This is a genomic window from Cupriavidus sp. 21MJTG02-4, assembly GCF_057798975.1.
In genome coordinates, this window is record NZ_JBYOJP010000009.1 from 180,189 (window position 1) to 263,677 (window position 83,489).

General features: G+C 65.9%; 78 protein-coding genes, 3 tRNA genes and 3 pseudogenes (1 of these 84 only partly in view). 32 read left to right on the forward strand and 52 right to left on the reverse strand.

Features of this window, described 5'->3' with window-relative positions:
* The 7 genes from AC3FKH_RS19390 to AC3FKH_RS19420 form a co-directional block, all read right to left on the reverse strand.
* Positions 1–1,063, reverse strand: the 5' portion of a protein-coding gene (locus AC3FKH_RS19390) for a YeaH/YhbH family protein (RefSeq protein ID WP_483712211.1). The gene continues 200 nt to the left of window position 1, outside the view; 1,063 of the gene's 1,263 nt are visible here — the first part of the coding sequence; the start codon lies at positions 1,061–1,063; the stop codon falls past the left edge of the window.
* A gap of 37 nt (positions 1,064–1,100) precedes the next feature.
* The gene (locus AC3FKH_RS19395) at positions 1,101–3,023 is read right to left on the reverse strand and encodes a PrkA family serine protein kinase (protein WP_483732868.1); all 1,923 of its coding nucleotides are present in this window, start codon (positions 3,021–3,023) and stop codon (positions 1,101–1,103) included.
* 401 nt (positions 3,024–3,424) lie between these two features.
* Positions 3,425–4,609 (reverse strand): acyl-CoA dehydrogenase family protein, encoded by a 1,185-nt coding sequence (locus AC3FKH_RS19400; protein ID WP_488677449.1) that lies wholly within the window; start codon positions 4,607–4,609, stop codon positions 3,425–3,427.
* Between the two features lie 139 nt (positions 4,610–4,748).
* The gene (locus AC3FKH_RS19405; protein WP_488677450.1) at positions 4,749–5,528 is read right to left on the reverse strand and encodes an enoyl-CoA hydratase/isomerase family protein; all 780 of its coding nucleotides are present in this window, start codon (positions 5,526–5,528) and stop codon (positions 4,749–4,751) included.
* A gap of 45 nt (positions 5,529–5,573) precedes the next feature.
* Entirely contained in the window at positions 5,574–6,557 is a 984-nt protein-coding gene (locus AC3FKH_RS19410) for a Bug family tripartite tricarboxylate transporter substrate binding protein (protein WP_488677451.1), read from the reverse strand.
* A 39-nt stretch (positions 6,558–6,596) separates the two neighbouring features.
* A complete protein-coding gene (locus tag AC3FKH_RS19415; RefSeq protein WP_488677452.1) occupies positions 6,597–8,324 on the reverse strand; it encodes a long-chain fatty acid--CoA ligase in 1,728 nt (575 codons plus the stop codon).
* Between the two features lie 12 nt (positions 8,325–8,336).
* Positions 8,337–9,341, reverse strand: coding sequence for a Bug family tripartite tricarboxylate transporter substrate binding protein (locus tag AC3FKH_RS19420; RefSeq protein WP_488677453.1), 1,005 nt, complete (start codon positions 9,339–9,341; stop codon positions 8,337–8,339).
* Positions 9,342–9,679: 338 nt separating this feature from the next.
* Here AC3FKH_RS19420 and AC3FKH_RS19425 point away from each other — a divergent pair, with 338 nt between their 5' ends.
* On the forward strand, positions 9,680–10,840 hold the full coding sequence (locus AC3FKH_RS19425; RefSeq protein ID WP_488677454.1) for an AraC family transcriptional regulator: 1,161 nt from the start codon (positions 9,680–9,682) through the stop codon (positions 10,838–10,840).
* 74 nt (positions 10,841–10,914) lie between these two features.
* On the opposite strand, the gene AC3FKH_RS19430 is transcribed toward AC3FKH_RS19425, so the two are convergent.
* Together AC3FKH_RS19430 and AC3FKH_RS19435 are read right to left on the reverse strand one after the other, a co-directional pair.
* Positions 10,915–12,150, reverse strand: coding sequence for a CaiB/BaiF CoA transferase family protein (locus AC3FKH_RS19430; RefSeq protein WP_488677455.1), 1,236 nt, complete (start codon positions 12,148–12,150; stop codon positions 10,915–10,917).
* Position 12,151: 1 nt separating this feature from the next.
* Positions 12,152–13,066 carry an SDR family NAD(P)-dependent oxidoreductase gene (locus AC3FKH_RS19435; protein ID WP_483712225.1) on the reverse strand — a complete coding sequence of 305 codons (915 nt, stop codon included), beginning with the start codon at positions 13,064–13,066 and terminating at the stop codon, positions 12,152–12,154.
* Between the two features lie 193 nt (positions 13,067–13,259).
* Here AC3FKH_RS19435 and AC3FKH_RS19440 point away from each other — a divergent pair, with 193 nt between their 5' ends.
* Entirely contained in the window at positions 13,260–14,162 is a 903-nt protein-coding gene (locus tag AC3FKH_RS19440; protein ID WP_483712226.1) for a LysR family transcriptional regulator, read from the forward strand.
* 31 nt (positions 14,163–14,193) lie between these two features.
* Here AC3FKH_RS19440 and AC3FKH_RS19445 read toward each other — a convergent pair whose 3' ends face one another.
* A complete protein-coding gene (locus AC3FKH_RS19445) occupies positions 14,194–14,679 on the reverse strand; it encodes a DUF2628 domain-containing protein (RefSeq protein ID WP_488677456.1) in 486 nt (161 codons plus the stop codon).
* A 775-nt stretch (positions 14,680–15,454) separates the two neighbouring features.
* On the opposite strand from AC3FKH_RS19445, the gene AC3FKH_RS19450 reads away from it, so the two are divergent.
* The 5 genes from AC3FKH_RS19450 to AC3FKH_RS19470 all read left to right on the forward strand — a co-directional run bounded on the left by AC3FKH_RS19450 (position 15,455) and on the right by AC3FKH_RS19470 (position 21,053).
* Positions 15,455–16,624 carry an acyl-CoA dehydrogenase family protein gene (locus tag AC3FKH_RS19450; protein WP_483732880.1) on the forward strand — a complete coding sequence of 390 codons (1,170 nt, stop codon included), beginning with the start codon at positions 15,455–15,457 and terminating at the stop codon, positions 16,622–16,624.
* An 8-nt stretch (positions 16,625–16,632) separates the two neighbouring features.
* Positions 16,633–17,832, forward strand: coding sequence for a CaiB/BaiF CoA transferase family protein (locus tag AC3FKH_RS19455; RefSeq protein ID WP_488677457.1), 1,200 nt, complete (start codon positions 16,633–16,635; stop codon positions 17,830–17,832).
* A gap of 110 nt (positions 17,833–17,942) precedes the next feature.
* Complete coding sequence (locus AC3FKH_RS19460; RefSeq protein ID WP_488677458.1) at positions 17,943–19,325, forward strand: MmgE/PrpD family protein; 1,383 nt, start codon at positions 17,943–17,945, stop codon at positions 19,323–19,325.
* Positions 19,326–19,336: 11 nt separating this feature from the next.
* Positions 19,337–20,173, forward strand: coding sequence for an HpcH/HpaI aldolase/citrate lyase family protein (locus tag AC3FKH_RS19465; protein WP_488677459.1), 837 nt, complete (start codon positions 19,337–19,339; stop codon positions 20,171–20,173).
* 16 nt (positions 20,174–20,189) lie between these two features.
* Positions 20,190–21,053 (forward strand): HTD2 family dehydratase, encoded by an 864-nt coding sequence (locus AC3FKH_RS19470; protein WP_488677460.1) that lies wholly within the window; start codon positions 20,190–20,192, stop codon positions 21,051–21,053.
* A gap of 598 nt (positions 21,054–21,651) precedes the next feature.
* Here AC3FKH_RS19470 and AC3FKH_RS19475 read toward each other — a convergent pair.
* Together AC3FKH_RS19475 and AC3FKH_RS19480 are read right to left on the reverse strand one after the other, a co-directional pair.
* Positions 21,652–22,620 carry a Bug family tripartite tricarboxylate transporter substrate binding protein gene (locus AC3FKH_RS19475; protein WP_488677461.1) on the reverse strand — a complete coding sequence of 323 codons (969 nt, stop codon included), beginning with the start codon at positions 22,618–22,620 and terminating at the stop codon, positions 21,652–21,654.
* Positions 22,621–22,697: 77 nt separating this feature from the next.
* Complete coding sequence (locus tag AC3FKH_RS19480) at positions 22,698–24,212, reverse strand: class I adenylate-forming enzyme family protein (RefSeq protein ID WP_488677462.1); 1,515 nt, start codon at positions 24,210–24,212, stop codon at positions 22,698–22,700.
* Between AC3FKH_RS19480 and AC3FKH_RS19485 the strand changes: the two genes are divergently transcribed.
* The 3 genes from AC3FKH_RS19485 (at position 24,121) to AC3FKH_RS19495 (ending at position 26,854) form a co-directional block, all read left to right on the forward strand.
* A complete protein-coding gene (locus AC3FKH_RS19485; protein ID WP_488677463.1) occupies positions 24,121–24,345 on the forward strand; it encodes a hypothetical protein in 225 nt (74 codons plus the stop codon). The genes AC3FKH_RS19480 and AC3FKH_RS19485 overlap by 92 nt on opposite strands.
* Positions 24,346–24,513: 168 nt before the next feature.
* Entirely contained in the window at positions 24,514–25,707 is a 1,194-nt protein-coding gene (locus tag AC3FKH_RS19490) for an acyl-CoA dehydrogenase family protein (RefSeq protein WP_488677464.1), read from the forward strand.
* Positions 25,708–25,720: 13 nt separating this feature from the next.
* Positions 25,721–26,854, forward strand: a complete 1,134-nt coding sequence (locus tag AC3FKH_RS19495) for an acyl-CoA dehydrogenase family protein (protein ID WP_488677465.1) — start codon at positions 25,721–25,723, stop codon at positions 26,852–26,854.
* A 108-nt stretch (positions 26,855–26,962) separates the two neighbouring features.
* On the opposite strand, the pseudogene AC3FKH_RS19500 reads toward AC3FKH_RS19495, so the two are convergent.
* The 6 genes and pseudogenes from AC3FKH_RS19500 to AC3FKH_RS19525 all read right to left on the reverse strand — a co-directional run.
* Positions 26,963–27,700: pseudogene (locus AC3FKH_RS19500) on the reverse strand (GntR family transcriptional regulator); the annotation flags it as partial.
* Between the two features lie 116 nt (positions 27,701–27,816).
* Entirely contained in the window at positions 27,817–28,842 is a 1,026-nt protein-coding gene (locus tag AC3FKH_RS19505; RefSeq protein WP_488677466.1) for a Bug family tripartite tricarboxylate transporter substrate binding protein, read from the reverse strand.
* 64 nt (positions 28,843–28,906) lie between these two features.
* Positions 28,907–29,923, reverse strand: a complete 1,017-nt coding sequence (locus AC3FKH_RS19510; RefSeq protein ID WP_488677467.1) for an Ldh family oxidoreductase — start codon at positions 29,921–29,923, stop codon at positions 28,907–28,909.
* Complete coding sequence (locus tag AC3FKH_RS19515; protein ID WP_488677519.1) at positions 29,920–30,855, reverse strand: hydroxyacid dehydrogenase; 936 nt, start codon at positions 30,853–30,855, stop codon at positions 29,920–29,922. The genes AC3FKH_RS19510 and AC3FKH_RS19515 overlap by 4 nt, the downstream gene beginning before the upstream one ends.
* On the reverse strand, positions 30,855–32,030 hold the full coding sequence (locus AC3FKH_RS19520; protein ID WP_488677468.1) for a UxaA family hydrolase: 1,176 nt from the start codon (positions 32,028–32,030) through the stop codon (positions 30,855–30,857). Before AC3FKH_RS19520 ends, AC3FKH_RS19515 begins: the two co-directional genes overlap by 1 nt.
* Positions 32,031–32,088: 58 nt before the next feature.
* Positions 32,089–32,370, reverse strand: coding sequence for a UxaA family hydrolase (locus tag AC3FKH_RS19525; RefSeq protein WP_483712250.1), 282 nt, complete (start codon positions 32,368–32,370; stop codon positions 32,089–32,091).
* A gap of 400 nt (positions 32,371–32,770) precedes the next feature.
* Here AC3FKH_RS19525 and AC3FKH_RS19530 point away from each other — a divergent pair, with 400 nt between their 5' ends.
* Positions 32,771–33,229 (forward strand): universal stress protein, encoded by a 459-nt coding sequence (locus tag AC3FKH_RS19530; RefSeq protein WP_488677469.1) that lies wholly within the window; start codon positions 32,771–32,773, stop codon positions 33,227–33,229.
* 134 nt (positions 33,230–33,363) lie between these two features.
* Entirely contained in the window at positions 33,364–33,681 is a 318-nt protein-coding gene (locus AC3FKH_RS19535) for a DUF1840 domain-containing protein (RefSeq protein ID WP_488677470.1), read from the forward strand.
* Positions 33,682–33,705: 24 nt separating this feature from the next.
* Here AC3FKH_RS19535 and AC3FKH_RS19540 read toward each other — a convergent pair whose 3' ends face one another.
* Both AC3FKH_RS19540 and AC3FKH_RS19545 read right to left on the reverse strand, forming a co-directional pair.
* Positions 33,706–34,665: a pirin family protein gene (locus AC3FKH_RS19540; protein ID WP_488677471.1), complete on the reverse strand. Its 960-nt coding sequence runs from the start codon at positions 34,663–34,665 to the stop codon at positions 33,706–33,708.
* Positions 34,666–34,699: 34 nt separating this feature from the next.
* Positions 34,700–35,347 carry a TetR/AcrR family transcriptional regulator gene (locus AC3FKH_RS19545; RefSeq protein ID WP_488677472.1) on the reverse strand — a complete coding sequence of 216 codons (648 nt, stop codon included), beginning with the start codon at positions 35,345–35,347 and terminating at the stop codon, positions 34,700–34,702.
* A 144-nt stretch (positions 35,348–35,491) separates the two neighbouring features.
* Between AC3FKH_RS19545 and AC3FKH_RS19550 the strand changes: the two genes are divergently transcribed.
* From AC3FKH_RS19550 to AC3FKH_RS19560, 3 genes are read left to right on the forward strand one after another with little or no spacing between them, the layout of a single operon-like run.
* Positions 35,492–36,526 (forward strand): phosphotransferase family protein, encoded by a 1,035-nt coding sequence (locus AC3FKH_RS19550; protein WP_488677473.1) that lies wholly within the window; start codon positions 35,492–35,494, stop codon positions 36,524–36,526.
* The gene (locus AC3FKH_RS19555) at positions 36,526–36,906 is read left to right on the forward strand and encodes a DUF6285 domain-containing protein (protein ID WP_488677474.1); all 381 of its coding nucleotides are present in this window, start codon (positions 36,526–36,528) and stop codon (positions 36,904–36,906) included. The genes AC3FKH_RS19550 and AC3FKH_RS19555 overlap by 1 nt, the downstream gene beginning before the upstream one ends.
* Positions 36,907–38,187 (forward strand): acyl-CoA dehydrogenase family protein, encoded by a 1,281-nt coding sequence (locus AC3FKH_RS19560; RefSeq protein ID WP_488677475.1) that lies wholly within the window; start codon positions 36,907–36,909, stop codon positions 38,185–38,187.
* Between the two features lie 476 nt (positions 38,188–38,663).
* Here the strand turns inward: AC3FKH_RS19560 and AC3FKH_RS19565 are convergent, their stop codons facing one another.
* The 4 genes from AC3FKH_RS19565 to AC3FKH_RS19580 all read right to left on the reverse strand — a co-directional run bounded on the left by AC3FKH_RS19565 (position 38,664) and on the right by AC3FKH_RS19580 (position 42,740).
* The gene (locus AC3FKH_RS19565) at positions 38,664–39,836 is read right to left on the reverse strand and encodes a thiolase (RefSeq protein WP_488677476.1); all 1,173 of its coding nucleotides are present in this window, start codon (positions 39,834–39,836) and stop codon (positions 38,664–38,666) included.
* Positions 39,833–40,237, reverse strand: a complete 405-nt coding sequence (locus tag AC3FKH_RS19570) for a Zn-ribbon domain-containing OB-fold protein (RefSeq protein ID WP_488677477.1) — start codon at positions 40,235–40,237, stop codon at positions 39,833–39,835. Before AC3FKH_RS19570 ends, AC3FKH_RS19565 begins: the two co-directional genes overlap by 4 nt.
* A 143-nt stretch (positions 40,238–40,380) precedes the next feature.
* Complete coding sequence (locus tag AC3FKH_RS19575; protein ID WP_488677520.1) at positions 40,381–41,925, reverse strand: acetolactate synthase large subunit; 1,545 nt, start codon at positions 41,923–41,925, stop codon at positions 40,381–40,383.
* Positions 41,926–41,960: 35 nt separating this feature from the next.
* Entirely contained in the window at positions 41,961–42,740 is a 780-nt protein-coding gene (locus tag AC3FKH_RS19580; RefSeq protein WP_488677521.1) for a GntR family transcriptional regulator, read from the reverse strand.
* A gap of 544 nt (positions 42,741–43,284) precedes the next feature.
* Between AC3FKH_RS19580 and AC3FKH_RS19585 the strand changes: the two genes are divergently transcribed.
* Positions 43,285–44,688, forward strand: a complete 1,404-nt coding sequence (locus AC3FKH_RS19585; protein ID WP_488677478.1) for a glycosyltransferase family 39 protein — start codon at positions 43,285–43,287, stop codon at positions 44,686–44,688.
* Between the two features lie 290 nt (positions 44,689–44,978).
* On the forward strand, positions 44,979–45,476 hold the full coding sequence (locus AC3FKH_RS19590; protein ID WP_211947521.1) for an acyl-CoA thioesterase: 498 nt from the start codon (positions 44,979–44,981) through the stop codon (positions 45,474–45,476).
* 73 nt (positions 45,477–45,549) lie between these two features.
* Here AC3FKH_RS19590 and AC3FKH_RS19595 read toward each other — a convergent pair whose 3' ends face one another.
* The 9 genes from AC3FKH_RS19595 to AC3FKH_RS19635 all read right to left on the reverse strand — a co-directional run bounded on the left by AC3FKH_RS19595 (position 45,550) and on the right by AC3FKH_RS19635 (position 56,244).
* Entirely contained in the window at positions 45,550–46,968 is a 1,419-nt protein-coding gene (locus tag AC3FKH_RS19595) for a sensor histidine kinase (protein WP_488677479.1), read from the reverse strand.
* A 196-nt stretch (positions 46,969–47,164) separates the two neighbouring features.
* Positions 47,165–47,368 carry a CsbD family protein gene (locus AC3FKH_RS19600; RefSeq protein WP_488677480.1) on the reverse strand — a complete coding sequence of 68 codons (204 nt, stop codon included), beginning with the start codon at positions 47,366–47,368 and terminating at the stop codon, positions 47,165–47,167.
* Positions 47,369–47,437: 69 nt separating this feature from the next.
* Complete coding sequence (locus tag AC3FKH_RS19605) at positions 47,438–48,019, reverse strand: hypothetical protein (protein WP_488677481.1); 582 nt, start codon at positions 48,017–48,019, stop codon at positions 47,438–47,440.
* Between the two features lie 283 nt (positions 48,020–48,302).
* Positions 48,303–51,422, reverse strand: coding sequence for an efflux RND transporter permease subunit (locus AC3FKH_RS19610; protein ID WP_488677482.1), 3,120 nt, complete (start codon positions 51,420–51,422; stop codon positions 48,303–48,305).
* A 13-nt stretch (positions 51,423–51,435) separates the two neighbouring features.
* A complete protein-coding gene (locus AC3FKH_RS19615; protein ID WP_488677483.1) occupies positions 51,436–52,644 on the reverse strand; it encodes an efflux RND transporter periplasmic adaptor subunit in 1,209 nt (402 codons plus the stop codon).
* Positions 52,628–53,896: a TolC family protein gene (locus AC3FKH_RS19620; protein ID WP_488677522.1), complete on the reverse strand. Its 1,269-nt coding sequence runs from the start codon at positions 53,894–53,896 to the stop codon at positions 52,628–52,630. The genes AC3FKH_RS19615 and AC3FKH_RS19620 overlap by 17 nt, the downstream gene beginning before the upstream one ends.
* Positions 53,897–54,301: 405 nt before the next feature.
* Complete coding sequence (locus AC3FKH_RS19625; protein ID WP_488677484.1) at positions 54,302–55,459, reverse strand: acyl-CoA dehydrogenase family protein; 1,158 nt, start codon at positions 55,457–55,459, stop codon at positions 54,302–54,304.
* Between the two features lie 130 nt (positions 55,460–55,589).
* The gene (locus tag AC3FKH_RS19630; protein WP_488677485.1) at positions 55,590–56,009 is read right to left on the reverse strand and encodes a DUF2442 domain-containing protein; all 420 of its coding nucleotides are present in this window, start codon (positions 56,007–56,009) and stop codon (positions 55,590–55,592) included.
* Positions 55,996–56,244, reverse strand: coding sequence for a DUF4160 domain-containing protein (locus tag AC3FKH_RS19635; protein WP_488677486.1), 249 nt, complete (start codon positions 56,242–56,244; stop codon positions 55,996–55,998). The genes AC3FKH_RS19630 and AC3FKH_RS19635 overlap by 14 nt, the downstream gene beginning before the upstream one ends.
* Positions 56,245–56,439: 195 nt before the next feature.
* On the opposite strand from AC3FKH_RS19635, the gene AC3FKH_RS19640 reads away from it, so the two are divergent.
* Positions 56,440–56,688 (forward strand): hypothetical protein, encoded by a 249-nt coding sequence (locus AC3FKH_RS19640; protein ID WP_488677487.1) that lies wholly within the window; start codon positions 56,440–56,442, stop codon positions 56,686–56,688.
* Between the two features lie 14 nt (positions 56,689–56,702).
* On the opposite strand, the gene AC3FKH_RS19645 is transcribed toward AC3FKH_RS19640, so the two are convergent.
* The 8 genes from AC3FKH_RS19645 to AC3FKH_RS19680 form a co-directional block, all read right to left on the reverse strand.
* A complete protein-coding gene (locus AC3FKH_RS19645; RefSeq protein WP_488677488.1) occupies positions 56,703–57,569 on the reverse strand; it encodes a LysR family transcriptional regulator in 867 nt (288 codons plus the stop codon).
* Positions 57,570–57,661: 92 nt separating this feature from the next.
* Positions 57,662–58,036, reverse strand: a complete 375-nt coding sequence (locus AC3FKH_RS19650) for a hypothetical protein (RefSeq protein ID WP_488677489.1) — start codon at positions 58,034–58,036, stop codon at positions 57,662–57,664.
* Between the two features lie 225 nt (positions 58,037–58,261).
* Positions 58,262–59,089 carry a class I SAM-dependent methyltransferase gene (locus AC3FKH_RS19655; protein ID WP_488677490.1) on the reverse strand — a complete coding sequence of 276 codons (828 nt, stop codon included), beginning with the start codon at positions 59,087–59,089 and terminating at the stop codon, positions 58,262–58,264.
* Between the two features lie 191 nt (positions 59,090–59,280).
* Positions 59,281–60,621: a PQQ-dependent sugar dehydrogenase gene (locus AC3FKH_RS19660; protein WP_488677491.1), complete on the reverse strand. Its 1,341-nt coding sequence runs from the start codon at positions 60,619–60,621 to the stop codon at positions 59,281–59,283.
* Between the two features lie 137 nt (positions 60,622–60,758).
* Positions 60,759–61,463, reverse strand: a complete 705-nt coding sequence (locus AC3FKH_RS19665; RefSeq protein ID WP_488677492.1) for a glutathione S-transferase N-terminal domain-containing protein — start codon at positions 61,461–61,463, stop codon at positions 60,759–60,761.
* Between the two features lie 341 nt (positions 61,464–61,804).
* Positions 61,805–61,879 (reverse strand) — tRNA-Thr (locus AC3FKH_RS19670).
* Positions 61,880–61,898: 19 nt separating this feature from the next.
* Positions 61,899–61,974: transfer RNA gene (locus tag AC3FKH_RS19675), tRNA-Gly, on the reverse strand.
* A gap of 6 nt (positions 61,975–61,980) precedes the next feature.
* Positions 61,981–62,056, reverse strand: a tRNA-Asn gene (locus AC3FKH_RS19680).
* A gap of 232 nt (positions 62,057–62,288) precedes the next feature.
* On the opposite strand from AC3FKH_RS19680, the gene pip reads away from it, so the two are divergent.
* The gene (gene pip / locus AC3FKH_RS19685; RefSeq protein ID WP_488677493.1) at positions 62,289–63,242 is read left to right on the forward strand and encodes a prolyl aminopeptidase; all 954 of its coding nucleotides are present in this window, start codon (positions 62,289–62,291) and stop codon (positions 63,240–63,242) included.
* A gap of 48 nt (positions 63,243–63,290) precedes the next feature.
* Here pip and AC3FKH_RS19690 read toward each other — a convergent pair whose 3' ends face one another.
* From AC3FKH_RS19690 to AC3FKH_RS19700, 3 genes are all read right to left on the reverse strand, one after another.
* Entirely contained in the window at positions 63,291–63,944 is a 654-nt protein-coding gene (locus AC3FKH_RS19690; protein ID WP_488677494.1) for a glutathione S-transferase family protein, read from the reverse strand.
* A 71-nt stretch (positions 63,945–64,015) separates the two neighbouring features.
* Positions 64,016–64,507, reverse strand: coding sequence for a flavodoxin family protein (locus AC3FKH_RS19695; protein WP_488677495.1), 492 nt, complete (start codon positions 64,505–64,507; stop codon positions 64,016–64,018).
* Positions 64,508–64,566: 59 nt separating this feature from the next.
* Positions 64,567–65,298, reverse strand: a complete 732-nt coding sequence (locus AC3FKH_RS19700) for an oxygen-binding di-iron domain-containing protein (protein WP_488677496.1) — start codon at positions 65,296–65,298, stop codon at positions 64,567–64,569.
* A 215-nt stretch (positions 65,299–65,513) separates the two neighbouring features.
* Between AC3FKH_RS19700 and AC3FKH_RS19705 the strand changes: the two genes are divergently transcribed.
* Positions 65,514–66,491: an ABC transporter substrate-binding protein gene (locus tag AC3FKH_RS19705; RefSeq protein WP_488677497.1), complete on the forward strand. Its 978-nt coding sequence runs from the start codon at positions 65,514–65,516 to the stop codon at positions 66,489–66,491.
* Positions 66,492–66,493: 2 nt separating this feature from the next.
* Here the strand turns inward: AC3FKH_RS19705 and AC3FKH_RS19710 are convergent, their stop codons facing one another.
* Positions 66,494–66,868 carry a mechanosensitive ion channel protein MscS gene (locus AC3FKH_RS19710; protein ID WP_488677498.1) on the reverse strand — a complete coding sequence of 125 codons (375 nt, stop codon included), beginning with the start codon at positions 66,866–66,868 and terminating at the stop codon, positions 66,494–66,496.
* 526 nt (positions 66,869–67,394) lie between these two features.
* Between AC3FKH_RS19710 and AC3FKH_RS19715 the strand changes: the two genes are divergently transcribed.
* Positions 67,395–69,833, forward strand: a complete 2,439-nt coding sequence (locus tag AC3FKH_RS19715; RefSeq protein ID WP_488677499.1) for a DUF3772 domain-containing protein — start codon at positions 67,395–67,397, stop codon at positions 69,831–69,833.
* Positions 69,834–69,847: 14 nt separating this feature from the next.
* Here AC3FKH_RS19715 and AC3FKH_RS19720 read toward each other — a convergent pair whose 3' ends face one another.
* Positions 69,848–70,225 carry a c-type cytochrome gene (locus tag AC3FKH_RS19720; protein WP_488677500.1) on the reverse strand — a complete coding sequence of 126 codons (378 nt, stop codon included), beginning with the start codon at positions 70,223–70,225 and terminating at the stop codon, positions 69,848–69,850.
* Between the two features lie 220 nt (positions 70,226–70,445).
* Between AC3FKH_RS19720 and AC3FKH_RS19725 the strand changes: the two genes are divergently transcribed.
* On the forward strand, positions 70,446–70,637 hold the full coding sequence (locus AC3FKH_RS19725; RefSeq protein ID WP_483732927.1) for a YjfB family protein: 192 nt from the start codon (positions 70,446–70,448) through the stop codon (positions 70,635–70,637).
* A 220-nt stretch (positions 70,638–70,857) separates the two neighbouring features.
* On the opposite strand, the gene acnB is transcribed toward AC3FKH_RS19725, so the two are convergent.
* Positions 70,858–73,449, reverse strand: a complete 2,592-nt coding sequence (gene acnB, locus AC3FKH_RS19730) for a bifunctional aconitate hydratase 2/2-methylisocitrate dehydratase (protein WP_488677501.1) — start codon at positions 73,447–73,449, stop codon at positions 70,858–70,860.
* 450 nt (positions 73,450–73,899) lie between these two features.
* Between acnB and fliL the strand changes: the two genes are divergently transcribed.
* From fliL to fliR, 7 genes are all read left to right on the forward strand, one after another.
* Complete coding sequence (gene fliL / locus AC3FKH_RS19735) at positions 73,900–74,394, forward strand: flagellar basal body-associated protein FliL (RefSeq protein WP_483732930.1); 495 nt, start codon at positions 73,900–73,902, stop codon at positions 74,392–74,394.
* A 155-nt stretch (positions 74,395–74,549) separates the two neighbouring features.
* Positions 74,550–75,563: a flagellar motor switch protein FliM gene (gene fliM, locus AC3FKH_RS19740; RefSeq protein WP_483712312.1), complete on the forward strand. Its 1,014-nt coding sequence runs from the start codon at positions 74,550–74,552 to the stop codon at positions 75,561–75,563.
* The gene (gene fliN, locus AC3FKH_RS19745) at positions 75,556–75,984 is read left to right on the forward strand and encodes a flagellar motor switch protein FliN (RefSeq protein ID WP_488677502.1); all 429 of its coding nucleotides are present in this window, start codon (positions 75,556–75,558) and stop codon (positions 75,982–75,984) included. The genes fliM and fliN overlap by 8 nt, the downstream gene beginning before the upstream one ends.
* Entirely contained in the window at positions 75,981–76,430 is a 450-nt protein-coding gene (fliO, locus tag AC3FKH_RS19750; protein WP_488677503.1) for a flagellar biosynthetic protein FliO, read from the forward strand. The genes fliN and fliO overlap by 4 nt, the downstream gene beginning before the upstream one ends.
* Positions 76,427–77,233 (forward strand): flagellar type III secretion system pore protein FliP, encoded by an 807-nt coding sequence (fliP, locus tag AC3FKH_RS19755; protein ID WP_488677504.1) that lies wholly within the window; start codon positions 76,427–76,429, stop codon positions 77,231–77,233. Before fliO ends, fliP begins: the two co-directional genes overlap by 4 nt.
* Before the next feature lie 24 nt (positions 77,234–77,257).
* Entirely contained in the window at positions 77,258–77,527 is a 270-nt protein-coding gene (fliQ, locus tag AC3FKH_RS19760) for a flagellar biosynthesis protein FliQ (protein ID WP_211947569.1), read from the forward strand.
* Positions 77,528–77,580: 53 nt separating this feature from the next.
* On the forward strand, positions 77,581–78,366 hold the full coding sequence (fliR, locus tag AC3FKH_RS19765) for a flagellar biosynthetic protein FliR (protein ID WP_488677505.1): 786 nt from the start codon (positions 77,581–77,583) through the stop codon (positions 78,364–78,366).
* 245 nt (positions 78,367–78,611) lie between these two features.
* On the opposite strand, the gene AC3FKH_RS19770 is transcribed toward fliR, so the two are convergent.
* Positions 78,612–78,965 carry a phospholipase domain-containing protein gene (locus tag AC3FKH_RS19770; protein WP_488677506.1) on the reverse strand — a complete coding sequence of 118 codons (354 nt, stop codon included), beginning with the start codon at positions 78,963–78,965 and terminating at the stop codon, positions 78,612–78,614.
* Positions 78,966–78,996: 31 nt separating this feature from the next.
* Between AC3FKH_RS19770 and AC3FKH_RS19775 the strand changes: the two genes are divergently transcribed.
* Positions 78,997–79,458, forward strand: a complete 462-nt coding sequence (locus AC3FKH_RS19775) for a phospholipase domain-containing protein (RefSeq protein WP_488677523.1) — start codon at positions 78,997–78,999, stop codon at positions 79,456–79,458.
* Here AC3FKH_RS19775 and AC3FKH_RS19780 read toward each other — a convergent pair.
* Positions 79,392–80,942: pseudogene (locus tag AC3FKH_RS19780) on the reverse strand (phosphocholine-specific phospholipase C); the annotation flags it as partial. The gene AC3FKH_RS19775 and the pseudogene AC3FKH_RS19780 overlap by 67 nt on opposite strands.
* A 92-nt stretch (positions 80,943–81,034) precedes the next feature.
* Entirely contained in the window at positions 81,035–81,247 is a 213-nt protein-coding gene (locus AC3FKH_RS19785) for a hypothetical protein (protein WP_488677507.1), read from the reverse strand.
* Between the two features lie 19 nt (positions 81,248–81,266).
* Here AC3FKH_RS19785 and AC3FKH_RS19790 point away from each other — a divergent pair.
* Positions 81,267–81,702 (forward strand): annotated as a pseudogene (locus tag AC3FKH_RS19790) (alkaline phosphatase family protein); the annotation flags it as partial.
* Positions 81,703–81,849: 147 nt separating this feature from the next.
* Here AC3FKH_RS19790 and AC3FKH_RS19795 read toward each other — a convergent pair.
* On the reverse strand, positions 81,850–82,482 hold the full coding sequence (locus tag AC3FKH_RS19795) for a LysE family translocator (protein ID WP_488677508.1): 633 nt from the start codon (positions 82,480–82,482) through the stop codon (positions 81,850–81,852).
* A gap of 111 nt (positions 82,483–82,593) precedes the next feature.
* Between AC3FKH_RS19795 and AC3FKH_RS19800 the strand changes: the two genes are divergently transcribed.
* Positions 82,594–83,046 (forward strand): Lrp/AsnC family transcriptional regulator, encoded by a 453-nt coding sequence (locus AC3FKH_RS19800; protein WP_488677524.1) that lies wholly within the window; start codon positions 82,594–82,596, stop codon positions 83,044–83,046.
* Between the two features lie 259 nt (positions 83,047–83,305).
* Here the strand turns inward: AC3FKH_RS19800 and AC3FKH_RS19805 are convergent.
* On the reverse strand, positions 83,306–83,489 hold a 184-nt coding region (locus AC3FKH_RS19805), incomplete at its 5' end, for a hypothetical protein (protein WP_488677509.1).

Sequence of the window (83,489 nt, forward strand, 5' to 3'; positions counted from 1 at the left end):
CGCACAGTTCGGAGTCTCCGGCCCAGTTGTCGCCGTCGGACGCCTGCGCGCAGTAGATATTCCACTGGCTCGGCGGGTAACGGTCGTGGATGACCTCGACCATCAGCTTCAGCGCGCTGGACACCACCGTACCACCGGACTCGCGCGAATGGAAGAAATCCTCCTCTTCCACTTCCTTGGCCACGGTGTGATGGCGGATGAACACGACATCGATACGCTCGTAATTGCGCTTCAGGAACAGGTACAGCAGCATGAAGAAGCGCTTGGCGAGATCCTTCCTGCTCTCGTCCATCGACCCCGACACGTCCATCAGGCAGAACATTACCGCCTGCGCCTGGGGCCGCTTCTTGAGCACGCGGTTGTTGTAGCGCAGGTCGAGCTTCTCGATGAACGGCACGCGGTCGATGCAGGCGCGCAGATGCCGCATTTCCTTCATCATTTCGAGCGCGGCTTCGCTGTAGGGCCCTTCCTTCTCCAGCGCCTCGCTGTATTCCTTCTCCAGTTCGCGCAGGCGCTTCTGGTACGGGCTGGACAGCGCAATGCGCCGGCCGAGCGAGCTGCGCATGGTGCGCAGGATGGACAGGTTGGAAGGCGTGCCGTCGATGGAGAACCCGGCCCGCACCTTGCGGACCTCGGCGATCTTGGCGAGGTGGCGCTTGGCCAGGTCCGGTAGCGCCATGTCCTCGAAGAAGAAATTCAGGAAATCCTCGCGCGACAGCGTGAAGACGAAATCATCCTCGCCCTCGCCGCTGTCGCTGGCACGCGAGCCGGTCCCGCCGCCGCCCTGCTGCTGGCGGTCGAATGAATCGCCCCGGACGAATTTCTTGTTGCCGGGATGAATCCATTCGCGCCGCCCGCCCGGGCCGTGGTGAAAGATCGGCTCGGAGATGTCCTTGACCGGAATGGACACCTGCCCGCTCTGCTCGATGTCCATGATCTTCCGGCCGGACACCGCCTTTGCAACCGCCTGGCGTATCTGCTCGCGGTAGCGCTTGATAAAGCGCTGCTTGTTGACGGCACTTTTGTTGCCGCCGTTCTCACGCCTGTCGATGACCGTGGCCATGTATTTGCCCTCGATGAGAGGCCTGGTTCAGGCGCCGTTAGGATGATTTTCTTACGCGCAGATACCACTCCACCAAAAGTCGGACTTGCTTCGGCGTATACCCCTTCTCCGTCATGCGGTTGACGAAATTCTCGTGCTTGTCCTGGTCTTCGCGCGAAGACTTGGCATTGAACGAGATGACCGGCAGGAGATCCTCGGTGGTCGAGAACATGCGCTTCTCGATCACCATCCTGAGTTTCTCGTAGCTGGTCCAGACCGGATTCTTGCCACCGTTGTTGGCCCGGGCGCGCAGCACGAAATTGACGATCTCGTTGCGGAAGTCCTTCGGGTTCGAGATGCCCGCGGGCTTCTCGACCTTCTCGAGCTCGTCGTTCAGCGCATTGCGGTCAAGGATTTCACCGGTATTCGGATCGCGGTACTCCTGGTCCTGGATCCACAGGTCGGCGAACACCACGTAGCGGTCGAAGATGTTCTGACCATACTCGGAATACGATTCCAGGTATGCCGTCTGGATCTCCTTGCCGATGAACTCCACATACGGCGTGGTCAGGTACTCCTTGATATAGGAGAGCAGCTTCGCTTCCTGTTCCGGCGGGAACTGTTCGCGCTCGATCTGCTGTTCGAGCACGTACAGCAAGTGGACCGGGTTGGCCGCGACCTCGGTGTTGTCGAAGTTGAAGACCTTGGACAGGACCTTGAACGCGAAGCGCGTCGACAGGCCGTTCATGCCCTCATCCACGCCGGCGTAGTCGCGATATTCCTGGTACGACTTCGCCTTCGGATCGACGTCCTTCAGGCTCTCGCCGTCATAGACGCGCATCTTGGAGAAGATGTTGGAGTTCTCGGGCTCCTTGATGCGCGTGAGCACCGCGAACTGCGCCATCATCTTCAGCGTGCTGGGCGCATTCGGCGCCGCCGACAGCGAACTGCTGCGCAGCAGCTTGTCGTAGATCTTCACCTCTTCGGACACGCGCAGGCAGTACGGCACCTTGACGATATAGATCCGGTCAAGGAAGGCCTCGTTGTTCTTGTCCTGCTTGAAGGTCTGCCATTCGGCCTCGTTCGAGTGCGCGAGGATCACGCCATCGAACGGAATCGCGCCAAAGCCTTCGGTGCCCTTGTAGTTGCCTTCCTGCGTGGCGGTCAGCATCGGGTGCAGGACCTTGATCGGCGCCTTGAACATCTCGACGAACTCGAGCAGGCCGCGGTTGGCCAGGCACAGGCCGCCGGAATACGAATAGGCGTCCGGGTCGTCCTGCGGGAAATCCTCGAGCTTGCGGATATCCACCTTGCCGACCAGCGAGGAGATGTCCTGGTTGTTTTCGTCGCCAGGCTCCGTCTTGGAGATCGCGATCTGCGACAGTACCGACGGGCGCAGCTTGACCACGCGGAACTGCGTGATGTCGCCATTGAACTCGTGCAGGCGCTTCACCGCCCACGGCGATGGAATGGTGTTCAGGTACCGGATCGGGATGCCATAGTCCTCTTCCAGAATCTTGCCGTCTTCCTCCGGCGAGAACAGGCCGAGCGGAGATTCATGGATGGGCGAACCCTTCAGCGCATAGATGGGCACCTCCTCCATCAACGCCTTCAGCTTCTCTGCCAGCGAGGACTTGCCGCCACCGGGAGGCCCGAGCAGATACAGGATCTGCTTGCGCTCCTCCAGCCCTTGCGCGGCATGCTTGAAGAAGGCAACGATCTGCTCGATCGTGTCCTCCATGCCGTAGAAGTCGCGGAAAGCCGGATAGATCCGGATCACCTTGTTGAAGAACAGCCGTGACAGGCGCGGATCGTGGTGGGTATCCACCAGCTCCGGCTGACCGATCGCGGCGAGCATGCGCTCAGCCGCAGTCGCATAGGCGGTCGGATCCTTCTTGCAGATATCCAGGTACTCCTGGATGCTGTATTCCTCTTCCTTGCGAGCTTCGAAACGCGTGGCGTAATGGCCGAAAATGTCCATACCTCACTCCCGTCAGAGTCCCCGTCCGAGGCGAAAGCACTGCTACTCCCCTGAGGCTTCGCGCCAGCTTTCGCGCTACACCACCCCGGCTTGGCGACGTGGTCATGTTGCGAAGTCTTTACTTCATCATAGTCAAATAACGGCGATGGTGGAGCTTGAGTTGACGATTCGCTTGCCTGTGCGCAACGGCGTTTCCGCCCTGCAAACACCACATTTGAACCACTGCCCCGCCCCGCGCGCGACGGGCCATTGACTATGCTGTGACAAACCTTACACCTTTCCGCCCCAATCTGCACAGCAGGTTTTGTAACGATAAAACAGAAAGGCCGGCGCTTTCGCCGGCCTTTCTGTTGCGGTTTCCGCGACGTGCATCAGCACTCGCGGACTGCTGATGACAACGCTCAGAGCGTGCGGGCCACCAGTTCTTTCATGATCTCGTTCGAGCCGCCATAGATCTTGCCGACACGCGCATTGGCATACATACGCGCGATCGGGTACTCGAGCATGTAGCCGTAGCCACCGTGCAACTGCAGGCACTCGTCGATGATCTCGCAGTTGCGCTGCGTGCACCACCACTTGGCCATGGCCGCGGTCGCGGCGTCGAGCTTGCCCGCCATCAGCTTTGCCATGCAGTCGTTGACGAAGGTCGCGGCAATGGTCGCGTTGGTCTTGCACTCGGCCAGCTTGAAGCGCGTGTTCTGCAGGTCCAGCAGCGGCTGCCCGAACACCTTGCGCTCGCGCACGTAATCGGTGGTCAGCTCGATCGCGCGCTGCATGCTCGCCACCGAGCCCAGGGCGATGATCATCCGTTCCTGCGGCAACTGCTGCATGAGCTGGTAGAAGCCCTGACCTTCCTGAACGCCCAGCAGGTTGTCGCACGGCACCAGCACGTCGTCGAAGAACAGCTCGGCCGTGTCCTGGCCCTTCTGTCCGATCTTCTCCAGGATCCGGCCGCGGCGGAAGCCGGGCAGGTCCCGGGTCTCCACCATGATCAGCGATACCCCGCGCGAACCGGCTTCCGGATCGGTCTTGGCCACCAGGCACACCAGGTCGGCGTGATACCCGTTGGTAATGAAGGTCTTGGCGCCGCTGATGCGATAGCAGTCGCCGCTGGACGTCTTCTCGCGCACCGCGCGGGTGCGGATCGATTTCAGGTCGGAGCCGGCGCCCGGTTCCGACATGGCGATGGCCGCCACCATTTCGCCGCTGGCCATCTGCGGCAGCCATTTCTCCTTCTGCGCCTGGGTGCCGTAGTTCAGGATGTAGTGCGCCACGATGCCGCTGTGCACGTTGTTGCCCAGGCTGGCGCAGATGCCCCGCGCCATTTCCTGCGTAATGACGGCCTCGTGGGCGAAGTTGCCGCCACCGCCGCCGAATTCCTCGGGAATGCTCGCGCAGAGCAGGCCGATCTGGCCGGCGCGGCGCCAGACGTCGCGATCGATGTAGCCCTGTTCAGCCCAGCGCGCCTCGTTCGGCGCCAGCTCGCGCTCGACAAAGCGCCGCACCGTGTCACGGAACAGGACCAGGTCTTCGGTCATCCAGGGTGCCTCGGTCGAGGCGGCGGCGTTCAGTTCGGGAGATCCCATGATGTGTATCGACTTCGAAATGCCAGAGGAGGAAGAAAGGCAGCCGGCCATGCCCGCTGCCATGCCTATATAGATAGAGATAGGCGCGTGTTGAAGGCGGCCGGGCATGCGGCAATGCAGCATGCCGGACCGCCCGATATCAGTCAGGCCAGCGATAACGCGGCGCCTGCTTGGACAGGAACCGGCTGGCGGCTTCCTGGCGGTATTCCGTCGCGAAGGCAATGCCCTGTCCGTCCGCTTCCATGGCCAGCATGCTGTGCAGGTCCTGGTTCAGCGAGGCATTGAGCGCCTTCTTGGTCAGCGCCACGGCCACCGGCGATGCCTCGGTGAATGCGCGAGCCATCGCGCGCGCGCGCTCCTGCAGGCTGTCGGCCGGCACGATCTCCATGACGATGCCTTGCTCCTGCGCGGCCTCGGCATCGAGTTCGCGCATCGAGAACATCAGCGCCTTGGCGCGCTGGAGTCCGATCATGCGCGGCAATGTGTAGAACACACCACAGTCGGGAATCAGGCCCAGGCGCAGGAACGGCAGCGCGAAGCGCGCGCGCGGCGTGGCCAGGATGATGTCGGCGGTCAGCGCCAGGCTGAAGCCGGCGCCGAAGGCGGCCCCGTCCACCGCGGCGATCACCGGGATCTCGAGCTGGATCAGCGCCTCCAGCCACGGGTGGATGTTGTTCAGCCGCTGGCGGCCCTGCGCGGCCGTGAACTCGCCCTGCATGGAGCTGATATCGCCGCCCGAGCAGAAGTCGGTGCCGGCACCGGTCAGGATCAGCGCGCGCACGCTGGCGTCCTGGCGCAACTGGTGGATCACATCCCCGATTTCCCGGCGCATGACGCCGTTAAGCGCGTTCTTGCGCGCCGGGTAGTCCAGCGTGAGGGTGGCAACGCCGTCTTCCACGGCATAGCGAATCGTTTCCATCGATGACTCCTGGGAAGGCTTGCGGTTCGGCGCCCTGCGCGGCGATCAGTCCAGCTGGATATGCGCGTCGCGCACGATCCTGGCCCACTTCGGCATGTCGCCCGAGACCACGCTGGCCAGTTCCTGCGGCGCGGAACCCACCGGCTGCAGCCCCATGCCGGCCAGCTTCTGGCTGATTTCCGGCAGCTTGACGATGCGCGCGACTTCGGTCGCCAGGCGCGTGGTCACTTCCTTCGGCGTGTTGGCCGGCAGGAAGATCGCGAACCAGCCGCTCGGCTCGAAGCCATGCAAGCCCTGTTCGGCAAACGTCGGCACGTTGGGGATCGCCTTGAAGCGCTGGGTGCCAGTGATGCCCAGGATCTTGAACTTGCCGCTGGTGAGGTACGGATACGCCGAAGTCACATCGACGAAGGCCGAATCCACCTGGCCGCCGAGCAGGTCGTTGACCAGCGGCGCCGCGCCCTTGTACGGGATGTGCGTCAGGTCGATGCCGGCCTGCTGGCTGAACAGTTCCCCGTGCAGGTGCGACGAGGTGCCGTTGCCGTACGAGCCATAGCTGAGCTTGCCGGCCTTGGCCAGCGCGATGAATTCACGCAGCGTGCTGGCGGGCACGCGGTTGGGCACCACGAACAGGTCGGACGACTTGGCGATCAGCGAGACCGGCGTGAAGTCCTTGCTCACGTCGTAAGGCGTGCGCTTGTAGAGGCTCGGCGACTGGATCAGCGCGGTGATGGCCAGCAGCACCGTGTAGCCATCGGGCGAGGCCTTGGCCACGATATCGTTGCCGAGCATGCCGCTGGCGCCCGGCTTGTTGTCGACCACGACTGCCTGGCCCCAGGCCTCGGCCAGCCGCTGGCCGATCATGCGGCCCACGGTGTCGGTGCCGCCCCCGGCCGGATACGGCACGACCAGGCGGATCGGCTTGCTCGGGTAGTTGGGCTGGGCCACTGCCTGGCCCACGCTGCCCAGCACGGCGGCGCCCGCCAGGGTGCCGGCTTGCGCCAGCCAGGTTCGTCTGCTGTTGTGCATGATGCTGTCTCTCTCTGAAACTCTGTCTGTCGGCCGGCCTTACCGGCTTTGCGCGTTGGCTTGCGCCGGGTCCGCCGGCCGCATGGCGTCTTCCTGCAAGGCGCGCCACTGGATCTTGCCGGTGGCCGACTTGGGCAGCGCGTCAACGAACTCGACGATGCGCGGCACCTTGTAGGCCGCCAGGCGTTCGCGGCACCAGGCCATGATGCGTTCCGGCTCGGCGTCGGGCGTGCCGAGCGAGCCGGGGCGCAGCGCCACCACGGCCTTGACCGTCTCGCCGCGATGGTCGTCGCGCGCCGCGATCACGCAGGCCTCGTGGATGGCGGGGTGGCCGTAGAGCAGGTTCTCAACCTCGGCCGGCCAGACCTTGAAGCCGGACGCGTTGATCATGCGCTTGAGGCGGTCGCGCATGAAGAAGTAGCCCTCTTCATCCATGAAGCCGAGGTCGCCCGTGCGCAGGAAACGCTTGCCGTCGATCTCGATGAACGACTCTTCGTTGGCCTGCGGGTTGTTCCAGTAGCCCTGCATCACCTGGGCGCCGTGGGCGACGATCTCGCCGATTTCGCCCTGGGGCAGCTCGGCCAGCGTGTCGGGGTCCACCACGCGGGCATCCACGCCGAAGGTGGCAATGCCCAGGCATTCGCGCTTGGGCTTCTGGCGCGGGTTGGACAGCAGGAACGACGCGGTCTCGGTCATGCCGTAGGCTTCCACGTACGGCAGGCCAAAGCGCTCCTGCAGCATGTTGGCCACCGCATCGGGCATGGCGGCCCCGCCGCCGCCCAGGAACGCCAGGCTGGACAGGTCGCGCTGCTCCACGCCCGGCTGCGCGAAGAAGTCCACCAGCATGGCCGGCGGCGCGCCCCATACCGAGGCGCGATAGCGCTCGATCAGGTCGACGGCCAGGGCGCGGTCCCAGCGCGGCATCAGCACCACGGTCGCGCCCAGGTAGATCGGCGAATGCATGCAATTCTGCATGCCGAGCAGGTGGAACATCGGCGCCACGGCCAGCACCACGGCTTCCGGCGAACTGCTGCGCCACACCTGGGACCCCACCGCGGAAGTCATCATGGTGCCGTGGGTATGCATGCAGCCCTTGGGATTGCCGGTCGTGCCCGAGGTGTAGGCCAGCATGCAAAGCGTGTCGTAGCCGGCCTCGTGCGGGCGCGGACGCTGGCCGGCATTGCGCGCGGCATCCCATTCCACCGGCATCGCGCCGCTCGGTGCCGCTTGCAGCGCGGGCGCCGGCTCGCGCAGCCAGGCCGGCACCTGCAGGCCACCGTCGTCGCGCAGCATGCCTGCGTAGTGATGGACGATCACGTTGCGCAGCGCCTTGCCGTGCAGCGGCGCGACGCGGTCGTACAGCTCGCTGCCACAGAAGGCGGCCACGGCGCCGCTGTCGCTGACCACGTGTTCGAGCTCGGCTTCCAGCCACATCGGGTTGGCCGGCACCACCACGGCCTCGGCGCGCAGGATGGCGTAGTAGGCCGCGATGTACTGCGGGCAGTTCTGGCTGAACAGCACCACCCGGTCCCCGGGCGCGATGCCGCAGGTGTGCTGCAGGTAGCCGGCCATGCGCTCGACCTCGTCCAGCAGCGCCGGGTAGGAAATCGCGGTGCCGAAATACTGGATCGCGGTCTTGTCGGGATAGCGCCGCGCGGCCACTTCCAGGTTGTAGAACAGGCTGGTGCGCGGCACGTGCAGCGAGCCCGGCAAGCCGGCGGGCCAGGCGGGGGAACGGTAAGGCTGGGTGGTACTGGCGGACTTCATGTCAGGCAATGCTCAGTCAAGACGAATGTTGTGGGTACGGATCACCTTGCCCCAGCGCGCATAGTCGGTCTGCACGGTCTGGGCAAAGGCATCGGGGGTGCTGCCGGTCAGGATCACCCCCATGTCGTTCATGCGGGTACGCACGGCGGGATCGGCCAGCACCTTGTTGACGTCGGCGGAGAACTTCTCGACGATCGCGCGCGGCGTGGCGGCCGGCAGCAGCAGGCCAAACCAGCCCATCGAATCCATGCCGGCGATGCCGGCTTCCTTGAACGTGGGCACGTCAGGCAACTGCGGCGCGCGCGACGGCCCGGTCACGGCCAGCGCGCGCAGGCGCCCCGAAGCCGAGTGCGGCTTGGCCCCCATCACGGAGATCACCGCGGAAGGCACCTGGCCGCCGAGCAGGTCGTTCAGTTCCGGCGCCTCGCCCTTGTAGGAGACGTGGATCATGTCGAGCCTGGCGCTCTCGTTGAAGATCTCGCCGTAAAGGTGGCCGCTCGAGCCGGTGCCGTACGAGCCGTAGGAGTACTGCTTCGGCTTGGCGCGCACCAGCGCGACAAACTCCTTCAGGCTCGTGGCCGGCACGGCGCTGTTGATGGCGAACACCAGGTTCGTGGTGCCCAGCTCGGACACCGCGACAAAATCCTTGATGGGATCGAACGGCGCCTTCGCATAGAGGCTCGGCGCCTGCACGAGCGTCGTAATGGTCAGCAGCGCGGTGTAGCCGTCCGGTTCGGCGCGGGCCACCACTTCGGAGCCGATCATGCTGCTGGCGCCCGGGCGGTTCTCGACGACCACCGGGCGCTTCCAGGTCTTGCCCAGGCCATCTGCAATCGCGCGCGCCAGCACGTCGGTCGCGCCGCCGGCCGGATACGGCACGACCAGGCGCACGGTTTTCGACGGAAACGCCCCTTGCGCCATCGCGTCGCCGGCGCCGAGCAGGCCGGTGACGATCCCGCCCACGGCCAGCGCTCCGGCGCCCAGACGCTGCAATGCACTACGACGATCTGCCTGCATGTGGTTGTCTCCTCTGTATTTTTTGTTGGCAGGGCCTGGGGGCCTGGCCCCGTTTTTTGTCGCCGGCCTTGCATCCGACGATCCGGCCCTGTCCGCGTGCCGGTGGCGGTCCGTTCGGCGCGGACTTTTCCACAGCGAAAGAGTGCGCGATCGGGGGCGGTCCGGACAATGACCAGACGACCCAAAATGATTGGCCGAACTGCTCAGATGGAAGGCAGGCTTTGGCAAATCCCGATTGTGCGGCGCCACCGGGCCGCGATAAGGTCTGACCCAGGCCGACATGCCGCCATACGAAGGGGGGCAAAGTCGGGCACCGCCCCAGAACGACGAGGAGACTCATGCACATCGTTGCCACGCCCGCTCACCGGCATTCCGTGCCGGGCATGCCGCGCAGCATCGCCGCGCCGGGTCCGGTGCTGGCCGGCGTCACCGGCGCCGTCATGGCGGCACCGGCCGCGGCGCCCGCGCCGGCCCGCCATACCATCGCCATCCACCACGTCCAGCAGATCCTGCTCGGCGCACACCGGCTCGGTTGCGACATCGAAGCCCTGCTGCGCCGTTCGGCCATCTCGCCCGCACTGCTGGCGTCGCCCGCCGCGCGCGTCACCCAGGACCAGTACGCCGCGCTGATCCGCTCGCTGCGCCGCATCACGCGCGACGAGCTGTGGGGCCTGCTGAGCCGCCCCGTGCCACCCGGCGTCTTCGCCCAGGCCGCCAGGGCGATGATCCATTGCACGACGCTGGAAGAGGCCATCCAGGCCGGCTTGCGCCAGTACCGGCTGCATATCGGCGACTTCACGCCCAGATTGCACCGCTCCGACGATGGCAAGACGGTTTCCGTGCGCCTGCACGCGCATGCGCCGGCATCGCCGTGCCAGGTCTTTGCCGAGTCGACGTTCGTGTTCCACGCGTATGGCCTGATCAACTGGCTGGTGGCGCGGCGCGTGCCACTGTCGCGCGTCGACCTGAGCGCGCGGCCCCCCACCGGGCAGACCGACACCGAGCGCGTCTTCAATACATCGGTCCAATACAGCCAGCCCTGCACGGCGCTGCACTTCGATGCCGCGTGGCTGCGGCTGCCGGTGATGCAGGACACCACCGGCCTGGACGAGTTCCTGAGCGAAGCCCCGCACAACCTGCTGGTGCGCTACCGCGACAACAGTTGCCTGGCAGAGCGCATCCGCCTTCACCTGCGCTCGCACCTGGACGACGAACTGCCTTCGCTGGAGCAGATGGCGCAGATGCTGCGCCTGACGCCGCAAACCTTGCGCCGCCGCCTGCGCGACGAAGGGCGCGGCTACCAGAACATCAAGGACAGCCTGCGGCGCGATGTGGCAATCGGCATGCTCGAGCGTTCCGGCCTGACGCTGCAGCAAGTTGCGCTGCGGCTGGGCTTTTCGGAGCCGAGCACCTTCCATCGCGCCTTCAAGAAATGGACCGGCGTGGCACCGGGCGAATACCGCCAGCGCGGCATGCAACTGGCAAGCGCCGAAGCCTGACAACGGGGAAGAAAAAAGGCCGGCGATGACAAGGTCATCGCCGGCCTTTTGCTGTGGGACGCTTGCGCGCGTGCTCAGACCACGCCCTGCTCCCGCAGCGCAGCAATCCGCTGCGCCGACAAGCCCAGCACCTCGCCCAGGATCCGCTCGGTATGTTCGCCGAGGCGCGGCGGCGGCGCGTCGTACTGCACCGGCGTCGCCGAAAGCCGCAGCGGGCTCTTGACGGTCGGGCAGATGGCGCCATCCTTGCGCACCAGGTCGACCTGCAGTTCGCGATGGCGGACCTGCGGGTCTTCCAGCACCTGCGCATAGTCGTTGATCGGCCCGCACGGAATGCCCTGCGCTTCCAGTGCCTCCACCCAGTGCGCGGTGGCGCGGGTGCGCATATGGTCTTCCAGCATCGGCACCAGCACCTCGCGGTGGATGATGCGCCCCGGGCCGGTGGCAAAGCGCTCGTCTGCGGCAAGGTCCGGACGTTCGATGCCGCGGCAATACGCCTGCCACTGGCCGTCATTGCCGGCCGCGACGATCATGTAGCCGTCCGCCGTGGCGAACACGTGGTACGGCACCATGTTGGCGTGGGCATTGCCGTAGCGCGGCATGGCCTGGCCGGTGATGCGCTGGGCGATGATCGGCGTCGCGCCCACCGCCACCACGGCGTCGAGCAGCGCCATGTCGATATGCTGGCCCTCGCCGGTGCGCTCGGCATGCCGCAGCGCCGCCAGCACGGCCACGGTCGCGTACATGCCGGTCAGCATGTCCACCACCGCCACACCGACCTTCTGCGGTCCGCCGCCGGGCAGGTCGTCGCGCTCGCCGGTCACGCTCATCAATCCGCCGATGCCCTGGAAGATGAAGTCGTAGCCTGGCTTGTGCGCGCTCGGTCCGGTCTGGCCATAGCCCGTGATCGAGCAATAGACCAGCGCCGGGTTGATCGCCTTCAGGCTCTCGTAGTCGAGCCCATAGCGCTTCAGGTCGCCGACCTTGTAGTTCTCCAGGACGATATGCGACTTGGCCGCCAGGTCGCGCACGACCGCCTGCCCTTCCGGACTGGCGATATCCAGCGTCAGCGACTGCTTGCCGCGATTGGCGCCGGCAAAGTAGGTGGCATCGCGCGACGGCTGTCCGTCAGCGTCCGGCAGCCACGGCGGGCCCCACGAGCGCGTGTCGTCGCCGACCCGTGGACGTTCCACCTTGATGACTTCGGCACCAAGGTCCGCCAGGTTCTGCGCGCACCAGGGCCCGGCCAGGATGCGCGACAGGTCGAGCACCCGGACGCCGGCCAGCGCGCCCTGCATGGCGGCCGCCATCTCAGATCGGGTCCCAGCTGATCACGTCGGGCGAGCGCTCGAGCTTGAAGAAGCTGTTGCGCATGGCCGGCATGGCGATCTCGCCGATCGATTCCGGCGTCCAGCCTTCGCTCATGTGCACCGAGCGCACCGGGCGCGGCTGGCTCATCAGGATGATTTCGTTGGCGCGCACCGCGAAGATCTGCCCGTTGACCTCGGCCGCCGACGGGCTGGCCAGGTAGACCGCGACGGGGCCGATCTTGCCGGCTTCCATCTTCTGCAGCTTGGCCACGCGGGCCTTTTCTTCCGGCGTTTCGGCCGGGATCGAACTGGTCATGCGGCTCCATGCGAACGGCGCAATGCAGTTCGAGCGCACGTTGAAACGCTGCATGTCGAGCGCGATCGACTTCGACAGCGCGGCGATGCCCAGCTTGGCCGCCGAGTAGTTGGCCTGGCCCAGGTTGCCGATCAGGCCCGAGGTCGAGGTCATGTGCACGAAGGCGCCGCCTTCCTGGTCCTTGAAGTAGTTGGCCGCGGCACGGCTCACGAAGAAGGTGCCGTGCAGGTGCACATCGATCACCGAACGCCATTCCTCTTCGTTCATCTTGAAGAACATGCGGTCGCGCAGGTTGCCGGCGTTGTTGACCACGGCGTCGATGCGGCCGAAGTTGTCGAGCGCGCACTGCACGATGGCATTGGCGCCGTTCCAGGTCGATACGCTGTCGGTATTGGCCACGGCTTCGCCGCCGGCCGCACGGATTTCATCCACCACGCGCTGTGCGGGGCCGGCATCGCCACCTTCGCCGGACATCGAGACCCCAAGGTCGTTGACCACGACCTTGGCGCCGGCGGCTGCCATCGCCAGCGCGATACCGCGCCCGATACCACCACCTGCGCCCGTTACCAGCGCTACCTTGCCTGCCATCAAACCGCTCATTGCGTTGCTCCTCTGAATACTTTCCCGGTCACCGGACCGCGTTTCTGGCGACAATAACGGCTTGTCCGCGACGGCCATGCCAGGCGCGGACAATCATGTCCAGATGTTATTGCCACGCCAGATACGATAAATTGTCGGCTGAGACATTGGAATTCACGATTCGCAAAAGTGGCCTTTGGCCTGACGGAACCCCATGCATTACGACCTGACCGACCTGCGCCTTTTCCTCAACGTCGGTGAAACGGAGAACCTGACTCGCGCGGCGGAGCGCAGTTTCCTGTCCCTGCCGGCGGCCAGCACGCGCATCAAGCAACTGGAAGAGGCGTTCCAGACTCAGTTGCTGATCCGCCAGGTCAAGGGCGTCAGGCTGACCCCCGCTGGGGATGCCCTGCTGCGCCATGCGCGCGAGGTGTTTCGCGAGCTGGAGTGCCTGCACTCCGACCTGCGCCCCTATGCCAAGGGCGTCAAGGGCAAGGTTCGCCTGCTCGCCAATACGACCGCTACCAACTCCTTCCTGGCGACCGGGTTGTCGCGCTTTCTAAGCGAAAACCCTGACGTAGACGTGGAACTGGAAGAGCACTTGTCGCAGGAAATCGTCTCCGCGGTCAGTGCCGGCGCGGCGGACCTGGGCATCGTGGCGGGCGAAGTCGCCACCGAGGACCTCGATGTGATGCACCTGTGCAGCGATGAGCTGATCGTGATCGCGCCGGTCAACCACCCGCTGCCGCAGTTCAAGCGGCTGCACTTCGCCGACCTGCTCGACACCTGCCGCTTTGTCGGCCTGAACCAGTTCAGCGCGATCCAGTCGTTCCTGGACCGCATCGCCAGAGGCATGGGCAAGCGCATCAGCCTGCGCATCCAGGTCGGCAGCTTCGACGCCGTCTGCCGCATGGTCGAGGCCGGCGCCGGCATCGCCATCGTGCCCAACAGCTGCGCGCGCCGCTACGCCAGCCGCAAGGTGCTGCGCTTCATTTCGCTGGAAGACGAATGGGCGCGCCGCGAATTGCGCCTGTGCCGCCGCCCGGGACGCGAACTGCCGCAATTCGCCGAAACCCTGATCCAGTACCTGGTCGACGCCGCCCGCGAGCCCGTATAGGGTTGGCAATGCATGGCCGTTGCCCGGGGGGTCAGGCCGCCAGCCCGGCGAGCGGCCGCAGCGAGATGACCATGACCGCGATCAGCACAGCCATGATCGCCACGCCGGACCAGCTGGTGCGGCCACAACGCGCCAGCGAGTCGTTGACCAGTTCCGGCGACCAGTGGTATTCGCGCAGCCGTTGAACCGTCGATTCCGCATGCCAGCGGTAAAGCTGGTTGCCATAGAAACCGAGCAGCAGCGCCATGGCATACAGCAGCGGCCGCGACAGCACGACCGGCATGCGGATCTGGAACAGCGCATGCAGCACCGGTTCGGCGCAGAGGATGATGGCGTAAACGCCGACCTGCCAGTACATGCGGCGGTAGGCCATCCAGAACGGTCCGAAGAGGAACGCCGCCCAGTTCCACGACATGCCGTTGCGCGACCCGGCGAGCTGCCACTTGTTGCGGTAGTACGCGAACCGCGGTCCCACGAACACGGCCAGCGCCGCTTCGTCGCTGATGATTGCTTTCATGCCTTGCCCCCTGACTGCAGTGGGTCCCGACGACGGACCTCTGCCAGAGCATAGGCTTGAGCTGGCGCGCCAATCGTGCGCTGGCGCGCAGATGGAGCGATCTGGGTGGCAGTCACGGGCGCACATCCGCGCGGCCTTGCCCGGCGGCACGTCGAGTGCCGCCGGGCGCGCCGTCTACGCCCCTCACGGACATCGTTCCGTCTCACCGACATCGGTCGGCCCCTTGCGCCGGGCGAGGACGTGGTCCGTTTTCGCTTCCCCTGCTTTTTCGCGGGTCGCATGTGACGCCCTATCGTCGCCAATGTGCCCGCTCGTGCATTGTGGCCGATCATCGGCGCCGGATCATCATCAATATTGGTGAGGCGTGGCGAACGCGCCTGTCGCGTGCGCGATGCGGTGCCGTCCTACAGTGCAAACGGATTGGTCCGGACACGGCGCAGCCGCCGCTCCTTCTATCGTGGAAGCGTGGAGAAAAGGAAGGAGAACCAACATGCCCTATATCATTGCCTGGCTTCTCGGCGTACCGGCTCTCGTGCTGATCCTGATCTGGCTGTTCATGCACTGATGTGCTGCCCGCCGTTACTTGTTACTCGCTTGAAAGGACGCCCGGTTCGCCGGGCGTCTTGCTTCCCGTGCGAGTCGCCGATGCGCCGCACCTAAGCCGCACCTAAGCCGCACCTAAGCCGCACCTAAGCCGCTCTTTCGCAAATCCGAATTTCGGGCCCATGGGCCCTCGGGAATAATGGCCCCATTCAAATCGACCGGGCCTACCCCCATGTTTGCAGATCAGGATCAAGACCAGCTTTTCCCGGAAATCCGCGAAGCCGTGCGCAGCCTTTGCGCGGGTTTCGATTCGGCCTACTGGCAGCGCGTTGAAGAACAGAACGGCTTTCCCGAGGAATTCGTCCAGGCGCTAACCCAGGCGGGCTGGCTGTCCGCCCTGATTCCCGAGGCCTACGGCGGTTCCGGCCTGTCGCTGACGGCGGCCTCGGTCATCATGGAAGAAATCAACCGCAACGGCGGCAATTCCGGCGCCTGCCACGGCCAGATGTATGTGATGGGCTGCCTGCTGCGCCATGGTTCCGACGAGCAGAAGAAGCGCTGGCTGCCGGGCATCGCCTCCGGCGAGCTGCGTATGCAGTCGATGGCCGTGACCGAGCCGACCACCGGCACCGACACCACCAAGCTCAAGACCACGGCCGTGCGCAAGGGCGACAAGTACGTCGTCAACGGTTCCAAGGTGTGGATTTCGCGCGTGCAGCACTCGGACCTGATGCTGCTGCTGGCACGCACCACGCCGCTGGACCAGGTCAAGCGCAAGTCGGAAGGCCTGTCCGTGTTCGTCGTGGACCTGCGCGAAGCCATCGGCAAGGGCCTGACGGTCCGCCCGATCCGCAACATGGTCAACCACGAGACCAACGAGCTGTTCTTCGACAATCTCGAAGTGCCGGCCGAGAACCTGATCGGCGAGGAAGGCAAGGGCCTGAAGTACATCCTCGACGGCATGAACGCCGAGCGTATCCTGATTGCGGCCGAGTGCATCGGCGACGGCTACTGGTTCGTCGAGCGCGCCAGCAACTATGCGCGCGAGCGCGTCGTGTTCGACCGTCCGATCGGCCAGAACCAGGGCATCCAGTTCCCGATCGCGCGCTCCTACGTCAATGTGGAAGCCGCCAGCCTGATGCGCTACAAGGCCGCCGCGCTGTTCGACGCCGGCAAGCCGTGCGGCAAGGAAGCCAATATGTCCAAGCTGCTCGCGGCCGATGCGTCGTGGGAAGCAGCCAACGTCTGCCTGCAGACGCACGGCGGCTTCGGCTTCGCGGCGGAATACGACATCGAGCGCAAGTTCCGCGAGACGCGCCTGTACCAGGTCGCGCCGATCTCCACCAACCTGATCCTGTCCTACGTGGCCGAGCACGTGCTCGAACTGCCGCGTTCGTTCTGAGGCCGCGCATGACTGCATCTACGCCCAACGGCATTCGCCCGCTCGACGGCATCCGCGTGGTGTCGCTGGAACACGCGGTGGCCGCGCCGTTCGCCACGCGCCAGCTCGCGGACCTCGGGGCCCGCGTCATCAAGATCGAACGCCCCGGCGTGGGCGACTTCGCGCGCGGGTACGACAAGTCCGTGCACGGACAGGCTTCGTACTTCGTCTGGCTCAACCGCGGCAAGGAAAGCCTGACCCTGGACCTGAAGGATGAAGAGGCGCAGTCCATCCTGCACCGCCTGCTGGCCGATGCCGACGTGCTGGTGCAGAACCTCGCGCCGGGCGCCGCCGCGCGCATGGGGCTGGATTTCGACACGCTGCACGGCAAGTACGAGAAGCTGATCGTCTGCGACATCTCCGGTTATGGCGACTCCGGCCCCTATCGCGACAAGAAGGCCTATGACCTGCTGATCCAGGCCGCCGCCGGCCTCGTGGGCCTGACCGGCGGCCCGGACGAGCCGTCGCGCGCCGGTGTTTCGATCGCCGATATTTCGGCCGGCATGTACGCGTACAGCGGCATCCTGTCGGCACTGCTGCAACGGGGGCGCACCGGCAAGGGATTGCGCGTGCAAGTGACCATGCTCGAGGCGATGGCCGAGTGGATGAACCAGGTTCTCTATTTCGGTCACTACGGCGGCAAGGCGCCGGCGCGCGTTGGCGCGTCGCACCCGACCATCGCGCCGTATGGGATTCATCGCACCGCCAATGGCAGCGTGATCTTCAGCGTGCAGAACGAGCGCGAATTCGCTAATTTCTGCGAGATCGTGCTCGGCAACCGCGAACTCGCGCAGGACGCACGCTTTTCCAGCAATACCGCCCGCGTCAGCAACCGCCCCGAACTCACCGCGCTCATCGAAGCACGCTTTGCGTCGCTGACGGTGGCGCAGGCGGAGGCGCTGCTGGACCAGGCGCAGATCGCCAATGCCCCGATGAACGACATCGAAGGCGTGTGGAACCATCCGCAGTTTCAGGCGCGCCAGCGCTGGCGCGAAGTCGCCACGCCGGCGGGCCCGATCGACGCGCTGCTGCCGCCGGCCAACCTGTCGGGCGTGGAGCCCGTCATGGGCGATGTGCCGGCACTGGGCGCGCACAGCCGCAGCATCCTGGCTGAACTGGGCTATGGCGATGGCGACATCGACGCACTGGTGAACAAGAAGACTGTCTGAGGACGTTCGAGCAACGTCCGTTCCCGCCGTCCTCTCCCGCATCGGGAGAGGATCCTGATCCCCGCAAGGCCGCAAGCGGCCGAGCCCAGCCAACTATCTCCGGAGACGGCATGAGCCAACCCGCAGACCACTCCTATCCGACCCGCCAGCTTTGCGAATTCCTGGCCCGTTTCACGCTGGCCGACGTGCCCGCACCTGTGATCGAGCGCACCAAGGACCTGTTCCTGGACTGGATCGCCTCGGCCATTGCTGGCAAGGACGCCCCCGCCGTGCGCAAGATCCAGGAATTCGCGGCGGCCATGGGCCCGTCTACGGGCGACGCCGAAGTCTTCGTCGACCGCCGCCGCACCTCGCCGTACTTTGCCGCGCTGATCAACGGCGCTTCGTCGCACGTGGTCGAGCAGGATGACGTGCACAACGGCTCGGTGCTGCACCCGGCAGCCGTGGTGTTCCCGGCCGTGGTCGCTGCCGCGCAAGCCGAAGGCAAGACCGGCGCCGAAGTACTGCTGGCCTCCATCGCCGGTTATGAGGCCGGCATCCGTATCGGCGAATTCATGGGCCGGTCGCACTACCGGATCTTCCACACCACCGGCACGGTCGGCACGCTGGCTGCCGCCGCGGCAGTCGCCAAGCTGTACAACCTTGACGCCGAAGGCATCAACCAGGCGCTGGGTTCGGCCGGCACGCAAGCTGCCGGCCTGTGGGAATTCCTGCGCGACGCCGCCGACTCCAAGCAGCTGCACACTGCGAAGGCCGCCGCCGACGGGCTGCAGTCCGCATGGCTGGCACGCGCCGGCTTCACCGGTGCGAAGCAGATTCTCGAAGGCGCCCAGGGCATGGCCGCGGGCATGTCGAGCGACGCCAACCCGGCCTGGCTGATCGATGGCCTGGGCACGCGCTGGGCCACCGCCGAAACCTCGTTCAAGTTCTTCGCCTCGTGCCGCCACACGCATCCGGCCGCCGATGCGCTCAAGGTGCTGATGCAGCGCGAGGGCGTCGCCGCCGGCCAGATCGCCAGCGTCACCACGCATGTGCACCAGGGCGCCATCGACGTGCTCGGCCCCGTGGTCAACCCGACCACCATTCACCAGGCCAAGTTCTCGATGGGCACCGTGCTGGGCCTGGTTGCCGTGCATGGACACGCGGGCCTGCCCGAGTTCGAGGATTACGCGCTGCAGGACGCAAAGGTGGCTGACTTCCGCGGCAAGGTGGAGATGGAGCTCGACGACGAGATCAACGCCGCTTATCCGCGCCAGTGGATCGGCCGCGTGACGGTACGCACCACCGACGGCCGCACGCTGGCCGCGCGCGTCGACGTGCCCAAGGGCGACCCCGATAACACGCTGTCGCGCCCCGAACTCGAAGCCAAGGCGTTGCAGCTTGGTGCGTTCCGCCACGGCGCGACCGAGGCCGAGATGCGCACGATCATCGCGCGCGTGTGGGCACTGGAAAGCGCGCCGAACGTGAACGACTGGCTGCCTGCCGCACGCTAAGGCACACGACCATGTCCACTGCTGTAACCTACCTGTTCGTGCCGGGCGACCGGCCCGAACGCTTCGACAAGGCCGCCGCGGCGAAGCCGGATGTGATGGTCCTCGATCTCGAGGACGCCGTGCATCCGGACGCCAAGCCGGCGGCTCGCGAGGCCATCGCGGCCTGGCTGGCTGCAGGCCCTGCCGCCAACGCCTGCGTGCGCATCAACGACAGTGCCGCCTCCGGCTTTGCCGCCGACATGGCGTGGCTGCGCGCTCTGCCCAAGGGAACGCCGCTGGCGGCGCTGATGGTGCCCAAGGCGGAAGATCCGGCCGCGCTCGCGGCGATTACGGAAGTCCTGCACGGCATTAACCCGGAAGCCGAACTGATCGCCATCATCGAAACCGCGCTGGGCCTGCATCAGGTCGATGCCGTGGCGACGGCCAGCGGTGTCGCGCGGCTGGCGTTCGGCTCGCTCGACTATGCGGTCGATCTCGGCTGCAGCCACACGCGCGACGCCCTGGCGTATGCGCGTGCGCGCATCGTGCTGGCGTCGCGCGTGGCAGGGCTGCCGCCTCCGGTCGACGGCGTCACCACCGCGCTGAAGGACGAGTCCGTACTTGCCGACGATGTCGCTTATGCGCGCGCGCTCGGCTTTGCCGGCAAGCTTTGCATCCACCCGGCCCAGCTCGGCGCGGTCCGCGCGGGCTTCCTGCCCTCGCCCGAACAGCTCGACTGGGCGCGGCGCGTGCTGGAAGCGACCGCCAGCGGCAGCCATGCCGTGCAGGTTGATGGGAAGATGGTGGATCGCCCCGTCATCGAGCAAGCCCGCCGGCTGATCGCGCTGGCGCAACCGTCGGCGCTCTGAACATAAAGGCTTTGTCATGACCCAGAACTCCCAACTCGAGCACCTGCGCACCTGGATCGGCCGCAGCGAATCGCGTACCGAAACGCTGACACCGGAGCCGGTGACCGGCCTTGCCGCCACCTTTGACCTGGACCCGGAAGCCGTGGTGCGCGGACCGCTGCCGCCGCTGTGGCACTGGCTCTATTTCCTGCCGCGCGCGCCGCAGCGCGATATCGGCGCCGACGGGCACCCGACCCTCGGCGGCTTCATGCCGCCCGTGCCGCTGCCGCGCCGCATGTGGGCCGGCAGCGAGCTGTCATTCGAGCGTCCGATCCGTGTCGGCGATACGGTGACGCGCACGTCGACGATCAAGGATGTCCAGCATAAAGCCGGCCGCACCGGTGAGCTGTGGTTCGTGGCAGTCGACCACGAACTGACGGTCGATGGCCAGGTCGCGGTGCGCGAGCGCCACGACATCGTCTACCGTGCCATGCCGGAAGTCGGCAAGCCGCAGCCACCGCGGCCGCGCCTGGAGCACACGGCGCAATGGCAGCGAACGCTGCGTGCCGATCCGGTGATGCTGTTCCGTTATTCCGCGCTGACGTTCAACGGCCACCGGATCCACTACGATCGCGATTACACGCGCGAGGTCGAAGGCTATCCGGGCCTGGTGGTGCACGGCCCGATGCAGGCCATGCTGATGCTGGACCTGGTGGCGCGCGAGCAGCCGCAGGCACGTGTGCGCCGCTTTGGTTTCCGCGGGCTGGCGCCGCTGTTCGACCAGGACATCATTACCGTTGGTGGCACGGCGGATCCGGCGCAGGCCGGCAAGCTGATCCTGTGGACCGGCGACGATGCGGGCGGCCAGGCCATGCAAGGCTGGGCCGAAATCGAAGGTTGATAGCAGGATGGCGTGAGGCCCGTCCGCGGGCCGCCATGGCATTGAGGAACGGCAAGTCTTGCGACTTGCCGTTTTTCTTTGGCCCTTCGCTGAATTGGGGGGACGTCTTGCTTGGCAGGCGCGGCTGTTTCGCTGGTGATGCCCCCGACCAGCCGACTACTGAGCCGCGCAGCAGCCGAAGGCGATGATGCGATATGACGTGCAGTGTCGGGCCACGGACAGTTTCGGGGCTCGTTCAATCATTGTTGGAGAGCCTGCATGCGGTCGCGCTCCACGCGGCAGGCAGCCGGGCACGCTCTGAAGCGAGTACCCGTACGAAATTCTTTGCACGCTACGATCAATATTCGTCCGTTAGGACAAGTAAACGCGTTTCTTTGCCTACTTTCTTGTCGCTCGGACAAGAAAGTAGGTCGCCGGCTACGCCGGCGAAACAGCAGCGCCTGCCAAGAACAACGCCTCCCAATTCGCCGAAGAACCGTTTCTTTGGGAATCTGGGGATACCGAAGGAACAACCGCCCCGCCCTAAATGCAAAGCGCCGCCCAACGAGGCGGCGCTTCGGCAGTGGTTCGGAAGCGAATCAGAATCCGCTCCCGATACTCAGTCGGCCTGGATCTTCGCCGTCTTGACGACCCCGCCCCACAGCGTCAGTTCGCGCTGAATACGATCCGCCAGCGGTTTGGGGCCGGAAATGTTGAGGTCGTAGCCGCCAGCAACCATGCGCTGCTTGAACGCCGGATCATCGCCGATCGCCTTCTGTGCCTTGACCAGCTTGTCGACCACGTCGGCAGGCAGCTTCTGCGGCCCGATCAGGGCATACCAGCCGGTCAGGTCATAGTCCTTGAGGCCCGATTCGATCATCGTCGGTACGTTCGGCAATGCCGGATTGCGCGTCTTCGACGTCACCGCCAGCGCCCGCACCTTGCCACCGTTGATGTGGCCGATCGCGGTACCGGTGATGTCGAACATGAACGTCACCTTGCCGCTCATCACATCGGCCATGGCCGGCGAGTTGCCCTTGTACGGCACATGCAGCATCTTCACGTGGCTCATCTGCGCGAGCAGTTCGGCCGACAGGTGGTTGGAAGCGCCGACGCCGGCGGAGCCGAACGTCACGTCGTCCGGATGCTTGCGCGCGTAGTCGACCAGTTCCCCAACGTTCTTCGCCGGAAAGTCCTTGTTCACGAGCAACACATTGGTGTAGTCGGTGATCAGGCCGATGTAGGTGAAGTCCTTGAGCGGGTTGAAATTGACCGAGCGCTGGATCAGCGGCGTCATGGTCATGGTCGGGCTGGCGACGAAGTACAGCGTGTAGCCGTCCGGTGCGGACTTCGCGGTCAGGTCGGCGGCAATGGCGCCGCTCGCGCCGGCGCGATTGTCCACCACCACCGGCTGGCGCAACGCGCGGCCGAGCTGGTCGGCGTAGATGCGCGCGGCCGTGTCGACGGGGCCGCCAGGCGCATAACCCACGATCAGCTTGATCGGGCGCGACGGATACGCATCCGCCGCCCAGGCTGCACCGTGCAGCAGGGTGGCCATCATCGCGGCAATGGTCATCCAACGTTTCATCTTGTCTCCTCCAGGATTTGCTTTGTGTTCCCCGCCGGACACAGGCTGCCAGCGGGAAAAGAAAACGTCGCCAGGCGTCAGCCCAGCAGCGAACGCAACGGCTGCTTCAGCAGTTTGCCGCTGGCCGTCGTGGGAATCACGTCGATCACGCGCACTTCGGCCGGGCGCTTGTACGGCGCCAGGCTGTCGCGCAGGTAGGCATCGAGCTTGGCACGATCGGGTTCGACGCCGTCCTGCATCTCGATGAAAGCCACCACCTCTTCATTGCCGTCGCTGGTGTTGCGGCCGACCACGGCCGACTGGCGCACGCCCGGGAACGCGTTGATCACGGACTCCACTTCGATCGGGTACACGTTGAAGCCCGAACGGATGATCAGGTCCTTGGAGCGGCCCGAGATGAACAGCGCGCCATCGGTGTCCAGGTAACCCAGGTCGCCCGTATTGAGCCAGCCGCCGGGCAGCAGCGCCTCGGCGGTCTGCTCCGGGTTGCGATAGTAGCCAAGCATCACGCCCGGACCGCGCACGCGGATCTGTCCGCGCTCGCCGGCGGGCAGCGCATTGCCTTCGCCATCGGTGATATTGATCTCCACGCCTTCGACGATGTAGCCGGCCGAGCAATCGGCGCGCGGCGCCTCCATGCGCGTGATAAAGAGCGATCCGGCGTATTCGGTGATGCCGTAGCCATGGTGCAGCGGCTGGCCGAAGTACGCCTCGACGTCGCCCTTCAGGGTCGGATCCAGCGGCGCGCCGCCGGTGTAGAGATAGCGCAGGCGCGGATAGGCCTTGCGCTCGCGTTGCTGCGCCACCGCCATGATGCGCGTGAACATGGTGGGCACGCCCTGCAGGATGGTGATCCCCGGCGCATCGAGCGCCGCGAAGACCTCGTCCGCATCGAAGCGGGGGCGCACGAACAGGCTCGCGCCGCCATACAGCGTGGCCAGCAGCACGGTGGCAATGCCGAAGATGTGCGACATCGGCAGCGCGCCGTAGGCGACATCGGCCGGCCCCATGTTGCGGGAGGTCGCGGAAATACGGGCGAAGTGCGTGAGGCCTTCGTGCGGCACCATCACGCCCTTCGGCGCACCGGTGGTACCGGAGGTATAGATCAGCGTGGCCACCTTGCGCGCCTGTTCGGCGGGCACGCGGTCCGGCGTGGTCGTGGCGCGCACCACGGTCATGCCGTCGGCAAACACCGCGCAATCTGCCGCCTTGGCGTCCAGCCTGCGTCCGTGCGCGGCGGCGACATCGGAGACATGCCCCGTGAACAGGACCAGCACCGGTTGCGCATGGTCGCGGATATTGTCGATCTCGCGCGCCGACAGGCGTGCGTTGATCTGGATCGGCCACGCCTGCAGCGCGCTGCAGGCGAACATCGTGACGATCATCTCGTTGCAGTTCTCGCCCACCACGATCACGCGGTCACCCTCGCCCACGCCCCGTGCGGCCAGCCAGTCGCGCGTGGTCTCGATGCGGCGCCACAGGTCGCCATAACTGATCACGTTGCCGCTCTCGTGCAGGCACGGCGCCTGCGGCGTCTGCGTGGCCCAGTGGCGGGGAATGTCGTGGATGAACTCGGGGCGGAAGGAAGACATGATGCTCGCTGCTCGGTCGGGAGTGGGGGTACGGCGAATGCGCGAATGCGTCGAAGAATGCACCAGAACGCACTTGCTGCAGGCCACGAAGTTTGCGCCATGTATCCCCGCTAATCCATTTCGAATTCGCTAAGGCCGTCTTCGGCACGGCCGTCTCCCCAGCGCAACGGTTCCGCCGGTCCGAAGGTCACCTTTGCCATTGATGAAGAACCGAATCGAAAGCCCCTCATACAATCGGCCCGCACAGTGAAGGGCCGCCGCGCATACGCCATGCGGCCCGCGTACCACAGGGGACATTCAGATGGATTTGCGTTTTACCGCTGAGGAACAGGCCTTCCGCGAAGAAGTCCGGGCTTTCGTCCAGGCCAATCTGCCGGAGGACATCCGCAACAAGGTGCTGAACCACCAGCGTATCGAGAAGGACGATTACGTCCGCTGGCACCGCATCCTGAACGCGCACGGCTGGGGCGCACCGACCTGGCCCAAGGAATGGGGCGGCACCGGCTGGAGCGCGCTGCAGCGCCTGATCTTCGAGATCGAGACCCTGCGCGCCGGCGCCCCGCGCATGCTGCCGTTCGGCCTGACCATGATCGGCCCGGTGCTGATGAAGTACGCCAGCCAGGCGCACAAGGAATACTTCCTGCCGCGCATCCCCAACGTCGATGACTTCTGGTGCCAGGGCTATTCGGAGCCGGGCTCCGGGTCGGACCTGGCCTCGCTCAAGACCCGCGCCGTGCGCAAGGGCGACAAGTACATCGTCAACGGCCAGAAGACGTGGACCACCATGGCCCACTTCGCCGACTGGATCTTCTGCCTGGTCCGCACCGACCCCGAGGCCAAGGCCCAGGAAGGCATCTCGATGCTGCTGATCGACATGAAGTCGCCCGGCGTGACGGTGCGTCCGATCAAGACGCTCGATGGCGGCCACGACGTCAACGAGACCTGGTTCGAAGACGTGGAAGTGCCCGTCGAGAACCTGCTCGGCGAAGAGAACAAGGCCTGGACCTACGCCAAGTACCTGCTCGGCCATGAGCGCACCGGCATTGCCGGCATCGGCCACTGCCACCGCGAACTGCGCCAGCTCAAGCACTACGCGAGCCAGGCCACCGACGGCGCCGGCCGCCCGCTGATCGAGGACGTGCGCATGCGCGACAAGATCGCGCGCATCGAGATGGACATCATGGCGCTGGAAATGCTGCTGCTGCGCGTGGCCACGCAATCGGGCGGCCAGCCTGGCCCGGAGGCCTCGATCGTCAAGATCCGCGGCTCGGAGATCCAGCAGGACCTGGCCATGCTGATGATGGAAGTCGCCGGCCCCAACGCGTGGCCGTACTCGCCGGACTGGCTCGAGCCGGGCGCCGAGCAGCCGGGCTCGGCTCCGGACTGGGCCGCTTCGGCGTCGTCGACCTACTACGACATGCGCAAGACCTCGATCTACGGCGGCGCCACCGAAGTGCAGAAGAACATCATCTCCAAGATGATCCTGGGTTTCTGAAGGGATAGCAGACATGGACTTCACCTACAGCGAAGAGCAGCAGATGCTGGCGGACAGCCTGCGCCGCTTCATCGATACCGAATACACCTTCGACGCGCGCCGCAAGAGCGCGCGTGCCGGCGAGGCGCTGGACCGCAACCTGTGGAACAAGCTGGCCGAAATGGGCGTGCTGGGCCTGACCGTGCCGGCCGACTTCGGCGGCTTCGGCGAAGGCGCCGCGAGCCAGCTCGTGGTGCAGCGCGAACTGGGCCGCGGCCTGGTGCTGGAGCCGGTCACGCCGAGCGGCGTGATGTCGGCGGCGATCCTCTCGGCCTACGGCAGCCAGCAGCAGAAGGAAGAATGGCTGCCGGCCATCGCCGGCGGCGAGCGCATCGTCACGCTGGCCTATCTTGAGCCGACCACGCGCTACCGTCCCGAGACCGCGCGCGCCAGCGCCGAACGCAGCGGCAGCGGCTACGTGCTGAACGGCACCAAGAGCCTGGTCTGGCACGGCGCCTCGGCCGATGCCTACCTGCTGACCGCGCGCATTGCCGGCAGCAACGAAGTTGCCCTGTTCCTGGTGCCGCGTGACAGCGCCGGCCTGACCGTGACCGGCTACCCGACCATCGACGGCCTGCGCGCCGCCGACCTGTCGCTGCAGAACGTCACCGTGGGCGCCGATGCGCTGGTGGGCCAGCCGGCCGACGGCCTGGCAGCTTTGGGCCTGGGCATGGAGCACGGCGTGGCCGCGCTGTGCGCCGAAGGCGCGGGCGCGATGGAAAAGCTGATCGAGATCACCGGCGAGTACCTGGGCACGCGCCAGCAGTTCGGCAAGCCGCTGGGTGCGTTCCAGGCGCTGCAGCACCGCATGGCCGACATGCTGGTGCAGAAGGAGCTGGCCCTGTCGATGGCCTATGTGGCCGTGCAGGCCATGGACGAAACCGATCCGGCCCGCCGCCGCCGCATGCTGTCCGCGGCCAAGGTCACGCTGGCACGTGCCGGCCGCTATGTCGGCCAGCAAGCGGTGCAGCTGCATGGCGGCATGGGCATGACCGACGAGCTGGCCGTGGGCGATTACTTCAAGCGCCTGACCATGCTCGACCAGTTGCTCGGCGACAGCGACTATCACCTGCAGCGTTTCGGCGAGGTGATGGAAACCGCGGCCTGAGGCCAGTGTAGCCAGACCGGCGGCGCTCCTGCGAATCGCAAGGAGCGCCGTCTCGCGCGGCGAACGGGTACCCGACCTTTCCGGGCGCCGTCGCCCCGCCGCAGTTGCGGGGGGCGCCAGCACGAACTCGTGGCTGCTGGTATCGACGCGCGAAACCCGATATTCGATGCGCTCGTCGTGATACGACGAGGCCACCCTCAGGATCTTCAGCAGCGAAGTGCCGACCGGCACGCCCAGCAAGGCCTCGTCATCCTCGTCGGCCAGCGCGGAACGCATGCGCTCCTCGGTGCGGATGATGTTGATGCCGAATGCATCCTGGTAGAAGTTGTACAGCGTGTTCGGGCGCTCGCGCAGCTGCTTTTCCGTCAGCGTCTTGAAGCGTTCTTCCGGCACCGTGATGGCGTCGATCATGACGGGCTTGCCTTCGAGCGACAGCACGTTGGTGAAGCGGAACACGGCTGCGCCCACTGCCAGCGCCAGCGCGGCGGCCTCTTCCTTGTCCGCCTTGGCCCGGCGGAACCTGGCCAGCTGCACGGTCGGAAATTCACGATGTCCGTCCTGCCGGACGATGCGGAAGAAGCGGAAAAAATGGTCTTCCTGCCGATGCGTGGCCACGAAGGTGCCGCGGCCCTGATGGCGGATCATGATGTTCTCCGCCACCAGTTCGTCAATCGCCTTGCGCAGCGTGCCGATCGACACGCCGAAGCGCTCGATCAGCTTGCGTTCGGACGGAATGACCTCGCCCGGCTTCCACTCGCCTTCCGCCAGTGCGGCGAGTATTGCCTGCTTCACATCCTTGTACAGGACACCGCCGATGGCGCTGCCTGCGTCAAATCTCGCGCCCACGTTAGGATCCCCTGAGATAAGCGTGCCGGGCGGCCCGGACGGCCGCGCCATGCAATTCCGATAAAACAAGGCCGGATGATATCAAGCCGCTGCCCGGCGGCGCCGCCCTTGCGCGCCTATTCGACCCGTATCTGCTTCTCCTCGATCAGCTTCGCCCAGCGCGTGACCTCGGTATTGAAGTACTCGTTGAACGGGGGATTCTGCGGCGCCGGCGTGAAGCCCGCCGCCACGATGCGCTCGCGCATGGCGTCGGTCTGCACCAGGCGCCCGACCGAAGCGGCGACCTTCTCGACGATGGGCCGCGGGGTTCCCGCCGGCATCATCAGGCCCGTCCAGTTCTCGACGATGAGTTCCGGGAACCCGGCTTCGGCCACGGTCGGGACATCGGGCAGTTGCGGATGCCGCTCACGCGTCGTGACCGCCAGCGCGCGCAGCTTGCCGCCCTTCACATAGGCGATGGATTCCGGGAAATTGGAAAACACCACGTCGAGCTGGCCACCGATCAGGTCCGTCATCGACGGCGCGCCGCCCTTGTACGGGACATGGGTGAAACTGGCGCGGGTCTGGCTTTCGAACAGTGCCAGCGTCAGGTGCGGCGGCGTGCCGTTGCCGCTGGAGCCGGCATTGAGCCTGGCCTTCTGCGCCGCGGCGGCGAGATCCTTCATCGACTTGACCGGCGAATTCGCCGGCACGACCACCAGCATCGGCGACGACGCAATGCGCACCACCGGCACCAGGTCCTTCTGCATGCTGAACGGCAGCTTCGGGAACAGGGTCGCGTTGGAAGCATGCGTCAGCGTGACGGCCAGCCAGGTGTAGCCATCCGCCGGCGACTTGGCGACCTGGTCGGCGCCGATATTGGCATTGCCGCCGGGCTTGTTGTCGACCACGATCGGCTTCTTCCACTCCTCCGACAACTGCTGGCCGACCAGCCGCGCCATGATGTCCGTCAGCCCGCCGGCCGAGAACGGCACCACATAGCGAATCGGCTTGTTCGGATAGTCATTGGCGGCCGGGACCGGAACGCTTCCCTGTGCCGCCGCTGGCGAGGGCGCCAGCCACGCGAACGTCGATACTGCGGACAACGCTACAAGCGCGCGGGCAGCCAGCCTGAACGCCGGGCGAATCGAGCCTCGATGCATGGTGTGTCTCCGTTGGGGGTCGCCGGCCCGCTTCCTGGCGGGTCCGTTGTCGATGGGGAATAACCTACGCTTTCACCTCCTCGCCGGCGAGCGACAGCAGTTCGGCCAACTGTGCTTCCGGTACTTCAATGCCATGTTCCTGCGCTTCCGACTGCAGCGTGTAACGCCGCGCGCCAGGCAATCGCGTGCCCTCATCGCCCAGCATCGCCTGCATCAGCGCCTCGACCCGTTCCCCATAGACATCCGATCCCGCGAACGCGCCCGGGTCAAGTACAAGGAACAGTTGCCCGATGCGCGGCCGGTTGCCTGCATCGGTGAAGAACGAATCCGCTTCCGCGCCAAACTGCGCGCCGGCGAGCGTAGTCACCAGCAGTTCCACCATCAGCGCCAGCATGGCGCCCTTGACGCCGCCGGCAGGCAGCATCGAGCCGCGCAGCGCCGCCTGCGCATCGGTGGTCGGCTGCCCATCTTCGTCGAGCGCCCAGCCGAGCGGAATCGGCTTGCCCTGCCTGGCCGCGACCATGATCTTGCCGCGCGCGACTTCAGACAGCGACAGGTCGATCAGGACCGGCTGCCGGCCCGGCCGCGGAAACGCTGCCGCAATCGGGTTGGTGCCGAACAGCGGTCGCTTGCCGCCCCAGGCCGGCATCGCCGCCGGCGAATTGCCCATTGCGATGCCCACCATGCCCGCGCGGGCCACGGTATCGAGCGGCAACCCGGCGGCGCCGAAGTGGTGGCTGTTGGTGACGGCGGCGACGCCCACGCCGGTGTCGCGCGCGCGCCGCATGGCCTCGGCGATCGCCAGCTCGCAGGCCGGAAAGGCAAACCCGCTCCCGGCATCGACCAGCGCCGCGCTGGCACGGACGCTGCGCACCACTGGCACCGCCTGCCCGTCGACACGGTCATGGCGCAGGTGCCCGACGTACATCGGCACACGCGACACGCCGTGCGAGGCCAGGCCCATGGCATCGGCCCGCACCAGCGCCGCCGCCGTGGCCTGCGCCTGCAAGGCGCTCGCTCCGGCCCGGCGCAAGGCGGCCCGCGCCAGCGCTTCCAGCTGCCCCATCGGGACTCGGCTCATGACAGGGTCTCCAGCGTTTGCCGCACCTGCGCGGCGATCATCATCGACACGCGGGCATTGGCCTCGCGCGTGACGCCGCCGATATGCGGCGTCAGCACCAGGTTGGGCACGCCTGCCAGCACGCTGTCCGCGGGCAGCGGCTCGGCTTCAAACACGTCGAGCGCGGCGCCGCCCAGGTGTCCGTCGCGCAGCGCGCGGGCCAGCGCGGCCTCGTCCACGACACCGCCGCGCGCCGTGTTGATGAGCACCGCCCCGGGCTTCATGGCGGCAATGCGCGGCGGATTCATCAGGTGCCGCGTGGTGGCCACCAGCGGGACATGCAGGCTCACTGCATCGGACCGCGCCAGCAGCGCATCCAGTGCAACGCCTTCCACCCCGGTGGCGGACCAGACCGCATCGTCAGCGGACAGCATCGGGTCATGCGCCACCACCTGCATGCCGAACGCCTGCGCGAGCGCGGCGGCCTGGCGGCCGATATCGCCGAAGCCGACCAGGCCCAGCGTCTTGCCCAATGCCTCGCGCCCTTCCGACAGGCGCGCACGGGGCCACTTGCCATCGGCCAACTCCGCGCTGCTGGCATAGGCGCCGCGCAGCAGCATCGCGGCCGTGGTCACCACATATTCGGCCACGGAGCGCGCGTTGGCGCCCGAGGCCGGAATCACGCGGATGCCGCGGTCGCGGCACGCCGCGACGTCGATATTGTCGAGCCCGACGCCAAGCCGCCCGACCACGCGCAGCGCGGGTGCCCGCTCCAGCAGCGCCGCGTCGACCTGGGTGCGGTTGCGCACGATCAGCGCATCGGCCCCGGGCAGCGCGTCGAGCAAGGCGCCGCGCTGGTCCACCCAGCCCGGCTCGTAGCGCACGTCGAAGCCGGGCGTGAGCGCCTGCACCGCGGCCGGGTCCATGAACTCGCTGATGCAGATGCGCTTCATCATGCGGACTCGTGGATGCGGGTCAGCACGAACTCGCGGTGGCCGAGCGCCTCGGCTGCCGTCCAGCGGCCATTGACCGTTGCCAGCATGCATTCGAGCAGCTTGTCGCCGGTCTGGTCCAGCGTCTGCTCGCGCTGCAGCAGGCCGGAGCAGTCGACGTCCATGTGCTCGCTCATCAGCCGCACCGTGCGCGGGTTCGCGCAGAGCTTGATCACCGGGACAATCGGGTTGCCGATCACGTTGCCCTGGCCCGTCGGGAAGAAATGGACGACGTATCCTGCGGCGGCGCACAGCGTCACCATCTCGGCCGCCGCGGACGACGAATCCATAAACCACAGGCCCGGATGGGTCGGCTCCTCGGCCTTGTCGAGCACGCCGTCGACCGTGCATTTCTTGCCGATCTTCTGGATATTGCCGAGCGCCTTCTCTTCGATGGTGGTCAGGCCGCCGGCGATATTGCCCTTGGTCGGCTGCGACTCGGACAGGTCCGAGGTCTTCCAGCGGTCGATCATGCCCTGGTAGCGCTCGAACATGGCCATGAACTCGTGGCGCACGTCGTCATTGGCGCAGCGCGCCGCGACGATATGTTCGCCGCCGGTCAGCTCCGAGGTCTCGCCGAACACCAGCGTGGTGCCGAGCGGATGGAGCTTGTCGAACGCGTTGCCCACGGTCGGATTGGCGCCGCAGCCGGACGTGGTATCCGACTCGCCGCACTTGGTCGACACCCACAGGTCGCCGATCGGGCATTCCACGCGATGCAGCGCGGTGGCGTACTGCACGAATTCCTTCGCCGCCTTCGAGGCCCGCATGATGGTCTCGTGATCGCCATGGCCCTCGATGCCGAAGCCGACCACCGGCTTGCCGGTCTTGGCGATGCCATCAACCACGCGCTTGGTCCAGCCGTCCTCGATGCCGATCACCACCACCGCGGCGACGTTCGGGTTGCTGCCCGCGCCGATCAGCGTGCGGAAGTGCAGGTCCAGGTCCGGCCCGAACTGCAGTCGGCCGTACGGGTGCGGAATCGCCATGGTGCCCTTGATTGCGACGGCCACGGCCTCGGCGGCGGCATTGGAGAGGTCATCCAGCGGCAGGATGATGACGTGGTTGCGCACACCCACGCGACCATTGTCGCGGCGGTAGCCCCAGAAGGTGGTGTTTTGGTCGATCACGGACATGGCGTGGCCCTCGGATTTGGAATGGATAGTGGTGGATTCGGGACGGCGGCGCGGCGGCTTACCAGCGCTTGGTCTTGATGTTGTGGACGTGGGCGTGCTCGCCGGCCTTGATCGGGGCCACCACCTTGCCGATGTCGACGCCGTACTTGAAGACGGTGTCGTTGGGGGCCATGTCGCACAACGCCACCTTGTGGCCGATGGGAATCGGCTGGAGCGCCGTCACCGTGACGACCTTGTCCTCATCCATGATCCACGCATTCAGCCGGGTACCCGCCTGGATGCCTTCCACCACAGCCACCGCGACGGTGTCCTTGGCGTCATGCAGCACGACATGAATCATTTTGTTGTCTCCTGGGTTGTGGGGTGGTTTGCGGGATTCATCTTAGGAGACGCTCTCGTCCATGTCAACTAGCTCATATATATGAGTTGGATGAATAGGGAGTTTGCCGACAGGGTGTCGGAGGTGCGTGTGGTCGCAAAGTGGTTCGCACTGCATTCGGCAGCCAGCGAACGATCAAGAAAAGGACAGCGGCAAGTCCCGGCCGCGGACACCGCCGCCGTTCTTGCCGGATACTGTCGTGACTACGGTCCGGCTTTGCCGAACCGATCTCCGTCCTGCAAGGCTTCACGAACGCAGCCGGAAAAATACATCACAACATGATATATATTTAACGATGAAGGGATGCTGTCGGCGCTGTGGCGCGGGGCGTGCAGGCTGACTGCCATCAAGGGGAACGGCAATGCCATTGTTTTCACGCATCCTGCTTTGCTATGACGGATCACGCGATGGCCGGCGGGCGCTTCGCTACGGCGCCGATCTGGCGCGGCAGCTTGGCGCGGAGGCCCACCTGCTGGCGGTGCTCGAGCACGCTTACTGGATCCAGGGGTTCGATGCCATGGCAGGCGACGCGCAGATGGTCGAGGAACAATCCGCCCGGAGAATCCTGCGCGAAGGTGTCGACCGGCTGCGGGCATGCGGCATCGAGACCACCGGGCATTTTGCGACCGGCATCCCGATCGACCAGATCGCCCGCATGGCCAATACCTTGCACGTCGACCTGATCGTGGTGGGGCACAGCCGCTGCGGCGTGCTCAAGCGATGGTGGGCGGGCAATGGCAACGGCCTGCTGCTGGACAAGGTTTCCTGCAGCGTGCTGGTGGCGATCGACCAGGGCGAGCCGGAGGGCGGCGATGGCTGATGCCGGCGCGTCGGCCGCTGCGTACAGAACCTTGCAAGCAGCGTGTCCACGCACCGGAGCGGTGAGACGTTGTGGATGACATGGGGGCTCGGCGAAACGAGCGCCGCATCGCATCCGATCAAGGAGGAACTGACATGCTAGTGACCCTTCATTCGACGGCGGCGCCGGATATCTCGATGCTGCGCGACCTGGCGCAATACCTGCTCGGCATCCTGGGCAAGCGCATCGGCGAGCGCGGCGTCATCGCGGCCGAGGAACTGCCCGAGGCCATCTGCAGGCTCGAAGCGGCGATCTCGGAAGACAAGGCGCTTCATGCCCCCGACGACGGCGCGACTGGCCATGCCGACCGGGACGACCGCAAGCCCATCATGCTGTCGCAACGCGCCTACCCGCTTCTCGACATGATGCGGGTCGCGCAACGCGAGCACGCCGATATCCTCTGGGGGGTGTGAGCCCCCCGGCCAGGACCCCGCGCGCTAGCGCCCCGGCTGCCTGATCTGCACGCCGGTCAGGTCCGGCGCCGCCAATTGCGGCGACGGGCTTCCCGTGACCTTGCCGAAGCGTGGATCGCCGTTGTTCCAGTCCCGCGCGGCCGCTTCGATTTCCGCCTGGTTGCGCGCGACGAAGTTCCACCACACCAGTATGTCCTCCGCGAACGGCGCGCCGCCGATCACCAGCAGGCGCACCGGCCCTGAGCATTGCACGTCGAGCTGCGCCCGCCCGGTGCCCAGGTAGAGCAGCGTATCGGCCGCCAGCGTCTCGCCTTCGATCCGTGCCTCTCCGCTCAGCACGAGCACGGCGTGCTCGAACCCCTCGTCAAGCGGCAACGATGCCTGGGCCGCCCCATCGGCCGTGAGGTCAAGCCCGGTCAGCGGGGAAAACACCTCGACCGGCGATGTTTCGCCGAAAGCCGTCCCGACCAGCACCGTGACACGGAACCCGCCGTGCGCGGTAACCGGCAGTTCCGGATAGTTCCTGAACGCCGGCTTGCCATGGCGCCGGTCTTCGGGCAGGGCAATCCACAGCTGCGCCGCATGCAAGCCGCCGCCCTGCGGCGTGACGGAGTCCTCTGCGTGAGAGATGCCGTGCGCCGCCGTCATCAGGTTGACCTGCCCCGGTCGGATGACCTGCTCGGAGCCCAGGCTGTCCCGGTGCATGACCTCGCCCTCGATCATCCACGTGAAGGTCTGCAAGCCGATATGCGGATGCGGGCCGACGCGCAGGCCATCGCCGGGCCCGAACACGATCGGGCCGGCATGGTCGAGGAAACACCAGGCGCCGACCATGCGGCGCTGGCGGCTGGGCAGTGCGCGATGGATGGCCAGTTCGCCGACCTCGGCCTTGCGCGTCGCGATGCGCTCCATCACGGGGTTGCCGGGGCACGGCGGGCAATCGCTGGACCGGGATACGCTGCGGTCCGCTGTGACATCACTCATGGCATTTCTCCTTGGTTCTTTCGGGACCACGCACTTACCCAAGCTCCTGCGTGATGTAGAGATAAAACCCCCGCGCCATTTCCGCCTCGAGCCTGCGGTCTGACAACCGGTACGTACCGGACCGGTTGACCAGCGTATAGACCAGCGTTCCGACCATGGCCTGGTAGGCAAAGCGGATGCGCGTTTCCAACTCGGGCGAGGCGCCCTGCGGATGCAGTCGCGCCAGGCGCGGCACCACCAGTTCCACGTAGTCCTGGTTCATGCGCTTGAGCGGGTCTTCGCCGGTAATGGCGCGCTCGATCAGCGACGCGCGCAGCACGCCCTCGTTGCGGTACGCCCACATGCGGTTGTTGCGCGCGAGCGATTCCACCACTTCGCGCAACGTCATCTGCCCGGCATCGAACAGCGCGACACGCTGCTCCATCCCTTCGCGCAACTGCGCCACCAGCAAGGTCTGCAAGGCACGGAAGTAACTCTCCTTGCCATCGAAGCGGCTGTAGAACGCGCCCGTGGTCACGCCGGCATGGGCACAGATGTCCTGGATCGGCACCTGGTCCAGCGTGCGGTCGCGCAACAAGCGGCGCCCGGCTTCCAGCAAGCGCTCGGTCGTCTTCTTGCCGCGCGAGTATCGCGGTACCGCAAAACCTTCCTGTCCTTCCAGGGGCGTAAGGGCTTGTTTCATCGTGGCCGGAATCTTGGTGTCCGTGTTTTCCCAGTGTTGACAAGCTTAACAGGCGTCTTTAGTCTTAAAAACATAATCAAGATTATGAATTCAAGGACGTGCCGACCAGGTGCGCCATTGACGCCATCAGGGAGAACAACAAACGTGGAGACAACGCCTGTGCAGGCTGAGGACATGCTGTCCCCGGGCCTGCATTGCATCGCGCGCCGCATCGACGAGCGCGCAACGGGCATCACCGCCCTGCGCCGCCTGTCCGGCGGCGCCAACCAGGAAACCTGGTCCTTCAGCATCGAATGCCCTGAAGGTTCCGCGCCGATGATCCTGCGGCGCAGCCCGCCGCAATCGGCGCGCCCGGCCGGCAGCGGCTCGGCCAGCTTCACCGGCATGGCCGCGGAAGCCGTACTTCTCGAGCGCGCCGCGCGGGCCGGCGTGCCGGTGCCGGTGGTGCGCGCCGTGCTCGATCCGGCTGACGGCATCGGGGACGGCTTCATCATGGATTTCGTGGCTGGCGAAACGCTGGGCGGACGCATCGTGCGCGATCCCGCACTGGCCCATGCGCGTGCCAGGCTGGCCTGGCAGTGCGGGCATGCGCTGGCCGGCATCCACAACATCCCGCACGCGGAATTGCCGCCGCTGCGCGAAGCCGCGGCCGCCGAGGAAGTGGCGAACTACCTGGCGCGGCACCGTGCCGGCGGTTCGGCCAAGCCGGTGTTCGAACTGGCCTTCCAGTGGCTGCAGCGCCATCTGCCGCCAGCGCCCGCGCGCAAGGTGCTGGTGCATGGCGACTTCCGCAACGGCAACCTGATGGTCGGCGAGGACGGCCTGCGCGCCGTGCTCGACTGGGAGCTGGCCCATCTTGGCGATCCGATGGAAGACCTCGGCTGGCTGTGCGTCAATTCCTGGCGCTTTGGCCACACCAGCCTTCCCGTAGGGGGCTTCGGCACGCGCGAGGACCTGTTCGCGGGTTACGAAGCCGGCGGCGGCACGGTGGATGCCGCGCGCGTGCATTTCTGGGAGGTCTTCGGCTCGCTCAAGTGGGGCATCGGCTGCGAGAGCATGGCGCAGGCCCCCGCCGGCGGCGCGCCACGCACCGTGGAGCGCGCGGCCATTGGGCGGCGCAGCTCCGAGACCGAGATCGACCTGCTGAACCTGCTGGCGCCGCGCCGTGGAGCACGCTGATGCAAGACACGCCCAACGCCGTTGACCTGCTGCAGTCGGTCACCGCCTTCCTGCGCAATGCCGCGATCCCGAAGCTCACGGGACGCGAAGCGTTCGATGCGCGCGTGGCCGCCAACGTGCTCGATATCGTCGAGCGCGAACTGCGGCTGGCCCCAGAGGCAAACGCCGCAGAACACGAACGCCTGCGCCTGCTGCTCGGCGCGGACGGCACGCTTGAAGCGCTGAACCGGCAACTGTGCGAAGCCATTGCCGCCGGCCACATCGACCTGGACACGCCCGGCCTGACCGGGCATCTCTGGACTGTCACCCTGAACAAGCTCGCCATCGACCAGCCTGCCTACAGCAGCTATCGCACGGCATTGCAAGCCATGGAGCAATGAATGGATTTCCAGCTTCCCGCGGAACTCGTCGCCTACCTTGAAGAACTCGACCGCTTCATCGAAGCGGAGATCCAGCCGTTGCAGGCCGAGAACGACAACCAGCGCTTCTTCGACCACCGCCGCGAGTGGGCCCGTACGGACTTCGACAACCAGGGCCTGCCGCGGCCCGAGTGGGAGGCGCTGCTGGCCGAGGCACGCCGCCGCGCAGACCGTGCCGGCCATCTGCGCTTCGCGCTGCCGTCCGAATACGGCGGCAAGGGCGGTGGCAATCTCTGGATGGCGGTGATCCGCGAACACCTGGCTGCAAAGGGACTGGGCCTGCACAACGATTTGCAGAATGAGCATTCGATCGTCGGCAACAAGCCGTTCGTGCTGGTCATGCGCGACTATGGCACCGACGCGCAGAAGGCGTTTTTCATCCCGGGCATGCTCGATGAAACCGTCAAGCTCGCCTTTGGCCTGACCGAGCCGGAGCATGGGTCCGACGCGACGCACATGGCAACGCGCGCCGTGCCGGAAAAGCGCGATGGCATGGACGGCTGGCGCATCGACGGCGAAAAGATGTGGACCACCGGCATGCATACCGCTACGCATTGCGTGGTCTTTGCGCGCACCAGCGGCGAAGACGGCGACGCGCGCGGCATCACCGCCTTCCTGGTTCCGTCCGACACAGCCGGCGTGCGCGTGGAAGAGTACCTGTGGACCTTCAATATGCCGACCGACCATCCGCGCGTGAGCTTCACGGGTGTGTGGGTGCCCGCAGACGCCGTACTCGCGAAGGCCGGCGCCGGGCTGTCCGTAGCGCAGCACTTCGTGCACGAGAACCGCATCCGCCAGGCCGCCGCAAGCCTGGGCGCAGCGGACTACTGCATCCGCGAAAGCGTGCGCTATGCGCGCGAGCGCAAGCCGTTCGGGCAGGAACTCGCGCGCAACCAGGGCATCCAGTTCCCGCTGGTGGAGTTGGCCACGCGTGCGCAGATGCTGCGCGCCTTCATCCTCCAGACCGCATGGGAGATGGACCGCATGCCGAAGAAGGAAGTGGAGAAACAGCTGTCGGACAAGGTCTCGATGTGCAATTTCACCGCCAACCGGCTGTGCTGCGAGGCCGCCGACCTGGCCATGCAGGTGCATGGCGGCATCGGCTACTCGCGGCACAAGCCGTTCGAGCATATCTACCGGCACCATCGCCGCTACCGCATCACCGAGGGCTCGGACGAGATCCAGATGCGCAAGGTGGCGGCTTACCTGTTTGGCTATATCAGCCGCGAACCGCACGCGTGAAAGCTGCGGCGTCAGTTGCGGGATCCGCTTTGGGAGGGACGTACGCGGCGGGTCAACTGACTGGCTTGTCGTGCTTGGCAGACGCCGCTGTTTCGCCGGCGTAGCCGGCGAGTTACTTCTTGTCCAAGCGACAAGAAGTAACCAAGAAACGCGTTTACTTGCCCTAACGGGCGAATATTGATCGTAGCGTGCGGAGAATTTCGTACGGGTATTCGCTTCAGAGTCTGCCCGGCTGCCTGCCGCGTGGAGCGCGCCCGTCTGCAGGCTCTCCAACAATGATTGAACGAGCCCCGAACCTGTCCGTGGCCCGACACTGCCACCGTTATCGCATCATCGCCTTCGGCTGCTGCGCGGCTCAGTAGTCGGCAGGCGGGACGACATCAACGGCACGCCAAGCCCCGCCAAAAGAAGCGGCGGTGGAACCAACCCCTCAGTTCCACCGCCGCCTCCCTACTTCCCTTCAAACCCGGATCGCTTTACACCGTTGCAGCCGTCCCCAGGATCGCCGTCGCCTGGCTGGACAGCGTACCGCCGTTGCCATGGACCACCGCGACTTCGGCGTTCTTGACCTGGCGGTCACCGCATTCGCCCCGGAGCTGGCGCACGGCTTCGATCGTGATGAACATGCCATACATGCCCGGATGCACGCATGACAAACCGCCACCGTTGGTGTTCACCGGCAAGCGGCCGCCCGGCGCAATGCCGCCGCCGCTGACGAACTGGCCACCCTCGCCCTTCGCGCAGAAGCCAAGGTCTTCCAGGAACAGCAGCGTATTGATGGTGAACGCGTCATACAGTTCGGCCACGTCGACATCCGAAGGCTTGAGGCCGGCCATGGCGAATGCGCGCTCGCCGGATTCCTTGGCCGCCGTGACGGTGACGTCCGGCATGCACGAGATCTGGCGGTGCCACGTCGCGGTGGCGTTGCCGAGCACGTAGACCGGCGGCTTGGCCATGTCCTTGGCACGATCGGCGCGGACCATCACGTAGGCGCCGGCACCATCCGTCACCAGGCAGCAATCGCGCACCGACAGCGGGTCCGACACCATGCGCGCATTGAGCACGTCGTCGATGCTGAGCGGATCGCGCATCTGCGCTTCCGGGTTGAGCTGCGCCCACTTGCGCGCGGCCACGGCCACTTCGGCAAGGTGTTCGCGCGTGGTGCCGTACTGATGCATGTGGCGCGCGGCGGCCAGTGCGTACGACGTGATCGGGCTCAGCGGCTGGTACGGGTTTTCGTACGGCTGCGGATCGAGCACCGCGCGAACCTTGCCGATGCCGGCGCGGCCCACGGTCGAAGTGCGCTGGTTGCTGCCGTAGCAGACCAGCACCGCGTCGCACAGGCCGGCTTCGAGCGCCATCATGGCGGGCAGCATGTGCGAGACAAAGCTCGAGCCGCCGATCATGGTGCTGTCGAGGAACTTCGGCTTGATGCCGAGGTACTCGGCCACCGGCATCACCCACATGGTGGCGCCGACGCTGGCGGTGGCGATGCCGTCGATGTCGCGCATCGACATGCCGGCATCCTTCACGGCTGCCTTGGCGGCTTCCACCAGGATTTCCATTTCAGTCTTGCCATGGGCTTCGCCCATGCCGGCCTGGCCGACGCCAACGATGGCGACGCTGCCGCGCAGAGAAGACAGACTCATTTTGCTTGGCCCTCCACCGGATCGAACACGACGAGAGCGGGCTCGCCTTCTGCCTTGCCAGGCGCCACGCGCGCCTTGACGCGCATGCCGATGCGCACGGAGGTCGGAGCGATGCCCTCGACCCGGCTCATCATGCGCACGCCTTCGTCCAGGTCGACCAGCACGATGTTGTAGTCACCGCCGGCTTCGGGCTTGCGGCGGATCACGCTGGTGGAGTAGACCGTGCCGGTGCCTTTCGGATCGGCCCAGTCGAGCGCGTCTCCGCCGCAGTGCGGACAGATATTGCGCGGGAAAAATACGTGCTTCTTGCAGTCCTGGCAGTGCTGGATGCGGAACTGGCCGGCCGCGAGCATTTCCGCGTAGACCTTGTCCGGACCCGCTGCCGCTCCTTGTTGGGGCATGGTGTCTCCTTCACAAATAATGCCGCCATGGGGCTTCCATGGCACAGCTGCCAGATTGCCGCACTATGCGCGGTGCAGCAATTCGCATCTGCCAAAGGCAGGATTCCCGAATGCGGAAATCCCCCTTGCAGGCACGCCGCGCTTCAGATGACCAGCTCGATCAGGAACGGGCCCTTGCGCTGGTTGGCCATGCGGAACAGGTCGGCGAAGGTCTCCATGTCGTGCGCGCGCGCGCCCTCCACGCCCATGCCGTTGGCCATCTGCACCCAGTTCAGGTCGGGGTTGCCGATGTCGAGCATGTCGAGCGCGGTCTTGCCCGGGTTGGCGCCGACACCGGCCAGTTCGCCGAGCAGGATCGCGTACTTGCGGTTCGCCAGCAGCACGACCGTGACGTCGAGCTGCTCGCGTGCCATGGTCCACAGCGACTGCAACGTGTACATGCCGGAGCCATCGGCCTGCAAGGCGACGATACGGCGGCCCGGCGCGGCCACGGCGGCGCCGGTGGCAAGCGGCAAGCCCGCGCCGATGGCGCCGCCCGTGAGCTGCAGCCAGTCATGGGGCGCGGCATTCACGGTGCCCGGATAGAAGGCCCGTCCGAAGCTGACGCTCTCCTCAACGACGATGGCCTGCTCCGGCAGCAGCGCCGTCAGCGTCTTCGCCACGGCTTCCGACGTGACCGCGCCGCGTGCAATCTCCGTCGGCGCCACGGGCGTCGATTCCAGCAACGCCGCGTGCCTTGCGCCGACCTCATCGGCAAGCCGGGCCAGCGCATCCGCGAGATCCTCTTCCGGCCGTGCCAGCACGTGCACGACCGCATCTTCCGGATACGGGCGCGGCGACTTGCCCGGATAGGCGAAGAACGTCACGGGCGGCTGCGCACCCACAAGGATCACGTTGCGGATGCCGGCCAGCCGGTCACGGGCCACGTCGCCGGAATAGGGAATGCGATCCACCGCCAGCCGCCCGCGTCCGCGCGACACGCGCGCGTTCGACATGGGCGTGATCAGCCGGGCCTGCGTGGCCGCGGCAATGCGATGCGCGTCGGCGAGCGGCGCCTCACGCAGCGCGGTGCCCGCCACCACGATCAGGGTCGGCTGCCCGGAACGCAGCACGCGCGCGGCGTTCTGCACGGCATCCGGCGCGACCTTCGGCACGGACAACGCCGGCAGCGGCGCGGCCACTTCACCGCCGGCATCCCAGCACACGTCCGACGGGAGGATCAGGCTGGCGACGCCGCCCGGCGCGGCGCACGCGGCCTGCACGGCCGCCGCGGCATCGGCGCCGACCGACGCGGCGCGCGTGGCCGTGCGCGTCCACACCGAAACCGGGCGGGCCCAGCCTTCGGTGTCGGCGGTGAGCGGTGCATCGAGCGGCCGGTGATACGTGGCCTGGTCGCCGATGATGTTGACCACCGGCGTCTGCGCGCGGCGCGCGTTGTGCAGGTTGGCCAGGCCGTTGGCCAGCCCCGGCCCGCAATGCAGCAGCGTGGCGGCCGGCTTGTCGGCCATGCGTGCGTAGCCGTCGGCGGCACCGGTGACGACGCCTTCGAACAGTCCGAGCACGCAGCGCATGCCGGGAATGCGGTCGAGCGCCGCCACGAAGTGCATCTCGCTCGTGCCGGGGTTGGCAAAGCAGGTGTCGACGCCGCTGGCCAGCAGGGTCTTGACCAGGCTTTCAGCGCCGTTCATTGCTTGGGAGGTTTCCATCGATCGGGTTCCGTGATTCAGGACGGGTTGGCATCAGGCTGCCGCCCGGAAGCGGCCAGCAGGTCGAAATCGAGGCAAACGAATTCGGTCGGGAATTCAATGCGGGCGTAGTAGACGACCACGTCATCGACGCAGGCATAGCGGCGCAGTTCTGCGACCGGCGCGCCCACGGCAAGGTCCAGCGCGACCGCGGATTCCGCCCCGGCCGCGACGATGGTCAGGCGCTGGCGCGCGGCGCTGACCTGCAGGCCGGGAAAGCGGTCCAGCACCTGCACCGAGGCGCCCTGCCGGAACGCCTCCGGCTCGCGCGCAAACACCTCGGCCTCGATGTAGACCTGGCAGACGGCAAAGGGCCGCCCTTCCACGCGATGCAGGCGACGCAGGAAATGGTATTCGGCGGCATGCCTGCCGCTGCAGGGCAGGCCCAGGTCGGCGGGCAGCGCCACGTTGCCGCCGGACTCCACCAGCGCCTCGGTATCGATGGCATCGCCGATCGCAACGGCCTCGTCCCAGCTGGTGGAGAGCGAGATACGCCGCTGTGGCCGCCGACCCGCCTTGACGAAGGTGCCGCGGCCACGCGAACGCTCAAGCAGCCCTTCCTCATCCAGCATCGAAAGGGCCTGGTGCATGGTCATGCGCGCCACGCCGTACTCGCGGCACAGCGCCTCCAGCGACGGGATCTGCGCGCCGGGTCCCCATGCCCCACTTTCGATCCGGCGACGGAAGATGGTAGCGAGCTGCAGGTAGACCGGCTGGCGGCTACGGGAAAGAAGTTCGGTCGATGGGTTGTCCGGCATGGGCTGGCAGGCTGACGTGCCCGTTTCAATGACTGTCCGTGGGGACCACTGCGTCCTGAACAGCATGCCGAACTCTATAAAGGTCTATAAACCTAGACTACTAGGGTTTACCGCCACCCAGTTCAACCGATCTTCCCGCGCCACTGCTCATTTGTGGTTTTCGCGCATCATGTTTCATACCGGCTAGCAGTGGGTCATTAATGTGTCAACTCGCACATTCATATTTTGTAATCAACCGTAATACTTTGGGATAATCGCTGGCCGATCAGGCGATAGTCGATATCCCGTTCGTCAAGCCAATGCGCTGCGCGACCCGGTTTTTCGAACAATCATGAGTTTCTAATTTTTTCCCGCGTTTCTGGCTCCGCGCGGGATTTCCCGAGTCAAAGTGGAAGAATTTTCAACGTATTCGCCCGAGGCCGCTGAGGCGCGGCCCTCGGTTTATTTCGGTGTTTTCCAGACATGGTCACAAACCCTGCAGGAACTGGGCGCCAGCCGGATCCTCGCACTGGCCGTGCTTTGCCATGTCGTTATCTGGACACTATTGCCGAGCCTGCTGCTGAAGAATGCGTCACTCGACATCATCGAGGCGCTGGCGTGGGGGCATGAATGGCAACTCGGGTACGAGAAAGATCCACCGCTCTGGCCGTGGGTCACCGAAGCCCTGAGCGTGTGGCCGGGCAAGAATCTGGGGGCCTGTTATCTTGCCGCGCAACTCTGCATCGGAACGGTATTCGTCGCCGTGTGGCAGCTGGGGCGACGCATCACGACCAAGCGCGAAGCGCTCCTCGGTGTCCTGTTGCTGGAAGGGGTCTATTACTTCAACTTTCCGACGCCGGAGTTCAACGACATTGTCCTGCAGATGCCGTTCGGCGCCCTGTTTGGCTGGCTGTTGCATCGCGCCCTGACGGATAACCGCCTGCGCGACTGGTTCCTGTGCGGGCTCGTCGCTGGCCTGGGACTCTGGGCACGCTATTCGATGGGGGCGTATCTCTTTCCCATGGCGATGTTCGTGCTCGCGCACCCGCAGGCCCGCCGTCGCCTTGCCGAACCGGGTCCCTGGGTGCTGGTATTGACCGCGCTGCTGACCTTTCTTCCGCACATGGCCTGGATCGTCGATAGCGGTTTCATCTCGATCGAGTATGTGGCCAGGCGAGCCCCGGAGGTCGGCACGGGCACCTACCTGGTCAAGCTCGCTTCATTCATCGGCGCGCAACTGGCGGCGATCATCCCGATGCTGCTTCTTGCGCTGATGCTGTGGCGCTGGCGGCCCCGGGCCGCAACGCCGGCGACCCCGCCATCGGAAGCGGCCAAGTTCGACTGGGCCTATCTTGTCGCGCTGGCGCTGGGACCGATCCTCTTTTCCATTAGCCTGTCGGCCATCACGCAAAGACCGCCGCGCGTCATGTGGGCGGCGCCCCTGCTGTGCTTCGTGGGGTTGCTGATTGCCACCTCGATCCGCCCGGTGTTGACCACGGCGCGGCTGCGTACCTTTGGCCGCGCATGGATCGTGGTCCTGCTGCTTCCCGCGTTGCTGTTCGCGCTGGATCAGCTCGGCCGGCCAGCCCTTGCCGGCAAGGAGAACCGCACGCATTTTCCCGGGCGACAGCTCGGCGCCGAAGTGACCGAGCGCTGGTTCGCCGCAACGGGAAAGCCGCTCCGGTATGTGATTGGCGACACCTGGTACGCGGGCAATGCGGCGTTCTATTCCGACGACCGCCCGTCGGCCCTGTTCGTGCACGGCGGCTATCGCTTCAATCCGTGGGTCACTCCGGAAGACCTCAGGAAGGCTGGCGCCGTCGTGGTCTGGGACGCGGAGAACGAGGGCCCCGGCATTCCGCCAATCATCGCGGAGCAATTTCCGGCGGCTGCCCTGCAGCCGGATGTCCCGGTCCAGGGACCGGCCGAGACCCACAAGGTCGGCGTCGCGATCCTTTTCCCCAGCTAGCGTGACGAGCGAAGGACGCAAGGTCCTTCCGCTGCTGCCCGGTCGCGCGCCACCGGTTTAAACCCGGGAAATCTCGACGTTGCGTGCGGACGGTCTTCCCGCGCGCACCACACCGTCGATCCCGCATCCAACGGCTGGCCACGTCCTCGCACCTGGCGTTGTCGTGCCAGTGCAAAAGCCACCACATCCTCGCGCCAACTCCATGCGGCAAGCGGCCAGAATGCGTTATGCCCCGACCTTCCCCGGGACAGGCGCGACTGCCGCGTTGCAGTCATTTCCGGAGTCAATCCATGTTGATGCGAGACGTGATCCCCCAAGTGCTGAACCGCGGTACTGCCATGCTGACGCAGGACCTGCTGGAGACACCCCCGCAGAAGACGTTCCACCATGCCATCGATATCTATCTCAAGGATTCCAATGCCTTCATGAACACGTACTTCGCCCGCTACTTCGAATGGCAGGGCATCTGCCGCGAACGCTGGTTCCACGAATGCATCCACGACAACCTGCTGGCCACCGGCGGCGTCTTCGTGACCAAGCGCGCGCACCAGGAGTATGTCGAGGAGACGTTCCCGTTCCAGCGCGTGGACTGCTACCTGAACACGTTCCAGGTCAAGCAGTGCTCGGCCTACCTGCTGTTCCGCTTCTGCGTCGGCGGCAAGCCCGTTTCACTGGGGTACCAGCAGATCGTATTTGCCGACAAGGACAAGCGGATCAGCCGCTTCCCGCACGGCATCATCGAGCGCGTCAAGGAATATGAACTGGTCCTGCCGGCACTGGCCAGCTAAGACCTGCTAGGGATCCGTTGCAGCCCGCGGCCGGCACGGCGCGGGGTGCAACGCAAGCCCACGCCGGATCGGGTCAGCCGGCGGCGCTGGCGCGCAGGCGCCCGTCCGCCATGGGCGTGAAGCGCGGCAGCCGCAGCGTGAAGGTGGTATGCGAACCAGCCACGGACTCGCACTCGATGCGCCCGCCAAACGACTCGATCGCGCGACGGCAGAAGGCCAGGCCCAGGCCAGCGCCGGTGCCATGCGCCTTGGTGGAGAAGAACGGATCGAAGATGCGCGGCAGGACGTTGGCCGGAATGCCGGAGCCGGTGTCGCGGAAGCGCACCACGTGGAAGGGTCCTTCGGCGGAACCAACAATGTCGATATGGCCGTCGCCGCGCGCGCGGATGGCATGCAGCGCATTCTTCAGCAGGTTGAACAGGACGTACACCAGCAGCGTGTCCGAGCCCACGAAGCGCCAGGCATCGTCGATGCCGCGCACCTGCACGCAGGCGCGGTCTTCGTCCTGGAACGGATAGCGCTCGAGCGCGGCGCGCACGCAGTCGCCGATGCCGTGGGGCGCGAAGGTGCTGCGGTCCAGGCGCTCGAGCGTGACCGAGGCCAGTGCCATGTCGATGACCGTGCTGGTGCCATCGACCTCGCGCGTGATCGCGCCCACCAGGCTGGACACCCGATCGAGTTGCCCCGGGCGCATGCGGTCTTCGCACAGCCCGTGTTCCACGGCGAGCCGGTAGCCCTGCAGCACCTCGGGCCACGTCCGCGCCATCTCCTGGGCCTGCATGCGGATGGAAGCGAGCGGCGTGCGCACTTCATGGGCCACCGTGGCGGCCAGCGAATACGGGTGCATCAGGTCGTAGCGCACCACGCTGACCGCGAGAATGCCAAGGCTCAGCGCCACGAACACCACGCCAGGCGGATAGAAGGCATAGCCGTAGTTCGCCGCGTAGTCCACGGCGGCCAGCGAGTAGAGCATCACCGCCACGAGGCACAGGTTGTAGCGCTTGCGGCGTTCCGCGGTCGCGCTCCGACGCGCTTCGACCAGGATCCAGGCACTGCGCAGCGCCACCAGCACCGTCTGCAGCAGATGCAGCGGATGTAGCGGCCCGGCCTTCGGGTAATCACCGAAGAAGTACGTGTAGTAGCCCGCCACCACCTGGTCGCTGGACAGCAGCAGCATGGCCAGCAACAGGCTCATGCCATAGGACGCGAGCAGGATCGGCCGCTCCTGGCGCCGCTCCGTCACCTCGGCGAGGAAGTGGTAGTACGTGGTCGGCAGAAACAGGATGAACAGGTAGCCAAGCCGCGCGAGCAACGTGGCCACATCGGGGTGTTCGGCCTGGAACAGGAACACCCAGGTCCCCTGCCAGGCAAAGGTGGTCACGCACAGCAGAAAGAACGACGCCGACACGCGCGTGACGCCCTTGGTCACCAGCACATAGAGGCCGTAACCGAGAAAGATGGACGAAACGAATGCGGGCAGGACGGCGTACATGCGTGGCGCGATGAGGGGGTGTCCGCGAAGCAACGTGACATGTTAAGTCGAGCACGCTTGCGGCGTGCATCATTTGATTGCATTCAGAGCTAACTTGCGCTTAACGCATCCCCTACCACCCGGGGGTTCCCAAAATGCCGCGCGGCGGCCGGACGCTTTCGCATCCGGCCGCCGCACCGGTCAGCAGGGCCGACGCCTACCAGCGCGCGTCGTTTTCCCAGGCCTTCATTTCTTCTTCGGCACGTTCCTTGGTGTAGCCATAGCGCTCCTGGATACGGCCGGCGAGCTGGTCACGCTTGCCGTTGATCTGCGTGATGTCGTCATCCGTGAGCTTGCCCCACTTTTCCTTGATCTTGCCCTTGGCCTGGTCCCACTTGCCCTCGATCTGATCCCAGTTCATGTGGTGCTCCTTGTGTTCGTCGATATTCCGCGGTGGCGGCGGCGGGTGCTGGCGTCTATGCCGGGCGCCTTAGCGGCTGTACTTGGCCTTCACATCGGCCACGCACTTGTCCTTGCTGTCGCCGGTCATGGCGTCGCAACGCTCCTTGTCGGCCTTGTAAGCAGCATCCGTGGTGTCCTTGCGGGCATCGCGGCGGGCCTCGGCGACATCGGTGCGCGTACCGGTGACGGCGGCCTTTTCTACCTTGGCTTCACCCAGGGCCTTTTCATGGGCAGTCTTGGCGTCCTTCTTGCACACGTCCTTGTCGTTGCCGGACTTGTCGTCGCACATTTCCTTGGCGACGTCATAGTCGCGGTCGGCCTTGGTCTTCAGGGCCTTGACGCGTGCCTTTTCCGTGCCGTCGCGCCGGGCCTCGGCATCGGCCTTGGCCACGTCATGGTCGCGCTTGGCCTCGGCCTTGCACACGTCCTTGGCGTTGCCGCTCATGCCGTCGCACTTGCCCTTGGCTGCCTTGTAATTGTCGTCGGCCTGCTTGACGGCCGTGTCGTAGTCGGCCTTCGACCCGGCTGGATGGGTCTGGGCCAGGACATAGCCTGCCGGGACGGCAAGCGTCATCGAACACACTGCAGCTGACAGCCATTTCTTCATCATGTCGGGCTCCTTCCACGTGAATGATTGGCGGGATTGCCGTCGCAGCTGACAGCCGTTTACCTCCGGCCACCTGCTGCATGTGTTCAGCGTAGGTTTTGGGGCGCTGGTCCTGCAGAAGTGCAGTTCCGAAAGGGACGTCAGAGGATTCCGACAGGAGAACGGCCGCGCGGGCGAATTGCGGGGCAATAGCGGGCGATGGGGACAAGGTCTTCAGCGGGGCAGCATGGCAATGCCATGCCCTGTAAGCAAAAAGCCCGTCCTGGGGAGGACGGGCTTTCTGACATCAGGAGGACAGCGAATCGGTCAGCCGGTTGTTCGGCTCCTCGTCTTCCTCGTCCGGCCAGTTGCGGCCGACCATCCACTCGTACAGCGTAGGCAGCACGATCAGCGTCAGCATGGTGGCGGTGATCAGGCCGCCGATGATGACGATGGCGAGCGGGCGCTGGGTTTCCGAGCCGATGGCGCGCGAGATCGCCATCGGGAACAGGCCCAGCATGGCCAGCAGCGCCGTCATCAGCACCGTGCGCAGCCGGTCCATGGAACCGGTCAGCACGGCCTGGCGCACCGGCATGCCTTCATCGCGCAGCTGGTTGAAGTACGTCACCATCACCACGCCGTTCAGCACGGCCTGCCCGAACAGGGCGATGAAACCGATGGCCGCCGACACCGACAGCGGAATGCCCGTCAGGAACAGCGCGAACACGCCGCCGATCAGCGCGAACGGGATGTTCGAGATGATCAGCGTGGCGCTCTTGAACGACTTGAACGCATTGAACAGCAGCAGGAAGATCACCAGCACCGACAGCGGCACCACGATCGACAGCCGTGCCATGGCGCGTTCCTGGTTCTCGAACTCGCCCGACCAGCTGATCTTGACGTCGTCCGCCTTCACGTTCTTCGCCACCAGCGCCTGCATGTCCTTCACCACGCTACCCATGTCGCGGTCGTGGATGAAGATGCCGATCGAGGTCGTGCGCTGGCCGTTTTCGCGGCTGATGTTCATGGCGCCCGAAGCGGCCCGGAACGTCACCAGCTGCGACAGCGGCACCTGCGCGCCATCGGCGGTCTGCATGAAGATGTTCGGCAGGTTCGGCAGCTCGCGCTCGGACGGCTTCAGGCGCACGGCGACGCTGAAGTGCTTTTCACCTTCCCACAGCTCCGTGGCGGCCTTGCCGGCCAGTGCGGTTTCCATCAGGTCCTGCACATCGGCCACGTTGATGCCGTAGCGCGCGGCCTGGGCGCGGTCGAACTCGAGCACGTACTGCGGCAGTTCGCCGTCACGGTCGATAAAGGCACGCATCACGCCCTTGACCGACTGCACGTTGGCCAGGATCTGGTCGGCGACCTGCTTGTTGTGCTCCAGGCTGTCGCTCTGCACCTTGATGACGATCTGGCCCTTGATCTGCGAGATCGATTCCAGGATGTTGTCACGCACCGGCTGCGAGAAGTTGGGCTCGATGCCGGGCAGCTGGCGCAGGTTGTGGTTGATCTCCTCGATGATCTTGCGCTTGTCGTAGCCGGCGCGCCATTGCTTGTCGTTCTTCAGGTCGACCAGGATTTCCACGGTGTTGATCAGCTTCGGATCGGTGCCGTCGTCGGGGCGGCCGACCTTGGAAATCGTGGTGTTGACTTCCGGCGTCTTGCGGATCACGTTGCGCAGTTTCTGCGCCTGGTCACGGGCCTCGTCGATCGAGACCGAGGCCGGCAGGTCGAAGCTGACCCACATCGAGCCTTCGTCGAGTTCGGGCAGGAATTCGCTGCCCAGGAACTTGCCCACGCCCACGGTCGCCACCAGCAGGCCCAGCGCCACGCCTATCACCATCTTCTTGTGATCAAGCGCCCACGCGAGCATCGGTTCGTACAGCCGCTTGCAGTGGCGCACCACGAAGTTGTCGTCGTGCGCGATGTTCTTCTTCAGCAGCAGGTGGCACAGCAGCGGCACCAGCGTCAGCGAGATGATCAGCGAGCCGATCAGCGCGCCCGTCACGGTATAGGCCATCGGCGCGAAGATCTTCCCTTCGTGCCGCTGCAGCGTGAAGATGGGGATGTGCGCGGCGATGATGATCACCATCGAGAACACGGTCGGCCGGCCCACTTCCGTGGTGGCCTGCAGGATCGCGTAGAGCCGCGCCTTGCTGTCCTGGATCTGCTGTTCCTTGAGCTCGCCCAGGCGCTTGAAGATGTTCTCGACCACGATCACCGCGCCGTCGACGATGATACCGAAGTCCATCGCGCCCAACGACAGCAGGTTGGCCGGAATGCCGACCCAGGTCAGCCCGATGAAGGTCGACAGCAGCGCCAGCGGAATCACCAGCGCCACGATGGCGGCCGCGCGCACGTTGGCCAGGAACAGGTAGAGCACCGCCATCACCAGCAGCGCGCCCTCCACCAGGTTGCCGAACACCGTGTGCAGCGTCTTGTCGATCAGCGTGGAGCGATCGTAGTACGGCACGATCTTCACGCCCTTGGGCAGGATCTGGTCGTCGAGCAGGTCGATCTTCCTCTTGAGCGCGTCGAGCACCAGCGAGGGGTTCTCGCCCTTGCGCATCACCACGATGCCCGAGACGATGTCGTTCTCGTCGTCCTGGCCCATCAGGCCCTGCGGGGGCGCCGAGCCGATCTTCACGTCGGCAATGTCCTTGACCAGGATCGGCGTGCCGTTGTTCTCGGCCACCACCACGTTGGCGATGTCCGCCGAGGTCCGGAAGCTGCCCAGCGAGCGCAGCAGGAACTGCTGGCGGCCATGCGCCACGGCACCGCCGCCGGCGTTGGAGTTGGCGCGCTGCAGTGCCGTGAACAACTGCGACAGCGAGATCTTGGCGTCGCGCATGCGCGCCAGGTTCGGGTTCACCTCGTACTGCTTGGTGGTGCCGCCGATGGTGACCACGTCGGCCACGCCAGGCACCTGCCGCATGTTCTTCTCGACCACCCAGTCCTGCAGCGTGCGCAGTTCCTGCGCCGTATAGCCCTTGCCGGTGAGGCGGAAGCGGTAGATCTCGCCGATCGCCGTCGACAACGGCGCCAGGTCAGGGTGCACGCCGTCCGGCAGGTCCACGCCGCGCAGGCGCTCCAGGATCTGCTGGCGCGCGGTCACGTCGGTGGCCTTGTCGTTGAAGGTCACCATCATGAACGACAGGCCGAACTGCGTGTGCGAGAACACGCGCACCGAGTTGGGCGTGCCCGCCATCGCGGTTTCGATCGGGATGGTCACCTGGCGCTCCACTTCTTCCGCGGCGCGGCCCGGGTAGAGCGTGATGATGTTGACCTGGATGTCGGAGACATCCGGGAATGCCTCGATCGGCAGGTTCTTGAACGCGGCCAGGCCGCCGCCCACGAAGATCAGCAGGCCCAGCCAGACGAACAGCTTCTGGTGCAGGGCAAAATTGACGATACGCGAAATCATCTGGCGGCCGTCCTTATTGCTTGGCCGCAGCGCGCGCCTTGTTGACGGCGGTGGCGTCGCGCAGGATGTCCTGCAGGTACAGGTTGCCCTCGGTCACCACGGTCTCGCCGTCCTTGATGCCGTCGGTCACCTCGGTCACGCCAGGCAGCGACACGCCCAGCTTCACCGGGCGGCGCACGAAGGTGTTGGGCGCCGTGCGCACGAACACATAGTTGTGGTTGTCGGCCAGGAACACGGCCTTGGACGGCACGGCGATGCCCGGGAACGAGGCGGCCTGCAGCCGCGCCGTCACGAACATCTCGGCCTTGAGGCGGCGGTCGGCGTTGGGCACGGCCAGGCGCACCTTGATGCTGCGCGAAGTCGGGTCCACGTAGTCGGCAATCTTCACCACGGTGCCCGGGAACGTCTCGCCCGGATAAGCGGCCGAGAGCAGCTGGACGGTCACGCCGGGCTTGAACAGGCCCAGGTCGGCCTCGCCGGCATCGACCTGTGCCCACAGCGTGGTCGGGTCGGTCACCAGGAACAGCGGCGCGGCAGGCGGCTGGTCGGGACGCAGCTCCATGCCGGGATTGATGTTGCGTTCCACCACCAGACCGTCGATCGGACTGCGCAGGGCAAAGCGGTTGGCACCGTCGCCGGCCCCGCCGCCGTACTGGCGCAAGGCGGCCTGGGTGCGCTGCAGGTCGGCGGCCGAGCGCGCGGCATCGCCCTGGGCCTGTTCCAGGTCCTTCTGGGCGATCACGCCGGCCTCATACAGTTCGCGCTGGCGCGCGAGCGCCTTGGCCGCTACCGAATTGTCGGCGGCAGCCTTGCGCGCATCGGCCTGGGCCACGCCGAAGTCCGTCGAGGTCAGGTTGGCCAGCGGCTGGCCGGCCTTCACCGTGGTACCCGGCTGCACCAGGATTTCCGTCACGCGGCCGGCAAACGGCGTCGACACGCGCACGGTCTTGTCCTCGTTCCACACCAGGCGGCCCGGCAGGGTCAGCATGCGCTGGCCGCCGGTGCGGGCGGCTTCGCCCGCGATGCCCGGCAGCGCCTTCACGCTGGCGGGGAACTGGACGGTCTCGCCGCTCACCTTGGGCTCGTCATCGGGCTTCGGCGCTTCTTCCTTGCCGCAGGCAGCAAGCGCCAGCGCGCACAGGGACAGGGCGGCCACGCGCGCGGGCATGCCGGCGCGGGAAACTCGAAACACTTCGGACAGCAGATTAGGGACGCGGCGCATCGGTACGGACCTGGGAATTCGGGATGGAGCTGACGGGAGTGGTAGTGGACTGCAACGCGGTGCGGTATGCCGACAAGGCCTTGGCGTAGTCGCCCTGTGCATTGGTGGCGTCGAGCCGGGTCTGGCGCAGCGCGCGGCGCGCATCGAGCAGGTCGAGCACGCCGGTTGCGCCCTTGGTATACGCAAACTCGGCGCTTCCCGCGACCGATTCGGCGGCGGGCACGACCGATTCGCGCATCTGCCTGAGCGACAGGCGCGAGGCTTCGAGCTGGTTGCGCAGGCGCTCTACCTCGTTCTGCGCCTCGAGCAGCACGCGGTTGCGGTCGTCGAGTGCAGCGTAGTAGTCGACCTCGGCGCGGCGCGCTTCGCCGCCGTTGCTATGGCGCACGAACAGCGGAATCGAAACAAAGACGCCGTAGCTGTTGCCGCTGCCGTTCATATTGGCCTCGGAAGTCGGCCAGTGCTCGTACTGCGCGCCCACGGTCACGTCGGGCACACGGCCCGCACGGGCCAGGTCACGCGCCGACGCGGCGGCGGCCAGCCGGGCCTCGGCCGCGGTCACGTCCGGGCGGCGCTGCGCGATATCGGGATCGACCGGCGGTGTCGGCTCGTCGAGCGATGGCCAGTCCGGCACCAGGCGGTTGTCGGCCAACGTGCCCGGCACACCCATGGCCTGCGCCAGCTGCGCCTTGTCGCGCATATGGTCGGCCATGGCTTGCCGCATGTCGTTCTGCGCGCGCAGGTTGTCGAGCTGTAGCTTGGTCACGTCCGCGCGCGAGACATCGCCGGCCTTCAGGCGGGTCTCATTGGCCTGTTGCGTGCGGGTATAGAGCGCCACGGTCTCGGTCAGCACCTGGACGCGGTCCTGGCTGACCACGGCATCGTAGAACGCCTGCTCGACCGCGCCGGTCTGCTGCGCGACCACGGCCTGCACGGCCTCGCCGGCCGCTACGCTCGCCTTTTGCGCGGCGTCCTTGCGCAGGTTGCCCTTGTTGGCGGTTTCGACCACCTGGTCGATGCGGAACGTCGAGTCGACGGTCTTGCTGCGCAGGTTGCCCGAGCCGACACCGGCGTGCGGGTTGATATTCTGCACACCCACGCTCAGCACGGGATTCGGCCGCTGCGACGCAATCTGGATGTCCGCCTGGCTCGCTTCCTCGCCGCGGCGCGCCGCGATGATATCGCGATTGCAGCGCAACGCGTCCTGGCGCGCCTGGGCCAGCGTCAGGCTGGCCTTGGGCGGCGGCGGCATGCAGGGCCCATCGGGCGGAAGCGGCTGGCTGGCAGCCTGGGCCAGCGGGGCCGTCAGGCCGGCCACGGCCGCCAGGATGGCGGCGGCAGCAGCTCTTGAAACAGGAAAAGGCACGATTCGGTCTGGCTCGTTCGACAACAGTCAAAGGTAAACGACCGTGCCCGCCAATTGGTGCACCGAACTGACGATATTTCGTCACCTGGCGTGTCCCGGCAGCGTGTTTTCCCGCCGTCTCCCGGTACCGCACACGATCCCAGCCAGCATTCAACCTGAATCGGATTACAAAGCGCTTTCATCCTGACAAAAAAAGCGCTAACTGCGGCGAAAACACCAAATAAAGGGAAAACCCCACTACCCCGAAATGCGAAATGCACCACTTGGGTGCATTTCATTCGAGGTGATGCCTCAGCCCTTGACCCGCTCGTCCAGGCCCAGGCTTCTGCCGATGATTTCTTTCATGATTTCACTACTGCCCGCATAGATCCGCGAGATGCGCGCGTCGGTGTACATGCGGCAGATGCGGTACTCCTCCATGTAGCCGGCGCCGCCATGGAATTGCACGCCCTCGTCCACGACGCGCCCTTGCAACTCGGAGGTCAGCAATTTCGCCGACGCTGCAGTCTCGACGGTCAGCGTTCCGGCATTGTGCTGCAGCACGCACTGGTCGACGAAGGTCTGCAGGGCGTCGAGCTGGGCACGCAGCGTCGCCAGCCGGAAGCGCGAATCCTGGAACGTGCCGATGGCCCGGCCAAACGCCTTGCGCTCCTTCACGTAGTCCAGCGTGATGTCGAACGCCACCTGGGCCGACGCCAGATAGCCACACGCGCCGATCAGCCGCTCCTCGGCCAGGTGGCGTGTCAGGTAGCGGAAGCCCTGGCCGGGCTCGCCCAGCACGTTTGCCTTCGGCACCTTGACGTTGTCGAAGAAGAGTTCGGAGGTGTCCTGCGAATGCAAGCCCATCTTGCGCAGCTTGCGCCCGCGCTCGAAGCCGGGCATGTCGCGCTCGACGATGAACAGGCCCAGCCCGTGGCTGCGTTCCGGGTCGGTGCGCGCCACCACCACTACGTAGTCGGCAAGCTGGCCGTTCGAGATATAGGTCTTGGCGCCGTTGAGCAGCCAGTGGTCGCCCTTGTCCTCCGCACGGGTACGGATGCCGGCCAGATCCGACCCCGTCTGGGGCTCGGTCATGGCAATGGCGAAGATCTTCTCGCCGCGCGCAGCGCCCGGCAGGAAGCGCTGGCGCTGCTCGTCGTTGCCGATGCGCCCGACATAGGGTGCCACCAGCCGCGAATGCAGGGTGCCGAAGAAACCCGTATCGCCATGGCGCGCGTTCTCTTCGATCAGGATCTGCTCGTAACGGAAATCCTCCACGCCGGCGCCGCCGTATTGCTCGTCCGCCCACATCAGCAGGTAGCCCTGCTCGCCGGCCTTGCGGAACACGTCGCGGTCCACGCAGCCCTGCTCGCGCCAGCGCTCGCCGTGCGGACCGACCTCGCGCTGGTAGAAACGGCGCGCGGATTCGCGGAAGCTCTCGTGTTCGGCGTCGAAGATGAGGCGTTGCATGGGGTTGTCTCCTTTCTCGATTTTCTGCTGGCGGAATCGAACCAGTGTCGGCTTTGCGGCCGGCGTCAGGTTCGTCGGAAAGGATGATTTTTCGAGCGCCGGGCGCTGGCGCGGCCGATGCCGAAGACCGCTAGGCTTGCGCGGCCACCTTGCGCGGACGGCCCCCCAACCGGCCATTGCGCCTGGCGGCAGCGGCCTTTTCGGCGCTGGCACTGGCGCCGCCGCGCCGGCCCATATCCGCCGCCATCCACCGCCGCGAGCCAAGAAATCCCTCGAGCAGGGCTGGCAAGTACAGGTCGGCATCGAGCCGCGGGAAATGGATGCCCAGGCCGGAAGGACTGATCTGCGCATCGGCAAGATCTGCAGGCCGCGCATGCTCCAGTCCCTGCACCGCCGCGGGTGGAAAGGCCAGTTCCAGGCCTGAGGACAGCACAATTACCACGCGCCCCACGCGCCGGTCATAGCGCACGGAAAGCACCGCCGGATTCGCGGCCTTTTGTTCAGCGCCGCGTGCGTTGGCTGCGGCGATCTCAGCATCAGTAAGGACCATGGATGGTTCTCCATTCCGTGCACAAGTCAGTCAGTCGGGCGCTCAACCCCGCGATGATCCGCATGAGGTCTCGGGCGCCAAAGTCGTAGTTCTCTCGCAGCGCCGGCGGGCCGGACGGGCAATGCAAGCGGAACACGGCCTCGCATCCCTTTCCGATGACATGAACATGCGCGGGCCGATGATCGTTCGGATAAATGACCACGCGCAGATCGAAAAGCAAAAAGACAGTCGGCATTCGATTGTAGCAAACCTAAACAGTTTGGGTTATTGAATCGATGCCCGATCGTATGTCGATACGCCTGATGCCGCCATGAGACAACAGCGCATTCAATGCAACTTTATTGATATGAAACGGAGATAACTTTCATTACTCAATCCACTCGCCGACGCCGATACTGAATGCATACAAAACATCGACTTGGAGCGGGAAATGGAAGTGGCTTTGTGGATTGCCGGGGCACTCGCCCTGATGGCGCTTGGCGCAACCGTGACCTGCCTGATCGGGATGGCCGTGCCGGAACCGGTATTCGAACGCGCCCAGCAGCATGGCCGCTACGCCGGGCTCGGCGCGGCGACAGACGGGCGCCGGGGTGGTGGCCGACGTATCCGCCGGATGCGCCGGCTGCCCATCCTGCCGGCCGCACACCCAGCTCTACGCCTGGCACCGGTGCGCGCCTGAGCGCTCGGCCGCTTTCAAGACAGGGGAAAATCCCAGCGCTGCGACCAGTCCGATTCTTCACGCACGATATCGTGGAGAATCCGGACCGCGTCATCCAGGGCCTGGTGTCCCGCTGATTCGGCGTGGACCAGGAACACCGGGTACGAGAATTCCGACGCGTCCTCCACGCGTTCGAGCAAGCCGTTGTCCAGGTAGCTCTGCACGACGCGCGTCCGGAAGTACCCGCTGCCGCCGACCTGCAGGATGTACTGCAGCGCCAGCGGACCGAGGTTGAAGTACAGCGACGACCTGGCGTAGCCGGGCAGCGCGCTGTCGTGCTGCCGGCGGAATTCCGGCCCCCAGTCGACATACACATAGGAACCGGCGCGCTGCGTGGAACGGATCAAAATCAGCTTTTCCTCCATCAGCTGTTCCACATGCATGCCGGCGGCGTACTCGGGCTGGTAGACCAGCGCGGCATCCAGCGTGCCCGACTGAAGCTTGCGCTGCAGTTCCGTGCCATCGCCCACTTCGGCGCGCACCGCATGGTCGGGCATCTGCTCGCGCAGGCGCGTGGCCCACAGCAGCACCAGCGGATTGCCCAGGCTGATCTCCGCGCCGAACGTCAGCATGCTGCCCAGCCCGGCGGGCAGCGGCAGGTCACGGCACGCCGCGTCCCACGTCTGCACGAGCTGGCTGGCATAGCCCAGGAAGCGCTGGCCATCGGCGGTCAGCCTGGCACCGGCCTTGTTGCGGTCGAACAGCCTGCTGTTGAGTTGCGATTCCAGGCTCTTGATGCGCGCCGTGACGGCGGTCTGCGTCACATGCAGCTTGTCGGCGGCCGCAAGCAGGCTGCCGGTCCTTACCACCTGGAGGAAAGTGCGGGCAAGTTCGATATCCATGCGAAGCGAAGCGGGCCGGACAGTTGGAAGGGGATGCGCCGCACTGCGGCGTGGGCAACCTTACCATGCTCCCGGCGCGTCGCGGGCGCCGCTTACCTCGTTGGCATGGCAGGCGCAGGCATGGCCGCCGGCATGGCGCGCGCCTGACCGATCGGCAATGGCGATGGCGCCGCTGCGGGCACCTCGACGCGCGTCATGGCGGCGCGCGCCGGGCGCGCCGGCGACATGCCTTCGACCGGATGCAAGGCCTGTCCGTTGTCGTAGCCGGTGGCCACGGACTCCAGGTACCCCTGCGGAAACTTCTGTTCCGGCGTGACGGCCGATGGCGTGGGCAACGTGCCCTGTGCCAGCGCCACGCTGTTGGCGCAAAGCCCCAGCACGCGCAGCAGGATCATGGCGCGCCTTGCCTGGCGCAGTACGGTACGGGCGCCCGGCGGCTCGCCTCGGGCTTCGGAAGGGGTCGTCATCACGGTTCTCCAGGGGGAGCCATCGCTCCGGTTGGGACATCGAGCACGGAGACCGCGCTCGACGCTCAATCCGCAATGACCATGCCACGCACCGGACCGCGCGCGCGGCCTGCATTGCGCCACTTGCCTGAGCCGAAAGAACGAACGGCGCCAACAGGCGCCGTTTGCGGTGTTGGCCGCAGGCCAACCATCGGTATGGGATCGCGCTAAGGGCTGCGCACTGCCCTACACAGGCTTGACCGCCCAGGCCAGCACCGCTGGCATGGGCACGACAAAGTCATTGCCTTTCATGTAGGTGGCCACCGTGCCGCGCAGCACGGCGCGGATCTCGTCGCGCGCCTTGGGGCTTTGCGCGCGCAACGTGGCCGCGGCGCGCACCGTGCCTTGCGCCAGGGCGTCAAAGAGCTGGTCCGGCGTGGAGAAGCGCCACTGCTGCGGCACCTGGCGGCACGCCGCGCCCGTAAAGCCGGCGGCCTGCAAGGCGCCGATGCATTGCGACGGATCGCTGAACTGGAAGAAGTTGGGACCGGCCGGCAGGCCCACGTCCATCGAACCATAGGCCCGGATCGCGGCGTACACCGCGCCGAAGCCGATGGCGCGCTCCGGCGTGTCCCACACCGTGAAGCCGATGCGCCCGCCGGGACGCAGCACGCGAAAGGCTTCGCGCAGGGCCTGGTCGGGATCGGTCAGGTGGCACATGCCGAAGCCGTTGACCACGGCGTCGAAGCTGCCGCCGTCGAACGGCAGGTCCTGGGCATCGGCCTGCTCGAAATGCAGGCCCGGATGGGTCTGGCGCGCCAGCTCCACCTGGGCGGCCGAGAAATCAATGCCGACCGTGTCGGCGCCGCGACGCGACGCTGCCGCCGCGACGTAGCCCGCGCCGCTGGCCACGTCCAGCACGCGCTGGCCGCCGGCGACCTGGGCACTGTCCAGCAAGGCGTCGACCGATTGCGTGGTGACGACCGTGAGCTGCTCGTGGTAGCGGCTGACCACGCCGGGATCTTCCCAGCCGGCCAGCTCGAAATCACGGAAACTCTCCCCCTTGTGATCCATTGCACCCTCCCTTGGCGAAAAGTCGCTGCGGGGCGCTGGACTGCCGCCCGTTCAGGCGACGCGTGCCCTCCGGGCGCGTCGTCGCCAGACAAGCGAAGTATAGTCACCACGGGCGCGGTGGCCAGTCCGGGCTTGCAAGCCATCCCATGCGGAAGGCCACAGCGGCGGCAATGGCGCTTCCGAAAGGAGCGTCAGTGCGCTCCACTCACGCGCCACACGGTGTTGCCGACATCGTCCGCAACCAGCAGGCCGCCGCGCTTGTCGATGGCGACACCGACCGGGCGGCCCTGCGCATCGCCATTCGCGTCGAGGAAGCCGCTCAGCACGTCGAACGGCGCGCCGTTGGGACGGCCGTTGTCGAACGGTACGAAGATCACCTTGTAGCCGGCGAGCGGCTTGCGGTTCCACGAGCCGTGCTGGCTCACGAACATGCCGTGCTGGAACCGCGCCGGCAGGCTGCTGCCAGTCGCCGCGGTCATGCCCAGCGACGCCGTGTGGGCGCCTACCGCGTAGTCCGGCACGATGGCCTTGGCGACCATGTCCGGCGCCGCGGGCTTGACGCGCGTATCGACATGCTGGCCGTAGTAGCTGTAGGGCCAGCCATAGAAGCCACCGTCGCGGACCGAGGTGATGTAGTCCGGCACCAGGTCGCTGCCGATCTCGTCGCGCTCGTTGACCGAGGTCCAGAGCGCGCCGGTCGTCGGCTCCCACGCCATGCCACTGGGATTGCGCAGGCCGCTCGCGAACACGCGGTGCTGCCCGGTCGCGCGGTCGACTTCCCAGATGGCCGCGCGTCCCGCTTCCTTGTCGATGCCGTTCTCGCCCGCATTGCTGTTCGAACCCACGGTCACATACAGCTTGCTGCCATCAGGGCTGGCAATGATGTTCTTGGTCCAGTGGTGGTTGATCGGACCGTCGGGCAGGTCCACCAGCTTCTGCCCGGGCGCCGTGATGCTGGTCTGCCCCGGCTGGTACGGAAAGCGCAGCACGGCATCGGCATCGGCCACGTAGAAGTCGTTGCCCACCAGCACCATGCCGTAGGGCGAGTGCAGGTCCTTCAGGAACACCGTGCGAACGTCGGCCACGCCGTCGCCATCGGTGTCGCGCAGCAGCGTGATGCGGTTGGCACTGGGCGTACCTGCGCCCGCGCGTGCCTGCACCTTCTTCATGATCCAGCCGCGAATGCCCTTGTAGTCGTCGGGCTTGGGCGGTGCGTTGGTTTCGGCGACCAGTACGTCGCCGTTGGGTAGCACGTAGACCCAGCGCGGGTGGTCGAGCTTGCCGGCGAAGGCCACCACGGACAGGCCTTCGGCGGCCGTCGGCCTGGCGCCATCGGCCCAGCCTTTCGGCGGTGCGATATGGATGGTCGGAATCAGGGTCTTGTCCGGTGCCGGCAATTGCGGCGTGGGACCGAAGCCGGCTTCCGAAGGCAGCTTCGCCGATTCACCGCAGCCGGCCAGGCCCATGGCAAGCGCCAGCGCCGCAATGGCGCTCGCACGTGAATGCAAGACGGGGTGGCGTGGCTGCGGCATGATGGCACCTCCGGTCAAAGCAGGCCTTGCCTTGACTATAGGTGCGCACCAGGACCACCTCTGTCAGTGCAGGCGAAGCGCGCTGTAGGAGATTGCCCGACACGCGCGCGGCCGCAGCGCGTGCATCGGCTGCGCCATCAACCGCGATGCGGCGTATCGAGTCCCTTGATCACGGCCGGGCGGGCCACGAAAGCTTCGAGCGCGCGCGTCACGTGCGGGAAATCGGCAATGCCGACCAGGTCGCCGGCCTCGTAAAAACCGAGCAGGTTGCGCACCCACGGGAAGGTGGCGATGTCGGCAATGGTGTAGTCCTGGCCCATGATCCACGGCCGGTCGGCCAGCCGCTGGTTCAGCACGTTGAGCAATCGGCGGCTTTCGGCCACGTAGCGGTCGCGCGGGCGCTTGTCCTCGTAATCCTTGCCGGCAAAGCGGTTGAAGAAGCCTACCTGGCCGAACATCGGGCCGATGCCGCCCATCTGGAACATCACCCACTGGATGGTCTCGTACCGGCCGGCGGCATCGGCGGGCATGAGCTTGCCGGACTTGTCGGCCAGGTACAGCAGGATGGCGCCCGACTCCCACAACGGCAACGGCTTGCCGCCCGGCCCGTGGGGATCGATGATGGCCGGGATCTTGTTGTTGGGATTGAGCGAAAGAAACTCCGGCGACAACTGGTCGTTGTGGTCGAAGCGCACCAGGTGCGGCTCGTAGGGCAGCCCGGTTTCTTCCAGCATGGTCGACACTTTCACGCCGTTGGGCGTGGGCAGCGAATAGAGCTGGATGCGGTCAGGATGCTGCGCTGGCCATTTGCGGGTGATGGGGAATGCGGACAGATCGGACACGTAATCTCCTGGCGACAGGCGCCGCCGCATAGCGGCAGCGCTTAAAGCCCGATGATAAACCGCCCCTGCCGCTCGCGTAGCTTGGCGCGGTGGCGTCGTACAGGAAGCAGGATTTCAACGGCCGCATCGACCCCGTCGAGCTGTCGCACAACCACACCAATAACCAATAACCAATAACCAATAGCCAATAGCCAATAACCAATACCGGCCCGCTCGCTCTGGAAATGCGCGCCGGCACAGACGGCAACTTCACCGAAGCGTTAGAGAAAAATCAGGGGAAGAAAACGGGAATCCGGCAGAAGGCCGAAAAGAGTGCGAAGCGGGAAGGCGGAAAAACGGAGTGGTGCCCATGGGCAGGATCGAACTGCCGACCTCTCCCTTACCAAGGGAGTGCTCTACCACTGAGCCACATGGGCGACGTCCGGTGCTGGGCACTGGAGCGGGAGACGAGTCTCGAACTCGCGACCTCAACCTTGGCAAGGTTGCGCTCTACCAACTGAGCTACTCCCGCGTTGCTTGGCTCCCCGACCTGGGCTCGAACCAGGGACCTACGGATTAACAGTCCGGCGCTCTACCGACTGAGCTATCGGGGAACAACGCTTCCTCGTTGAGAGGAGGCCGGATTGTACAACGGCCGACAGGCAAGGTGTCAAGGGTTAATCGGGATTTTTTTAATCTCCTGATGCACTAAGCGTCGAGTGGTTGTTGCTGCGCTGGTTGTGCCCGGCAGCGCCAACCCTCATGCTTGGATCGCTCGACGCCGCTGTCGCCGGCGCTTACCCCGTCCAGCGCTACACTCTGCCACTACGCACACGGAGTCCAATCATGTCGAGCCTGCGCACGCTTTATCCTCCCATCGAACCCTATGCCACCGGCACGCTCGACGTCGGCGACGGCCATATCATCTACTACGAGCGCGTCGGCACGCCCGGGGGCAAGCCCGCCGTGTTCCTGCACGGCGGCCCCGGGGGCGGCATCAGCGCCGACCATCGCCGGCAGTTCGACCCCGCCCGCTACGATGTCCTGCTGTTCGACCAGCGCGGATGCGGCCGCTCCACGCCGCATGCGGGACTCGATGCGAATACCACATGGCATCTCGTCGACGATATCGAACGCCTGCGCGAACTCGCGGGCGTCGAGCGCTGGCTCGTGTTCGGCGGGTCCTGGGGTTCCACGTTGGCTCTCGCCTACGCGCAGAAGCATCCGCAACATGTGAGCGAGCTGGTGCTGCGCGGCGTCTATACCGTGTCGCAGGCCGAGCTGGACTGGTACTACCAGTTTGGCGTGTCCGAGATGTTCCCGGAGAAATGGGCGCGCTTCCAGGCCCCGGTCCCCGACGCGGAGCGCGGCAATATGATGGCGGCCTATCGCAAGCTGCTGACCGGCGACGACCGGGAAAAGCAACTGGAAGCAGCACGCGCCTGGAGCGTCTGGGAAGGCGAGACCATCACGCTGCTGCCCGATTCCGGCAACAGCGCCAAGCATGACGACGCGCATTTCGCGCTGGCCTTCGCGCGGCTCGAGAACCACTACTTCACGCACCGCGCGTGGCTGGACGATGGCCAGTTGTTGCGCGACGCGCACCGCCTGGCGGGCATCCCCGGCGTGATCGTGCATGGGCGCTACGACATGCCCTGCCCCGCGCGCTATGCCTTTGCCCTGCATCAGGCCTGGCCAGATGCGGACTTCCACCTGATCGAAGGCGCCGGGCACGCGTGGACCGAGCCCGGCATCCTGGACCAGCTGCTCCGCGCCACGGACCGCTTTGCGCAGCCGTGACGCGCGGCGTGGTCAAGCCGATTGCGGGCCTCTCAAACCGGACACGCGTCAGTCCCGGTCGGGCGCGCCCGGCGGAAACAGCTTGCGGTAAGGCCGCGCCTCGTCCACCGCGCGGGCAAAGGCCGGGCGTGCCAGCAAGCGGCTGCGGTAGGCGCGCACATTGGCCAGCGCGGGGTCGATCGGATGCACCCAGTCGGCATAGAACAGTGACGGCGCCGCGGCGCAATCGGCCAGACTGAACGCGCCGGCCGCGGCCCATTCGCGTCCATCAAGTGCCTTGTCCAGCCACGTATAGGCGGAGTCGAGCAGCTTCCTGGCGTCGGCCACCGTCACGGCACTGCGCTGCTCCGGCGCGCGGATGTAGTCGAGCACGATGCGCTGCATCGGCGTCATGACGTAGTGGTCGAAGAAGCGATCCATCATGCGGACGTCGAGCGCGGCGTCCGGGTCCTTGGGAATCCAGCGCACGAGGCCGCGATGATGGATGTCGAGGTATTCGATGATGATGCTCGACTCCATCACGCTGCGCCCGCCATCGACCAGCAAGGGCATGCGCTGCAGCGGCCAGAGCCTGGCGTGCTCGGCCAGGACGTCGGCGTGGTCCGGCGACAGCATGCGCCATTCGAACGGAATGTCGTTCTCGTACAGCGCGATCAGGACCTTCTGGCAGTACGAGGAAAACGGGTGCGCGTACAGCTGCATGGTTGCCTCCGGTGTGAAAGTTGCGCCAGCTTACTCCATCGCAACGCGCGAACAGTCACGCGCCCCGGCGCTCAGAACACCCCTAGCGCAAGACCGGCCGCGAGGCCGGCGCCCATCTCGGCGCAGCGCTCCAGCGCGTCGGCGTCGATCGCCTTGGGCGCCAGGATGCGCTCGGGCGTCTGTGCATGCGTGCAGACGATCAAACCCGGCGCCACGCTTTTCAGGCGCCAGCCGGTCGCGATGCGCTCAAGCTGGCGCAAGGCATTCTCTCCGTCGCTACCCGCGCAGATCATCGCCGCATAAGGACGGCCGTTGATGCGGTCGAGCGCGGCGTAGTAGCAGCGATCGAAGAAATCCTTCATCAGGCCGGACATCGCGGCCAGGTTCTCGGGCGTCGCGAACAGGTAGCCGTCGGCGGCCAGCACATCGTCCGGTCCTGCATCGGTGGCTCGCCGCAGGACGACCGTGACGCCCGCCTGCTGGCTCGCGGCATCCCCAGCGGCCCGGGCCATCTGTCCGGTGCCGCCGGTCATGGTGTGGTAGACGATCAGCAGGGTTTTCATTCGGGCACGCTCAGGCTCGCAACATTCCGGGGCGACTGTAGCATGCGCGTGCGCGCGGCCTATCGCTGCGCCAGGCGCTGCATCAAGCGCCCCAGCAGCGCCGCCCCGTCGCCGCGCCACGCGCTGCCATGCATGCACGCGAGCGTGGCGGGACACAGGTCGGCCAGGCGTTGCAGGTGCATGCCGGTGTCCGGGCTGTGCGCGTAGTAGTCCATCTGCAGGCGGAACGCTTCGCTCGATTCGAGGATGTCGGCTTCCGTGAGCGGCGGATTGGTATCGCCCGGTTGCGTGAACAGGTCACCGCACAGCAGCGTGCGCGTGGTTTCCTCGAAGGCCATCGAGCATTCCCAGCCGTGCGGCACGTGCGGCGTGGCCAGCCAGCGGATGCGGTGCGTGCCCAGGCTGATGACTTCCCCATCGGCCATCGCCCTGGCCGGCCGCGTGGCGATGTCGTTGATCGATACCATGGCGGCGATCTGACCGCACAGCGGCACGGCCTCCGGCGCCAGTGCCAGGAAGTCGTTGAGCGTGCCGCACTCGTCGGACTCGACGTGGGAGAAGCCGACATAGGCGAGCCGCGACACCGGCAGGATGCGTTCGATGGCTGCGCGGATCGGCCCGAACAACCTGCGCGGGCCGGTGTGGTAAAGCAAGGGCCGGTCATCCACCACCAGGTACTGGTTGAAGGAGAAGCCGCCCGGCATCTCCTGCGGCGGGACAGGCGTGGAGATGCGGTAGATGCCGTCCGCAATCTCGTCGACGGTGGTGGTGACGGGTCCGCTGGGTTCCATGTTCGCATCCTCTGCTTCTTCGACTGGTTTCGATATAGAAGGCTTGTATCCAAATAGCAAGCGGCCAGACGATGTCGGCGCCACATGGACCAGCCAGCCGTGACGCCGCACGCATAAGAAAGCATGGAGATATTCGTTAGCGCAGGGGAACGCTCGGGTTACGGTTGCGTGCTGGGGGCTGCTCCAGCCTCACGATCCACATGGCACGCATATCGATGACTGCATCCCGACGACAATTCCTTCGCTACGGCATGGCCGCCACCGCCGCCATCGCCACCGACACCGTGCGCATTGCGGCATTCCCGGGCGCCGGCTCGGCTCGCGCCCAGGGCCGCCCTTTGCTGAAGGCCGGCGACCAGAAAGGCGGCCTGCGCGCGCTGCTCGAATCCGCCGATGCGCTGCGCGGGCTGTCCTACGACATCCAGTGGACCGAGTTCCCTGCCGCCGCGCCGCTGGCGGAAGCACTCAATGCGGGCGCGGTCGACTGCGGCCCGATCGGCGATGCGCCGGCAATTTTCGCGCTGGCCGCCGGCACGCGCATCCGCCTGATCGGCGCCAACCGTTCCGATCCCTACGGCACTGCCATCCTGGTGCGGCCGGACTCCCCGCTCAAAAGCGCGGCGGATCTGAAGGGCAAGAGCATTGGCACCAACCGCGGCTCGATCGGCCATTTCGTCGCGCTCAAGGCGCTGGAATCCGCCGGGCTGCGGCCGGAAGACGCCAACATCCGCTTCCTGCCGCCAGCCGATGCCAAGCTGGCATTGACCAGCGGCTCCGTCGACGCGTGGTCCACCTGGGAACCCTATACCGCCATGGCGGAAACCAGCGGGCATGCGCGCGTGCTGGTGAGCGGGCGCGGGCTCTGGTCGGGCCTGAGCTACCTGGCCGCCACCGACACCGCGCTAGCGGCCCGTCGCGCCGTGCTGGCCGATTTCCTGCAACGCGTGGTGCGCGCGCAGGCCTGGTCCTACCAGCATGTGCCGGAATTCTCGGCGACGCTGGCGCGCATCATCGGCATTTCGCCGGAGGCCGCGCGCCTGCAATTCGAACGCCGGCACACGCAGTGGCAGAAGATCGACGATGCGCTGATTGCCGAGCAGCAGCGCACCGCCGATTTCTACCTGAAGGCCGGCCTGCTCAGGCAGCGGCTCGATGCGCGCACGACCTTCGATACGGGCTTCGCCGTCGCCTGAGGTCAGTAACCGTAGCTCACCGGCGCCTCATAGTAGCCGCGGGCTTGCGGGGCGCACGGCACGTAGCCGCCGACGTCGCCGCGATAGCAATAGCCCGGGGGCACGGCCGGCGCGGCATAGCGGGCCGGCGGCGCATAGGCGACCGGCGCCGGCGCGTAGGCGACGGGTGCGGGTGCATAGGCGACTGGCGCGGCCACGACCGGCGCGGAGGCAACCGCCGCACCGAATGCCAGGCCGACCAGCGCGCCAACGGCCAGCGCCACGCCGGCCTGCGAGCCGCCGCCATGGCGATAGCGGTCATGCGCCGACGCCGGTCCGGCGGCCAGCAAGGCCAGTGACACGGCGGCAGCGGAAGCGATACGGATTGCGGGGCGCATGGTTGACTCCTGTTCGGGTACTGATGTCGTGATGTCATCATGCACAAGAAACCCGCGCTCAGGTGTTTCGGCGGAGGCCTCCAGTTGTTAGCGTTGTAACGCGCGCTTCCCCTCGTAACGGACAATTACATGATTCCCGCTCCCGCACCGGCCATATGGGCCCGTGTGATCTGAACGCTTTCGTATAATCTCGGCTCGGCGTTCCGGATCTCCAGCCAGCCGGCCGCCCTGCTCCAGCCGGCTTGCCGCGCGCCAGACAGGCCCGACGGCAACCATGCGGCGTCTGCCCTGGTCTGCCCTGGTCTGCCCTGGTCTGCCCTGGTCTGCCCTGCTACGCCGGTCAATTTCGTGGAAGCGGCTTGCCCACTATGTGGCGTTGCTTCCTGTGTTCATCTTCCGCGCCCCCGGACCGTTCCGCATCCTCAGGCATTCGTTCCCCGCCATTTCGCCATCATTTCGGCGTGCAGGGACTTGCCCGAGCCTTCGCAGAGACTTTCGGGCGGCCACGTCCCAACGTGACTCGCCAATGCGCAGACTATCCTGGCTCGCCCTGAGCCTTGTGCTGACAGGACTGTTCCACCTGATGCCGGCCGCCATGGCCGCCGAGCCGGCCTCCGCCCCCGAAGCGGACCAGCCGCCGGCCCTGACGCACGCCGAAGCCATGGCCGAACTCAAGCGGCTGCAGACCGCGCAGGACCGCATCAAGCAGTCTGCTTCGAGCGTCAACGGCAATACGCGGCTCGGCGATATGGACGAGTCGCTGCACCAGCTCGCCGCCGACGTCGACAAGCTCACGGCCACGCTGACACCGCAGCGCGCGCAGCTGCAGGCCCAGCTCGACGTGCTGGGGCCGCCGCCCGCGCCCGGCACCACGCCCGAGACGACTGCGGTGGCCAGGCAGCGCGCCGAGCTGAATGCGCGCAAGGTCCAGCTCGACAACGCGCTCAAGCAGGCGACCGAGGGCAAGGAAAATATCGAGAACCTGAACGCCCAGCTCGCCAAGCTGCAGCGCGGCCGGATGAAGGACCAGCTCGCGCTGCGCTCGGAAAGCATCCTGAACCCCGAGTTCTGGGCGCCGCTGCTCAAGCCGTCCGACGACGACAGCGCGCGCATGGCGGCGTTCCGGGACGAGGTCGTGCCGCTGCTGCAGACCGCCTGGGAACCGGAGCACCGCGCGGCCACCGCCTTGCTGCTGGTGCTGGCGCTGGCCATCTGGACGCTGGGCCGGCGCCTGACCGAACGCGCCGCCGCGTGGTTCTGCCTGAACTGCCTGCCTGAACACCGGTTGCGGCGCAGCGCGCTGGCGCTGGCCACGGCACTCACCACCGTGGCAACGACCGCGCTGGCGGTGCAGTGCGTCTATATCGCTTTCACGCAACATTACGAGCCGCCGTCGGACCTGCAGGACCTGCTCAACGCGCTGGCCAGGCTCATGCTGACCAGCGCGCTGATCGCGGGGCTCGGCCGCGCGCTGCTGTGCACGCGCCACCCGTCGTGGCGGCTGCCGGCGCTGGCGGACCCGGTCGCGCTCGCGCTCAAGCCGTTCCCGCGCGCGCTGGCCGGGCTGTTGCTGGTGGCCGGCACGCTCGAGCTGCTGAACCATATCGCCGACACCAGCGTGCCGTTCACGCTGCTGGGCCGCGGGCTGGTGTCGCTGGTGGTGGTGTTCACGATCGGCGCCGCGCTGCTGCGCGCCAACCGCGTGCGCAGCGGCCTGGCCGCCGCCGGCGAGCGCGCCGAGGCGCGCGCCACGCTGGCGGGCATGATCCACGCCGGCGTCACGCTCGCGGTCATTGTCGCGCTGGTCGCGCTGCTGGCGGGCTACGTCAGCTTTGCCCGCTTCGTGACCTACGAGCTGGTGTGGTTCGACATCGTGCTGTGCACGCTGTACCTGCTCACGCAGCTCACGCGCGATACCTTCGAAAGCCTGCTTTCGCCGCAGCACGCCAGCGGCCGCGTGATCCGGCAACTGTTCGGCGTGGATGACAGCCGGCTGGAACAGACGTCGACGCTGCTGTCAGGCCTAGGCACGAGCGTGCTCACCATCATTGCCGTCATCGCGCTGCTGACCGGCGGCTTCGGCACCACGCCGGCCGAACTGCTCGACAGCCTGCTGACCGTGCTCGGCGGCGACAAGCTGCGCAGCTACAACATCATGCCCGAGCGCATCGTCAATGCGGTGATCGCACTGTCGGTCGGCATCTGGCTGCTGCGCTCGGTGCGGCGCTGGCTCGATGCGGAACTGCTGCCGCGCATGGTCATGGAGCCGGGCCTGCGCGCGTCGCTGGTCACGCTGTTCAGCAACGTCGGCTACGTGCTCATCGTGCTGCTGACGCTGTCGCTGCTCGGCGTGAAGTGGGAAAACCTGGCGTGGATCGTCAGCGCGCTGTCGGTGGGGATCGGCTTCGGCCTGCAGGAGATCGTCAAGAACTTCGTGTCGGGCCTGATCCTGCTGACCGAGCGCCCGGTGAAGGTCGGCGACATGGTCAGCATCGCCGGCGTGGAAGGCGACATCCGCCGCATCAACGTGCGCGCCACCGAGATCCAGCTTGGCGACCGCTCCACCGTGATCGTGCCCAATTCGCAGCTGATCTCGCAGAACGTGCGCAACGTGACCATGAGCAACAGCACGCAGGGCGTGGCCACGCTGCAGCTGACCTTCCCGCTGAACATCGACCCGGAAGCGGTGCGCGATCTGCTGCTGGATGCCTACCTGGACAACGAAACCATCCTGGACCATCCCGTGCCATCGGTCACGTTCAGCCAGCTTGCGCCCAACGGCATTACGCTGAGCGTGACCGGCTACGTGTCGAACCCGCGCATTGCCGGCGGCACCAAGAGCGACCTGCTGTTCGAGATCCTCAAGCGGCTGCGCGCCGCAGGCATTCCGCTGACCATGCCGCAGACGCTGCGCGTGGAGAACCTGCCGGGGATGACGGCGGAAGCGCTGTTGGCGGCGCCGTAGCGCCAGGCGGGCGCCTAACGGTAAGTCTGCAGGTAGGCCAGCAGATCGTCGATCTGCTGGTCATTGCCCATGCCCCAGAAGCGCATGCGCGTTCCCGGCACGACCTTGCCTGGAGATTTGACGAAGGCGCGCAGGGTATCGGCCGTCCACACCACGCCGGATGCCGTCATGGCCGGCGAATAGCGATAGTCAGCGGTGCTGCCGGCGCGCCGGCCGACGATGCCATTGAGTTGCGGGCCGAAGCCGCCGCGTGCGGAGGGGCCCACGCTGTGGCAGGACGCGCAACGGGTCGAGAACACTTCCTTGCCGGCCTGCGCATCGGCAGCGAAGACGGGATGGGAAAGGACAACAAAGGTCAGCGCCAGGACAAGGCGCGGTACAGCGTGATGCATCGGTCATGCTTGGAAATGGCCCTCGCGGGCAGCCCGGCATGATAGCGCAGCGCGAGCCACCGGACGCGGTGGCGCCGTGAGCCAGGAGGCGAATCGGCGCATGGCATGCGCGGCCCTCAAGTCATGCCCGGTTCCGGACGACAACCAGGAGGCGGGAATCCCGCACGCCTTGCATGCCGGGTGCCCGCATCCGTTCAATCCTTTTCAGGAACCGACCAACATGAGTATCTCCCTCGTCAGCGCTCTCGGCGCGGCGGACCCGGGCACAGATCCGGTGTCGCTGCTGATGCTGCGCAAATCGCTGGACCTGCAGGCCCAGAGCGTGACCGGCCTGCTGCAGGCAGCTACCGGTGCTGCCCCGGTGGCCAGCAACCCGCCCCACCTTGGCCAGAATATTGACGTGACGGCCTGAGCAGGGCGCGCTGCGCGCCTTGCGCGTGCAACGCCGCCAGCATGCCAGCGCCCCGCTTCGTGCGGGGCGTTTTGCCGATGTGGCAAGTGCATGCGTGGCGACCGCCCGATATCGGCCCACCATGGAAAAAGCCCCGTCTCTGCGCGCAGAGACGGGGCTTGTCGTGGCCAGGACTGCGCATCGATTGATCTCGATGCGCGGTGACCGGCGCGGCCGAACCTTACAGGTTCACGCCATCGGCCACTTCCTTGAAGTCTTCGATCTGGTCGAAGTTCATGTACTTGTAGATCTTGTCGCCATTCTGGTTGATGACGCCAATATCGGCCATGTACTCTTCCTTCGACGGGATCTTGCCCAGGCGCGAGCAGATCGCGGCCAGTTCGGCCGAGCCCAGGTACACGTTGGTGTTCTTGCCCAGGCGGTTCGGGAAGTTGCGGGTCGAGGTCGACATCACCGTCGCGCCTTCGCGCACCTGTGCCTGGTTACCCATGCACAGCGAGCAGCCCGGCATTTCGGTACGCGCGCCAGCCGTGCCGAACACGCCGTAGTGGCCTTCCTCGGTCAGCTGCTTCTGGTCCATCTTGGTCGGCGGGGCCACCCACAGCTTGACCGGGATGTCGCGCTTGCCTTCCAGCAGCTTGGACGCCGCGCGGAAGTGGCCGATGTTGGTCATGCAAGAACCGATGAACACTTCGTCGATCTTGGCGCCGGCAACTTCCGACAGCGTCTTCACGTCGTCCGGGTCGTTCGGGCAGGCCACGATCGGCTCGTGCACGTCGGCCAGGTCGATCTCGATCACGGCGGCGTATTCCGCGTCGGCATCCGGAGCCAGCAGTTCCGGCTTGGCCAGCCAGGCTTGCATGGCTTCGATGCGGCGCTGCAGGCTGCGCGGATCCTGGTAGCCCTGGGCGATCATCCACTTCAGCAGCGTGATGTTGCTGTTGATGTATTCGATGATCGGTTCCTTGTTCAGGCGCACCGTGCAACCGGCGGCCGAACGCTCGGCGGAGGCATCCGACAGTTCGAACGCTTGCTCGACCTTCAGGTCGGGCAGGCCTTCGATTTCCAGCACGCGGCCCGAGAAGATGTTCTGCTTGCCTTGCTTGGCCACGGTCAGCAGGCCTTGCTTGATGGCGTACAGCGGAATCGCGTTGACCAGGTCACGCAGGGTCACGCCCGGCTGCATCTTGCCCTTGAAGCGGACCAGCACCGATTCCGGCATGTCCAGCGGCATCACGCCGGTGGCGGCGGCAAAGGCGACCAGGCCCGAACCGGCCGGGAAGCTGATGCCGATCGGGAAGCGGGTGTGCGAGTCGCCGCCGGTGCCGACGGTGTCGGGCAGCAGCATGCGATTCAGCCACGAGTGGATCACGCCGTCGCCCGGGCGCAGCGAGATGCCGCCACGCGTGCTGATGAACTCGGGCAGCGTGTGGTGGGTCTTGACGTCGACCGGCTTCGGATACGCGGCGGTGTGGCAGAACGACTGCATCACCAGGTCGGCCGAGAAGCCCAGGCAAGCCAGGTCCTTCAGCTCGTCGCGGGTCATCGGGCCCGTGGTGTCCTGCGAGCCCACCGAGGTCATCTTCGGTTCGCAGTAGGTGCCCGGGCGGATGCCCTTGCCTTCCGGCAGGCCGCAGGCGCGGCCGACCATCTTCTGGGCCAGCGTGAAGCCCTTGCCGGTGTCGGCCGGGTTTTGCGGCAGGCGGAACAGCGTCGACGGGGCCAGGCCCAGCGCTTCACGCGCCTTGGCGGTCAGGCCACGGCCGACGATCAGCGGAATGCGGCCGCCGGCGCGCACTTCGTCGAACAGCACGTCGGACTTGACCTTGAACTCGGCGATCACTTCGCCGTTCTTCAGGGCCTTGCCTTCGTAGGGGCGCAGTTCGACCACGTCGCCCATTTCCATCTTCGACACGTCCAGCTCGATCGGCAGCGCGCCGGCGTCTTCCATGGTGTTGTAGAAGATCGGGGCAATCTTGCTGCCCAGGCATACGCCACCGAAGCGCTTGTTCGGGATGAAGGGGATGTCTTCACCGGTGAACCACAGCACCGAGTTGGTGGCGGACTTGCGCGAAGAACCGGTACCCACCACGTCGCCGACGTAGGCGACCAGGTGGCCCTTCTCGGCCAGCGACTGGATGAACTTGACCGGGCCGCGCTTGCCGTCTTCTTCCGGCTGGAACGCCGCGCCTTCGCGCTTGTTCTTCAGCATGGCCAGCGCGTGCAGCGGGATGTCCGGGCGCGTGGTGGCATCCGGGGCCGGCGACAGGTCGTCGGTATTGGTTTCGCCCGGCACCTTGAACACGGTGATGGTCAGGCTTTGCGGCACTTCCGGACGGCTCGTGAACCACTCGGCGTCGGCCCAGCTTTGCAGCACGGCCTTGGCATTGGCGTTGCCCTTGTCCGCCTTTTCCTTCACGTCATGGAAGGCATCGAACATCAGCAGGGTCTTCTTCAGTGCATCGGCGGCGACGGTGCCGACTTCGGCGTCGTCCAGCAGTGCGATCAGCGGCGAGATGTTGTAGCCGCCCAGCATCGTGCCCAGCAGCTCGGTCGCCTTGGCGCGGCTGATCAGGGCGCACTGTTCCTTGCCCAGCGCCACGGCGGCCAGGTACGAGGCCTTGACCTTGGCGGCGTCATCCACGCCGGCCGGCACGCGGTTCGTGATCAGGTCAACCAGCGTCTGCTCTTCACCGGCGGGCGGGTTCTTCAGCAGTTCGATCAGCTCGGCCGTCTGCTTGGCGGTCAGGGGCAGCGGGGGGATGCCGAGCGCAGCGCGTTCGGCGACATGGGCGCGATAGTTTTCAAGCATGGGAACCTGCTGAGTAATTGGTTGTAGAAATTCTGTGACGTCGCGATTGTAGTCTGAAGCATCGGCTCGGTCAAATGTCTTATATCTTATATAAGAGTGAAAATACAAAAAGCTTTCTACAACAATGGGTTACGAATAAATGATCGTCACAGGCCTGCATGAGCGACTACCCGACTAGTGTAGTAGGGAATGACGGCCGCGCCAGTCCGGCGATGCCGGCGGCCGGGAACGGCGACAAGTGGCAAGGCCGCCGCTCTGCGGCGGCAACTCAAGTTCCGCAACCAATACGCGTTAACCAAGCAGCAGGCGCGCTTCGCACGCCCGCTGGCGCAGCCATGCCTGCTCCCTTTCCGCTCAAACGGCCAAGCTGAAAGGGATTCCCCCTTTTTTTCGGCCCTTTGCTGGCCTGCGATTCCGCAAGAATGGCAGGCATTCCGATACAGGCTTCTCATGGCGAACACGGCTTCTCCTTCCCAGATTGGCGGCAACGCAAGCAAGCGCGGCCGCATGCTGCTGATTGGCGGCGGCGTGCTGGTCCTGGTTCTGGGCGCCGGAGGCTTCGTGCTGGGCAGCATCCTGGGCAACCGGCAACCGGCGGCAGCCGCCGCGCCGGCCGCGCCCGTGATTCCGCCGCCCATCTTCGTGCCGCTGGACGCCTTCACCGTCAACCTCAAGGGCGAAGACGGCGACCGCTTCCTGCATACCGGCCTGTCGCTGAAGGTGGCCGATGCCGACACGCAGGCGCGCATGACGCAGTACCTGCCCGAAGCCCGCAGCCGCATCCTGCTGCTGCTGTCCGCACGGCAGCCGGCAGAGCTCTCGACCGTGGAAGGCAAGCGCAAGCTGGCCGACGACATCCGCAATGCGATCAGCCAGCCGTTCGCGGCCGGACTGCCGCCGCAGCGCGTGCTGGACGTGTTGTTCACCTCGTTCGTGGTGCAGTAAGCGCTTGCCCTGCCCCGACCGCCAACCCGATATGAGACTGCCATCCGGATTCCAGCACAGCCCCGCACGCGCCCGCCTGCATGCAGGCCGCCATGCAGGCTGAGGCGGACATGGACAGTTCGATTTACACCGCAGCATAAGGGGCAGGACACCAGATGGCCTATGACAAGTTCCTCTCGCAGGACGAGGTAGACGAGCTGCTCAAGGGCGTGTCCGGCGAAGCCGACACGCCCAAGGCCAGCGAGCCCGTCGCCGCCGACGAAGGCGGGGTTCGGCCGTACAACCTGGCCACGCAGGAACGCGTCATCCGCGGACGCCTGCACACGCTCGAAATCATCAACGAGCGCTTTGCGCGCTCGCTGCGCACCGCGCTGTTCAACTTCATCCGCCGCGGCGCGGACATTACCGTGGGCAGCGTGCGCATCGAGAAGTTCGGCGATTTCGCGCGCAACCTGCCGATGCCGACCAACCTGAACCTGGTCCACATGAAGCCGCTGCGCGGCACGGCCCTGTTCGTGTACGACCCCAACCTGGTATTCCTGGTGGTCGACAACCTGTTCGGCGGCGACGGCCGCTTCCACACCCGCGTGGAAGGCCGCGACTTCACCCAGACCGAACAACGCATCATCCAGCGCATGCTGGAGATGACGCTGAGCAGCTACGGCAATGCCTGGCGCACCGTATATCCGATCGAGACCGAATATGTCCGCTCGGAAATGCACACCAAGTTTGCAAACGTCGCCACGGCCAACGAGGCCGTGATCACCACCGCCTTCCACATCGAACTCGGTGCCGTGGGCGGGCAGCTTCATGTCTGCCTGCCTTACGCCATGATCGAGCCGCTCAAGGACCTGCTGATGAATCCGCTGCAGGACGAGAAGGAGGTCGACAAGAGCTGGCTTGCGCAGTTGTCAACGCAACTGCGCGCCGCCGATGTGGAAGTCGTGGCCGAATTCACCCACGTGCAGAGCACCGTGGCAGAAGTCCTGGCGCTGCGCGCCGGCGACGTGCTGCCGATCGACCTGCCGGAGCACGTGTTCGGCAAGGTGAACGGCGTGCCCGTCATGCAATGCGGCTTCGGCACGATGAATGGCCAGTACGCGCTGCGGGTAGAGCGAATGATCAATCACCAAGACAGCGATTCCAACAAGGAAACCGATCATGACTGACGGCATCGAGGACAAGCCGGTCGATCCGATGGACGACTGGGCCAGCGCCCTGGCTGAACAGACCAGCGCCACAGCGGCCGAAGCCCCGGCCGCGGCCGCCACCCCGGCCGCCGCCACCGTCTTCCAGCCGCTGGCCAAGGAAGCGCCTAGCGGCTTCCACAACGATATCGAGATGATCCTCGATATCCCCGTACAGCTCACGGTCGAGCTTGGCCGCACCAAGGTGCCCATCAAGAACCTGCTGCAGCTTGCACAGGGATCGGTGGTGGAACTGGACGGGCTGGCCGGCGAGCCGATGGACGTGCTGGTCAACGGCTATCTGATCGCGCAGGGCGAAGTGGTGGTGGTGAACGACAAGTTCGGCATCCGCCTGACGGACATCATCACGCCGTCCGAACGCATCCGCAAGCTCAACAAATGAACGCCGTCGCCCGCCTGCGGCGTGCCGTCCTGCCGCTTGCGGCGATCGGCACGCCTGGCCTGGCAAGCGCCGCTGAAGGCGGTGCCCCCGCCATCAGCGGCGCCGGCAGCCTCGCGCAGGCCGGGCTCGGTCTGTTCGGCGTCATCGCGCTGATCCTCGGGCTGGCCTGGGCGGCGCGCCGCGCGGGCCTGGTTCGCCACGGACCGCAGGGCATGATGAAGGTGATCGGCAGCACCATGCTCGGCGCCCGCCAGCGGCTGGTGCTGGTCGAGGTCGGCGACACGTGGCTCGTGCTCGGCGTGAGCGCCGGCGAGATCCGCACCTTGCACAGCATGCCGGCGGGACCAGCCACGCCCTCGGCACCGTCCGCGCCCGGCGGCACGGTTTCCGGCGGCAGCTTTGCTGAAAAGCTGCTGCGCTCGATGCAGGAAAACTTCAAGCCATGAACACCCAGCGCACCGCCACGTCGCGGCGCAATTCGCATTCTCGGCATTTTCACGCGCTGACCGCGGGCGGCGCGCTGCTGCTGGCCGCGCTGGCGCTCGCCGCCATACCGGCCCCCGTGCTCGCCCAGGCGCTGCCCGGCGTGACCAGCAAGCCCGGTCCCGGCGGCGGCCAGATCTGGTCGCTGTCGATCCAGACCCTGGTCCTGCTGACTTCGCTGAGCTTCCTGCCGGCGGCCATGCTGATGATGACGGGCTTCACGCGCATCATCATCGTGCTGGGGCTGCTGCGCAACGCGCTCGGCACCGCATCGTCGCCGCCCAACCAGGTGCTGGTGGGCCTGTCGCTGTTCCTGACCTTCTTCGTGATGGGCCCGGTGCTGGACCGCGTCTACAACGACGCGTACAAGCCGCTGTCCGAGAACAAGATCAGCCTGGAGGCCGCGATCGCGAAGGCGGCCGATCCGCTCAAGGGTTTCATGCTCAAGCAAACCCGCGAGAAGGACCTGGCCATGTTCGCGCAGATGGCGAAGGCGCCGGAAATGCAGGGTCCTGAAGAGGTGCCCATGAGCATCCTGGTGCCGGCGTTCGTCACCAGCGAACTCAAGACCGCGTTCCAGATCGGTTTCACCATCTTCATCCCGTTCCTGATCATCGACCTGGTGGTCGCCAGCGTGCTGATGGCAATGGGCATGATGATGGTGCCGCCGGCCACCATCTCGCTGCCATTCAAGCTGATGCTGTTCGTGCTGGTGGACGGCTGGCAACTGCTGCTGGGCTCGCTGGCACAGAGCTTCATGAACTGACCCCGCACTGACTGCCCCCTGGCCATGACTCCGGAAACCGTAATGACCATCGCGACCCACGCGATGAAGATGACGCTGATGCTGGCGGCTCCGCCGCTGCTGGTGGCGCTTGCCGCCGGGCTGGTGGTGAGCCTGTTCCAGGCCGCCACCCAGATCAACGAAATGACCCTGACCTTCATCCCGAAGCTGGTGGCGCTGTTCGCCACGCTGGTCCTGGCCGGCCCGTGGATGATCAACACCATGGTCGACTACATGCGCGAAGTTCTCCAGGGCATTCCTGCCCTGGCGCACTGACCCCGCAGCCGCCCTCGCCTTCTGTCCATCTCTGCCGCAACCAGCGTCCTGCCGTGATCGAAGTTACCAACGCGCAGCTCTATGGCTGGATTGCGGCCTTCCTGTGGCCGCTGTTCCGGCTGCTCGCGCTGATCGGCACGGCGCCGCTGTTCGGGGAGTCCACCATTCCCGGCCGCGTCAAGATCGGTCTGGCCGCCCTCATCGCGATGGCGGTCTCGCCGACGCTGCCCAATCTGCCGGTCGTGCCGGTCTATTCGTGGGAAGGCCTGATCATCATCCTCAACGAGGTCGGCATCGGGCTGGCCACGGGCTTTACCATGCGGCTGGTGTTTGCCGTGGTGCAGCTCGCGGGTGAAATCATCGGGCTACAGATGGGCCTGGGCTTCGCGTCGTTCTTCGATCGCGCCGCGGGCGGGCAGACCATGGTGCTGTCGCGCTTCCTGAACATCATCGCCATGCTGCTGTTCCTGGCGCTGGACGGCCACTTGCTGATGCTGGGCACGCTGGTCGACAGTTTTCAGGGTCTGCCTATCGGCGCCACGCCGCTGGCTGCCGAAGGCTGGCACGCCGTGGCACGCGCCGGCGCCATGGTGTTCTCGTCCGGGCTGCTGCTGGCGCTGCCGATGATTGCCGCGCTGCTGACCCTGAACCTGGCCATGGGCATTCTCAACCGCGCCTCGCCGCAGCTGTCGATCTTCGCGGTGGGCTTCCCCGTCACGCTTTCCGGCGGCCTGCTGGTGCTGTCGCTGGTGATGCCGCAGATGGGCAGCTACATGCAGCACATGATCGAGTCGGGGCTGGCGGCGATCGGCACGGTGCTGGGGCAGTTCGCGCGATAGCGCGATAATGCGGGGACGCCCGCGCCTCGTCGCCATCACCTTCTCGAACGACGTTGCTGCCAGCCTTCCAGGTCTTGTCGTTCACTTTGCGCGCGGGCCCGTTCTGAGGGGGTCCGCACGGCATATCTGGGAGCCAAGCATCTCTTCTGATCGTTGCGGATCCGGCCGCCGCCAGCGAGACTTTCCCATGACTGAAAAAGGTTGGGGAAAGGCCTGAAGGCGGGCCATCCCCTCAACCGCAGGCCCTAGGACCCGACGCCGATGGCCGGGTCGCTGAAGCTATCCTTGCCGGTCTCCACGCGGCCGGCAAATCTCCGGACATAGGCGTCCCCCATGGTCACCGTGAAGTCATACCAGCCGTGCGAAGCATCGAGTGCCCAGTACGGTTCCATCTGCATGCCCGCATTGACGGTGTAGATCCATGGACCGTCGCTGCGGTAGGCATTGGGCGTGACGGTCAGCACCGCCGAGGACTTGCCGGCATTCGTGATGGTCAGATAGACAGCGGTGTTGCCGGGATCGTAAGAGACACGGACTTCCGGATCGGGGCCGTTGCGCAGATCGTTGAGGTCGCCCTTGAAATTTGGCGACCTGACCACGTGCTTCGATTTCCGGAATCCCAACCGCGCGATGCCGGCACTCTCGACGGCGCCGACACGTGCGCAGGCCGACGCCACATACAGTCAGCAGGTGGCGGCCGGCCGCGTGCCAGTGCCGGGCGCAGGCACCACGCCGCTGCCAACCCAACCGGCAGGCGTGCGGCCGTCGCGCGCGCTGCCATACCGGCTGCACACTCATGCCAATGCCGATCGGGCCAGTGGCAAGATCCGGCTCGCCTTCAGCAACACGGGTGCGCAAGGCGCGGTATTCCACGTGTACGACGAACTCAACCTGGACGCGTACCCGCGCCGCTTCACCGTCGAAGCCGGCAAGTCGATCTCAGATGCGTGGGACGCCATGGGCGGCAACGGCGGCAAGTACAGTCTGTGGGTACTCGGTCCCAATGGGTTCCACACCGCGCGGCGCCACGGACCGATGTTGGGCTCCCTGACGCCAAACCGCCGCTCAAGAAAGCGCAGCGTGGAAGTGTGATCGAACACCTGGGAATTGACCCACCCGCCAACGCTCCATGGCGATATCACCAGCATCGGCAGGCGCGTCGAGGCGCCGAACGGCTTGCCATCCGGTGCGCGCTTCTTGGCATCGCCCGGGGGCGGCGGCATGGTGTAGTACTCGTTCGAGATATCGACGGTGGACTTGCCGGCGTAAGTGCCATCGGTGTTCCGCCAGGGCGGCGCGGGCGGTGGAACATGGTCGAAGAAGCAGTCGTTCTCGTCGAAGTTGACGATCAATACCGTCTTGCTCCAGACGTCTGGCCTGGCGGTCAGCATATTCAGCAATGTCTGGATATACCAGGCGCCTTGCGGCGGCACCGACATGCTCGGATGCTCGCTGTAAGGGCCTGGTGCGACGATCCAGCTCACCTGCGGCAACGTGCCGGCGGCGATGTCGTCAGCCACCGCCTGCAAATATCCGCCGTCGGGCATCGTATTGCCAAAGCCCTTGTAGAGCGGCGATCGCGCCTCCAGGGCGGGCATGCAAGGTGCGTCAGGCGAACCCAGCGACTGCAGCTGTTCGTTGACGGCGCGATACCGGGCAAAGGCGACCAGCTGATTGTTGTTGCTGTTGTTGCCCGGCCGGTTGTACACCTTCCATCTGACACCGGCGGCCTGCAGCCGCTCGGGATAAGTGGTCCAGCCGAGCCCGTCTCCCGACGGCCCCAGCTTGCCCCAGTTGGCATTGGTCACGCACGCATGCCCCGCCACATTGGCTCCATTGGTACCGCTCCACAGGAACATCCGATTCGTGAAGGTGCCAGTATGGATGGACGTGTGGTACGCATCGCAGATCGTGAACGCGTTGGCCAGCGCCCAGTGGAACGAGAGATCGCTTTCCTTGAGATAGCCCATGCAAACACTGGTGTTCTTCGCTTTTGCCCATGCTGCCATGCGGCCACCATCCCAGGCAGCCTGCTGGTCGCCCCAGTCATGCGCGCCTCCAACGCGCAGCGCATTGCCCTTCGATGCATCCAGGTAATAAGGCTGCACGTTGCCCGCCGTACCCTGCTGGATCCACACTGGTTCGCCAGATGCCATCGGAATCGTGAAGCGGTCGCTGAATCCGCGCACGCCTGGCATGGTGCCGAAATAGTGGTCGAACGAGCGGTTCTCCTGCGTCAGGATGATCACGTGCTCGACGTCGTCGATGGTGCCCGTGACGTTGTTGGCCGGAATGGCCAGCGCCCGCTGGATCGCGGCGGGAAACGCGCCCAATGCGGCGCCGGCTGCCGCAGCGCGCAGGAAGTTTCGACGGTTGAAGCTGGTCATGGAAAGTTCGGTCTGGGGTGGTTCCGGGATACGGGAGGAGCCCCGCGCATGGAGTGACATGCATTGAGCGACGCGGCCGGATGCTGCCGTACGGTGATCCGCGTGAACCATGTGCGTCTGCTCGTTGTACTGACACTCCGCTCCCGGTACAGCGCTCGGCGTTGCGGGAAGTTTCGAAGACCGTGGCATCGCAGTCCAATCGCTTTTTCGGTTGGCACGCGCGCCAAAACCGATGGGTACGCGTCCACAACCCACCGCATCGGAAGCAGGTCAGAAAATAGCTAGGCCGCGCCTGAAGCATCGTTGCCTTGCTGCTCCAGCCACTCCAGGAATGCCCGCAGATGCAGCGGCTTGTCGGCATCGCGCGGGACCAGCGAATAGTAGGTATTGCCCGGCGCGCGGATGCCATAGAACGGCGTCGCGATGCGGCCAGTGGCAAGATCGGTTTCCAGCGTCGGAAAGGTGCCGATGGCAAAGCCCAGGCTGTCGACCACGGCCTGCAGCGTCACGAAAGCGCTGGACCAGCGCTTCGGCGAAGGCGCCACCCGGGTCCTGCTGCCGATCACGGATCCTTATGTCGCCCACCACGGCGCGCTCGGCTCGTACGCAACGGTCTATGTGCCCGCGGGACAGGACCTGGGTGCCGTGCGCCATGCGATCGAGGCACTGCCCGGGATCGAACTGGTGCTGGACAAGCAGGCCGCCGCGGACCGCTTCGAACTGCCGCAGGACCGCATTGGCGACCTGGTGGTCGTCAGCGAACGCCTGACCGTGCTGGGCACCACGCCGGCACGCCATGACCTGAGCGGGCTCGACGCACCGCTGCGCTCGCATGGCGGCCTGTCGGAGCAAGGTGCCGCTGCTGTTCAACCGCAAGGTAAACACGGATCCGGGACAGCGCCTGCGCAATTTCGACATCCTGCGCCTGGCCCTGAACCACGCCGACTGAGCGCGGCAACGAGGAAGGCCGCTGGCTCGCAGGGAGGGCGCGAGCAAGCTCAGGCGGCCTCCACTTGACTGGCGGCCTGCGGCCGTTCCTCTCACGGATGTCCGGCGTCGCCTTGCCGATCAGGGCACCGCGTGAAGGGAGCCCGGGCTAGAAAAGGCCAGATACGCCAGAGACCATCTGGACGCAACCGAATACGGCTACCACGCTGGCCGATATGCGCGAGAAGCCGCGCATCACCGAGGCAGACAACGCTTTTCGTAACGTGGCCGCCGCAGTGCTCAGGCAAAGCCACCAGACGGCAGAGCCGACAAATACCCCCCCGACCATCCGCGTGACTCCGGCCCAAGCCGGGACGTCGTGCGAGCCTGCTAGTGGCCCGAGCGCGGCAAAGATCCCGATAAACGACAGAACGGTCATAGGACTGGACAGCGTAAGGGCAAACGTCGTCAGGAAATCGCGAGCAACAGTTGAATGCGGCGCACGTTGAGAAAGCTCTGGGGCGGCGGGTGATTCCTTACACATGCCCCAAGCAAGCCAAACGAGAAACAGTCCACCGCCGATTTTGAGCGCCACGCTCAGCATCGGGAACGCCAAAGCCACACCAGCGATACCGAGCGCGCCCAGCAACCCGTAGATGCCATCCGCGCATGCTGCGCCGACACCCGTTGCGAAGCCGGAGCGAAAGCCACGCGTGAAACTGCGCTGGATGCATAACATCCCGATGGGGCCTACGGGCGCGGCAATGCAAAAACCGATCACCAAAGACTTAATGAACAACATGACCGTCGACCAGTTGGTTAATGTGGATGTGGCATCGTAGGTCGTTTGGGTTTATGCGCGAAGATGGATTCTAAGGAACAATTGAGTTCCGACCTTAAATCCTACGGAATCATGGACGAACTGGATTGGAAGCTGCTTGTCTTGCTACAGCACAACGGACGCATGAGCTATACCGAGCTGGGGCGTCAGATCCACCTCTCAGTGCCAGCGGTCACGGAGCGCGTCAAACGCCTGGAAGAAGCAGGGGTGATCGAAGGCTACTCCGCTAGGATCAATCCGGTAGCGGCTGGCTACGCGGTAAGCGCCCTGATTGGCATTACTGTGCCGCAACCTGCAAAGGCGAAGTTCCTGAGGTTGCTCGAGTCCATCCCCGAAGTGCTGGAATGTCATCACGTCACAGGTGCGGATTCCTATGTCATCAGGTTGGTCGCGGTAAGTTTGGCCGATCTTGAGCGGCTGATTGAACGGATCAACCTGTACGGCGAAACTCGCACGTCAATCATGATGTCGACACCGATTGCCGCTCGCGCTCTGCGACAGCCGCCGTCCAGGAAGCACAATTAAGCGACGGAGTCGGAGGAATGGTAGAAAGGGAAAGGGACGCACCAGCATCTGCACCGTTGATGTCCTCCCGCCTGCCGACTACTGAGCCGCGCAGCAGCCGAAGGCGATGATGCGATAACGCTCGCAGTGTCGGGCCACGGACAGTTTCGGGGCTGGTTCAATCATTGCCGGAGAGCCTGCAGGCGGACGCGCTCCACGCGGCAGGCAGCCGGGCAGTCTATGAAGCGAGTACCCGTACGAAATTCTTCGCACGCTACGATCAATATTCGCCCGTTAGGGCAAGCGACGCGTTTTTCTGCTTACTCTTTTGTCGCTCGGACAAAAGAGATGGAATGAACGCGCCCCGCTCCCCCTCGAACGACACGGGCAAAGTCCGTGGCACATCGAACGAAGCGTGACCGGCGGAAGGTGGGCCCTCCATCACGAAACGGCATCGATGTGCC

What these genes read in the sequence shown, in the direction of transcription:
- AC3FKH_RS19450 (WP_483732880.1), top strand. Translation starts at nt 15,455, where the DNA reads ATGTTTGCAGATCAGGATCAAGACCAGCTTTTCCCGGAAATCCGCGAA.
- AC3FKH_RS19530 (WP_488677469.1), top strand. Translation starts at nt 32,771, where the DNA reads ATGCCATTGTTTTCACGCATCCTGCTTTGCTATGACGGATCACGCGAT.
- AC3FKH_RS19540 (WP_488677471.1), bottom strand. Translation starts at nt 34,665, where the DNA reads ATGAGTGATGTCACAGCGGACCGCAGCGTATCCCGGTCCAGCGATTGC.
- AC3FKH_RS19435 (WP_483712225.1), bottom strand. Translation starts at nt 13,066, where the DNA reads ATGAGCGGTTTGATGGCAGGCAAGGTAGCGCTGGTAACGGGCGCAGGT.
- AC3FKH_RS19660 (WP_488677491.1), bottom strand. Translation starts at nt 60,621, where the DNA reads ATGCCGCAGCCACGCCACCCCGTCTTGCATTCACGTGCGAGCGCCATT.
- AC3FKH_RS19620 (WP_488677522.1), bottom strand. Translation starts at nt 53,896, where the DNA reads ATGCCGCCGCCGCCCAAGGCCAGCCTGACGCTGGCCCAGGCGCGCCAG.
- AC3FKH_RS19655 (WP_488677490.1), bottom strand. Translation starts at nt 59,089, where the DNA reads ATGGATCACAAGGGGGAGAGTTTCCGTGATTTCGAGCTGGCCGGCTGG.
- AC3FKH_RS19575 (WP_488677520.1), bottom strand. Translation starts at nt 41,925, where the DNA reads ATGAACGGCGCTGAAAGCCTGGTCAAGACCCTGCTGGCCAGCGGCGTC.
- AC3FKH_RS19510 (WP_488677467.1), bottom strand. Translation starts at nt 29,923, where the DNA reads ATGAGCCGAGTCCCGATGGGGCAGCTGGAAGCGCTGGCGCGGGCCGCC.
- AC3FKH_RS19795 (WP_488677508.1), bottom strand. Translation starts at nt 82,482, where the DNA reads ATGTTGTTCATTAAGTCTTTGGTGATCGGTTTTTGCATTGCCGCGCCC.
- AC3FKH_RS19415 (WP_488677452.1), bottom strand. Translation starts at nt 8,324, where the DNA reads ATGAAGTCCGCCAGTACCACCCAGCCTTACCGTTCCCCCGCCTGGCCC.
- pip (WP_488677493.1), top strand. Translation starts at nt 62,289, where the DNA reads ATGTCGAGCCTGCGCACGCTTTATCCTCCCATCGAACCCTATGCCACC.
- AC3FKH_RS19635 (WP_488677486.1), bottom strand. Translation starts at nt 56,244, where the DNA reads ATGCCGACTGTCTTTTTGCTTTTCGATCTGCGCGTGGTCATTTATCCG.
- AC3FKH_RS19505 (WP_488677466.1), bottom strand. Translation starts at nt 28,842, where the DNA reads ATGCATCGAGGCTCGATTCGCCCGGCGTTCAGGCTGGCTGCCCGCGCG.
- AC3FKH_RS19580 (WP_488677521.1), bottom strand. Translation starts at nt 42,740, where the DNA reads ATGCCGGACAACCCATCGACCGAACTTCTTTCCCGTAGCCGCCAGCCG.
- AC3FKH_RS19555 (WP_488677474.1), top strand. Translation starts at nt 36,526, where the DNA reads ATGCAAGACACGCCCAACGCCGTTGACCTGCTGCAGTCGGTCACCGCC.
- AC3FKH_RS19440 (WP_483712226.1), top strand. Translation starts at nt 13,260, where the DNA reads ATGCATTACGACCTGACCGACCTGCGCCTTTTCCTCAACGTCGGTGAA.
- AC3FKH_RS19470 (WP_488677460.1), top strand. Translation starts at nt 20,190, where the DNA reads ATGACCCAGAACTCCCAACTCGAGCACCTGCGCACCTGGATCGGCCGC.
- fliM (WP_483712312.1), top strand. Translation starts at nt 74,550, where the DNA reads ATGGCCTATGACAAGTTCCTCTCGCAGGACGAGGTAGACGAGCTGCTC.
- fliL (WP_483732930.1), top strand. Translation starts at nt 73,900, where the DNA reads ATGGCGAACACGGCTTCTCCTTCCCAGATTGGCGGCAACGCAAGCAAG.
- AC3FKH_RS19525 (WP_483712250.1), bottom strand. Translation starts at nt 32,370, where the DNA reads ATGATTCATGTCGTGCTGCATGACGCCAAGGACACCGTCGCGGTGGCT.
- AC3FKH_RS19395 (WP_483732868.1), bottom strand. Translation starts at nt 3,023, where the DNA reads ATGGACATTTTCGGCCATTACGCCACGCGTTTCGAAGCTCGCAAGGAA.
- AC3FKH_RS19615 (WP_488677483.1), bottom strand. Translation starts at nt 52,644, where the DNA reads ATGCGCCGCGTCCCTAATCTGCTGTCCGAAGTGTTTCGAGTTTCCCGC.
- AC3FKH_RS19480 (WP_488677462.1), bottom strand. Translation starts at nt 24,212, where the DNA reads ATGTCTTCCTTCCGCCCCGAGTTCATCCACGACATTCCCCGCCACTGG.
- fliQ (WP_211947569.1), top strand. Translation starts at nt 77,258, where the DNA reads ATGACTCCGGAAACCGTAATGACCATCGCGACCCACGCGATGAAGATG.
- AC3FKH_RS19545 (WP_488677472.1), bottom strand. Translation starts at nt 35,347, where the DNA reads ATGAAACAAGCCCTTACGCCCCTGGAAGGACAGGAAGGTTTTGCGGTA.
- AC3FKH_RS19610 (WP_488677482.1), bottom strand. Translation starts at nt 51,422, where the DNA reads ATGATTTCGCGTATCGTCAATTTTGCCCTGCACCAGAAGCTGTTCGTC.
- AC3FKH_RS19490 (WP_488677464.1), top strand. Translation starts at nt 24,514, where the DNA reads ATGGATTTGCGTTTTACCGCTGAGGAACAGGCCTTCCGCGAAGAAGTC.
- AC3FKH_RS19410 (WP_488677451.1), bottom strand. Translation starts at nt 6,557, where the DNA reads ATGCACAACAGCAGACGAACCTGGCTGGCGCAAGCCGGCACCCTGGCG.
- AC3FKH_RS19705 (WP_488677497.1), top strand. Translation starts at nt 65,514, where the DNA reads ATGACTGCATCCCGACGACAATTCCTTCGCTACGGCATGGCCGCCACC.
- AC3FKH_RS19700 (WP_488677496.1), bottom strand. Translation starts at nt 65,298, where the DNA reads ATGGAACCCAGCGGACCCGTCACCACCACCGTCGACGAGATTGCGGAC.
- AC3FKH_RS19640 (WP_488677487.1), top strand. Translation starts at nt 56,440, where the DNA reads ATGGAAGTGGCTTTGTGGATTGCCGGGGCACTCGCCCTGATGGCGCTT.
- AC3FKH_RS19600 (WP_488677480.1), bottom strand. Translation starts at nt 47,368, where the DNA reads ATGAACTGGGATCAGATCGAGGGCAAGTGGGACCAGGCCAAGGGCAAG.
- AC3FKH_RS19445 (WP_488677456.1), bottom strand. Translation starts at nt 14,679, where the DNA reads ATGAAAGCAATCATCAGCGACGAAGCGGCGCTGGCCGTGTTCGTGGGA.
- AC3FKH_RS19590 (WP_211947521.1), top strand. Translation starts at nt 44,979, where the DNA reads ATGTTGATGCGAGACGTGATCCCCCAAGTGCTGAACCGCGGTACTGCC.
- AC3FKH_RS19535 (WP_488677470.1), top strand. Translation starts at nt 33,364, where the DNA reads ATGCTAGTGACCCTTCATTCGACGGCGGCGCCGGATATCTCGATGCTG.
- fliO (WP_488677503.1), top strand. Translation starts at nt 75,981, where the DNA reads ATGAACGCCGTCGCCCGCCTGCGGCGTGCCGTCCTGCCGCTTGCGGCG.
- AC3FKH_RS19405 (WP_488677450.1), bottom strand. Translation starts at nt 5,528, where the DNA reads ATGGAAACGATTCGCTATGCCGTGGAAGACGGCGTTGCCACCCTCACG.
- AC3FKH_RS19715 (WP_488677499.1), top strand. Translation starts at nt 67,395, where the DNA reads ATGCGCAGACTATCCTGGCTCGCCCTGAGCCTTGTGCTGACAGGACTG.
- AC3FKH_RS19800 (WP_488677524.1), top strand. Translation starts at nt 82,594, where the DNA reads ATGGACGAACTGGATTGGAAGCTGCTTGTCTTGCTACAGCACAACGGA.
- AC3FKH_RS19560 (WP_488677475.1), top strand. Translation starts at nt 36,907, where the DNA reads ATGGATTTCCAGCTTCCCGCGGAACTCGTCGCCTACCTTGAAGAACTC.
- AC3FKH_RS19565 (WP_488677476.1), bottom strand. Translation starts at nt 39,836, where the DNA reads ATGAGTCTGTCTTCTCTGCGCGGCAGCGTCGCCATCGTTGGCGTCGGC.
- fliN (WP_488677502.1), top strand. Translation starts at nt 75,556, where the DNA reads ATGACTGACGGCATCGAGGACAAGCCGGTCGATCCGATGGACGACTGG.
- AC3FKH_RS19520 (WP_488677468.1), bottom strand. Translation starts at nt 32,030, where the DNA reads ATGTCCGTGATCGACCAAAACACCACCTTCTGGGGCTACCGCCGCGAC.
- fliP (WP_488677504.1), top strand. Translation starts at nt 76,427, where the DNA reads ATGAACACCCAGCGCACCGCCACGTCGCGGCGCAATTCGCATTCTCGG.
- AC3FKH_RS19650 (WP_488677489.1), bottom strand. Translation starts at nt 58,036, where the DNA reads ATGACGACCCCTTCCGAAGCCCGAGGCGAGCCGCCGGGCGCCCGTACC.
- AC3FKH_RS19465 (WP_488677459.1), top strand. Translation starts at nt 19,337, where the DNA reads ATGTCCACTGCTGTAACCTACCTGTTCGTGCCGGGCGACCGGCCCGAA.
- AC3FKH_RS19710 (WP_488677498.1), bottom strand. Translation starts at nt 66,868, where the DNA reads ATGCGCCCCGCAATCCGTATCGCTTCCGCTGCCGCCGTGTCACTGGCC.
- AC3FKH_RS19425 (WP_488677454.1), top strand. Translation starts at nt 9,680, where the DNA reads ATGCACATCGTTGCCACGCCCGCTCACCGGCATTCCGTGCCGGGCATG.
- AC3FKH_RS19625 (WP_488677484.1), bottom strand. Translation starts at nt 55,459, where the DNA reads ATGCAACGCCTCATCTTCGACGCCGAACACGAGAGCTTCCGCGAATCC.
- AC3FKH_RS19725 (WP_483732927.1), top strand. Translation starts at nt 70,446, where the DNA reads ATGAGTATCTCCCTCGTCAGCGCTCTCGGCGCGGCGGACCCGGGCACA.
- AC3FKH_RS19695 (WP_488677495.1), bottom strand. Translation starts at nt 64,507, where the DNA reads ATGAAAACCCTGCTGATCGTCTACCACACCATGACCGGCGGCACCGGA.
- AC3FKH_RS19690 (WP_488677494.1), bottom strand. Translation starts at nt 63,944, where the DNA reads ATGCAGCTGTACGCGCACCCGTTTTCCTCGTACTGCCAGAAGGTCCTG.
- AC3FKH_RS19420 (WP_488677453.1), bottom strand. Translation starts at nt 9,341, where the DNA reads ATGCAGGCAGATCGTCGTAGTGCATTGCAGCGTCTGGGCGCCGGAGCG.
- AC3FKH_RS19630 (WP_488677485.1), bottom strand. Translation starts at nt 56,009, where the DNA reads ATGGTCCTTACTGATGCTGAGATCGCCGCAGCCAACGCACGCGGCGCT.
- AC3FKH_RS19775 (WP_488677523.1), top strand. Translation starts at nt 78,997, where the DNA reads ATGCCGGCACTCTCGACGGCGCCGACACGTGCGCAGGCCGACGCCACA.
- AC3FKH_RS19460 (WP_488677458.1), top strand. Translation starts at nt 17,943, where the DNA reads ATGAGCCAACCCGCAGACCACTCCTATCCGACCCGCCAGCTTTGCGAA.
- AC3FKH_RS19430 (WP_488677455.1), bottom strand. Translation starts at nt 12,150, where the DNA reads ATGGCGGCCGCCATGCAGGGCGCGCTGGCCGGCGTCCGGGTGCTCGAC.
- AC3FKH_RS19645 (WP_488677488.1), bottom strand. Translation starts at nt 57,569, where the DNA reads ATGGATATCGAACTTGCCCGCACTTTCCTCCAGGTGGTAAGGACCGGC.
- AC3FKH_RS19455 (WP_488677457.1), top strand. Translation starts at nt 16,633, where the DNA reads ATGACTGCATCTACGCCCAACGGCATTCGCCCGCTCGACGGCATCCGC.
- AC3FKH_RS19570 (WP_488677477.1), bottom strand. Translation starts at nt 40,237, where the DNA reads ATGCCCCAACAAGGAGCGGCAGCGGGTCCGGACAAGGTCTACGCGGAA.
- AC3FKH_RS19400 (WP_488677449.1), bottom strand. Translation starts at nt 4,609, where the DNA reads ATGGGATCTCCCGAACTGAACGCCGCCGCCTCGACCGAGGCACCCTGG.
- AC3FKH_RS19595 (WP_488677479.1), bottom strand. Translation starts at nt 46,968, where the DNA reads ATGTACGCCGTCCTGCCCGCATTCGTTTCGTCCATCTTTCTCGGTTAC.
- acnB (WP_488677501.1), bottom strand. Translation starts at nt 73,449, where the DNA reads ATGCTTGAAAACTATCGCGCCCATGTCGCCGAACGCGCTGCGCTCGGC.
- AC3FKH_RS19475 (WP_488677461.1), bottom strand. Translation starts at nt 22,620, where the DNA reads ATGAAACGTTGGATGACCATTGCCGCGATGATGGCCACCCTGCTGCAC.
- AC3FKH_RS19515 (WP_488677519.1), bottom strand. Translation starts at nt 30,855, where the DNA reads ATGAAGCGCATCTGCATCAGCGAGTTCATGGACCCGGCCGCGGTGCAG.
- AC3FKH_RS19605 (WP_488677481.1), bottom strand. Translation starts at nt 48,019, where the DNA reads ATGATGAAGAAATGGCTGTCAGCTGCAGTGTGTTCGATGACGCTTGCC.
- AC3FKH_RS19495 (WP_488677465.1), top strand. Translation starts at nt 25,721, where the DNA reads ATGGACTTCACCTACAGCGAAGAGCAGCAGATGCTGGCGGACAGCCTG.
- AC3FKH_RS19720 (WP_488677500.1), bottom strand. Translation starts at nt 70,225, where the DNA reads ATGCATCACGCTGTACCGCGCCTTGTCCTGGCGCTGACCTTTGTTGTC.